At 62.3% G+C, this 114,906-nt stretch carries 103 protein-coding genes and 1 tRNA gene (2 of these 104 only partly in view); 40 read left to right on the top strand and 64 right to left on the bottom strand.

The features are described 5' to 3' along the window. From CHU95_RS14530 to CHU95_RS14470, 13 genes are all read right to left on the bottom strand, one after another. On the bottom strand, positions 1-344 hold the 5' end (the start) of the coding sequence (locus tag CHU95_RS14530; RefSeq protein WP_094457036.1) for a tetratricopeptide repeat protein. It extends 559 nt beyond the left edge of the window; the window shows 344 of its 903 coding nt (coding positions 1-344); it begins with the start codon at positions 342-344; the stop codon falls past the left edge of the window. Positions 345-717: 373 nt separating this feature from the next. Further along, positions 718-1,128: a hypothetical protein gene (locus CHU95_RS14525; protein WP_094457035.1), complete on the bottom strand. Its 411-nt coding sequence runs from the start codon at positions 1,126-1,128 to the stop codon at positions 718-720. Between the two features lie 12 nt (positions 1,129-1,140). Next, positions 1,141-4,269, bottom strand: coding sequence for an efflux RND transporter permease subunit (locus CHU95_RS14520; protein ID WP_094457034.1), 3,129 nt, complete (start codon positions 4,267-4,269; stop codon positions 1,141-1,143). A 9-nt stretch (positions 4,270-4,278) separates the two neighbouring features. After that, positions 4,279-5,919, bottom strand: a complete 1,641-nt coding sequence (locus CHU95_RS14515) for an efflux RND transporter periplasmic adaptor subunit (RefSeq protein WP_094457033.1) — start codon at positions 5,917-5,919, stop codon at positions 4,279-4,281. Between the two features lie 69 nt (positions 5,920-5,988). Next, the gene (locus tag CHU95_RS14510) at positions 5,989-6,420 is read right to left on the bottom strand and encodes a hypothetical protein (protein WP_094457032.1); all 432 of its coding nucleotides are present in this window, start codon (positions 6,418-6,420) and stop codon (positions 5,989-5,991) included. Between the two features lie 189 nt (positions 6,421-6,609). Continuing rightward, complete coding sequence (locus CHU95_RS14505) at positions 6,610-6,837, bottom strand: hypothetical protein (RefSeq protein WP_133065533.1); 228 nt, start codon at positions 6,835-6,837, stop codon at positions 6,610-6,612. 149 nt (positions 6,838-6,986) lie between these two features. Continuing rightward, positions 6,987-7,062: transfer RNA gene (locus CHU95_RS14500), tRNA-Glu, on the bottom strand. Positions 7,063-7,157: 95 nt separating this feature from the next. After that, on the bottom strand, positions 7,158-8,684 hold the full coding sequence (locus CHU95_RS14495) for a hypothetical protein (protein WP_094457030.1): 1,527 nt from the start codon (positions 8,682-8,684) through the stop codon (positions 7,158-7,160). 174 nt (positions 8,685-8,858) lie between these two features. Further along, positions 8,859-10,658: a single-stranded-DNA-specific exonuclease RecJ gene (gene recJ / locus CHU95_RS14490; RefSeq protein WP_094457029.1), complete on the bottom strand. Its 1,800-nt coding sequence runs from the start codon at positions 10,656-10,658 to the stop codon at positions 8,859-8,861. Between the two features lie 126 nt (positions 10,659-10,784). Next, entirely contained in the window at positions 10,785-11,759 is a 975-nt protein-coding gene (gene glpX / locus CHU95_RS14485) for a class II fructose-bisphosphatase (protein ID WP_094457265.1), read from the bottom strand. Positions 11,760-11,867: 108 nt separating this feature from the next. Next, entirely contained in the window at positions 11,868-13,166 is a 1,299-nt protein-coding gene (locus tag CHU95_RS14480) for a homoserine dehydrogenase (RefSeq protein ID WP_094457028.1), read from the bottom strand. A 12-nt stretch (positions 13,167-13,178) separates the two neighbouring features. After that, positions 13,179-14,408: an LL-diaminopimelate aminotransferase gene (locus CHU95_RS14475; RefSeq protein ID WP_094457027.1), complete on the bottom strand. Its 1,230-nt coding sequence runs from the start codon at positions 14,406-14,408 to the stop codon at positions 13,179-13,181. A gap of 279 nt (positions 14,409-14,687) precedes the next feature. Then, positions 14,688-15,083, bottom strand: coding sequence for a hypothetical protein (locus tag CHU95_RS14470; RefSeq protein WP_094457026.1), 396 nt, complete (start codon positions 15,081-15,083; stop codon positions 14,688-14,690). Positions 15,084-15,305: 222 nt separating this feature from the next. Between CHU95_RS14470 and CHU95_RS14465 the strand changes: the two genes are divergently transcribed. Together CHU95_RS14465 and CHU95_RS14460 are read left to right on the top strand one after the other, a co-directional pair. Beyond that, the gene (locus CHU95_RS14465) at positions 15,306-17,105 is read left to right on the top strand and encodes a PHA/PHB synthase family protein (protein ID WP_094457264.1); all 1,800 of its coding nucleotides are present in this window, start codon (positions 15,306-15,308) and stop codon (positions 17,103-17,105) included. An 88-nt stretch (positions 17,106-17,193) separates the two neighbouring features. Continuing rightward, positions 17,194-17,862: a MarR family winged helix-turn-helix transcriptional regulator gene (locus CHU95_RS14460; protein ID WP_094457025.1), complete on the top strand. Its 669-nt coding sequence runs from the start codon at positions 17,194-17,196 to the stop codon at positions 17,860-17,862. A gap of 48 nt (positions 17,863-17,910) precedes the next feature. Here CHU95_RS14460 and CHU95_RS14455 read toward each other — a convergent pair whose 3' ends face one another. Further along, a complete protein-coding gene (locus CHU95_RS14455) occupies positions 17,911-20,109 on the bottom strand; it encodes a xanthine dehydrogenase family protein molybdopterin-binding subunit (protein WP_094457024.1) in 2,199 nt (732 codons plus the stop codon). An 11-nt stretch (positions 20,110-20,120) separates the two neighbouring features. Further along, positions 20,121-20,594 carry a (2Fe-2S)-binding protein gene (locus tag CHU95_RS14450; protein ID WP_425435984.1) on the bottom strand — a complete coding sequence of 158 codons (474 nt, stop codon included), beginning with the start codon at positions 20,592-20,594 and terminating at the stop codon, positions 20,121-20,123. A 244-nt stretch (positions 20,595-20,838) separates the two neighbouring features. Here CHU95_RS14450 and CHU95_RS14445 point away from each other — a divergent pair, with 244 nt between their 5' ends. The 4 genes from CHU95_RS14445 to CHU95_RS14430 all read left to right on the top strand — a co-directional run bounded on the left by CHU95_RS14445 (position 20,839) and on the right by CHU95_RS14430 (position 24,725). Next, positions 20,839-22,251, top strand: a complete 1,413-nt coding sequence (locus tag CHU95_RS14445) for a sigma-54-dependent transcriptional regulator (protein ID WP_094457023.1) — start codon at positions 20,839-20,841, stop codon at positions 22,249-22,251. Next, positions 22,241-23,602 carry a sensor histidine kinase gene (locus CHU95_RS14440; protein WP_094457022.1) on the top strand — a complete coding sequence of 454 codons (1,362 nt, stop codon included), beginning with the start codon at positions 22,241-22,243 and terminating at the stop codon, positions 23,600-23,602. The genes CHU95_RS14445 and CHU95_RS14440 overlap by 11 nt, the downstream gene beginning before the upstream one ends. 98 nt (positions 23,603-23,700) lie before the next feature. Beyond that, positions 23,701-24,312, top strand: a complete 612-nt coding sequence (locus CHU95_RS14435) for a LysE family translocator (RefSeq protein WP_094457021.1) — start codon at positions 23,701-23,703, stop codon at positions 24,310-24,312. 110 nt (positions 24,313-24,422) lie between these two features. Beyond that, entirely contained in the window at positions 24,423-24,725 is a 303-nt protein-coding gene (locus CHU95_RS14430; protein ID WP_094457020.1) for an SCP2 sterol-binding domain-containing protein, read from the top strand. Between the two features lie 57 nt (positions 24,726-24,782). Here the strand turns inward: CHU95_RS14430 and CHU95_RS14425 are convergent, their stop codons facing one another. After that, positions 24,783-27,416: a M10 family metallopeptidase C-terminal domain-containing protein gene (locus tag CHU95_RS14425; protein ID WP_094457019.1), complete on the bottom strand. Its 2,634-nt coding sequence runs from the start codon at positions 27,414-27,416 to the stop codon at positions 24,783-24,785. Between the two features lie 108 nt (positions 27,417-27,524). Between CHU95_RS14425 and pyrC the strand changes: the two genes are divergently transcribed. Continuing rightward, positions 27,525-28,814, top strand: coding sequence for a dihydroorotase (pyrC, locus tag CHU95_RS14420; RefSeq protein ID WP_094457018.1), 1,290 nt, complete (start codon positions 27,525-27,527; stop codon positions 28,812-28,814). Positions 28,815-28,857: 43 nt separating this feature from the next. Then, positions 28,858-29,478: a glycerol-3-phosphate 1-O-acyltransferase PlsY gene (gene plsY, locus CHU95_RS14415; RefSeq protein WP_094457262.1), complete on the top strand. Its 621-nt coding sequence runs from the start codon at positions 28,858-28,860 to the stop codon at positions 29,476-29,478. Here plsY and CHU95_RS14410 read toward each other — a convergent pair. After that, positions 29,475-29,873: an NUDIX domain-containing protein gene (locus CHU95_RS14410; RefSeq protein WP_094457017.1), complete on the bottom strand. Its 399-nt coding sequence runs from the start codon at positions 29,871-29,873 to the stop codon at positions 29,475-29,477. The genes plsY and CHU95_RS14410 overlap by 4 nt on opposite strands. An 11-nt stretch (positions 29,874-29,884) precedes the next feature. Beyond that, positions 29,885-30,355, bottom strand: coding sequence for an Lrp/AsnC family transcriptional regulator (locus tag CHU95_RS14405; RefSeq protein WP_094457016.1), 471 nt, complete (start codon positions 30,353-30,355; stop codon positions 29,885-29,887). Positions 30,356-30,484: 129 nt separating this feature from the next. Here CHU95_RS14405 and ald point away from each other — a divergent pair, with 129 nt between their 5' ends. Further along, entirely contained in the window at positions 30,485-31,594 is a 1,110-nt protein-coding gene (gene ald / locus CHU95_RS14400) for an alanine dehydrogenase (RefSeq protein ID WP_094457015.1), read from the top strand. Positions 31,595-31,726: 132 nt separating this feature from the next. On the opposite strand, the gene CHU95_RS14395 is transcribed toward ald, so the two are convergent. Then, the gene (locus CHU95_RS14395) at positions 31,727-34,228 is read right to left on the bottom strand and encodes a ligase-associated DNA damage response DEXH box helicase (protein ID WP_207762504.1); all 2,502 of its coding nucleotides are present in this window, start codon (positions 34,226-34,228) and stop codon (positions 31,727-31,729) included. A 102-nt stretch (positions 34,229-34,330) separates the two neighbouring features. On the opposite strand from CHU95_RS14395, the gene CHU95_RS14390 reads away from it, so the two are divergent. From CHU95_RS14390 to CHU95_RS14380, 3 genes are all read left to right on the top strand, one after another. Next, entirely contained in the window at positions 34,331-34,744 is a 414-nt protein-coding gene (locus tag CHU95_RS14390; protein ID WP_207762503.1) for a GNAT family N-acetyltransferase, read from the top strand. Positions 34,745-34,852: 108 nt separating this feature from the next. Next, a complete protein-coding gene (mazG, locus tag CHU95_RS14385) occupies positions 34,853-35,659 on the top strand; it encodes a nucleoside triphosphate pyrophosphohydrolase (RefSeq protein WP_094457259.1) in 807 nt (268 codons plus the stop codon). A 27-nt stretch (positions 35,660-35,686) separates the two neighbouring features. Next, on the top strand, positions 35,687-36,463 hold the full coding sequence (locus tag CHU95_RS14380; protein ID WP_094457014.1) for an SDR family NAD(P)-dependent oxidoreductase: 777 nt from the start codon (positions 35,687-35,689) through the stop codon (positions 36,461-36,463). A gap of 31 nt (positions 36,464-36,494) precedes the next feature. On the opposite strand, the gene CHU95_RS14375 is transcribed toward CHU95_RS14380, so the two are convergent. The 3 genes from CHU95_RS14375 to CHU95_RS14365 form a co-directional block, all read right to left on the bottom strand. Next, on the bottom strand, positions 36,495-37,463 hold the full coding sequence (locus CHU95_RS14375) for a LysM peptidoglycan-binding domain-containing protein (RefSeq protein ID WP_094457013.1): 969 nt from the start codon (positions 37,461-37,463) through the stop codon (positions 36,495-36,497). A gap of 61 nt (positions 37,464-37,524) precedes the next feature. Continuing rightward, complete coding sequence (locus CHU95_RS14370; RefSeq protein ID WP_094457012.1) at positions 37,525-38,178, bottom strand: cytochrome b/b6 domain-containing protein; 654 nt, start codon at positions 38,176-38,178, stop codon at positions 37,525-37,527. A 63-nt stretch (positions 38,179-38,241) separates the two neighbouring features. Then, entirely contained in the window at positions 38,242-38,703 is a 462-nt protein-coding gene (locus CHU95_RS14365; protein WP_245838319.1) for a c-type cytochrome, read from the bottom strand. 254 nt (positions 38,704-38,957) lie between these two features. Here CHU95_RS14365 and CHU95_RS14360 point away from each other — a divergent pair, with 254 nt between their 5' ends. Together CHU95_RS14360 and CHU95_RS14355 are read left to right on the top strand one after the other, a co-directional pair. Then, positions 38,958-39,557: an LOG family protein gene (locus CHU95_RS14360; protein WP_094457010.1), complete on the top strand. Its 600-nt coding sequence runs from the start codon at positions 38,958-38,960 to the stop codon at positions 39,555-39,557. Between the two features lie 160 nt (positions 39,558-39,717). Then, positions 39,718-40,935: an NADP-dependent isocitrate dehydrogenase gene (locus CHU95_RS14355; RefSeq protein WP_094457009.1), complete on the top strand. Its 1,218-nt coding sequence runs from the start codon at positions 39,718-39,720 to the stop codon at positions 40,933-40,935. A gap of 61 nt (positions 40,936-40,996) precedes the next feature. On the opposite strand, the gene CHU95_RS14350 is transcribed toward CHU95_RS14355, so the two are convergent. Continuing rightward, positions 40,997-41,452: an RrF2 family transcriptional regulator gene (locus tag CHU95_RS14350; RefSeq protein ID WP_094457008.1), complete on the bottom strand. Its 456-nt coding sequence runs from the start codon at positions 41,450-41,452 to the stop codon at positions 40,997-40,999. 196 nt (positions 41,453-41,648) lie between these two features. On the opposite strand from CHU95_RS14350, the gene hmpA reads away from it, so the two are divergent. Together hmpA and CHU95_RS14340 are read left to right on the top strand one after the other, a co-directional pair. Beyond that, entirely contained in the window at positions 41,649-42,866 is a 1,218-nt protein-coding gene (gene hmpA, locus CHU95_RS14345) for an NO-inducible flavohemoprotein (RefSeq protein WP_094457007.1), read from the top strand. Positions 42,867-43,082: 216 nt separating this feature from the next. Next, on the top strand, positions 43,083-45,512 hold the full coding sequence (locus CHU95_RS14340) for a TonB-dependent receptor (protein WP_094457006.1): 2,430 nt from the start codon (positions 43,083-43,085) through the stop codon (positions 45,510-45,512). A gap of 99 nt (positions 45,513-45,611) precedes the next feature. Here the strand turns inward: CHU95_RS14340 and CHU95_RS14335 are convergent, their stop codons facing one another. The 5 genes from CHU95_RS14335 to CHU95_RS14315 all read right to left on the bottom strand — a co-directional run bounded on the left by CHU95_RS14335 (position 45,612) and on the right by CHU95_RS14315 (position 51,332). Continuing rightward, positions 45,612-46,445, bottom strand: coding sequence for an ABC transporter permease subunit (locus CHU95_RS14335; protein ID WP_094457005.1), 834 nt, complete (start codon positions 46,443-46,445; stop codon positions 45,612-45,614). Next, positions 46,445-47,389 (bottom strand): ABC transporter permease subunit, encoded by a 945-nt coding sequence (locus CHU95_RS14330; protein ID WP_094457004.1) that lies wholly within the window; start codon positions 47,387-47,389, stop codon positions 46,445-46,447. The genes CHU95_RS14335 and CHU95_RS14330 overlap by 1 nt, the downstream gene beginning before the upstream one ends. A 24-nt stretch (positions 47,390-47,413) precedes the next feature. Next, positions 47,414-48,568 (bottom strand): ABC transporter ATP-binding protein, encoded by a 1,155-nt coding sequence (locus tag CHU95_RS14325; RefSeq protein ID WP_094457003.1) that lies wholly within the window; start codon positions 48,566-48,568, stop codon positions 47,414-47,416. Between the two features lie 364 nt (positions 48,569-48,932). After that, positions 48,933-49,787 carry an FkbM family methyltransferase gene (locus tag CHU95_RS14320; RefSeq protein ID WP_245838257.1) on the bottom strand — a complete coding sequence of 285 codons (855 nt, stop codon included), beginning with the start codon at positions 49,785-49,787 and terminating at the stop codon, positions 48,933-48,935. Between the two features lie 450 nt (positions 49,788-50,237). Then, the gene (locus CHU95_RS14315; protein ID WP_094457002.1) at positions 50,238-51,332 is read right to left on the bottom strand and encodes an extracellular solute-binding protein; all 1,095 of its coding nucleotides are present in this window, start codon (positions 51,330-51,332) and stop codon (positions 50,238-50,240) included. Positions 51,333-51,563: 231 nt separating this feature from the next. Here CHU95_RS14315 and CHU95_RS14310 point away from each other — a divergent pair, with 231 nt between their 5' ends. Together CHU95_RS14310 and CHU95_RS14305 are read left to right on the top strand one after the other, a co-directional pair. Then, positions 51,564-52,385 (top strand): FkbM family methyltransferase, encoded by an 822-nt coding sequence (locus CHU95_RS14310; RefSeq protein ID WP_094457001.1) that lies wholly within the window; start codon positions 51,564-51,566, stop codon positions 52,383-52,385. Positions 52,386-52,706: 321 nt separating this feature from the next. After that, on the top strand, positions 52,707-53,567 hold the full coding sequence (locus CHU95_RS14305) for a hypothetical protein (RefSeq protein WP_094457000.1): 861 nt from the start codon (positions 52,707-52,709) through the stop codon (positions 53,565-53,567). Positions 53,568-53,711: 144 nt separating this feature from the next. On the opposite strand, the gene CHU95_RS14300 is transcribed toward CHU95_RS14305, so the two are convergent. The 3 genes from CHU95_RS14300 to dapA all read right to left on the bottom strand — a co-directional run bounded on the left by CHU95_RS14300 (position 53,712) and on the right by dapA (position 57,727). Beyond that, the gene (locus tag CHU95_RS14300) at positions 53,712-56,144 is read right to left on the bottom strand and encodes a TonB-dependent receptor plug domain-containing protein (RefSeq protein ID WP_094456999.1); all 2,433 of its coding nucleotides are present in this window, start codon (positions 56,142-56,144) and stop codon (positions 53,712-53,714) included. A gap of 152 nt (positions 56,145-56,296) precedes the next feature. Further along, positions 56,297-56,770 carry an SsrA-binding protein SmpB gene (smpB, locus tag CHU95_RS14295; protein ID WP_094456998.1) on the bottom strand — a complete coding sequence of 158 codons (474 nt, stop codon included), beginning with the start codon at positions 56,768-56,770 and terminating at the stop codon, positions 56,297-56,299. Positions 56,771-56,854: 84 nt separating this feature from the next. After that, on the bottom strand, positions 56,855-57,727 hold the full coding sequence (gene dapA / locus CHU95_RS14290) for a 4-hydroxy-tetrahydrodipicolinate synthase (protein WP_094456997.1): 873 nt from the start codon (positions 57,725-57,727) through the stop codon (positions 56,855-56,857). Between the two features lie 24 nt (positions 57,728-57,751). Between dapA and CHU95_RS23075 the strand changes: the two genes are divergently transcribed. From CHU95_RS23075 to CHU95_RS14275, 3 genes are all read left to right on the top strand, one after another. Beyond that, positions 57,752-59,851, top strand: a complete 2,100-nt coding sequence (locus CHU95_RS23075) for a lytic transglycosylase domain-containing protein (protein ID WP_094456996.1) — start codon at positions 57,752-57,754, stop codon at positions 59,849-59,851. Between the two features lie 103 nt (positions 59,852-59,954). After that, positions 59,955-60,176 carry a hypothetical protein gene (locus CHU95_RS14280; RefSeq protein ID WP_094456995.1) on the top strand — a complete coding sequence of 74 codons (222 nt, stop codon included), beginning with the start codon at positions 59,955-59,957 and terminating at the stop codon, positions 60,174-60,176. Between the two features lie 558 nt (positions 60,177-60,734). Beyond that, complete coding sequence (locus CHU95_RS14275; RefSeq protein WP_094456994.1) at positions 60,735-61,403, top strand: helix-turn-helix domain-containing protein; 669 nt, start codon at positions 60,735-60,737, stop codon at positions 61,401-61,403. 66 nt (positions 61,404-61,469) lie between these two features. Here the strand turns inward: CHU95_RS14275 and CHU95_RS14270 are convergent, their stop codons facing one another. Continuing rightward, a complete protein-coding gene (locus CHU95_RS14270) occupies positions 61,470-62,792 on the bottom strand; it encodes a tetratricopeptide repeat protein (RefSeq protein ID WP_094456993.1) in 1,323 nt (440 codons plus the stop codon). A gap of 151 nt (positions 62,793-62,943) precedes the next feature. On the opposite strand from CHU95_RS14270, the gene CHU95_RS14265 reads away from it, so the two are divergent. Next, positions 62,944-63,159, top strand: coding sequence for a 2TM domain-containing protein (locus CHU95_RS14265; protein WP_094456992.1), 216 nt, complete (start codon positions 62,944-62,946; stop codon positions 63,157-63,159). Positions 63,160-63,299: 140 nt separating this feature from the next. On the opposite strand, the gene purD is transcribed toward CHU95_RS14265, so the two are convergent. Both purD and CHU95_RS14255 read right to left on the bottom strand, forming a co-directional pair. Next, positions 63,300-64,595, bottom strand: a complete 1,296-nt coding sequence (gene purD, locus CHU95_RS14260; protein WP_094457257.1) for a phosphoribosylamine--glycine ligase — start codon at positions 64,593-64,595, stop codon at positions 63,300-63,302. 93 nt (positions 64,596-64,688) lie between these two features. Beyond that, entirely contained in the window at positions 64,689-65,780 is a 1,092-nt protein-coding gene (locus tag CHU95_RS14255; protein ID WP_094456991.1) for a threonine aldolase family protein, read from the bottom strand. 114 nt (positions 65,781-65,894) lie between these two features. Here CHU95_RS14255 and parS point away from each other — a divergent pair, with 114 nt between their 5' ends. Together parS and CHU95_RS14245 are read left to right on the top strand one after the other, a co-directional pair. Beyond that, the gene (gene parS, locus CHU95_RS14250; protein WP_094456990.1) at positions 65,895-66,308 is read left to right on the top strand and encodes a type II RES/Xre toxin-antitoxin system antitoxin; all 414 of its coding nucleotides are present in this window, start codon (positions 65,895-65,897) and stop codon (positions 66,306-66,308) included. Then, positions 66,305-66,745, top strand: a complete 441-nt coding sequence (locus tag CHU95_RS14245) for an RES family NAD+ phosphorylase (protein ID WP_245838253.1) — start codon at positions 66,305-66,307, stop codon at positions 66,743-66,745. Before parS ends, CHU95_RS14245 begins: the two co-directional genes overlap by 4 nt. Here the strand turns inward: CHU95_RS14245 and cobT are convergent, their stop codons facing one another. Then, positions 66,746-67,825 (bottom strand): nicotinate-nucleotide--dimethylbenzimidazole phosphoribosyltransferase, encoded by a 1,080-nt coding sequence (gene cobT, locus CHU95_RS14240; protein ID WP_094456989.1) that lies wholly within the window; start codon positions 67,823-67,825, stop codon positions 66,746-66,748. Here cobT and cobS point away from each other — a divergent pair. The 3 genes from cobS to CHU95_RS14225 are packed head-to-tail and all read left to right on the top strand — an operon-like array spanning position 67,824 to position 70,091. After that, a complete protein-coding gene (gene cobS, locus CHU95_RS14235; protein ID WP_094456988.1) occupies positions 67,824-68,735 on the top strand; it encodes an adenosylcobinamide-GDP ribazoletransferase in 912 nt (303 codons plus the stop codon). The genes cobT and cobS overlap by 2 nt on opposite strands. Beyond that, positions 68,732-69,364 (top strand): histidine phosphatase family protein, encoded by a 633-nt coding sequence (locus tag CHU95_RS14230; protein WP_094456987.1) that lies wholly within the window; start codon positions 68,732-68,734, stop codon positions 69,362-69,364. Before cobS ends, CHU95_RS14230 begins: the two co-directional genes overlap by 4 nt. Positions 69,365-69,416: 52 nt before the next feature. Further along, positions 69,417-70,091 (top strand): lipid-binding SYLF domain-containing protein, encoded by a 675-nt coding sequence (locus tag CHU95_RS14225; protein ID WP_094456986.1) that lies wholly within the window; start codon positions 69,417-69,419, stop codon positions 70,089-70,091. Positions 70,092-70,127: 36 nt separating this feature from the next. Here the strand turns inward: CHU95_RS14225 and CHU95_RS14220 are convergent, their stop codons facing one another. Then, a complete protein-coding gene (locus tag CHU95_RS14220) occupies positions 70,128-70,862 on the bottom strand; it encodes a hypothetical protein (protein ID WP_094456985.1) in 735 nt (244 codons plus the stop codon). Positions 70,863-70,969: 107 nt separating this feature from the next. Between CHU95_RS14220 and CHU95_RS14215 the strand changes: the two genes are divergently transcribed. After that, positions 70,970-71,653, top strand: coding sequence for a DsbA family oxidoreductase (locus CHU95_RS14215; protein ID WP_245838252.1), 684 nt, complete (start codon positions 70,970-70,972; stop codon positions 71,651-71,653). A 144-nt stretch (positions 71,654-71,797) separates the two neighbouring features. Here the strand turns inward: CHU95_RS14215 and CHU95_RS14210 are convergent, their stop codons facing one another. From CHU95_RS14210 to tyrS, 3 genes are all read right to left on the bottom strand, one after another. Continuing rightward, positions 71,798-74,122: an ATP-dependent helicase gene (locus CHU95_RS14210; protein ID WP_094456984.1), complete on the bottom strand. Its 2,325-nt coding sequence runs from the start codon at positions 74,120-74,122 to the stop codon at positions 71,798-71,800. Between the two features lie 60 nt (positions 74,123-74,182). Then, entirely contained in the window at positions 74,183-74,767 is a 585-nt protein-coding gene (locus tag CHU95_RS14205) for a hypothetical protein (protein ID WP_094456983.1), read from the bottom strand. Between the two features lie 144 nt (positions 74,768-74,911). Beyond that, positions 74,912-76,183 carry a tyrosine--tRNA ligase gene (gene tyrS, locus CHU95_RS14200; RefSeq protein ID WP_094456982.1) on the bottom strand — a complete coding sequence of 424 codons (1,272 nt, stop codon included), beginning with the start codon at positions 76,181-76,183 and terminating at the stop codon, positions 74,912-74,914. Positions 76,184-76,266: 83 nt separating this feature from the next. On the opposite strand from tyrS, the gene CHU95_RS14195 reads away from it, so the two are divergent. Together CHU95_RS14195 and CHU95_RS14190 are read left to right on the top strand one after the other, a co-directional pair. After that, positions 76,267-77,352 carry an anhydro-N-acetylmuramic acid kinase gene (locus tag CHU95_RS14195; protein WP_207762502.1) on the top strand — a complete coding sequence of 362 codons (1,086 nt, stop codon included), beginning with the start codon at positions 76,267-76,269 and terminating at the stop codon, positions 77,350-77,352. A 115-nt stretch (positions 77,353-77,467) separates the two neighbouring features. After that, positions 77,468-79,600, top strand: a complete 2,133-nt coding sequence (locus tag CHU95_RS14190) for a prolyl oligopeptidase family serine peptidase (protein WP_094457253.1) — start codon at positions 77,468-77,470, stop codon at positions 79,598-79,600. Between the two features lie 187 nt (positions 79,601-79,787). On the opposite strand, the gene CHU95_RS14185 is transcribed toward CHU95_RS14190, so the two are convergent. From CHU95_RS14185 to CHU95_RS14140, 10 genes are all read right to left on the bottom strand, one after another. Beyond that, positions 79,788-80,327: a thioesterase family protein gene (locus CHU95_RS14185; RefSeq protein ID WP_094457252.1), complete on the bottom strand. Its 540-nt coding sequence runs from the start codon at positions 80,325-80,327 to the stop codon at positions 79,788-79,790. Positions 80,328-80,585: 258 nt separating this feature from the next. Then, complete coding sequence (locus CHU95_RS14180; protein ID WP_094456981.1) at positions 80,586-82,208, bottom strand: tetratricopeptide repeat protein; 1,623 nt, start codon at positions 82,206-82,208, stop codon at positions 80,586-80,588. Positions 82,209-82,396: 188 nt separating this feature from the next. After that, positions 82,397-83,572, bottom strand: coding sequence for a GNAT family N-acetyltransferase (locus tag CHU95_RS14175; RefSeq protein ID WP_094456980.1), 1,176 nt, complete (start codon positions 83,570-83,572; stop codon positions 82,397-82,399). A gap of 88 nt (positions 83,573-83,660) precedes the next feature. Then, a complete protein-coding gene (locus CHU95_RS14170) occupies positions 83,661-84,128 on the bottom strand; it encodes a RidA family protein (RefSeq protein WP_094457251.1) in 468 nt (155 codons plus the stop codon). Between the two features lie 78 nt (positions 84,129-84,206). Then, the gene (locus CHU95_RS14165) at positions 84,207-85,862 is read right to left on the bottom strand and encodes an ArnT family glycosyltransferase (protein ID WP_094456979.1); all 1,656 of its coding nucleotides are present in this window, start codon (positions 85,860-85,862) and stop codon (positions 84,207-84,209) included. After that, positions 85,859-86,173 carry a lipid-A-disaccharide synthase N-terminal domain-containing protein gene (locus tag CHU95_RS14160; protein WP_094456978.1) on the bottom strand — a complete coding sequence of 105 codons (315 nt, stop codon included), beginning with the start codon at positions 86,171-86,173 and terminating at the stop codon, positions 85,859-85,861. The genes CHU95_RS14165 and CHU95_RS14160 overlap by 4 nt, the downstream gene beginning before the upstream one ends. Further along, positions 86,170-86,892 (bottom strand): glycosyltransferase family 2 protein, encoded by a 723-nt coding sequence (locus CHU95_RS14155; RefSeq protein WP_094456977.1) that lies wholly within the window; start codon positions 86,890-86,892, stop codon positions 86,170-86,172. Before CHU95_RS14155 ends, CHU95_RS14160 begins: the two co-directional genes overlap by 4 nt. 102 nt (positions 86,893-86,994) lie before the next feature. After that, complete coding sequence (gene pncA / locus CHU95_RS14150; protein WP_094456976.1) at positions 86,995-87,627, bottom strand: bifunctional nicotinamidase/pyrazinamidase; 633 nt, start codon at positions 87,625-87,627, stop codon at positions 86,995-86,997. A 26-nt stretch (positions 87,628-87,653) separates the two neighbouring features. Further along, complete coding sequence (locus CHU95_RS14145) at positions 87,654-88,130, bottom strand: nucleoside deaminase (protein WP_094456975.1); 477 nt, start codon at positions 88,128-88,130, stop codon at positions 87,654-87,656. 132 nt (positions 88,131-88,262) lie between these two features. Further along, positions 88,263-88,799: a hypothetical protein gene (locus CHU95_RS14140; protein ID WP_245838251.1), complete on the bottom strand. Its 537-nt coding sequence runs from the start codon at positions 88,797-88,799 to the stop codon at positions 88,263-88,265. Positions 88,800-89,079: 280 nt separating this feature from the next. On the opposite strand from CHU95_RS14140, the gene CHU95_RS14135 reads away from it, so the two are divergent. After that, positions 89,080-89,325, top strand: coding sequence for a toxin-antitoxin system HicB family antitoxin (locus CHU95_RS14135; protein ID WP_094456974.1), 246 nt, complete (start codon positions 89,080-89,082; stop codon positions 89,323-89,325). 80 nt (positions 89,326-89,405) lie between these two features. Here the strand turns inward: CHU95_RS14135 and CHU95_RS14130 are convergent, their stop codons facing one another. Beyond that, a complete protein-coding gene (locus CHU95_RS14130) occupies positions 89,406-92,834 on the bottom strand; it encodes a class I SAM-dependent DNA methyltransferase (protein ID WP_094456973.1) in 3,429 nt (1,142 codons plus the stop codon). Positions 92,835-93,446: 612 nt separating this feature from the next. Between CHU95_RS14130 and CHU95_RS14125 the strand changes: the two genes are divergently transcribed. From CHU95_RS14125 to CHU95_RS14105, 5 genes are all read left to right on the top strand, one after another. Further along, on the top strand, positions 93,447-95,030 hold the full coding sequence (locus CHU95_RS14125) for a circularly permuted type 2 ATP-grasp protein (RefSeq protein ID WP_245838249.1): 1,584 nt from the start codon (positions 93,447-93,449) through the stop codon (positions 95,028-95,030). Positions 95,031-95,044: 14 nt separating this feature from the next. Further along, positions 95,045-96,019 carry an alpha-E domain-containing protein gene (locus CHU95_RS14120; protein ID WP_094456971.1) on the top strand — a complete coding sequence of 325 codons (975 nt, stop codon included), beginning with the start codon at positions 95,045-95,047 and terminating at the stop codon, positions 96,017-96,019. 27 nt (positions 96,020-96,046) lie between these two features. Further along, positions 96,047-96,775 (top strand): arginyltransferase, encoded by a 729-nt coding sequence (locus CHU95_RS14115; RefSeq protein ID WP_094456970.1) that lies wholly within the window; start codon positions 96,047-96,049, stop codon positions 96,773-96,775. 214 nt (positions 96,776-96,989) lie between these two features. Next, positions 96,990-97,793, top strand: a complete 804-nt coding sequence (locus tag CHU95_RS14110; RefSeq protein WP_094457249.1) for a DUF2189 domain-containing protein — start codon at positions 96,990-96,992, stop codon at positions 97,791-97,793. 110 nt (positions 97,794-97,903) lie between these two features. Beyond that, complete coding sequence (locus tag CHU95_RS14105; RefSeq protein ID WP_094457248.1) at positions 97,904-98,239, top strand: argininosuccinate lyase; 336 nt, start codon at positions 97,904-97,906, stop codon at positions 98,237-98,239. A 136-nt stretch (positions 98,240-98,375) separates the two neighbouring features. Here the strand turns inward: CHU95_RS14105 and CHU95_RS14100 are convergent, their stop codons facing one another. From CHU95_RS14100 to CHU95_RS14085, 4 genes are all read right to left on the bottom strand, one after another. Then, positions 98,376-100,169, bottom strand: a complete 1,794-nt coding sequence (locus tag CHU95_RS14100; protein ID WP_094456969.1) for an acyl-CoA dehydrogenase C-terminal domain-containing protein — start codon at positions 100,167-100,169, stop codon at positions 98,376-98,378. Between the two features lie 305 nt (positions 100,170-100,474). Further along, the gene (locus tag CHU95_RS14095; RefSeq protein WP_094456968.1) at positions 100,475-102,817 is read right to left on the bottom strand and encodes a 3-hydroxyacyl-CoA dehydrogenase/enoyl-CoA hydratase family protein; all 2,343 of its coding nucleotides are present in this window, start codon (positions 102,815-102,817) and stop codon (positions 100,475-100,477) included. Between the two features lie 29 nt (positions 102,818-102,846). After that, positions 102,847-103,989 carry a thiolase family protein gene (locus CHU95_RS14090; protein WP_094456967.1) on the bottom strand — a complete coding sequence of 381 codons (1,143 nt, stop codon included), beginning with the start codon at positions 103,987-103,989 and terminating at the stop codon, positions 102,847-102,849. 126 nt (positions 103,990-104,115) lie between these two features. After that, entirely contained in the window at positions 104,116-104,550 is a 435-nt protein-coding gene (locus CHU95_RS14085) for a MerR family transcriptional regulator (protein WP_094456966.1), read from the bottom strand. A gap of 194 nt (positions 104,551-104,744) precedes the next feature. Between CHU95_RS14085 and purU the strand changes: the two genes are divergently transcribed. Beyond that, a complete protein-coding gene (purU, locus tag CHU95_RS14080; protein WP_094456965.1) occupies positions 104,745-105,617 on the top strand; it encodes a formyltetrahydrofolate deformylase in 873 nt (290 codons plus the stop codon). Between the two features lie 37 nt (positions 105,618-105,654). On the opposite strand, the gene CHU95_RS14075 is transcribed toward purU, so the two are convergent. The 4 genes from CHU95_RS14075 to lipA all read right to left on the bottom strand — a co-directional run bounded on the left by CHU95_RS14075 (position 105,655) and on the right by lipA (position 108,297). Continuing rightward, a complete protein-coding gene (locus CHU95_RS14075; RefSeq protein WP_094456964.1) occupies positions 105,655-105,903 on the bottom strand; it encodes a helix-turn-helix domain-containing protein in 249 nt (82 codons plus the stop codon). Beyond that, positions 105,903-106,544: a DUF2975 domain-containing protein gene (locus tag CHU95_RS14070; RefSeq protein ID WP_094456963.1), complete on the bottom strand. Its 642-nt coding sequence runs from the start codon at positions 106,542-106,544 to the stop codon at positions 105,903-105,905. Before CHU95_RS14070 ends, CHU95_RS14075 begins: the two co-directional genes overlap by 1 nt. Positions 106,545-106,879: 335 nt before the next feature. After that, positions 106,880-107,311 carry a type II toxin-antitoxin system RatA family toxin gene (locus CHU95_RS14065; protein ID WP_094456962.1) on the bottom strand — a complete coding sequence of 144 codons (432 nt, stop codon included), beginning with the start codon at positions 107,309-107,311 and terminating at the stop codon, positions 106,880-106,882. Between the two features lie 26 nt (positions 107,312-107,337). Beyond that, positions 107,338-108,297 carry a lipoyl synthase gene (lipA, locus tag CHU95_RS14060; RefSeq protein ID WP_094457247.1) on the bottom strand — a complete coding sequence of 320 codons (960 nt, stop codon included), beginning with the start codon at positions 108,295-108,297 and terminating at the stop codon, positions 107,338-107,340. 212 nt (positions 108,298-108,509) lie between these two features. Between lipA and CHU95_RS22495 the strand changes: the two genes are divergently transcribed. Then, entirely contained in the window at positions 108,510-108,677 is a 168-nt protein-coding gene (locus CHU95_RS22495) for a hypothetical protein (RefSeq protein WP_165772177.1), read from the top strand. Positions 108,678-108,684: 7 nt separating this feature from the next. On the opposite strand, the gene CHU95_RS14055 is transcribed toward CHU95_RS22495, so the two are convergent. Further along, positions 108,685-109,614 (bottom strand): endonuclease/exonuclease/phosphatase family protein, encoded by a 930-nt coding sequence (locus tag CHU95_RS14055; RefSeq protein ID WP_133065532.1) that lies wholly within the window; start codon positions 109,612-109,614, stop codon positions 108,685-108,687. Positions 109,615-109,919: 305 nt separating this feature from the next. Here CHU95_RS14055 and CHU95_RS14050 point away from each other — a divergent pair, with 305 nt between their 5' ends. Then, on the top strand, positions 109,920-110,501 hold the full coding sequence (locus tag CHU95_RS14050) for a 50S ribosomal protein L25/general stress protein Ctc (protein WP_094456960.1): 582 nt from the start codon (positions 109,920-109,922) through the stop codon (positions 110,499-110,501). A gap of 30 nt (positions 110,502-110,531) precedes the next feature. Continuing rightward, a complete protein-coding gene (gene pth, locus CHU95_RS14045) occupies positions 110,532-111,143 on the top strand; it encodes an aminoacyl-tRNA hydrolase (RefSeq protein WP_094456959.1) in 612 nt (203 codons plus the stop codon). Between the two features lie 391 nt (positions 111,144-111,534). Here the strand turns inward: pth and CHU95_RS14040 are convergent, their stop codons facing one another. The 5 genes from CHU95_RS14040 to trpC form a co-directional block, all read right to left on the bottom strand. After that, positions 111,535-111,759: a hypothetical protein gene (locus CHU95_RS14040; protein ID WP_094456958.1), complete on the bottom strand. Its 225-nt coding sequence runs from the start codon at positions 111,757-111,759 to the stop codon at positions 111,535-111,537. 125 nt (positions 111,760-111,884) lie between these two features. Beyond that, complete coding sequence (lexA, locus tag CHU95_RS14035) at positions 111,885-112,619, bottom strand: transcriptional repressor LexA (RefSeq protein WP_094456957.1); 735 nt, start codon at positions 112,617-112,619, stop codon at positions 111,885-111,887. A 165-nt stretch (positions 112,620-112,784) separates the two neighbouring features. Continuing rightward, entirely contained in the window at positions 112,785-113,984 is a 1,200-nt protein-coding gene (locus tag CHU95_RS14030) for a molybdopterin molybdotransferase MoeA (RefSeq protein WP_094456956.1), read from the bottom strand. Positions 113,985-114,090: 106 nt separating this feature from the next. Beyond that, entirely contained in the window at positions 114,091-114,576 is a 486-nt protein-coding gene (moaC, locus tag CHU95_RS14025; protein ID WP_094456955.1) for a cyclic pyranopterin monophosphate synthase MoaC, read from the bottom strand. Next, positions 114,573-114,906 carry the final stretch of an indole-3-glycerol phosphate synthase TrpC gene (trpC, locus tag CHU95_RS14020; protein WP_094456954.1) on the bottom strand. 485 nt of this gene lie beyond the right edge of the window, so 334 of the gene's 819 nt are visible here — the last part of the coding sequence; its start codon lies off the right edge, out of view; it ends in the stop codon at positions 114,573-114,575. The genes moaC and trpC overlap by 4 nt, the downstream gene beginning before the upstream one ends.

Below are 114,906 nucleotides of genomic sequence, written 5' to 3'. Positions count from 1 at the left end.
TCAATCGCCTCGTCCAGCTTGCCCTGCTGGGCCAGCGCCATGCCCAGATTATGGTGCGGCGGCGGATGGTCCGGCTTCAGCGCGCGCGCCTTCTTCAGGGCCGCAACAGCATCGTCAAGCTTGCCCAGCCCCTGCAAGGTGGCGCCCAGGTTGGACCAGGCGACACGGACATCCGGGTGGTCGGCATAGACCTTGGTGATCTTGCGCAGCGTATCCGCCGCTTCCTTCATGCGGCCCTGACGATGCAGTTCCGTGGCCGCCCGCATATCGGACGGAAAGCTGGAATACATCGCATCCGACTTGGCCAAATCGGAAAGCTGACGGCGGCGATCTTGGCGATTCATCAAAAGGACCCGGATTTTTGGTGGAACTCTTCTGCTTGGGTCTTGATAGCAAGCCCTTCGGCAAAACGGAACCAAGGAACGGGCCGCCCAACACGCTTTTCCACATAAAACAGGGCCGGTTCCCCGGGGAACCGGCCCTGCCTTCCATGATGACGCATGGACGATCCGCTTTGGCGGTGGACCCCGCCAGCGGACATCTTCCGATCAACCGGCGAAAGACCGGATGCCGGAGAGATCCGCGCGGGTCCGCAAAGTGGAACGAGACATCGGATCACCTCCTTTCTGTACGTTGACACAACAAGGTGAAGATGGGTCAGGCTGGAGCTGCCGTCAAGGGATATCATCCGATATCGGAAGTGTTTTTAGAGCCCCCTCAATGCCCGGCATGCTCCCCACCAGCCGCTGCCGGCTTCCACTCATACCGCGCCTGCACCGGGCCCTTGCCGGCCAGCGTCACGACCGTGGCGATGCGCGTACCCACCGGCACGTCGCGGTCGATCTTGCCAGACAGGCTGTTGGAACCGGCGGGGGTCAGGATGACCTGCACCGGGGCGCCGTCAATCAGCAGGGTGACGCTGCCCGTGGCGCCGGCAGTGTCGATGGGCTTGTCTTCCATTGTGTTCATATAAACGGTCAGGACCTTGTCCTTGATCACCAGTTCCTGGTGCAGGGGCCCCGCATGTACCTGCATCCCACCATGGGCACCCACAGGCGGAGCATGGCCGAAGGCGGCAACGGGGGACAGGGTCAGCAGGGTGGCCAGGGCGACAGCGGCAAACTTCATGATGGTCTCTCCTTAAAATGTTTCGGCCACCTGGCCGGGTATGGTGGGAGCGGTGGTCAAGAGCCGGTCAACGGCCGGACCGCCATAGCGGGCGAACAAAAGCGGGGTGACGACCGTGTCCAGCAGGGTGGCGCTGATCAATCCGCCGAAGATGGTGACGGCAACCGGGTGCAGGATCTCCTTACCCGGCGCGTCGGCGCCGACCAGCAGCGGGATCAGGGCCAGACCCGCCGACAAGGCGGTCATCAGCACGGGCACCAACCGTTCCCGACTGCCACGCCGGATCATGGCAGGGCCGAAGACCTCGCCCTCGATCCGGCAGAGATTGATGTAATGGCTGATTTTCAGGATACCGTTGCGCGTGGAAATGCCAGCCAGGGTGATAAACCCAACCATACTGGCCACCGACAGCGGCAACCCCGCCAACCACAACGCCACGACCGAGCCAACCAGGGCCATCGGCACCGTGCCCATGATGATCAGCACCGGCACGGCGGCGCGGTAGCGGCTGTACAGCACCAGGAAAATCAGGGTGAAGGACACGGCCGACAGGGCGGCAATGGTGCGGGCCGCCTGTTCTTGTGCCTGGAAGGTGCCTTCCAGGCTGGCATGGGTGCCGGCAGGCATCGGCGTCGCATCCAGCACCGCGCGAATATCGGCCACGATGGCCGCCATGTCGCGCTTGCCATCGCCATTGGCCAGAAGGGCCAGACGCCGCTGTCCATTCTCGCGCATCACTTCGTTGGGGCCGTCGCCTTCACTGACATTGGCCAGGTGTGACAGGGGCACCGGTCCGACTGGCGTATCAATCAGCACGCGGCCCAGTGTCGCCGTATCCCGCGCCTCATCCTTCAGACGCAGGACAAGATCGTGCCGACGATCGCCCTCGATGATCTCCGTCACCACCTCCCCGTTGGACAGGCTCTGCACAGCCGCCAGAACGGCGTACGGGGTGATACCATGGGCCCGCGCCCGGTCGGGATCGACATCGACGCGCAGTTGCGGAATCAACACCTGCTTTTCGATCTGCAAATCGACCAGACCGGGAATGCTGGACAGTTTTTGCTGCAACCCGCCGGCCAGGGCGCGCAGCGCGACCATGTCATCGCCATAGAGCTTCACGGCCAACTGGGCGCGCACGCCGGATAGCATGTGATCCAGGCGGTGGGATATGGGCTGGCCCAGATTGACACTGGCTGGCAGGGCCGAAAGCCGGGCCCGGATATCCGTCAGGATCTCGGCCTTGGACCGATCGGAGGGCTTCAGATGGGCCTCCATCTCCGACATATGGACGCCCATCGCATGCTCGTCCAGTTCAGCACGGCCCGTGCGGCGGGCAATGCTGGTCACTTCGGGAACCTGAAGGATCAAGGTCTCCGCCATGCGACCGACCGTGGCGGACTGGTCCAGCGAGATGCCGGGATTGAGGGCCAGGGTGATGGTCACCGTGCCTTCATTAAAGTCAGGCAAAAATGCGCGCGGCAGGAACGGAACGGCGGCCGCAGAGGCCAGCACCGCTGCCACGACCGAGGCGAACACCAATGGCCGGTGGGCAAAGGCCCAGTCCAGCAGCCTGTCATTGACGGCCTTCAGCCTGGCGACCAGCCACCCATCATGATGGGTGGTGTTCGCCAGTTTGGGCAGCAGGAAATAGCAGAGCACCGGGGTGACGGTGATGGCCGTGATCAGGCTGGCCAGGATCGAGACGATATAGGCGATGCCCAGTGGCGCGAACAACCGCCCCTCAATGCCTGACAGCGCGAACAGCGGCACAAAGACCAACACAATGATGGCCGTGGCATAGACAATACCCGACCGTACCTCCGTACTGGCCGACAGCACGATGGACAGCACGGGCAGCGGTTGCGGGCGCCGGGCGTTTTCGCGCAGGCGTCGGAAGATGTTCTCCACATCCACCACGGCATCATCAACCAGTTCACCGATGGCGATGGCAAGCCCGCCCATGGTCATGGTGTTGATGGTCAGGCCCATCGCCTTGAACACCAGAACCGCCACCAGGATAGAGATGGGAATGGCCGTCAGGCTGATGATGGTGGTGCGGACATTGCCAAGGAACAGGAACAGGATAACAGCCACGACGATGCCAGCTTCCACCAGCACACGTTCAACATTCTTGACGCTGTTCTTGATGAAATCCGCCTGACGGAAGACCACAACGGGTGCGGCCACGCCCTGGGGCAAGCCGCCTGTCAGTTCGATCAGGGCCTGTTCCACGGCACGGGTAACGGTCAGCGTATCCGCATCCGGCTGTTTTTGGACCGAGACCAGAACCGCCGTGGCGGCATTCAGACCGGCATCACCCCGGCGCGGACGGGCGGCATGATCGACAGCAGCCACATCACCCAGCGTGATGACCCCGCCATCCAGGGTGGCAACGGGCAGCTTACGCAGATCGTCCAGGCGACTGGTGCGGCCAATGCCGCGCACCAGCAGTTCCTCCCCTTGCCGTTCCACGATGCCGCCGCCGACATTGGCGCCGTAATCCGTCAACGCGGCGCGCACCTGCTCCAGGGTTACGCCCAGCAGGGCCATACGGCCCGTGTCGGGCGCCACCCGGAACTGCCGCACCTCCCCCCCAATGGGGATGACCTGCGATACACCGGGAATAGACAGGATGCGAGGCCGCAGGGTCCAGTCGCCGACATCGCGCAGGCGCATCGGGTCGATGGTGGCCCCATCCGCCGGGGTCAAAGCCACCAGCATGATCTCGCCCATGATGGAGGAGATGGGGCCCATCTGCGGTACGACCCCCGGCGGCAACTGCCCCGTCAGCAGCGAAAGACGTTCGGTAACCTGCTGCCGGTTACGATAAATCTCGGTGCCCCAACCGAATTCCACCGTTACCACCGACAGGCCGGCAGAGGAGGTGGAACGGACACGTTCCACCCCCGGCATGCCGTTCATGGTGGTTTCGATGGGAAAGCTGACCAGCCTTTCCACCTCTTCGGGGGCCATGCCGGGGCTTTCGGTCATCAAGGTGATGGTGGGCCGGTTCAGGTCAGGGAACACATCCACCGACAGATGGCCCAGGGTGAAGGCGCCATACAGTGTCAGCAGCAGGGATGCCACCAGCACCATCAGGCGATTGTGCAGAGAACTGGAGACGATTGCCGTAAACATGGCCGCCCCCTATCGGATCTGGTTAAGAAGATTGGCACTGCGCACCACCACACGAACACCGGCATCAACACCCGCCAGTACACGGACGGCATCGGCTCCCGCCGGTTCCACCCGCACCGTGCGCGGGACAAAGCGCTGGGCTGTCTCATGCACCAGCAGAGCAGGCAGCCCGTCCGAGCCCCGGATGAGCGCATCGCGCGGGACCAGCAGGCCCACCACCGCCGGCCCCGCAGGGCGCGACAGGGTCAGCAGGGTGCCCACTGTCGGGACCGTGCCTCCCCAACCGGCAGGGCCGGCCCGCAGCAGCAGACGGGTCGCCCCCGGTACCGGGGCAACCCCCTGTCCCGCCATGACGAGGGTTACCGCCTTATCCCCAACCCTTGCCGTTACGGCTGCCCCTTCCGGCAGCGGCCCGTCAAAGGACAGTGCCTCCACCATCACCGCCCCCGGCTCCGCCACCTCGAAGACGAGGGTGATATCGCGATCCTCGATCATCAGGCCGGGAACGGCATTGCTGCTGCTGATCACCCCGTCGATGGGCGATGTCAGGGGCACGCGCTTGGCCACCGCACGGGCCATCGCCTCCCGCTCGCGCAGCAACCCATCCAGGGTGGCACGGGCATCGTCAATCTCCGCCTGGGCCACGGCCCCTTTCAGGCTTGACAGCCGGTTCCACTGTTGTTGGGCCAGCCGGATATCTTTATCCAGCGCGGCCAGTTGCTGGGAGATGCCGCTGCCATCCTCGGCACGCAGTACCAGTTCAACATAGCCCAGCACCTGCCCCGCTTTTACAGGTGTGCCCGGTAGGGGAAAGCCGCCATCGGGCGGCATCAGGCGACCAGACTGTGGTGCCTGCACCCGGCCGGACCGGTTGGGATCATGGATCACCCGGCCTGTCAGCGTGGTCGTGGGTGACAGTTCAGCGCTGACCAGCTCCTGGGTCCGGATGGACAGCAGGCGCTGCGTGGCCTTGGGTACAAAAAGGGCGCCATCGGGCAGGCGTCGGGGGGTATTGCCTGCCACCGGCTCTGGTGCCGGTGCGCCATGATCATGGCCTTCATGCGCCCGCACAGGATCGGCAGGAAGGGTCAGCGCCGCCATCAGCAGCAAGACCGGGAGCGCCCGACGCATGCGCAGCGACAGCAAGGCCGCCCCCAGTCCCATGCCCACCAGCAGCGCACCGACGGTCCACAACACCGGACCCCATCCTGTCGCCGCGCCCCCCATGGCATTGGCCGCCGGCACCGTCAGGGTTCCGACCAGCAGGTCAGCCACCCCGTCGCCGGACACGGTGAAATTGAGGGCATGGTCGCCCGGTACCGCCCAGGGCGCTGACAGTCGGTAGGTGCCGTCCGATGCCGCCGGCACCGGCACCGGCTTGCCACCATTGACCGAGAGCGTCACGGCAGCCCCAGTCACCGGACTGTTGTCGGTAAGCCGGTCGATGAACAGGGTGATGGTCCCGCCCTGGGTCAGGGCGACAAGCTGCACTTCCCCGCCATCTGCCTCCAAGGTTGGTATCGCAGCGGGCGATGGGGTGGAAACAACCGGATCGGCGGCGCCATGATCATGCCCTTCATGGGCAAGTGTGGGCAGGACCGGGACGAGAAACAAAGCCACCGCCAGCAAATGGCGCGACAGTCTTTTCATGGGGGGATTCCATCTGACAACGCAAAACGGGCATCAGCGGCGGCAAGGCGCGCCGATGCTGTGGGCGTTTCAGATGGACAGTGGTGGACGTGGTTCGGGCGGTGTCGCCCAGCCCGCCGGGTCAAGGGCCCGACCCGGCAGCAGCAGGCCCGCCGGCACCGGATGCATCAGGGTCGTCACCACCGGCAAACCCGCGGTGATGTGGGCGGCACAGGTGGCCGCACAGCCACAGGTACAGGCATCCTTGCAGCAATCATCACCCATGCCCTGGCCATGTTTGTGCGCATGGTCATGGGATGCAGACACGGGCTGCGCGCCCCCTTGCTCATGACAGTCGCCCGACACGGCCAGAACCTGATGCGCAGCCGCAGGGACCGTCGACGCATGATGATCGTGATGACCCTCATGCGCCGATGCCGTCGCAAAGCCGAACAGAGTCAGAACCAGCGCAACCGCGCCGGCCTTCAGCAACCCCGTCCAGAATGATGCGATATGGCACATGGCCCGGCCTTTGATGACAGACTGTGGAGAATGGGACCTGATCGCGGCATGCGCAAGACCCTTACCGTTGTGATGGCGGTGTTTTATGCCGTGATACGAAAAAGGCGGGAGCCGCATCGCACGGCACCCGCCTTTTTTGATTTTCTTCAACCGCCGACGCCACCGGGGCGGCTTGACGGCAATGGTTGTTCAACCCCGGTCACGATCCCGCTCGCGGCGTGGCGGCTTGCTCGCACCCTCGGCGATTTCAGCCTTCAGCGCCCGGATACGCTCTGCCATGGTTTCCTTGAGGCCCGGCGTCGGCTTCGGACCGAGCGCGGCATAGGCCGCTTCCAGCTGCAACAGGGCCCGGCGCTTTTCGTCATCACTGCGCTTCAGAGGCCGGTTGTCGCTGCGCTGTCCTTCCATCGAACGCATGATCAATCCCTTGTTGAGAATGCTAATGCAGGTCTAGCAACGAAAAAGCCCCGGCCTTATGGCACGGGGCTTTTTCCGTTTCCGCCAAATGGTTTTCAAGTCTCCATCCGGCACCGCCACCGGCACCCAAGAATTCGTTTCTTGGAAGGTGGCGTCCCCAACGGGATTCGAACCCGTGTTACCAACGTGAAAGGCTGGTGTCCTAGGCCTCTAGACGATGGGGACGTCGTCGGTGGGCGGTTAATTAGCCGGACCAGCCGGGCTGTTCAAGCACTTTTTTTCAGTTTCGTGCATATCGCCCATGCCAGAGCCAACTTCGATCAATTCTTATACCGGTCAAGGGTGCGTTCGACACGATATTCCAAATCGCGGATGATGTTCAGCGACGGCAGGCCCTTCAGCACCTTCTGGACCCCCCGCAGATGGGCAATGGCCACGGCATGCTTGGGTCGGGCGCGCAGATATTCGACCCGGAAATTGATACCAATTTCCAGCCGTTGCTCCAGATCACCCTCCTTCGACCGCATCAACCGGTCCTGACCTTCCTGTTCCATCAGCTTTTTCACTGCCGTGAACAGCACGGTGGCGGCCTGCGCAATGCCCACCTCCTCCTCCGTCGGGATATGGGCCATGTCGGGTTCCAAACGCACTTCGGAGCCCTTCTTTTCCTGCAACTGCTTCACCGGCAGCACCACAACACAATCTTGCAGTGCCGCCAGAATGAAGGTGTCGACCGCCTGCATCACCCGTCCGCGTGCTTCGGCCAACAGCTTCTGCCACTCGGGATTCGGTTCCACCTGAACCTCGTCTGCCAGCCCCTTGATCATGAGCTGTGCGTCCGACACAAGCCGGGCACAGGTCAGCAGCCAGACACGCCGCGCCATCACCGGCCCGCCAGAAGCGCGCCCGATCTCCGACAAAGTCCGCGTCAGGTCAGAAAACAACCGGGCCGGGATCAGCCGGGCTGGATGGTTGCCGGAAACATGGCTCATGTCCTGCGACAGCATACGAACCAGTCGCAGCGCCTGGAAGGGCTGGACCAGCATCGTCATCAGGCCGAAAAAGAAATACTCGACCAGGTCGGCGCCCCGGTCATGGACATTCATGTAGGCGGTGCGCGCCGCCACAACGGCATTGGGGGTGAAATCAAAAATACGACCCGATCCCTCCACCCCGGCCATCCGGCGCACCCGGTCCAGGGCAGGTGTCAACTGGGCATGCAGCCCCAGCAGCACCCCGATTTCCTTCATATCTTCCAGCGCCCGGTCGCCCCCCAGCATGGCGGATAACTCACCGCGCCGGCCGTAGGATTTAAGCGCCTCTGCCAGCAGCGACTCCGTCGCGGAGGCCGCAGCCTGGATACCGCGTTCGGCAATGGCGGGAAGATCGGTCCAACGCTGTTCACGCACAGCCTTGCCATATTCCCCCTCCAGCCCGGCCAGCGTGGCACGGTAGGGCGAGGCCATCAGCACCCGCCACCACGGGTTCAGGACCTGGCGCGCCAGGGCTCCCTTGCGCTTTTCTTCATGCAGGTCGCCTTCATAAAGGAAAATCTCCAACGCCGTGCAGATCGACCGCTGAAAGGTGGGAACACGATGGGGGCGCAATGCACGCAGGCGGGGGCGCAAGGTTTCCAGAATCTGTTCATCAGTCGGATCGCGTCGTTCCGCAGCACGGGCCAATTCGACCGCCCGCGCCACCCGCAGCAACGAACTTTCGTCCAACTGCTCAAAATGGGCCTGCAGCTTGGAAATAGTGGTAGCGGGTTCAGGCGGTGAGACCGTGTTTTCCTTCACCTTGCCTGTATCCGACCGATCGGCCGGCATGCCCGCCGCGCGTACATTCATGACACCAACGCCCCGCACAAAATCAACGCAACCGCCCTGCCCCGGCAGTGATAATGCAAGCGGCAACTGGGCGATGGGTGACTATATGCCATGCCGCGATTGCTGTCTTTAACGATTTGGCAATAGTTTGTTAAAGGCGCACGGCGAATTAATGAATAAAGACTCAGGTTTCCTTTATCCAGCGTTGCCGGAAATAGCGCCATCGTCAATTAACAACTGTACGCCGTCATTTCCATTCCAGCGGTCAGGCCGCAAGGTCCCTGCCAGATGCATCGGCCGTCCGCCGCTTTGCAGCAAGGCCGGGCCCAGATCACTGTCCATGGCGCGGAAGGCGATTGATTTCAAACGACTGCCGTCGCTGCCGGTCAGGATGCAGCGCACATGCTTACCTTCAGCCCCAACCAGATCAGCCTTGACAATGCGGGCATCAGCCACGGCGAAGCGGGGTTCGGAGTTACCCGTACCATAGGGAGCAAGCCTTTCCAGATGCCGCAGCAGATCGGTGCTGGCAGCCCGAACCGACAAGGCCCCGTCCAAGGAAAGGGAGGGGACTAGCGGGCCGGCATCTTCCAACTGCCGGGCGATGCGATCCCGCAGGAAAGTGCGCAGATCGTCGATCTTTTCCCGCGCCACGGTGAAGCCGGCCGCCATAGCATGGCCGCCGCCCGCCACCAGCAATCCAGCCTGCCGCGCCGCGATGATGGCGGAGCCCAGGTCGACGCCACGCACGGAACGGCCCGATGCTTTGCCCAACAGGCCGTCCAGGGCCACCACGCAAGCCGGGCGGTTATACCGGTCCTTCAGCCGTGAGGCGACAATGCCGATGACGCCGGGATGCCAGCCTTCCCCCACAGCCAAGACAAGTTCAGGGCTCTCGTCCACGCTGGCTTCGGTGCTGGCGATGGCCTCTTCCAGCACGGCTGCCTCGATCGCACGGCGTGCGGCATTGAAGGCGTGCAGCTCCTTGGCCAGGTCGGCTGCTTCTGCCGTCGACTCCGTCGACAAAAGCCGCGTGCCCAGATCGGCCCGGCCCACCCGCCCGCCGGCATTTACGCGGGGTCCAATAATGTATCCGGCATGGTAGGCGTCCATCACCTCGTTCACACCGGCGACATCGGCCAGAGCCGCAATGCCGATATTGGCCCGTTTACCCATGACACGCAGACCCTGTGCCACAAATGCCCGGTTCAGCCCGACCAGCGGCACCACGTCACACACTGTACCCAGGGCCACAATATCCAGCCACGACATCAGGTCCGGTTCCGTTCTGCCAGCGCTGTAATAGCCGCTGCCGCGCAGCACCCGGTTGACCGCCACGATCAGCAGAAAACTGACGCCCACAGCCGCCAGAGTCGAAAGCGGCCCGCCGGCCGGTTCATCAAGACGGTTGGGATTGACAACAGCGGTCACGGCCGGCAGACGCGGTTCGGCCTTGTGATGGTCCACCACCACCACCTCCAACCCGGCGGCCACCGCCCCCTGCAGCGGGTCGAAACTGGTCACGCCGCAATCGACGGTAATAACCAGATCGATGCCTTCCTGCTTCAGTTTCAACAAAGCTGGCAGGTTTGGGCCATACCCTTCTTCAATGCGGTCGGGGATATAGACCCGCAGTTCCCGGCCCACGGCCCGGAAGAACCGGTTCAGCAGGGCCGTGGAGGTGGCGCCATCCACGTCATAATCACCGAAAACGGCCACCTTCTCCCCGTCGCGGATGGCGCGGGCCACCCGGTCGGCGGCAATGTCCATATCGCGCAGGACCGACGGGTCGGGCATAAAGGCGCGCAAGGTGGGCGAAAGGTACCGCTCCACCTCCTCCACCCCCACCCCACGCCCGGCCAGCAGGCGACCCACCAGTTCCGGCAACCCATGCGCCTGCGCCAGCGTCAGGGCCAGCCGGTCATCGCTATTGCGCGCCTTCCAGCGACGGCCGGTGAGCGAACTTTCAACGCCAAGAAAGGCGGGGATGGTCATGGGGGAGTGCCAGATCCAGGGAGGGGAGATACCGGATGAGCATAGAGCACTGCGCGCGAATGCCCAAAACAGTCATCCCCGCAAAAGCGGGGATGACAATCACGGTACACCGATAAGCGAAGCCGCTTACCGCTTGGCTTCCGGAATGAAGCTGGTCTTGGTGCGCAGATTGTGGTGTGCCTCGACATAGCGCACCGTCCCCGACTTGGACCGCATCACCACCGAATGAGTGATGGCGCCGCCGGGGAAGCGGCGCACACCGCCCAGCATGGGGCCGGTGGTCACGCCGGTGGCGCAGAACATCACATCGCCACGGGCCAGATCGTACAGGCTGTACTTCTTGTCCAGGTCGGTGACGCCCCAGCGCTTGGCGCGCTCCCGCTCGGCATCGTTGCGGAAAATCAGACGGCCCTGGAACTGCCCACCGATGCAGCGCAGGGCGGCAGCGGCCAAAACCCCCTCCGGCGCACCACCCGACCCCATATACAGGTCGATGCCGGCATTGGGCTGGGCCGTGGCGATGACGCCTGACACGTCGCCGTCACCAATCAGCATGATGCGCGCACCGGCCTCCCGCACGCGGGCGATCAGTTCGGCATGGCGCGGACGGTCCAGAATACAGACCACCAGTTCCGAGACGTCCGCCCCCTTGGCCAGCGCCAGATTGCGCAGATTGGTCTCGACCTTTTCGTCCAGGTCGACAACACCGCCCGGCAGGCCACCGCCCACCGCGATCTTTTCCATGTACACGTCAGGCGCGTTCAGGAAGCCACCGGCCTCCGCCATGGCGATAACGGCCAGAGCGTTCGGGCCGCCCTTGGCGCAGATCGTCGTGCCTTCCAACGGGTCCAGCGCGATGTCGATCTTAGGCCCGTTGCCGGTGCCGACCTTTTCCCCGATATACAGCATCGGGGCTTCGTCACGCTCGCCCTCGCCAATAACCACCGTACCGTCGATGGAAAGGCTGTTCAGCGCCTTGCGCATCGCGTCCACAGCGGCCTGATCGGCGGCTTTCTCATCGCCGCGGCCCATCAGCAGCGATGCGGACAAGGCCGCCGCTTCGGTGACGCGGACCACTTCCAGCGCCAGGTTGCGATCCATCACCAGGGAAAAATCGCCCTTCGGATTGCTCTTCTCACTCATATCTCGTTCCCCTATGGCTGAGACCGGCGTCTTGTCGATTGCGCCGTTCCTTGGTTTGAGTGTGTATCAGAAATCCTCGATGCGGATCATGCGCGGCGGTTCCAGAACACTGTCCAACGACGCGATGGTGGCGAGCGCCTGCTGCATGGCGGCCTCATCCGTGTCGTGCGTGGTCCAGACCACCGGCACCGCCTCACCCGGCGCGCGGCCACGCTGCAAGAACGCCTCCATCGAGACATTCTGGTCGCGCAGGGTGGCCGCGATTTCCGCGATCACGCCCGGACGGTCGACCACCATCAGGCGGACATAATAGCGGCCGCGGCGGCGGCTGAGCGGAGCTGCCTTGGCCAGCAGCAGATCCGCCGCCGGCACGCCAAAGGTCGGCGTCGACCGGCCGCGCGCAATATCCACCAGATCGGCGACGACCGCAGACGCGGTCGGGCCGGCACCGGCCCCCCGGCCGACCAGCACAACCTTGTCCACGAAGTCGCCGTCAGCAACCACGGCGTTGAACACACCATCCGTGGCACCGCAGGGGCTGGTGATCGGCACCATGCAGGGATGCACCCGCTGTTCGATCCCCTCCTCCGTCCGCCGCGCAATGCCCAGCAGACGAATGCGGTAGCCCAGTTCCTGGGCATAGTTGATGTCCAGCGCTGAGACGTGGCGGATGCCCTCGATATGCACCGACTTGAAATCGACATGCGCCCCAAAGGCCACGGCCGTGAGGACCGCCAGCTTGTGCGCAGCATCCACGCCATCCACGTCGAAGGACGGGTCGGCCTCGGCATAGCCCAGGCGCTGGGCATCGGCCAGAACATCGGCGAAATCGCGGCCTGTGGTCCGCATTTCGGTCAGGATGTAATTGCAGGTGCCGTTCAGGATGCCGTGAACTTCCCGGATATTGTTGGCGGCCAAACCTTCGCGCAGACCCTTGATGGCCGGGATGCCACCGGCCACCGCCGCCTCGAACGCCAGGGTCAGGCCGGCGGACTCGGCCTTGGCGGCCAGGGCCGCACCATGATGGGCCAACAGCGCCTTGTTGGCGGTGACCACATGCTTGCCAGCCGCCAATGCCGCCTCGACAGCTTGGCGGGCGATGCCGTCGGACCCGCCGATCAGTTCGACAAAGACATCGACATCGGGATCAACGGCCAGATCGGCCGCATTCTCGTACCAGCGCAGGCCTGACAGATCGACACCACGGTCGCGGTGGCGGTCGCGGGCGGAAACGGCCACCACCTGGATGGGGCGGCCCGTTCGCTTGGCGAGAAGATCGGCATTGGCCGAGACCAGCTTCAGAACCCCGCCGCCGACCGTACCCAGACCGGCGACACCGATGCGCAAAGGTTTGCCATCAACCATAAGATCTGATCCTCACTCGACAGCGGCGGGTTCGGACGTGATGGGCGCGTTGACCTTACGCGCCTTGTCCAGGAAAATCTTGATATTGCGGGTGGCCTGCCGGATACGCTGGTTGTTCTCGACCAGACCGAAACGCACATGCGTGTCTCCATATTCGCCAAAACCAATGCCGGGGCTGACGGCCACCTTGGCCTCCTGCATCAGCAGCTTGGCGAATTCGAGACTGCTCAGATGTTTGAACGGTTCCGGAATTTCGGCCCAGACAAACATCGAGGCATTAGGGCTTGGCACCATCCAGCCAGCCTGATGCAAGCCTTCAATCAGCACGTCGCGGCGCTGCTTGTACATCTCGCGGATTTCCAGCACACAATCCTGCGGCCCGTTCAAGGCGGCGGTGGCCGCCACCTGGATGGGCGTGAAGGCGCCGTAATCCACATAGGATTTGAACTTGGCCAGGGCGCCCACCAGCTTCTTGGAACCCACGCCAAACCCGACACGCCAGCCCGGCATGTTGTAGGTTTTGGACAGGCTGTTGAATTCGACCGTGATGTCGCGCGCTTCCGGGATCTGCAACACCGAAGGCGGCGGATTGCCATCGAAATAGATCTCGGCATAGGCAATGTCGGAGAGGATATAGATGCCGTGCTTCAGGCACAGATCCACGATGGGCCGGTACCAGTCCAGCGTTACCGTCTGACCCGTCGGGTTGGCCGGAAAGCTGACGATCAGGGCCGTAGGCTTGGGCACCGAATGTTTGATGGCGCGTTCCAGCGCCGGCACAAAATCATCCAGGCCGTTATTCACCGGGATATGGCGCAGGGCGGCACCGGCCAGCATGAAGCCGAACGGATGGATCGGGTAGGACGGGTTCGGCACCAGGATGACATCACCGGGACCGGTAATCGCCTGGGCCAGGTTGGCCAGACCTTCCTTGGACCCGATGGTCACAATGGCTTCGGTCTCGGGGTCGATATCGACATCGAAGCGGCGCTTGTAATAGGCACTGATGGCCTTGCGCAGGCCGGGAATGCCGCGGCTCTGGCTGTAGCGATGGGTCTTGGGGTTCTGGACCGCCTCGATCATCTTCGCCACGATATGCGGTGGGGTCGGCTGGTCCGGGTTACCCATGCCGAGATCGATAATGTCCTCCGCCGCGGCCCTAGCTCGCGCCTTCATCGCATTCACTTCAGCGAAGACATAGGGCGGAAGCCGCTTGATGCGGTGGAATTCAGTGTCGCTCATGGACCTGGGCACCGGGTTGACAATGAAAGGGGCGAAATATGTAGCGCACCGCAACAGCCCCAAGCGACATGATTTTGCGCAGGGCATGCGCCAATCTGCCATGAGCGGGCGGGATGGCGGGGGATAATGAAGTTCACCATCACACCTCGCCTTCCCGGCGAAGGCCGGGACCCAGGGGCCAAGCGCACGACCCCTCGGCAAATTTCATCATCGCGGCGGCAACGGCAGAGCCTTTGGCCCCTGGGCCCCGGCCTTCGCCGGGGAGGCAGTTGGTTCCTGCTAACTCCCCTCCGGCGGCCTCGGCAGTGCCTGCGGCACCGGCGGTGGGGCGTCCGGTACGTCGGGCACGTCCTCCGCCCGGCCACGCGGATCGGTCGACCGGGCGCGCAACGCGTCCCCCGCCGCCTCCCCTTCCGCCTGATCGGCCTGCAACCGGTCGATCATCGCCTGCCGCTCGATAGGGCTGGAAAATGCCTCTGGTCGCGGCGGAACAGAACCGAGATTGGCCTCTCCCTGCAAGGTGGGATCGGCGCGGCGGATGGGCCGCACACCAGTCAGCGCCTTGATGGGGTCGGCATCGGTGATTTCCGTGGCCAGCGCCGGAGCCGGCCCATCATCGAAGACGATGTCGGGCACAGGCAATTGCGCACAACCCGCCAAGGCCAGCATGGTCATGACAGCCATCAGGCGGAGATGTCGGGGCGATACGTATGCGTCGGTGAAAATCATGATGGGATCGTGTATGAAAAAAAGCGGGACGGCAACCCGCCCGCCATACCGCCATCGGACAGGCTGGCATGCGGGACTGATCCTGGACAGAGCCGACGGCCCCACCCCGGGGTAATGGAGAATCGGCATGTCCCCAAACCTGGGAAACGTGACGTCAAGGAAGTCAGCATGGCCGAGCCGCAAAGCCCCGAGATCAAGATCCCCGATCCGGTTGAAATGTCGCGCAACGTGGCGCGTATCGCCGAACAGAGCCAGCGGCTGGTGGCAGATTTCCTGCAACGGCAGAGCGGCGGCGATGCGTCCGCCTCGCAGAGCATGATGCATATCGGCGCCGCCTTCATGGAAATGACGGCCCGGATGATGGCCGATCCAGCCAAGCTGATGCAGGCGCAAATGTCGCTGTGGCAGGATTACCTGTCGCTGTGGCAGCGGACCACCCAGCGCCTGTTAGGCCAGGAAGCCGCTCCCGTGGTGGCGCCGGCCAAGGAGGATAAGCGCTTCAAGGACAGCGCCTGGGACGAGAACGCCCTGTTCGACTATATCAAGCAATCCTACCTGCTGACGGCGCGCTGGCTGCAATCCACCGTGCAGGAAGTGGAGGGCATGGACGACAAGACCGCCAAGAAGGTGGATTTCTATACGCGCCAGTTCGTGGACGCGATGGCCCCCAGCAACTTTGTCCTGACCAACCCGGAGGTCTTGCGCGCCACCATCGAATCCGGCGGTGAAAATCTGGTCAAGGGACTGGAAAACCTGCTGGGCGATCTGGAGCGCGGCAAAGGCCAGCTCGCCATCTCCATGACCGACTATAAGAAATTCGAGGTGGGCAAGAATATTGCCGCCACGCCCGGTCAGGTCGTCTATCAGAACGAGCTGATGCAGTTGATCCAGTACAACCCGACGACGGAGCAGCAGCATAAGCGGCCGCTGCTGATCGTGCCGCCCTGGATTAACAAGTTCTATATCCTGGACCTGCGCCCGGCCAATTCGCTGGTGAAATGGCTGTGTGATCAGGGGCATACGGTATTTATCGTGTCCTGGGTCAATCCGGATGAGGCGCTGGCCGCCAAGACCTGGGAAGATTACATGACTTTGGGCCCGCTGGCCGCCATCGACGCCATCGAACAGGCGACGGGGGAGAGCGAAATCAACATGGTCGGCTATTGCATCGGTGGAACGCTGACCGCCTCGACGCTCGCCTATATGGCGGAAAAGGGGGACGACCGGGTGAAGAGCGTGCTTTACCTCGTCACCCTGACCGACTTCACCGAACCGGGCGAACTGTCCGTCTTCATCGACGAGGAACAGTTGGCGGCGCTGGAAGAAAAGATGAACAGCCAGGGCTACCTGAATGGGCAGTCCATGGCGACCACCTTTAACATGCTGCGCGCCAACGACCTGATCTGGTCATTCGTGGTGAATAACTACCTGCTGGGCAAGGACCCGTTCCCGTTCGACCTGCTCTACTGGAACTCCGATGCCACCCGCATGCCCGCTGCCATGCACAGTTTCTATTTGCGCAACATGTATCAGCGTAACCTGCTGGTGAAACCGTGCGGCCTGACCCTGAAAGGCGTGGAGATTGATCTGAGCCGGATCAAAACCCCGACCTTCATGCTGTCCACGCGGGAGGACCACATCACACCCTGGAAGTCGACCTATGCCGCGACCCAGCTTTATGGCGGACCGGTGAAATTCGTGCTGGCGGCATCCGGCCATATCGCCGGCGTCGTCAATCCGCCATCAGCCAATAAATACAGCCACTTCCTGAATACCAAACTGCCCAAGGACCCCGAACAGTGGCTGGCCGGCGCCCGCCAAGTGGAGGGAAGCTGGTGGCCAGAATATGCCAAATGGGTGCAGAAATATGCCGGGCCCAAGGTTCCGGCCCGCCAGCCTGGCGACGGCAAGCTGACGCCTATTGAACCGGCACCGGGTTCCTATGTGAAGGTCCGGGTGGTGGAATAGACGAGAGCCGGAGACACCATATCCGCAATTCCTTGTAAAAATTTCGGAGTCCGAATATAAACACCCTGCAACCAAAGGCTGGGGTGTCATGATCGAAGACATGTTCGACCGGTTGAGCGAACCGGCGGCCAATCGGCTGGCGGACGGGTTTGTGCGGGTGGCAGCAGCGTTGAAGGCCAATGACTGGCGCGATGCCACCCCGCATGGATTGACCGCGACCCAGGCCCGCATCCTCTCCTTGCTGCGTGACAATCCCGAAGGGTTGCGGCCTGTGACCATCGCGGCGCGCATCGGGGTGAAGGCGCCCACCGCCAGCGAGGCCACCACCACCTTGATCCAGAAGGGTCTGGCCCTGCGTGTGGCGGCCCCAGATGACGGGCGCGGCAATCTGGTGCTGGCTACCCGCGACGGGCTGAAGCTGGCCGACCGGTTTGGTGGCGGGCCACTGTTCCTGATTGATGCTTTGGGCGATATGCCGGCATCGGACCAATTGTCCCTGTTGCGGCTGATGTTGCGCCTGATCCGCAGCTTGCAGCGTGCCGGGCATGTCCCCAACAGCCGCATGTGTCTGGACTGCAAGTTTTTCCAGCCCAAAGTGGCACCAGGAACCGATCTTCCGCACCATTGCCATTTCGTCGGCGCCCCGCTGGGCGATCGGCACCTGCGGCTGGATTGCCCGGAACAGTCTCCGGCCCCCCTGCCCGTCGCGGACGAAGTCTGGGCCGGGTTTCTGAATGACCGGGGAGAGGTGCGATAATCGCACCTCTCCTGCCGGCCCCGCCGCGGCGGGGCCGAAGGGGCCGGATCAGACCGACAGTGCCTCTACCAGGGGCAGACTGCGCAGGCGCTTGCCGCTTGCCGCCGACAAAGCATTGGCCACGGCCGGGAATGTCGGCGGCACGCCGGGTTCGCCAACGCCGCCCAGCGTTTCACCGGACTTGATGAAATGGACGTCAATCACAGGCGGCGTTTCTGAATGGCGCATCAGGCGGTAGGTGTCGAAGTTACGCTGCTCGGCCCGGCCATCCTTGACCGTCACCGCTTCATACAGGCCCGCCGATAGGGCCATGACCACCCCACCCTCCATCTGGCTGCGTGCGCCATCGGGCAGCACGACATCGCCGCAATCCAGCACCGTGGTTACCCGGTGGACACGCGGCTGCCCGTCGACCACCGACGCCTCCACCACATGAGCGGAGAGGGACCCGTAGCTGACAAAAAAACCAATGCCCTGGCCATGGCCCTTCGGCAAGGTCCTGCCCCATTGCGCCTTTTCCGCCACCAGATCAATCACGGCCAGCGCCCGCTTGTTCCCGGCCAGCAATTCGCGGCGGAAGGCGAGCGGGTCCTTGCCGGCCGCGGCGGCCAGTTCGTCAATAAAACATTCCAGGAAAAAAGCATTATGGGTGGCGCCCACCGCGCGCCAGGGCGAGGCCGTGACCCGGACATGCCGGCGGGCCCAATCCAACTTGAAGTTGGGCAGGTTGTAAGGAAGGTTGCCAAGATCCTGCACCGAGGAACCGTCCAGTTCCCCTTCCTTCAGCCCGCCCGGCGCAAACTCGGCACGCATGGAGGGACCGGAAATGCGGATGGCCATGCCGGTCACCGTCCCTTTGGCGTCCAGCGATGCGGTCAGGCGCGCCATCTGGGCCGGGCGGAAATAGCCACGGTCAAACTCGTCCTCCCGCCGCCAGAAAAATTTCACCGGGGTGCCTGCCATGTCCTTGGCGACCTGTGCGGCACCCGGAATGCCATCATCCATCAGACGCCGGCCGAAACCGCCACCCAGCATCAGCGTGTGGAGGGTCACGGCCTCGGCATCGATGCCGAGGGTCGCCGCTGCCGTGCGCCGCGACCGGTCTTGCACCTGGGTCGGCGCCCACAGCTCCAGCTTGCCATCCTTGAACAGACCGGTGCAGCTCCACGCTTCCATCGGCGCGTGGCAAATATACGGCACGCTGTAATCGGCGGTTACCGTCTTAGCGGCCGATTTGAAGGCAGCATCGACATCACCGCGTGACGTGGCCGGGATGGCCTGGGCCGCGCCCAGCCCTTCCACCATCGCCTCAGCCAGGGCGGCGCTATTGATGCCGTCCTGGGGCGAAGGGGCCATACTGACCGTCACAGCATCCGCCCCCTTGATCGCCGCCCAGGCCGTGTCAGCGATGACGGCAACGCCGCCCTGGATCTTCACCACCTTCCGGACACCCTTGACCTTAAGCGCGGGCGCCGCATCAAAGCTGGCAATATCGCCATGGAACACCGGATTGAGGCGGGCGCAGGCGTAGAGCATGCCCGGCAGGCGGAAATCCATGCTGTAAATGGTTTCGCCCCGCACCTTGGCTGGAATATCAAGACGCGGGATATTCTGGCCAACATACCGGCGGGTCGACGGATCGCGCAGCGGTGGATTGTCGGGCGGCGTGAATGTTGCCGCATCCGCTGCCACATCCCCGATACGCATGCGGCGCTGGGTTTGAGTGTGAACCAGATAGCCGCGTTCGATGGTGATGCCGGCCGGATCAACATTCCAGCGGCTGGCGCCAGCCTGGATCAGCATGACACGCGCCTGCGCCGCACCCTTGCGCAGATGGTCGTTCCAGCGGCGGACACCCTGACTGCCCCCCGACCCCATGGCACCGCCCCAGCGATAGGCATCGGCAGGAATGGCGGTTTCCACCGACACGTCGGCAAAATCCACGCCCACTTCATCGGCGATGATGGCAGCATGGGCGGTGTGGGTACCCTGCCCCATCTCTGTGGTGGGGGAAATGATCACCAGCTTACCGTCGGGCTTCACCACCAAATAGGCGGTGACCATGCCAGTCTGGGCATTGGCGCCGGCAGCGGCAGCACCCAGCGGCGGCGGGCCCGGCGGTGCGGTTTGCGCCCGCGTGGGCAGCGGCAGGGCGATGGCGACCGCAAGGCCGCCCAGGCCAGCCAGAAGCGCGCGGCGCGACAGGTCGGTGTCGTGGATCAGGTGGCTATCCATGGCGTCAATCATCCCTTCCTGCGTCACGAGGCGATGCCGGCAGCGCGCTTGATCGCGGCCTTGATGCGCGGATAGGTGCCACAACGGCACAGATTGCCATCCATGGCGGCATCAATTTCTGCATCCGTGGGTTTGGGCGTTTCCTTCAAAAGGGCAGCGGCCGACATGATCTGTCCGGACTGGCAATAGCCGCATTGCGGCACCTGCAGGGCTTCCCACGCTTTCTGCAGCGCATGTGTGCCGCCCAGGGCCTCAATCGTGGTGACGGTCGAGCCGGCCGCCGATTGTAGCGGGATGACGCAGGACCGGGTGGCGACACCGTCGACATGTACCGTGCAGGCGCCACACTGGGCGACACCACAGCCATATTTGGTACCGGTCAGGCCCAGAATGTCACGGATGGCCCACAGCAAGGGCATATCCGGATCGGCATCCAGCCGGTGAACCTTGCCATTGATGGTCAGTTCGATCATCGCCTTCACCTTCTGCCAGGACATTTATTTTGGAAGCAGAATAAAGATAACACCGGTGTCATGGGGCCGGCATTTTGTTTCAGGACGGTAAATGGCGTCTCAAACCATGCCTGCAAGTCCCAACGGCGGCCATTTTGTGACATGGTTTCACATTCTCCACCGAGATATTCGGGCGAATATTTCGGTGGCGCCCGCCACCCCTATTCCGCTCGCCTTGACCAGGCAAAGACTGTACGTTTCCGGACAGTTTTCCTTGTCCTGGTGGATCATGGCTGAACAGTCGCGTGTCCTGATCGTCGATGATGACGAAGATATCCTGGTGGCTGCCCGCTTGATGCTGAAACGCGAGGGCATTCTTTGCCACACGGAACCCAGGCCGGACCGGATTCCGCATCTGCTGAAGGAAGGAAGCTTCGACGCTGTCCTGCTGGACATGAATTTCGCCATCGGCGCCAATACCGGGCGCGAGGGATTTCAATGGCTGAAACGGATCGTCGAAATCGACCCAACGCTGTCGGTTGTGCTGATCACCGCCTATGGCGATGTCGGGACGGCGGTCGAGGCGATGAAGCAAGGGGCCGCCGATTTTGTGCTGAAGCCTTGGCAGAATGAACGGTTGCTGGCCACCCTGTCTTCTGCGCTGAAACTGACCGCCTCAAAACGCGAAGCCCGGCAATCCGCCGCCACCACCAAAGAGCTGGCCGGCGTCAATGTGGATGGTGCATCCAGCACGATCATCGGGTCATCACCCGCCATGGCCCGAATCTTTGCCCTGCTGGACCGCGCCGCACCGACCGAAGCCAATGTCCTGATCCTGGGCGAAAACGGCACCGGCAAGGAGGTGATTGCGCGTGAAATCCACCGCCGGTCGAAACGCCGGGACCAGGTTTTTGTCTCGGTCGATCTGGGTTCGGTGTCGGAAAGCCTGTTTGAAAGTGAACTGTTCGGTCACAAGAAAGGTGCCTTCACCGACGCGAAAGAGGACCGTGTGGGCCGTCTGGTGGCAGCCAATGGCGGCACGCTGTTCTTGGATGAAATCGGCAATCTGCCACTGTATTTGCAATCCAAGCTGCTGTCGGTGCTGGAACAACGGGTGGTGATCCCCGTGGGCGGAACCAAGCCTATCTCCATTGATGTAAGACTGGTCAGCGCCACCAACATGCCGCTGGACCAGTTGGGCCGGGAAGATGTGTTCCGCCAGGACTTGCTATACCGCATCAACACGGTGGAACTGCACCTGCCGCCGCTGCGCGACCGGGCCGATGATATCCCCGTCCTGATTGACCATTTCGTCGCGATCTATGCCCGCAAATACAATATGCCGGCGAAGAAAGTGTCGCCCGGCGCCCTGCCCCGGCTGATGGCCTGGCGCTGGCCCGGCAATGTGCGGGCCCTTCGTCATGCTGTGGAACGGGCCATGATCCTGTCAGCCGGTCCGATGCTGGAAGCCGAAGATTTTTCTCTGCCATCGACGGCTGGTCAGGCCGCGCCGACACCGGCCCCACCCGTCGCCACCAGCGGCAATGCCCTGATCCTGGATACGCTGGACCTGGAGGCGGTGGAGCGCGAGGCCATCCGCAAAGCACTCTCCAAACATCAGGGCAATATCAGCCACGCGGCCCAGGACCTGGGCATCACGCGCGCCTCCCTCTATCGCCGGATGGAAAAGCATGGGCTCTAGGCGGTTTGAGCTGAATGTCACGATCCGGGTGGCACTGCTGGCCCTGTCCTCCATGCTGCTGGGCATCATGCTGGTGGAGACGTCGCTGCGTGCCACCAGCCTGCTGGTAGCCCTGGCGATCCTGGCACAGGTCGGAGGACTGTTGCGGACGGTCACCAAGACCAACCGCGAAGTGGCACGGTTCCTGGGCGCCATCGCCCATTCCGATTTCAGCCAGACCTTCCGCCAGTCTGACCAAGGGTCGGCCTTTGATGAACTGGGCACCGCCATCACCCAAGTGATGGACAAGTTCCGCGCCAGCCGCGCCAGTTCAGAGAAGCAGGCTGATTATCTGAACGCCATGCTGAACCATGCGCCGGTGGCCCTGGCCGCGATGTTTGAGGATGGGCGCGTTGAGCTGCTGAACAATTTTGCCCATCGGCTGCTGGGGCCGGAGGAGCTGAGCCGGCGGACCACGGACGGACAGTTTCTGGCCGACGCGCTGCGCGGGTTGGCACCCGGCACCCGAACCCTGATCCGGGTCGCGGCGGGCAGTTCGGTGGGACCGCAGCAACTGACCGTGACGGCGACACGCCTGATCCTGGGCGGGGAAAGCCGGCTGCTCTTGTCCTTGCAGAATATCGCCGGCGATCTGGAAGCCACGGAAGTGCGGGCCTGGCAGGACCTGGTGCGGGTGCTGACACACGAAATGATGAATTCCCTAACCCCCATCGCGTCGCTGACCCGCACCGCACAGGGGGTACTATCTGATTTGAAGGAAAAGGTCGCGGGTCAGGCCGATCTGGTGGATGAGATGCAGGATGCGGAAATGGCCATTGATACCGTGGCCCGCCGCTCCAACAGCCTGCTGCGTTTTGTCGAACGCTATCGCCAGTTCACCTCAGTCCCCAAACCGCAACTGGCGCGTATCAAGGTGAAAGAGATCACCGAACGTCTGCAGCGCCTGATGGCGCCTGCCGCCGACAGCCACGGCGTGTCCATGGAAGTGCTGGTGCTGCCGCCGCAGTTGGAACTGCTGGCCGATGCCGACATGGTCGAACAGGTGCTGATCAACCTGCTGAAAAACGCGGTGGAGGCCATGCGCGACGTGCAACCCCGCACGGGCGGCCACCTGATCCGCCTGACCGCCCATCTGGACGAGGGCGGGCATGTGGTGATCAATGTCGGCGACAATGGGCCGGGTATTCCGTCTGATGTCGCCGAAAAGATCTTCATCCCCTTCTATACTACCAAGCGTGACGGGTCGGGCGTGGGCCTGTCCTTGGCGCGGCAAGTCATGCTGGCCCATGGCGGCAGCATCAACCTGACCCCGGACCCTGATGGCGGATCGGTGTTCACGTTGCGCTTCTGAGGGGGAAGGTGGGCGCCGGGCATCGGCCTCACGTTTCCCCTGCCGCGCATCCTGTTCCGTGCTACGCTATCGCGACGACTTTCAGACAGGCCTGCGCCATGGAACTCACCGCCCTTTTGATCTTCGCCGGTATCTACGCCGTCGCCGTGGCCTCGCCTGGTCCCGGTGTGGCCGCCGTGGTGGCCCGCGCTCTGGGGACAGGCACGCGGCGGACCCTGCCCTTTATCGCCGGCATCGTCTTGGGTGACCTGACCTGGTTTGCGCTGGTGATGGGTGGGCTGGCCGTTCTGGCGCAAAGTTTTCAGATCGTTTTCACCGTGATCAAATATGCTGGCGCCGCCTATCTTCTTTATATGGCCTGGAAACTCTGGCGGGCACCGGCGCAAGGGATTGCCGAACAGCCGCAGATCAAAGGTGAAGGGTTCAAACTGGTGCTGGGCGGGCTGGGGCTGACCCTGGGCAACCCGAAGACCATGGTGTTTTTCCTGGCCATCCTGCCGCAGATCATCGCACTGCGGACCATGACGCCGCTGGCCATTGCCGAACTGTGTCTGGTGATGGTTGTGGTGTTGGGCGGTATCATGACCGGCTATGCGCTGCTGGCTGCGGGGGCGCGGCGCTTTATTGCGACACCGGACCGGATGCGCGCGGTCAACCGCGCCACCGGCGGCGTGATGGCAGGCGTCGCGGTCGCCGTGGCCGCACGATAAACCGACCGCAGACGGCAGGGGAGCAGGCGTTCTTCTTGCTCAGATCGCCTGCCTGCGCTATAAGTTCCGATTACGTAAACGTTACTTAAAAAATGGCGTGAGGAAGCGTGATGACCATCGATCAGATCGAAGCCCAGATGAAAGCCCGTGCGCTGAACTTTGTCGGGCTGGGGGCCTTGGTGAAGTTTGACCTGGGCGGCGGCGATGTCCTGTTTATTGATGGTCGTGCCACCCCGCCGACGGTGGGCCGCCAGGGGGCTGCCCCTGACACGACCCTGACCATTTCCGGTGATAACCTGATGAAACTGGCGGATGGCAAGCTGGCCCCGACCCTGGCCTTCATGACCGGCAAACTGAAGGTCAGCGGCAATATGGGTATCGCCCTGAAACTGGCCAACATGCTGGAAGATTAAGGGACGGGTCTGCGCCTGGTTCCCGCTTCTGCCGCTGGCCATCCCAGTCAGCAAGGCTCACAGCAGCCAATAATCGGCGGGACGGGGTTCGGTTGCGGGGATATCCAGCTCAAAGGGGGCCGCTTCGACCGGGGCACCGGCCGGAGCGCCCCCGCTCCCATTGGTGATATTGGTGGTGACCACGGATACAGTGAGGCGATAGTCGCCGGCGGTGGCGCTGAAAGGCGTCAGTTCGATAATCGCATCCTCCGCCTCCTGGGTGAAGATCTCCATGGTCACCGACGGGTAGCGGCCATATTTGTAAGTGACCAGTACATTGTCCTGCCCGCGCAATCCCAGTTCGGCCAGGGTGGTCGCGGATGACAGGGTCAGGAATTCCAGGGTTACCTTGTAGTTTGTGTAGGCATCGCCCCGAAACGTGAACCAGTCATTGTCATTGATGCTGCTGAAGGTGCCTGTCGCGGGGGTGCCGACAGTCAGCCAATGGTTGGTCTGATCAGTGCCAAACGGGGTGCCGTTCGCCCGCGTCCCGGCCAGGAAAGCCTTGGTAGCAGCCACCTGCCAGTCATCACCGGTGATATTGTTCGCCATGGCATAGGCGGTGACGTCGAACGCATCGGTTGGCCGCCCTTCGGCAAAACCATTGGTCAGGTAATGGCGGGTCAGAGCCGCCGTATCATAGCCCAGCGCCCTGGCCAGATCCGGGTTGGACCCAGCATAATCAAAGGCATTGAAGCTTTTCCAGCCCCGCCCCTCCGCAGCGCCGAAACTGAAATAATGGCTGTAGGCGGCCTTGAGATCGGCCCCGAAAGCGCGGATCAAATCGGGATTGGACGCCAGATAGGCGGCGGCATCGAACCGAACCTCCCGATATTCCTTGACCCCGTAATTCAGATAATGGTTGAGGCCGGCCGTAGCATCCAGGCCGAAAGCGGCCCGCAGATCAGCATAGGAGGCAAGATAGGCCAGACCATCAAAGGTGATGGTCGCCCCCTTGGCCGCCCCATTCTGGATATAGTCCAGCAGCCCCCCCACCGCTGAGACCCCAATCGTGTCGATGCGACTGGTGTCGCTGGCAATATAGGCCAGCCCGTCAAACCCGGCCAGCAGCCGCCCTTCCTTATGGCCATACGAAATGTAGTGGCGGGTGGCCGCCCCCAGATCCAGGCCAAAGGCCGCAATCAGGTCCTTGTTCGTGGCCAGATAGGTGAGCGGGTTAAAACTGTCCTGGCTGCGCCCTTCCCTCTGTCCGAAACCCAGCCAATGGGCGCGCGCCGCCACCGTATCCGCGCCAAAGGCGGTAATCAGATCGGGGTTGGAAGCAATGTAAAGCAGGCCGTTGAAATCAAGGGCAGCCACCTGTTCGCGGGTCAGTGTCTGCCCGGCCCCACCGGTAAAGACAAAATTTTCAACATTGCTGACCAGAAGGCTGCCTGTGGGGCCCTTCAGGGTCAGGCTGCCATCACTGTTGGTGATGGCGCGGTAGACATCGCTGCCGCCCAACAGGCGCAGACTGTCGGTGCCGTCGCCACCGTCCACCGTGTCATCACCGCCCCCGGCCAGGGTTACGAGATCATCACCAGCACCAGTGAGGATGCGGTTGGACAGGCCATTGTCCCGCACCGTGTCGATGCCCGCCCCCGTGGTCACAGCGGCGATATAGGTGGCAAAGGCAACGGAAAGGTTACGGGAAAGGCCCGAGACGTCGGAAAAGGAACCAGGTCGCAGGTCGACATTGGAATTGCTGGAAAAGCCGGACAGATCCAAACTGTTGCGCCCGCCGCCATCCCAAATGGTGACCACAGGCTGGGTATTCTGGGTAAAGTCAAAGACACTGCGTCCGGCGGTGCTGTTGAAGCCATAAACCGTATCGCCGGCGCGGGTGGCATAGTTGCGGCCATACCAGTCCTGAACCGCCAGCACATCATACAACAGGGGTGTCGCCGCATATTTGCGGGCATGGTTGGCGCCGGTCTCCGTGGCCGAGAAATAGGACATCAGCGTGTATTGCCGGCTGTCCTGCATGAAGTCGGCTTTGTTGGCATAGGTGACCTCAGCCCCGCTATTATCGGACGCATTGTAGTCCCCCGGATGGACCAGACCCAGGGCATGCCCGATCTCATGCAAGGTGGCAGACAAGTCGTAACTGCCCGGCGTGCGACCGCCCCAGCTATCCTTGGTACTGTCGAAATTGACCCAGACCGGGCGCGTTATTCCCGTGGTGAAGGCAAAACCCCAGACACCGTCGGCAATGGAACTGGAATTGGCAAAGGTGATCTGCCCCTGGCGGGCCGATGCGGGAGCGTTTTCGGTAAACCGCAGACCGGCCACATCGGACCAGAGCTGCAAGGCCAACCGCGCCGTTTCCTTCTGTGCGTCGATAAAGCTGTTGAAGCCAGTATAGTCGGAGCCCGTGCTGCTGGCCGGGCGGCTGGTCAGAAAGCTGAAACCGATGGTCTGTAACGGTGCCCAGGCACCGCCATCATCCTCTTGCAAGCGCTCGATGAAATCGGCATCCGACAGGATCGGCTTGCCCCCAGCCACGCCAGCGGCATTCGCGGCCAGTTCCGCCGTGGTGATGGCATGGGTTTCTTCAATTCGGCCGCAGAGAATGCACATGGCGCCCACATCAAAATGAACGATGTTCTCCCTATGGTACCAGAAGCCGGGGCGAACGGAACAGCGGCGCATTCGGGTGGTCCACACCGTTTTTCAACCAACGTCCGCGAAATCAGCAAGCCGCCGGGCCGTTGCCTCTGGTAAACAGCCTGCCAATGCCGCCAGGGAGATGATCGCGCCATGACCCGCCCCGTGCTTTACCGCAACGCCCGTCTGATCGACCCGGCCAGCGGGCTGGATCAGGTCGGTGACCTTCTGACGGTGGGCGAGGCGATCGCCGCCATGGGGCAGGGCATCGCGGCCCAGGGCGTACCCGACGGCGCAGAGATTGTTGACGCCGCCGATCTGGTCCTGGCCCCCGGTCTGGTCGATCTGCGCGCCCAGGTTGGCGAGCCTGGGATGGAGCATAATGAAACGCTGATGACCGCCAGCCGCAGCGCCGCCGCTGGCGGTATCACGGCCCTGGCAGCTTTGCCCAATACCGACCCGGTGATTGATGACGAGGCGGGGTTGGAATTCATCGCCCGGCGCGCGCGCGAGGTGAAGCTGGTCAAGATCTTCGCCTATGGCACGGTCACGCGGGAAACGGCCGGCAAGGAAATCAGCGAGATCGGTTTGCTGGCGGAAGCCGGCGCCGTGGGTTTCACCGATGGCGGGCCCATCGCCGACCCGGCCCTGCTGCGCCGCGCCCTGGCCTATGCTGGTGGGTTCGGGCAGACGATTTTCCAGCATCCCAGCGAGCCGCGTCTGGCTGGCGGGGTGATGAATGCCGGCGATTTGGCCACCCGTCTGGGGCTGGCCGGTATTCCCGGCATGGCGGAAGTCATCATGCTGGAACGCGACCTGCGGCTGGTGGAAATGACCGGCGGGCGCTATCACGCAGCCAATATCTCCACCGCCGAATCCGTCGCCGTCATCCGCCGGGCCAAGGCACGTGGCCTGAAAATCACCTGCGATACCGCCCCACCCTATTTCGCACTGACCGAAACCGATGTCGGCGATTACCGCACCTTCTTCAAACTGTCACCGCCGCTGCGGGGCGAGATGGACCGCCGTGCCATCATTGACGGGCTGGCGGACGGGACCATTGATGCCATCGCGTCCGACCACCAGCCGCACGACCAGGACAGCAAGCGCGTGCCCTTTGCCCAGGCGGCCTTCGGCGCGGTGGGGCTGGAAACGCTGCTGCCCCTGACCCTGGAACTGGTGCATAAGGGGGCATTGCCCCTGGCACGGGCACTGGCGGCGCTGACCTCCATCCCCGCCGACATCCTGGGCCTGAAGGGTCTGGGCCGCATGGCCGTGGGGGGCAAGGCGGATCTGGTGCTGTTCGATGCCGACCGGCCGTGGCAGGTGGAGGCCGAGAAGCTGGCCTCCAAGTCCAAAAACACCTGCTTTGACCGCCGCCCGGTGCAGGGCATGGTCTTGCGTACCATCGTGGATGGGCGCACGGTGTTCAGCCGCACCTGAGGCCCGAGACCAACCAACACCGCCCAAACAAGAAGAAATGACCATGGCCGATCTTTCCCCCCTGCTGTTGATCCTGTCGCTGGTTGGCGGCTATCTGTTGGGCTCCATCCCCTTCGGCCTCGTGCTGACCCGGCTGGGTGGCTATGGCGATATCCGCAAGATCGGCAGCGGTAATATCGGCGCCACCAATGTGCTGCGTACCGGCAACAAGCCCCTGGCGCTGGCCACCCTGCTGCTGGATAGCGGCAAGGGTGCCATCGCCACCCTGATCGCGCTGTATCTGGCGGGCACAGAGGCCGGGATCGCGGCGGCGGCGGGGTCGATGCTGGGCCACAGTTTCCCGGTCTGGCTGGGATTCAAGGGCGGCAAGGGGGTGGCCACCTCGCTGGGTGTGCTGCTGGCCATTTCCTGGCCGGTGGGACTGGCAGCCTGCGGGACCTGGCTGCTGGCGGCGGCCCTGTTCCGTATCTCGTCCCTGTCGGCCCTGATCGCCGTGGGCGCCAGCCCGGTTGTGGCCTGGTTCCTGGCCGGTCCCGCCGTGGCGGGCCTGTGCCTGTTCATCGCCGCCCTGGTCTATATCCGCCACAAGGACAATATCGCCCGGCTGCTGAACGGCACCGAACCGAAGATCGGGGCGAAGAAGAAGGATGCGGCGGCGGGTTAAGCCAGCGCCGCCGCCACCGCCACCTGTGTGGACACCGTCAGCGGTTCCGGCAACGCATCCAGGCTGAACCAGCCCCAATCCGCCATCGCGTCGGGTTCCATCACATGCGGTTCGCCAGCGATGATGCGGGCGCGGTGGACGGGGTTGACCCAGTGGCTGGGGCCGGTCGGGTCGATCTGATCGACCACACAGAGCAGGCCTTTCAGGTCGATGACCACGCCCAGTTCCTCCGCGATTTCCCGGCGGATCGTGTCGGGTACCTTTTCCAGAAAATCCACCTTGCCACCGGGCAGGCCCCAATGGTCCGCCTCCGGATTGCGGCGGCGCTTGACCAGCAGCAGGCGGTCTTGATCGTCGGTAATAAAGGCGCCGCAGCCGACACGAATGATGCTCATGGCCCGTCCCCTCAGCGCATCGGCACGGTGGTGCGTTTGGCTACCGTGCGCAGGGTGAAGCTGGACCGCACCCGCGCCACACCGGGCAGGCGGGTGAGGGTTTGGGTATGCAGGCGCTCATAGTCGCTGCCATCGGCAACAACCACGCGCAGCATAAAATCGGCATCACCGGCCATCAGATAACATTCCATCACCTCCGGGCATTCCATCACCTTGGCCTCAAACGCCCGCAAATCCTGATCCTGCTGCCGGTCCAGCGTGATCTGCACAAACACGGACGTGCCACGGCCGAGTGCTGCCGGGCTGACCAGCGCCACATAGCCCTCGATCACACCCTCATCCTCCAGCCTTTTCAGGCGGCGATGACAGGCGGATGGCGACAGGCCGACATGGTCGGCGAGATCGGCGACAGAAATGCGGCCATCGGCCTGCACCTGTATCAGAATCTTACGATCAATGGCATCCAGGTCGGCTGGTCGCATTATCCACCGCGTATACCGAGTTTCATGCACGAAACGTCGAAATAGGGCCATGCCGGACCCGGTCTTTGCAAGGACATTCACCTGGGTTCGGGCGTATTCTCTCCCCACATCCGAACAGGGAGAGAAATCATGCTCATCGGCGTTCCGAAAGAGATCAAGAATCACGAATATCGCGTTGGCCTGATCCCCGGCAATGTGCGCCAACTGGTGGTCCATGGCCATCAGGTGATCGTTCAGAAGGACGCCGGCACCGCCATCGGGTTAAGCGACGATCTCTATATCGCTGCCGGTGCCAGCATCGTGGACACGGCCGAAGAGATTTTCGCCCGCGCCGACATGATCGTGAAGGTGAAGGAGCCGCAGCCGAACGAATGCAAGATGCTGCGCCCTGGCCAGGTCCTGTTCACCTATCTGCATCTGGCGCCCGATCCGGAGCAGACCAAGCTGCTTCAGGAAAGCGGCGCCATCTGCATCGCCTACGAGACCGTGACCGACCGCAATGGCGGCCTGCCGCTGCTGGCGCCGATGTCGGAAGTGGCCGGGCGTATGTCCATTCAGGCCGGCGCGCACTGCCTGGAGAAATCCTATGGCGGTATCGGTATCCTGCTGGGCGGCGTGCCCGGCACGCCCCCGGCCAAGGTCGCCATCATTGGCGGCGGTGTGGTCGGCACCAATGCCGCTCGCATGGCCATGGGCCTGGAAGCCCATGTCACGGTTCTGGACAAGTCGCTGGACCGGCTGCGTCAGTTGGACCAGCAGTTCGGCCGCCGTCTGAACACGGTCTATGCCAATGTCGAAACCATCGAACAGGCTGTTCTGGAAGCCGATCTGGTCATCGGCGCCGTGCTGGTACCCGGCGCGGAAGCGCCCAAGGTGGTCAGCCGTGAACTGGTCGGCCGCATGAAGAAGGGTGCGGTTCTGGTCGATGTCGCCATTGATCAGGGCGGCTGCTTTGAGACCAGCCACGCCACGACGCATGCCGACCCGACCTATGTGGTGGATGGCGTCATCCATTACTGCGTGGCCAACATGCCGGGGGCGGTTGCCCGCACCTCCACCTTTGCGCTGAACAATGCCACGGCGCCGTTCGTGCTGGCCCTGGCCGACAAGGGCTGGGTGCAGGCGCTGAAGGATGATGTGCATCTGCGCAACGGTCTGAATGTCGCCAAGGGGCAATTGACCTATCCCGGCATCGCCCATCTGGGTCCTGTGGTCAGCGCCGACAGCCTCCTGGGCTGAGGGAAGACCGGTTCGCCGGAGAGATACAAGGCCGGGTCCTGCGTTGGGACCCGGCCTTTTTCATGACTGCTGACGGCAAGGCGGATCAAAGGATACCAAGTCACCATCCGGTGCAGCGGGCAAACCATCCCCTCACAGCAACCGGCCCTGCATCGGTTGTGGACCATACAGCAATTCCGGAACCGCTTCTTCCAGCAGTTCGTTCACGGCCTCGTCCAGCAAGGCGTCAATGGCGCTGCCCTGGATATGCTCACGCCCGATTTCCAGAATGACCGGTACGGCCAGGGGCGAGATGCGGTCCAGACGGCGGTGGCGGATACGGCCCCGCACACGGCTCAGCATATCGGATACACGGCGTACATCGGTGAGGCCGGCGGCCGCATCGGCACGTGTTGCGCGCAGCAACACATGGCCCGGTTCATGTTTGCGCAACACATCATAGATCAGATCGGCGCTGAACATCACCTGCCGCCCCGTCTTTTCCAGCCCCGGATGGCGGCGTTCGATCAGGCCGGATATGACGGCAACAGAACGAAACAGGCGCTTCAACATGGAGCTTTCCTCCATCCACGCTTCCAGATCATCGCCCAGCATATCCTGATCGAACAGGGCATCCAGGTTGCTGGCGGGCTTCAACGACCAGATGGCCAGTACATAATCAGTAGCGACAAAGCCCAGCGGGTGCAGGCCGGCCCGTTCCATGCGGCGGGTCAGCAGCATGCCCAGGGTTTGATGCGCGTTGCGTCCTTCAAAGCAGTAGGCGACCAGATATTCCTTTCCGTTGCGGGGAAAGGTTTCGATCAGCAGTCCCGATGCATCCGGCATCACCGATCTGTACTGCTGTAACTGCAGCCATTCCTGCACCGCGTCCGGAAACGTTGCCCACTGGCGCGGATCGGACAGCAAGGCCCGCACCCGGTCGGCCAAATGGGTGGAGAGCGGCAGACGACCGCCGGCATAGGCGGGGACTTTGGGTGTGCCCTGCCCGCCCTTGGCAGCGATCACATCATTGTCGCGCAGGCCCACAAATTTCAGCAACTGTCCGGCAAAGATGAAAGTGTCGCCCGGCACCAGACCATTGACGAAATACTCCTCCACCCGGCCTAAAACCTGACCCCGGTTCAGCCTGACATTCAGCATGACCTCTTCGACAATCGTGCCGATATTCATACGATACTGACGGGCCACCATGCCGCTGCCCACTTGCCACAATCCGCTCTCCGGGTCCTGGGTCAGCCGCTTGAACTTGTCATAGGCGCCCAGCGCATACCCGCCCGTGGCGACAAAATCAAAGACATCATCAAATTCATCGCGCGAGAGGTTCGCGTAAGGCGACGCCCGCACCACCTCAGCATAAAGCGCATCGGCGCTGAACGGTCCGGAACAGGCGACACCGGTAATATGTTGGGCCAGCACATCCAAGGCACCGGGACGCAGCCGGTCCCCATCCAGGGTGCCGGCCTTGATGGCTGCGACCGCCGCTTCACATTCCAGCACCTCAAACCGGTTGCCAGGGACCAGCAGGGCCGTCGATGCCTCATCCAGGCGATGGTTGGCGCGGCCGATGCGCTGCAACAGGCGGGACACGCCCTTGGGTGCCCCCACCTGCACCACCAGATCAATGTCAGCCCAGTCGATACCAAGGTCGAGCGAGGAGGTCGCGACCACGGCGCGCAACTTGCCTGCTGCCATCGCCGCTTCCACCTTGCGCCGCTGCTCTACAGCCAGGCTGCCATGATGCAGGGCGATGGGCAGATTGTCCGTGTTCAGCCGCCACAATTCCTGAAAGGCCAGTTCCGCCTGGGCACGCGTGTTGACAAAGACCAGGGTCACGCCATGGTCACGGATACGCTGATACACCTCTCCCATCGCATGCAGAGCCATATGGCCGGCCCACGGCAGATGTTCCTTTGTGGCCAGAATTTCCACCTTCGGCGGGGCACCCGGCCGACCACGCACGACCCGCACAGGCGCCACTTCACCATCATCATCATGCAGGCGGCCCGTGGGCGACAGAAAGGCGGTCAGGGCGTCCGGATCGGCAACTGTGGCCGACAGGCCGGCACGCAGGGCATAGGGGGCCAGGCTGGACAGGCGCGCCAGACACAGAGCCAGTTGATCCCCGCGCTTGGTGCCGGCAAGCGCATGCAGCTCATCAATGACGATGCGGCGCAGGGGGCGGAAAATCTCGGCCGCGTCAGGGTAAGACACCATCAGTGCCAGACTTTCGACGGTCGTCATTAGAATATGCGGTGGTTTGGACCGCTGCCGCGCCCGCTTGGCCTCCGGCGTGTCGCCGGTGCGGGTTTCGGCCCGGATGGGCAGGCGCAGAGAGGCGATGGGCGCCTCCAGGTTACGCTGGATATCGACGGCCAGCGCCTTCAAGGGTGAGATATAGAGCGTGTGCAGACCTTCGCGCGGCCGCTGCGACAGGTCGATCAGGCTGGGCAGAAAACCGGCCAGCGTCTTGCCCGCCCCCGTCGGTGCAATCAGTAACGCATGCATCCCGTCGCGCGCAGCGGCCACCATGCCCACCTGATGCGGCCGCGCAGTCCAACCCTGAGAGCGGAACCAACCGGCAATGGCAGGCGGGAGCAGGTCGTCATCGGTGGACAGGGCGGGCACGGGCTGCATGGACGCATCATGACGGAACGGAGCGCGAACGGAAAGGGCCGTTGCGACGGGACCCGCAGCGACCTATACCGAGACCACACTCCTTCAACCGTATGAACCATAATGATCCGCACCGCGACCAATGCCGACATCCCTGAACTGATGCGCATCCGGGCCGCCGTGCAGGAGAACCGGTTGCGCGATCCGTCGCGGGTGCCGGCGTCGGCCTATCAGGCGTTTCTGGCGGTCAGCCCTATCTGGCTGTTTGAGGATGAAGGCGGCATCCGGGGCTTTGCGGCGGCTGATCCGCGTGATGGCAGCATCTGGGCACTGTTCACCGATCCCGCCGCCGAAGGCAGGGGTGTGGGCAAGGCACTGCTGTCTTATGCGCTGAACGACCTGAAGCAGGCGGGGTGGGAACAGGCGCACTTGTCCACGGACTGCGGCACGCGCGCCGATCGCTTCTATCGCGCCCAGGGATGGGCGCCGACCGGCCTGACGGAGGGCGGGGAACAGGGGTTTGTCCGCGCGCTTTGATCGCGGCCTGTGCATGGGGCCAATACCCATTGCGGGCATGCCGCCCCCTGGTATCGGCCGATGCTGTCCGATAAGGTCGCACACCAACCCGATCATGGAAGCGGTGCGATGACCGACAATATCACCCGCCTGCTGGACATCATGGCCAAGCTGCGCGACCCGGAGGGCGGCTGTCCGTGGGATCTGGAGCAGGATTTCGCCACCATCGCGCCGCATACCATTGAGGAAGCCTATGAGGTGGCGGATGCCATCCTGTCGGGTGACATGATGGCCGTGAAGGACGAGCTGGGCGACCTGCTGTTCCAGACGGTGTTTTATGCCCAGATGGGCAAGGAACGCGGCCTGTTCGATTTCGATGCCATCGCGGGCCACATTGCCGACAAAATGATCCGCCGCCATCCCCATGTGTTCGGCGAAGTGTCGGTTCATACGGCCGATGACCAGGTCAAGCACTGGGAAGAACTCAAGGCAAAAGAACGGGCGGAGAAAGCGGCAGCCAGCGGCGTGCCCCCATCCGCCCTGGATGGGATCACGCCCGGCCTGCCGGCCCTGACCCGTGCCGTGAAACTGCAAAAGCGGGCCGCGCGCGTCGGCTTTGACTGGACCCGCGCCGATGAGATCCTGGACAAGATCGAGGAGGAGATCGGCGAACTGCGGGCCGAGATCAAGGCCGCCACAGTGGAAAAGACCCGCGTGCAGGATGAGTTGGGCGACCTGTTGTTTGCGCTGGTCAATCTGGCGCGGCGCATGGATATCGACCCGGAAACGGCCTTGCGCGGCACCAACCACAAATTCGACCGGCGTTTCCGCCATGTCGAACAGGCGCTGCATGCCCAGCGCAAGAAGCCTGAGACATCCACCCTGGATGAGATGGAAGCCCTGTGGGTTGAGGCCAAGCGCGGCGAACGCGCGTAAGTGTTCAGTGACGGGAGAGATTGAGCGATGACCACTGTTCCCTACACCCCCAAGGTCGTGATGATCACCGGTGCCACGGGCGCCTTCGGGGCGGCGTTTGCCCGCCGCTTTGCCGCGCTGGGATCAAGACTGATCCTGACGGGCCGCGACCTGGGCAAGTTTGAGCCGCTGCTGGCCGAGATCAAAACGCCCGTGCATCTGATGAAATTTGATGTCCGCGACCGCAAGGCGGTGGAGGCGGAACTGTCCGCCCTGCCGTCCGAGTTCGCTGAGATCGACCTTCTGGTTAATAATGCCGGGCTGGCATTGGGTGCCGATCCCGCCCACAAATCCAATCTGGATGATTGGGAGGTGATGATCGACACCAATGACAAGGCGCTGGCCATCATCACCGGCCTTATCCTGCCGGGCATGGTGGAACGCGGACGCGGCCATATCATCAATATCAGCTCTACGGCTGGGTCCTACCCCTATCCGGGCGGGCATGTCTATTGCGCGTCCAAGGCCTTTGTGACGCAGTTCAGCCTGTCTTTGCGCGCTGACCTGATCGGTACCGGCGTGCGCGTCACCTGTGTGGAGCCGGGCATGGTACAGACCGATTTCAGCCTGGTGCGTTTCAAGGGCGATGCCGAGAAGGCCGCCAAGGTTTATGCTGACACGGTTCCCCTTACCGCCGAGGATGTCGCGGAGACGGTCACCTGGGCTGCGACTGTGCCGCCGCATTTTAATGTGAACCGGGTGGAGATCATGCCGACCACCCAGGGGCCGGGAGCCCTGGGTGTCTATCGCACCCCAAAGGGGTGACGCGGAATGGGGGGCCACCTGCCCCCCCTGTTTACTGCTCGTCCGGCACCAGGAAAATCTGGCCCGGATAGATCAGGTCCGGATCGCGGATCTGGGCCTGATTGGCCTCAAAAATCACGGTGTAGCGAATGCCCTCGCCATAGGAACGGCGGGCAATGGCCCACAGATTGTTGCCCGGCACCACCACCACCGCGCGGCCAGCCAGCGCCTGATCGGGGATCGGCACTTTGCTGAAATTGACCTCGGCCCGGCTGGCCACCTTACTGTCGGGGCCAACCTGATCCACGCGCAGGCTGTACTGTCCATCGTCAAAGATGCGATCCGGCGTTATGGACCAGCGGCCATCGTCACCCACCTTGGTGCGGCCGGTCAGATTATTCTGGAGGTACAACATCACCTCTGTGCCGGGCTTTGCCTGGCCGCCGACACTGACCTTGCCGCCGCGATCATAGTCCACGGTGTCGATAGTGATTTCCCCGGCTGGCCGTGGCGCCCCGCCCTGCGACAGAGAACGCGGGGCTTGCAGCACCCGGCTGCCATCCCGGCCCGTCAGCACAGCCAGGGAATCCCCCTCTCCGCGGCGGCCGGCCAGATCGCGGTCAGGTTCCGGCACCGCCAGCACGACCGTGGAGTCGCCCTTGGTCACGGTGCCGTCGCTGGCCACCTGTTCCAGCCGCAATTCACGGGCGCCGGGCGCCAGGGGGTCAGACGGGAGGAAGGTCCAGTCACCGCGCGCATCGGCCGACGTGGTGCCCAGCAGCTTGTCCCCATCCAGGATATTCACCGTGGTTCCCGGCACTGCACGACCGGCAATCACCGCTGTGCCCGACGGCTCCACCCGCACCACATCGAAGGCCGGGAGGCTGGTCTTTTTCGCGGCGGGGGCCTGCAATGATGAACGTGCGCCCCCCCCGCTGCCAGGGCCCTGCAACTGCCAGGCGACCACACCAACGGCAGCAACGGCCAGAACGGCAATGGGGATCAGGATTTTGCGGTTCACGGAAACAATAACCTTTCTCGCCCTCAACGGAACGGGACAGGACAGGATGGGCCAACAAGGTTCAGCCGTAGCTGACCAGCGCCCAGATAGCGGCACCCGATAGTGCCGTGACAAGCAGGGCACGGACAAGGGAAACGATCCGAGGGGCCGGAATGTTCCCCGGCAGGGGCGCCCGCCCTGTCACCATTGGCCGCACCAGATCCAGACGTTTGAACAGGGCATAGGCCAGAATGGCTGCGATATGCAGACCGGCCAGCGCCAACAGAATATCAAAATTGTTCATGTGAATGGTGCGCATCAGGGACGCCGTCGCGCCGCTGACCCGGTCCACCAGCGGCCCATCGGTCAGGATACCGTCACTGGTGAACAAGCCGCTGACAGCCTGGACACCAACCACGCTCAACAGTCCCAGCACCGCCAGCGCCCCCAGCGCATTATGGCCGACATGGGGCGAGAGGCGGCCAGGTTGGCGCAGCTCTGCAATATGGTGCCAGATGGCCTTGGGTCCACGCACAAAACTGGTGAAGCGGGCTGTCTCACTGCCCACCAGCCCCCAGAGGATGCGGAACAAGACCAGCCCCAGCGTGGCGTATCCAAAACGCAGATGCCAATCAAACGCGTTGAACTCCGCGGAAATCCAGGAACCGCCAATGCATATCACCAGCAGCCAGTGGAACAGGCGCGTCGGCAGGTCCCAGACCAGAATCTTGCGCATGGATGTTTCCCACGCCGGAATGAACCAACGCCCCCCAACAAACCATTGGGGGGCGCCCGTCAATTAGGACTTATAGGCGTCGTGGCAGGCCTTGCAGGTACCGCCGACCTTGCCCAACTGGGCACCGATCGCGGCCTTATCGCCGCCGGCCGCCACCGTTACAAGGGCCGCTGCTTCCGTCTGGAAGGCAGTGGTCTTCGCCTTGAAATCGGCCATGTTGGTCCAGATTTCCGGCTTTGCCTCACTTTTGCCCACCCCAATGGCAGTACCGGCCGGCCACCAATCGGGGAAGGCCTTGGACACAGCCTCAATGGTGGCGGCGGCGGCCTGCACATCGGCAACCGTGCCATTGCCATCCTTCACGAAACCGGAGATGGCTTTCATGCCGCCGCCAGCCTTCTTCAACTCGGCCTTGCGGGCCTCAATCACGGCCGTGGGGTCCTGGGCCTGGGCGCTGACAATAAAGCCGGTCAGGCTGGTCGCGGCGATGATACCGGCGGCAATCGCGCCGAAACGATGCTTCATCACTCGTAATCCTCCATCAGATCGCCGGGGGCGCCAGTGACGGCCCGGGCCGGGGGTGACACATGGACGCCGTCCCATTGAAGACGCCATCACTGGGAGATGGGGTGCGCTTGTGTCCGGTCAACAGATGGTGTAGGGCCGAAGGGATCAACAGCGCACCCTTTCGCACAGGGCGAAGAGTGCCCGTTGTTGAGGTCGGTTTGCAAGCAGCACCAAAGGGGTGCCGCCCGGTCAGTTCAGGAAAGTGTCCACTCATGTCGTCGATTCAATCGGTCTGTGTTTATTGCGGTTCTTCCGACTTCGTTGCCGACAGCTTCAAAGAGGCGGCGCGGCGTACCGGTGAACTGTTGGCGGCTAACGGCTATGGCATCGTCTATGGCGGTGGCCGCGTTGGCCTGATGGGCCTCGTGGCCGATGCTGGCCTGCAAGGCGGGACCAGTGTTGTTGGCATCATTCCCGACCACATCAAGCGGTATGAGGTGGACCACACCGGGCTGACCGAGCTGATCGTTGTCGAGAGCATGCATATCCGCAAGCAGATGATGGTGGAACGGTCGGATGCCTTCTTCATTCTGCCCGGCGGCATCGGCACCCTGGATGAAATGTTCGAGATCATTACCTGGCGGCAACTGCGCCTGCACGGCAAGCCGGTGATCATTGTCAATGTTGACGGGTTCTGGAACCCGCTGGTGGCCCTGATGGAGCACATGACCGAGACCGGGTTCATGCGCAAGCCCAACCTGCCCGGTGCAGAAGACCGGCTGTACCACGTGGTGGACAGTGTGGAAGAAGGCGTCGATCTGCTTGCCCGCCTGGAGCAGGCGGCGCATAAGGTTCAAACTGATCGGATGTAAGGGTACGGGCTTTGCCTTTGTCGCAGGCCAGCCCCGCATTCGGAACGAAAATTACCCGAGCAGGCCCGGTTGCGACCCTGTCGCGAATGGGCTTTATTGACACCGCCGGGCCGGACGCTGGATCGCCGCCGGTACCTTTCACCCCTGGGAGAGCGCCCCCATGTCGAAGATCAAAGTCGTCAATCCGATCGTGGAACTCGACGGCGACGAAATGACCCGCGTGATCTGGCAGTTCATCAAGGACCGCCTGATCCTTCCGTATCTGGACGTGGACCTGAAATACTATGACCTGGGTGTCGAACACCGCGACGCCACGGATGACAAGGTCACGATCGAAAGCGCCGAGGCCATCAAGCATTATGGCGTGGGCGTGAAGTGCGCCACCATCACCCCCGACGAAGCCCGGGTGAAGGAATTCAACCTGAAGCAGATGTGGAAGTCGCCCAACGGCACGATCCGCAACATCCTGGGCGGCACCGTGTTCCGTGAGCCGATCATCTGCAAGAACGTGCCGCGCCTGGTGCCGGGCTGGACCCAGCCCATCGTGATCGGCCGTCATGCCTTCGGTGACCAGTACAAGGCCACGGACTTCATCATCCCCGGTGCAGGCCGCCTGTCCATCACCTTCACCAGCGCCGACGGTACCAGCAACATCCGCCACACCGTGTTCGATTTCGACGGGCCGGGCGTTGCCATGGGCATGTACAACGTGGACGAATCGATCCGCGGCTTTGCGCGCGCCTGCATGAATTATGGCCTGCTGCGCGGTTACCCCGTGTATCTGTCCACCAAGAACACGATCCTGAAGGCCTATGATGGCCGCTTCAAGGACCTGTTCCAGGAAGTGTTCGAGGCCGAATTTGCCGACAAGTTCAAGGAAGCTGGCATCACCTACGAACATCGCCTGATCGACGATATGGTGGCCTCCGCCCTGAAATGGTCGGGCAACTTCCTGTGGGCCGCCAAGAACTATGACGGCGACGTGCAGTCGGATCTGGTGGCACAGGGCTTCGGCTCGCTGGGCCTGATGACCTCCGTTCTGATGACCCCCGATGGCAAGACGGTGGAAGCGGAAGCCGCCCACGGCACCGTGACCCGTCACTATCGTGACCACCAGAAGGGCAAGCCCACCTCCACCAACCCGATCGCCAGCATCTTCGCCTGGACCCAGGGCCTGACCTATCGCGGCAAGTTCGACAACACCCCGGACGTTGTCGACTTCGCAAAGACCCTGGAACGCGTCTGCGTGGAGACCGTTGAAGACGGCTACATGACCAAGGATCTGGCCACCCTGATCGGCCCGGACCAGAAGTGGCTGACCACCCAGGACTTCCTGGCCAAGCTGGACGAGAACCTGCAGGCCGCCCGCGCGAAGTAAGCGCTGGCGAATACAGGTTAGCGTGATGAAGCCCCGGCCGTGGCAACGCGGCCGGGGTTTTTTATGCGACGGGTGTCGTGGGAGCTTCCCCCAATCCCAGCATCCGCATCATGCCTGCCGGTTGCGCCAGCAGATCGGCCAGGGTCACCTCGTCCAGGACCCCCAGAAAGGCGGCCAGCGCCTTGCCCAGCACCTTTTGCAGTCGGCAGTCGCCGGTGATGGGGCAATTGTTCCCTACTTCGAAACATTCCACCAGCGACAGATCATTTTCCAATTGCCGCACCAGAGCGCCGAGATTGATCTCCGCAGCCGGACGGCCCAAAGCCAGACCACCATTGCGGCCGCGTACGGTGCGTACATGGCCCAACTGCCCCAGTTCATGGACAATCTTGGTCAGATGGTTTTCTGAGATCCCATAGCGGGCGGCAATCTCCGGGATTGTGGATAGGCCTTCGCGCTTCATCCCCAGATAAAGCAGCACACGCAATCCGTAATCGGTGTAGCGGGTCAGCCGCATCGTTTCTTTCCCATTGCCCCTGATCCCTGCATGCCATCCCCGAAGGAACAGGACAAGCCCGGACAGGCCCAGGGCTGGCACAGCCTTCCCTGAAACAAAAGATACATTTAATATGTTGCTTTTAAGGCGCGCGCTTCATAAGGTTCGTGAGAAATGCATCTTTTGATGCCCAATCACCAGACACTAGAGACCCCGCATGTTGTCCCCCGAGACCATCGCCATTGTGAAATCCACCGCCCCGGTCATGCATCAGCATGGAGAGACGATCACCCGGCACATGTATGAGAACCTGCTGCGTGATCCGGCCATCCGGGCCATTTTCGACCCCACGCATCAGCGTAACGGCACCCAGGCCAAGGCGCTCGCCAGTGCCGTCGCGGCCTATGCCGATCACATCGACAATCTGGCGGCCTTGGGCCCGGCAGTTGAGCGTATTGCGGAACGGCATGTCAGCCTGCATGTGCAGCCCTACCATTATGATATCGTCGGCGCCAATCTGCTGGGTTCTGTCGCCGAGGTGCTGGGCAATGCCGCGACACCGGTCATTCTGCAGGCCTGGACGGAAGCCTGGACGCTGCTGCGCGACATTTTTATCGGCGTGGAACAGGCCAAGTATAAAAACAACGCCACAGCACCCGGTGGCTGGTATGGCTGGCGCCCGTTCAAGGTGGTGAATGCGGTGGCGGAAAGCAGCGTCATCCGCAGCCTGTACCTGGAACCAGCCGATGGTGGCACCATCCTGTCCTTCCGGCCCGGCCAGTATCTGACGCTGAACCTGACGATACCGGGCTATGGACCGCTGCGGCGCCATTACAGCCTGTCCAACGCGCCCAATGGCCGTTCCTACCGGATTTCTGTCAAGCATGAGGGGCCGCCGGAGAGCGGCTTGCCTGAAGGGCTGGCGTCCAGTTTCCTGCACCGCCACCTGTCCGTGGGCGACGTTGTTGATGTTGCCCCACCCGCAGGCAGTTTCACGGCGCCAGACGGCGATAGCCCGTTGTTCCTTCTGGCCGCCGGGGTCGGTATCACGCCGCTGCTGTCGATGGCCGAAACTGCCCTGGCCGAAGGAACCACGCGACCGCTGCATTTGTTCCATGCGGTCCGCAACCGGGCCCACCATGCCTTTGGCCCGCGACTGCGCGCCCTGGCCGCCGACCATGATAATCTGTCGGTCAGCATCCTTTATGAGCAGGTGGGGCGGGACGACCAACGCGGCCAGCATCATGACGCAGAGGGCCGCATCGACCCGGCCGCCATCGCCGCCCTTCCCCATTCTGTCGGTGCCCATTTCATGGTCTGTGGCCCAAAAGGCTTCATGAGCAGCAGCATCAAGGGCTTACGGGAAGCAGGTGTGGGTGCCGATCGGATTCGATATGAGTTCTTCGGGTCCCATGAAGAAGAATTGCTTGACTGAGGTGATTCCGTCGCAGAGTCGCACGCGCGGAAAACACCAACACCGCAGTTTTCCTTCGCCCACGGCGTCAGCAGGCGCTGTGGGCGTTTTTTATTCACTTGTCTGCATTTGCAGCATATTGCCGATGTTAACGGGTTATGACAGCGTCATAATACACAGAGTGTGCACCGCCAAAGGTGCACCCCGACAAGAAGAACGCGTGGGAGGAGTTACAGCATGTTCAGCCATACCAGCGGGCGCATTCGGCCTGGTCGTCACCCGCTTGCCCTGTCCATTCTGCTTTGCAGCGCCGCCGCCATTGCCATGCCCGCCCAGGGCCAGCAGGCCCCGGCTCCGTCGTCGGGCGCAATGCTGGAAGAGATCATCGTCTCTGCCCGTAAGCGCGACGAAACCCTCAAGGATGTTCCCTTCTCCATCAACGCGATGAGCGCGGATTCGATGAAGGATGCCGGTGCAACCAATATCGAGGATGTGTCACGCAACATTGTCGGTCTGTCGATCCAGAATCTGGGTCCGGGACAGAGCCAAGTGGCCATCCGTGGCATTTCCGCGGGCCAGATTGTGCGTGACCAGCCAGGGGTGAAGGAACAGGTCGGTGTCTATCTGGACGAATCAGTGATCTCGCTGTCGCTGTTCACGCCCGATCTGGATCTGTATGACCTGAGCCGGGTCGAGGTGCTGCGCGGGCCGCAGGGCACCCTCTATGGCTCCGGCTCGCTGTCCGGCACCATCCGCTACATCACCAACAAGCCGGCCCAGGGCACCCAGGAAGGCACCACCGAGTTGTCGGTCGAACAGATTGATGGCGGTGGCACCGGGTACAGCGCCAAGGCCATGATCAATGTGCCGGTCAGCGATACCCTGACCCTGCGCGCCGTCGGCTATGGGACCCGCTATGCCGGCTTCATTGATGCGGTCCAGCCCAATGGCAGCATCAAGAAGGACGTAAATGACGGGTTCCGTACGGGCTTCCGCATGGCGCTGGGCTGGCAACCGACGGAGAATGTCACTGTCACGCCGCGTGTCGTTTATCAGGAGATCGAGGCGGACGGGTTCAACCGTGAGGACCAGTTCAATATCCTGGCCAATGAGCTGGTGACGACGGGCAGCCGCCTGTTCCAGTTCAAGGAACGCCAGCAGTTCACGCAACTGGAAGAGCAGTTCAAAGACCAGTTCATGCTGGCCGACCTGACCATCGAGGCGGACCTGGGTGCGGTGACGGCCACGTCGGTCACGTCGATCACCGACCGTGATCTGCTGGTCTACCGCGATGCCTCGCAACTGACGGGTTCCATCACGGGCCAGCCGGGTGTGCTCTCGCCCACCGGCCTTTCCCGGCAGGTCTACACGCTGGACTCGCCGCTGTCCGATGCGACGGATGTGAAGGTCTTCACCCAAGAGGGTCGTCTGGCCTCCAACGGTGATGGCCCGTTCCAGTGGGTGGCCGGGGCGTTCTATTCCAAGATCGAGCGCAAATATGGCCAGACCCTCAATGTTGACGGGTTTGAGGCGATCACCGGCATCGACACCAATGGCGCGCGGGCGCAGAACGGGCTGGACGAACTGTACTGGTCGCGCATCCCGTATGATTTCAAGCAGGTGGCCCTGTTCGGTGAAGGGTCCTATGACCTGACAGAGCAGCTATCCGCCACGCTGGGCCTGCGCTATTTCGACTTCAAGGAAAACCGGACCCTGAACTTCGATGGCATCTTTGCCGACCGTGCCCAGGGCGTGGAAGGCAAGACCAGCAGCGACGGCTTCTCCCCCCGCGCCATTCTCTCTTATGACGCCACTGAGGATGTGACCATCAATGCACAGGTATCGAAGGGTTTCCGCCTGGGCGGCATCAACGACCCGCTGAACCTGCCGCTTTGCTCCGCCACCGACCGTACCACCTTTGGCGGACGTGACAGTTTCGGCAATGAAAGTGTGTGGAACTATGAAATGGGGGCGAAGGTCAGCTTTGCTGGCGGCCGCGGTGCGCTGAACATCGCCGGCTACTACACCGACATTTCCAACCTTCAGGTTACGCTGGATGCCGGTACCTGTTCCTCACGCATCATCTTTAACGCCGATGCCCGCACGCGCGGGACGGAAGCGGAGTTCAGCTATCAGCTCACCGATGCCTTGAACCTGTCCCTGTCCGGGTCATTCAATGACAGCGAATTTACCGAAACCGTGACCTCACGCGGGGCCACGGGTGCCGCTACCGTGGTGGGGGGCATCAAGAAGGGCAACCGCCTGCCCACCGTCCCGCGCTATCAGTTCAGCGCGCAGACCAAGTGGGAAGACGAGATTGGTGCCGACCTGCTGGGCTTTGCCACGGCAACGTTCCAGCATATCGGGTCGCGCTTTACCCAGGCGGTGGATCAGGACCCGTCCGCCGTGGGTACCGTCACCCGCATTCCCATTGGCGGCCAGCCGTCCACCACCTTCACCTTCAACCCCAAGCTGCCCTCCTATAGCAGCGTCAATCTGCGCATGGGCGTGAAGAAGGATGAGTGGGAAATTGCTGGCTATGTGAACAACCTGTTCGACGAAAATGCCAAGCTGTCGCTGGACCGCGAACGCGGCTTCCGCGCCCGCGTGGCCTATCAGGTTGCCAAGCCGCGTACCTTTGGTGCCCAGGTCAGCACGACGTTCTGACCCGGTTGCCGCAGGACAAGCAAAACCCCGGCGGAAGCAGTTCCGCCGGGGTTGTTTTTTGCCTGGTCTTCCAAACAAAGCCCAATCAGGACCAGTGCATTACCCGCCCTGCTGCGCCATCTGTTCGTCGCGCTGCCGGGCCTTTTCCTGCCGCGCATTATAGATGCCGGCGCAGATAATGCCGATGGCCACGATAGCGACCACAATGGTAGCCAGCGCGTTGATCTTGGGCGACAGGCCAAGGCGGACAGAAGAGAACACGATCTGCGGCAGCGTGGTTGAGCCGGGCCCCGAGACGAAGCTGGTGATCACCAGATCATCCAGCGAAAGCGTGAAGGCCAACAGCCAGCCTGAGACAATGGCAGGGGCAATCAGCGGCAAGGTGATGACAAAAAACACCTTGGCCGGCCGTGCGCCCAGATCCATCGCCGCCTCTTCCAGGCTGGCATCCATGGAGACCAGCCGCGATTGCACCACCACGGTCACAAACGACATGGTGAAGGTGATATGGGCCAGGATAATGGTCAGCATGCCGCGCCCTTCGGGCCAGCCCAGCATTTGTTCCATGCTGACAAACAGCAGCAGCAGCGACAGGCCCATGATCACTTCCGGCATCACCAACGGCGCCGACACCATGCCGGAAAACAGGGCCCGACCTTTGAACGCCCCGAAGCGCGCCAGCATCATGCCGGCCAGCGTGCCCAGAACGACGGCAAAGCTGGCGGAAATGAACGCCACACGCACTGACAGCCAAGCCGCCGACAGAAGCTGTTCATCACGCATCAGTTCGCCATACCAGCGGAAGGAGAACTCCGACCAGACAGAGACCGAGCGGTTGTCGTTGAAGGACAGCACGATCAGCAGGATGATCGGGATGTACAAGAACAGCAGGCCGATCATCAGGCCAAAACGCAGGAACCAGGATTTCGGCATTACGGGTGCCCTCCCTGCTTACCCTGCACGTTCTGGAAGATCATGATCGGCACGACCAGGAACAACAGCAAGGCAACGGCCACGGCGGATGCCAACGGCCAATCACGGTTATTGAAGAATTCTGTCCACAAGGTACGCCCGATCATCAACGTATCCGGCCCCCCAAGCAGTTCGGGGATGACGAACTCACCAGTGGCCGGGATAAAGACCAGCAGTGAGCCGGCGATCATGCCCGGCACGGACAGGGGCAGCGTGATCTTCAAGAACGCCTTCCAGGGTGGGCAGCCCAAATCCGCGGCTGCTTCCAGCAGGGTATTGTCCAGCTTCTCCAGCGTCGAATAGAGCGGCAGGATCATGAAGGGCAGATAGGAATAGGTGATGCCGATATAGGTCGCCACCGGCGTGTACAGTATCTGTAAAGGCTGATCAATAATCCCCAGCCATAACAACACGTTATTGAGCACGCCATTATTGGACAGGATGCCGATCCAGGCATAGACGCGGATCAGGAAACTGGTCCAGAACGGCAGGATGATCAGCATCAGCAAAGGGGCCCGCCATTTCGGGTCCGCCTTAGCAATGGCGTAGGCAACCGGATAGCCCAGCAGCAGGCAGCAGATGGTGGAGATGAAGGCGATCTTCAGGCTGTTCAGATAGGCAACGATATAGAGATCGTCGGTCACCATGTAATGGAAGTTATAGAAGGTGACCGTGATCTGGTATTTCAGCTCCTCCACATTCTCAATCAGTGACGTGAAGGGCGGGATCGCCATCTGGCTTTCGGCCAGCGCGATCTTCAGGACGATCAGGAACGGGATCAGAAAGAACAGCAGCAGCCAGGCGTAGGGCACGGCCATGACCAGCGCCCGGCCCGACAGTCCGACCCGCTGCAACAGGCCCAGAAACCCTGTATGGCGCATTTCGCTTTGAATTGTTTCGGCCATGTCTCAGCCCCCCTTCCCGCCCGGTCAGTTGGTCAGGACGCTGCCGGCGAACGGCCGCCAGGTCAGATAGACCCGGTCTTCCCAGGTAATGGGCATTTCGGTGCGGCGGGTCACCATAGGGGCGGTCACCCGCACCCGCTTGCCCGTGTCGAGCAGGATTTCGTAAATGGACACGTCACCCAGATAGGCAATTTCCTTCACCACGCCGTTGGCCTGGTTGCGACCATCGCCCGTGGGTGGTGGCTCCTTGCTGATGGTGACCTTTTCCGGGCGTACCGCCACCCAGCATTCCGTTCCGGGGGCCAGATGCCCGGGGTGGGAGACATAAAGATCGCAGTTCGCCTCATCCGACCGGATCAGGGAATGGTCGGGCTCACTTTCCAGGATACGGCCATGGAACATGTTGACCGACCCGATGAATTCCGCCGTCATCCGGCTATTGGGATATTCATAGATCTCGGTCGGGGTACCGATCTGGGCGATGTAGCCGCGGTTCATCACGGCGATGCGCGACGACATGGTCATCGCCTCCTCCTGGTCATGGGTGACGACCACAAAGGTAATGCCGACCTTTTCCTGGATATTGACCAGTTCAAACTGGGTTTGCTCGCGCAGCTTCTTGTCCAAGGCCCCCAGCGGTTCGTCCAGCAACAGCAGCTTCGGCCGTTTGACCAGGGCGCGCGCGAGCGCCACACGCTGCCGCTGTCCGCCCGAAAGCTGATGCGGCTTGCGTTTGCCGAACTGACCCAACTGCACAAGGTTGAGGGCGTCAGCCACCCGTTCCTTGATCTCTGCCGCCGGCACCTTGTCCTGATGCAGGCCAAAGGCGATGTTGGCCTCCACCGTCATATGCGGGAACAGGGCGTAGGACTGGAACATCATGTTCACCGGCCGCTCATAAGGCGGCACGTTGGACATATCGACACCGTCGATGAAAATCTTGCCCTCGGTCGGGCGTTCAAACCCCGCCAGCATACGCAACAGCGTGGTCTTGCCGGACCCGGAACCACCCAGCAGGGAAAAGAATTCGCCGCGATAGATCGACAAGGAAACATCGTCAACGGCGGTGAAATCGCCGAACTTCTTCGTCACCTTTTCGATACGGACATAGGGCTTCTCATTCGGGTCCCGCCAAGGTTCCAACTTGGTCTGGGTCCGCGAGGGCTGCGCATTGGCCATGTCCGTGTCTGTCCCTGTCCGGTTGGCGATATCGGTAGGCGGCGTGCTGTTTCACGCACCGCACAATTCTACACGCGACCATAGCCGGACGGATAGGGGGAGCGTGCGGCCAGCGGCACTTTTCATGAAAGTTCGTTACAGGGATACCACCCACATGGGAACCAGGATGACTGCCTGTCACCCGACATAGGGTTACTGCGGGAACGGATGGCGCGTGCCGGGCAATAGCTGCATGAAACGGCGGCCCGGGCGGCGGCTGTGGCGATGGCCAGTATCTTTGCCATCGCCACCCATCCTTATGCTGTCGGCAACTGGATCAAGGTGGTGCGGGTGCGGTGCCGCTGGGATCAGACGGGAAAGACCGTCACGCCCCGCCGCTGAACGCATCAAAGTAAGTAGAGCCGAGATTGGTGCCGCGTCGCCGGTCATACTCCTTCAGGAGCCGCAGGCTGAGATCGACCGAATCGTAGCAGTTATGGACAATGGCGGCCGCGGCGAGCAGCTTGTCGTCCGAATAACCGTCGAACGTGATGAAATCGCGCACAAAAATGCCATCGCCCCAGACCTGCTGGCTATGTCCGCCATAGATATTGCCCCCCACCATCACGGGCTTGAACACCCGGCTGATCAGCGGGAAAAACCGGTGAAAAACAAAACCCTGCCCGCGCAGGAACTGTTCCACATCGCTGAATAGCGGCTGGTTCTTGTACATGGGCAGGAATTCGATCTCCGTCTGGATGACCACGGCGTCACGCAAACGCTCGACCGCATTGCGCAGCACCAGCAATTCACCCCCTTGGATATCGATCTTCACCATGTCGATACCGGCCGTTTCCGGCAGATCGTCCAGGCGGACCGTATCAACCTCCACCCGCTCCAGCACACGCCCCCAGTCAGGGAAGCCATGGAACATGTCCAGGACCTCCGGGTTGGGTTCCAGAAGAGAGGTCATGCCAGGGGCCTGGCAGACATGCAGCGTGTGGCGCCGACCATCACCGACGGCGTTGGGCAGATAAGTCTCGTCCGGACCCTTGCGTTCATTGAGAAGCGCAAGGGCCGACGGATTGGGTTCAAATCCGACAACACTCGCTTCACCGCGCCGCAGCATGGCGCCATAAGGCGGATCACCATCGATCGGGTTGGCCCCGATATCGACAACCTTGATCTTGACCTGGGTCCCCGCCAGATCGTTGAACATCCGCCGTGCCTGTTGTTCCATCACCGCTCTCCGTCCGCCCCCCGACACGCCCTGCTACTGGCGTGCCAGAGGGCCACGGACAAATCAAGCGGATAGCAGGCGCGCACCGGCCGCGATGACGGGGCCAACCGCCGGAACCGCAACAGGATACGGGCCTTGCGGCCTGGCAAACGGATCGTTCAGCAGAGCACCGGGGCACCGCAGGGCCGCCCGTCCGGTGGGCAGGGCGAACGCCGCACCGTCTATAACTCTGGCCATGGCGCCAGGCTGAAATGACCAGAGATGCAATTATCGGCGATCAGAAGCTGCGGGTCCTGGGGCTTGTCGGGAACCTTCTGTTCTTCCCGGTGAGAGTGAGCTGATTTCCACCGCCCATAAAGAAAAGGCCGGGGACAGCTCCCCGGCCTTTTCCACAGACTTAAATGGACACCCCGCTCCGGATTGGTGGAGCCTGGTGTTACAGCAGCTCCATCAGCGGCCGGTCTTGATCCGGGTCCAGGTGCGGGTCCGTTCGCGTTCCGCCTTCTGGCTGATCTGCTTGACGGTGAACATCTTGGCCATCACGTCCTTGGGCGGGAAGATGGCCGGATTGTTGGCGACATCCGGGCTCATCAGCTTCCAGGAGGCGGGAACGGCATTGGCATAGGCGACAAAGTCGCTGATGCCGGCCATCACCTTGGGCTCCAGAACATAGTTGATAAAGGCCGAGGCCGTGGCGACATTGGCGCCCGCCGGGATGGTGGCCATGTCGAACCAGACCTGGGCGCCTTCCTTGGGGATGGAATAGGCGATGGAGAATTTGGCCTTGGCCTCTTCGGCGCGCGCCGCGGCCTGGAACACGTCGCCCGAATACCCAACGGCGACGCAGGCATCGCCGGTGGCCAGCGGGTCAATGACCGAGGGCACAAACGTCTTGATATGCGGGCGGATGGCCAGCATGGCCGCTTCGGCCTTCTTGGTGTCTTCGGAATTTTCCGAATTCGGGTCCAGACCCTGCGACTTGAACACCGACGGCAGGATGTCCGTCTGGCTGTCCAGGAAGACAATGCCGCACGCCGCCAGCTTTTTGGCGTTTTCGGGGTTCATGACCAACTGCCAGCTATCGGTCGGGGCGTTGGGCAGCAGTTCTTTCACCTTCTCGACATTATAGCCGATGCCGATGGTGCCCCATTGGTAGATGACACCATATTCATTGCCGGGGTCGGTCGATTCGACCAGCTTCATCAGCTCCGGATCGAGATTCTTCAGGTTGGGGATCTTGGACTTGTCCAGCTTCTGGATGGCCTTGGCCTGGATCAGCTTGCGCATGGTCGGTTCGGCCGATGGCATCGCCACGTCATAGCCGGAATTACCCACCAGCAGCTTCGATTCCAGGGTTTCGAGATCAGTGAAGACGTCATACTGCGTCTTGATGCCGGTGGCCTTGGTGAAGTCATCCAGCGTCGTTTCGCCGATATAGTCAGCCCAGTTATAGATGTTGACCTTCTTTTCCTGGGCCATGGCCGTCTGGCCGATGGCGACGGCCGCGACCATGCCGACGGCGCCGATCACATGCTTCAGCTTCATCAAGGACCCCCAATCAGATCGGACGCCCGCTTGGCACGGGATCGCCCCGGTAGGTGAGCGCCACTGCCGCAGCGCCCTGGACAGCGGGCATTGCACATAGGCGCCGGGTGCTTGTCAATCACGATGGATTTGCCTTGTGGCATAAGGAGATGCGACACCCTATGTCCTATGGCATAAGCGCGGCGCAGATGCCCGTTTCAGAGGCAGTTTCCACCATCGGGAGAACATGTTTTGAGCAAGGTTCAGGAGCCGCCTTTTGGTACTTATGCCCCCGGCACCCTGCCCCGGCTGCTCACCGACGTCTGCCAGGGATTGCCGGCGACACCGGTGGGGCGGCGGCTCGCCCTGTTGCTGCGTAAGATCGCCGTGCTGATCCAGGGGCCGGTCTTCGATGTGGCGGTGCATGGCCTTCATCTGCGTCTGCATCCCGGCGACAATGTCGGGGAACGCAAATTCCTGTTCATGCCGCAATTCTTCGATCCCGAGGAAATGGCGCTGCTGGCCACACGGCTGCCGCGCGGCGGCACCTTTGTCGATATCGGGGCCAATGTGGGGCTCTATACCTTGAACGCCGCTCGTCTACTGGGGCCCGCCGGGCGTATCCTGGCGGTGGAACCGGGGCCGGAGGCGATACGGCGCCTGCGGTTCAATCTGTCGCTGAACCGCACGGACGCCATCATCACCCATGCCGATTGCGCCATTGGCGCCGAAGAAGGGGTGATGGGGCTTTATCTGGACACCAGCAATCTGGGCGGATCGTCCCTGGTGCGTGACCATGGTGGCGCCAGCACACCGGTGCGGGTCCGCCCCCTGGTCGATGTATTGACGGAGATTGGGATCACCCAGATTGATGTACTGAAAATCGATATTGAAGGGTCAGAAGACAAGGCCCTGCTGCCCTTCTTCGATCAGGCGCCGGAAAGCCTGTGGCCGCGTGTGATTATCATCGAACGGTCGGAAGAGAGCTGGACCGGTGACCTGCTGGGCCGATTGAAGCAGGCGGGTTATCGGGCCTTTGGCAACAGCAAGATGAACTGGCTGTTTGAGCGTTGAGGCCCTGGACACTGCCAACGACGCATTACCACCCTAAGCGATACACTTCTCCATTGAACCTATCTCAAGCCTGGGTCATGTTTTCGTTCAGGAGAGAAAGTAATGCGACCCTCTCGTATCTTAGCCCTGTTATGGCTTATCGCCGCGGCCACCTGCGCCAGCCAAGCGCAGGCTCTGCCTTGGTTGGCCAGCGCATCCTGCCCAGAGGATCCAACGCGCTACGACGACATCAACAGCGCGGCTTCATTAGGGCAAATTATATCAGTAAAGACACCTTCGATCGACAATTAGCGTGAAAACAACGTCGACCAACTTGGTGGCATGGAAAGTTTTTCTAGGATTTCTGCAAGCATTTCAGCATATCTGATTTACCTTCGCGCCCGACTTGTCGATATCAATGGAAGTCAGAACATCGATGACTGGCCATCCCTTCGGCAATCCCTAGAGGACTTCATACAACTTGTTAAATATGATAAATCTGCATTGGCAGATGTGGAGTTGCTCACTGGCCGGACTGCTGTTCTGGTAGGCACCTGGCAGCGTGACCCCGACATCGTGAAAGTTGGAATCAAACATATCGAGCGCGCCCGGAGAATATTTGATCAACTGCCGGTCACTATGCTGGCGCACGAAACTAGATTGCTATTCCGTGTCGTGACAAGGTTGGAACTCGCCAACGCTGTTAACACGCTGGGTGATCTCTCGCAATCTCCGGTTCAGGACCGTATAGCGTCAATCTTACGAGACGCATCGAGAGCTATCCATCGCTATCAGAAACATCATTTTGGCAATGATCACATGCCTTCCTTACTGAGGCCTAGCTATGATATTGCGAAAACAGCAAAAATTACACAATTACGATTTCAGTTCGCTCTGATTAGTTTAAACAGTAGCTCAGAATCAGATAGCATTCGTTGGCAGAATGAAATTATGAATATAATGAGTACTAGTTCAATTAAATGCAGTTGGGAGTTCAGTTATTTCGGTAGCTTGGCGTTGGCGATGGACGCGGCGCGTCACATTGACGAAAATCCCAACGATCCAACTGCGTTGGAAAAGTTCAGGCATTTCGTTCAATCCGCGCAAACACAACTCAACGGACAGGATGTGCCAGGAACCCGCAACAGGCTGCTGCTGGCGGACGACCAATTGGTCGATGCCCTGGCACGAAGGCATTTTTGATGCCCGCCTGCCTGTAAAAAGCAACGTGAGGAGAAAGCGGAGATCGTTGTTCGGGCACTCCGAAACCATTCGTTTCAACGCCCGAGATGAACCTGCCCCATCAGGCTTGCGGGCTAAACCCACAGCCTGATGGGACTGTCACGATTACCAGGTCATCTTGACCTTGGCATAGTAGAAGCCACCGTTGAAACCGAACGGCGAGAAGTTGGAATACTGGGCAAAGCCGTTCGGGTTGGCGCCCGGAATGACCAGATCGGTGTAATTGTCGAACAGGTTGTTCACACCGGCGGAGACCGACAGGTTCTCGGTCAGGTCATACCCGACATCGATATCGGCCACCCATTCAGCCCCGAAGGTCTGATCCAGCGCGGCATTGGCATTGCGGGAGGTGAACTTGCCATAGCGCGTGCCCCGGACCGTCAGATTAAAGTCTTCATACTGCCAGGTGGCAGACAGGTTGATCTTGTTCTCCGGCTGGGCTTCCTCAAACCGGCCCTCCTCCACACGGGAGAATCGGGTCAGTTGCAGACCAACCGTGGCCAGCGTGGAGGGGTTGGGCTTCACATTCAACGTCTTGGTATCGTTGAAATTGATGCCGGCCGTCAGGTTCAGCGTGCCGGCCGCATCCAGATCGGCGCGATAGGTGCCGACAATATCGACGCCGCGCGTGCGGGTATCGATGGCGTTGGTGAAGAAGCGCCCACCGGTCACGCCGGCAAAGCCACGCGCCGTCAGGAAATTCTGTACCGCCGTGCCCGTCAGATTCTCCGACAGGACAATACGGTCATCAATCCGGATCTGATAGGCATCGACCGTCAGGCTGGCGTTCGGGAACGGGTTGGAGGTAAAGCCCAGGCTGTAATTGATCGACTTTTCCGGCTTCAGATCTTCAGCACCCAGGGCCTGGGCGGCCGGGTCATTGACGCGGAAGGTGCGGATTTCGAACGGTACGCCGCCGATGAAGTTGGTGGCGGTGGAGGAGAAATAGCTCTGCTGCAGCGACGGCGCACGGAAGCCGTTGGACACGGCGCCACGCAGACCAAACGCATCCGTCACATCATACTTGAAGGCAAACTTACCCGACCCGGTCCAGCCAAAGTCGGAATAACGTTCAACACGACCGGCCACACTGACCAGAAGTGCTTCGGACAGCTTGGTTTCCAGGTCCAGATAGGCGGCATAGCTATGGCGGTCAACATCGACCTCGTCGCTGGGCCGGAAGCCGGGGAAGCCCTGGGCACCGGGGGCCGGCTGGGCACCGATGGCGCTTGTCGACCCGCTATCCAGTACCTTCACGCCACCATCGCGCCAGCTATCCTCATCGCCCGCCCCCAACTCATAGGCTTCGGTGCGGTATTCCAGACCGGCAGAGACGCTGAGGGCCGATGGCAGGCCGATATCAACATCGCGCGAAGCGTCGGCATTGATCACGCCCTGGGTGTAGAGCAGGTCACCGGAGAAGAAGCTGCGGCGGCTGTTGGTGCCGTAGGTGGCGTTCAGGGTGTTTTCCACACTGAACGGGAAATCATTGCGGCCATAGGTGCCGGAAATGTCATAGCGGGTTTCGCCGGCATCCCCCTTCACGCCCACCGCCACAGACATATCGTCGATATCCGACGTGATGAAAGGCAGGAAGCCGTTGGGATAGATGGCGCGGACATTGTTGGGGTCACGCGGACGACGCCAGGTGGCCCCGGCCTTGCCCTCGCGCTTGTTGTAATTGCCGAAGGAATAAAGTTCCGCACCACCCAGCGGCAGGCCAAGATTGTAGACGACGTTGTAATCCGTCACCGCACTGTCGCCGTACCAGAAATTGTCGGTACGGTTGATCGTCGCCTCGCGTGGGTCGGGGACACCGCCGGCCAGATTGTTATATTGCTGGCGGGTATCCGCCGCCTGACGGTTGGTATGCCCACGGTCGCGATATTCAGCGGTCAGGTTCAGATAGCCGCCATTGCCGAGGGTCGCCCCGGCATTGGAGGCGAAGTGATAGACATCGCCATCGCCCTCATAGGTCTGCCCGTAGGACGCGAAGGCCGACCCACCCTCGTTATTATCGCGCAGGATGATGTTGATCACGCCGGCAATAGCATCGGAACCATACTGTGCCGCGGCACCATCACGCAGAACCTCGACCCGACGGATGGCAGAGGCGGGGATGGAATTCAGGTCGGCACCGGTGGACCCACGCCCCACAGAACCGTTCAGGTTCAGCAACGCCGTATTGTGACGCCGCTTGCCATTAATCAGGACCAGCGTGTGGTCGGGCGACAGGCCGCGCAGGGTGGCCGGGCGGATATGGTCGGTGCCGTCGGTGATGGTCGGTTGCGGGAAGTTGAAGGAGGGCACAAGGGCGTTCAGCACCTTGTTGACCTCACCCAGCCCCGACCGTTCCAGTTCCCCTGCCGAAATCACATCCACCGGCACCGGCGATTCCGCCAGGGTCCGGTCGGCCCGGCGCGTACCCGTCACAATGATTTCTTCAACATCGCTCGGCGGCTGCTGCGCCTGGACCCCACCCGTCACCGTCAGAAATCCGGCCAATGCTGTACCAACCTTAAGCCACTGCTTCCCCATAATTTCTTCTCCCCACCTTCTTTCCGTCGCCGCCCCATATGGAATGGCTGAGCACCCAGGAACGATATCGTATCCTGGTCGCTTGGGAAGGTGAGGACACCTGATTGGTGGTTAATATTGCACTGGTGTGACGCAATAGGCGCAGAAACGCCCTAGCCGCGCGCCCGCATCAATCGGGCCTTGTCGCGCTGCCAGTCGCGTTCCTTCTCCGTCTCCCGTTTGTCGCCCTTATTCTTACCCTTGGCGACACCGATCTCGACCTTGGCCTTACCCCGGTCGTTGAAATAGATCGACATGGGCACCAGGGTCATGCCCTGGCGCGCGATGGCCGTCAGCATCTTGACCAGTTCGCGCTTGCGAACCAGCAGCTTACGCGGACGTTTGGGATCATGCTGCAACCAGGCGCCGGCCTGGCCATATTCGGGGATGTAGGAGTTCACTAAGAACAGCTCGCCCCCGATCTCACCGGCATAGGCTTCCAGAATAGACGCCTTGCCGCCACGCAGCGACTTCACCTCGGTGCCGGTCAGCATGATGCCGGCCTCTACCGTATCCTCGATAAAGTAATCGAAGCGGGCCCGGCGGTTCTGTGCCGCCAATTTGCGCTCGGGCGCGTTGTTAGCCATCGCTGGAAAAATCCGATCCGTAAAAACAAAACGTGCCCCCTGTTATGGGGGCACGCCTGGACAGTTTCAATGAAAAGCAGGGTTTCAGATCAGCCCGACCTTGCGCATCGCCGCCTCGACAACCGCCCGTCCTTCCGTGCTGCAGGGCACCAGCGGCAGACGGACATCCGGGGTGGACTTGCCCAACAGACTGGCTGCGTACTTCACCGGTGCTGGGCTGGTCTCCACGAACATGGCCTGATGCAGCGGCAGCAGGATGTCCCGGATCCGGGCCATTTCGACCAGATCGCCACGCTGCCACGCTTCATGCAGTTGCGCGCACAGGGCCGGGGCGATGTTGGCCGTCACGGAAATGCAGCCCACACCACCCTGGGCCAGGAAACCGGTAACGGTGGCATCCTCTCCGGAAAGCTGGCAGAAGTCAGGCCCGATCTCGACACGGGTGCGCAGCGGGCGGGCCAGATCGGCCGTCGCGTCCTTGACGCCCACGATGTTGGGGAGCTTTGCAAGCCGCGCCATGGTTGCGACAGACATGTCGATGACGCTGCGGCCGGGGATGTTGTAGATGATGATGGGCAGATCGACGGCGTCATGGATGGCCTTGTAATGCTGATAAAGACCTTCCTGCGACGGCTTGTTGTAATAAGGTGTGACGATCAGGGCAGCGTCGGCGCCAGCTTCCTTGGCGTGGCGGGTCAGCGCGATCGCCTCTTCGGTGGAATTGGAACCGGTGCCGGCGATCACGGGCACCCGACCCTTCGCCACCTCAACGGTCAGGGAGACGACCAGACGATGTTCCTCATGGCTCAGCGTCGGCGATTCGCCGGTCGTGCCCACGGGAACCACGCCGTGGGTCCCCTGTTTAATCTGCCAGTCAACGAAGTCCTTGAACGCGACCGCATCCACCTTCCCCTCACGGAACGGCGTGATCAGTGCGACGATGGAACCCTTGAACATGGCAAGACACTCCGGTCAGAACGAATGAAGGCGCGAACCTTAAACAGCCGCAATCCCCGAAACAAGGCGGCAGGCCGTGCCCTGGCGGCGATGCTGCTCTGCCTGGGTATCGGGCTTGGCGGCATCGGATTGGCACAGGCGGCCGGTACTACCAGCGAAGTCGGCATCTATAAACAGGCCCTGCGGGCTGCCGATCAGGGCAAGATGGACGAGGCGCAGCGCATCGCCCGCCGCGCGCCAAACGACCTTGCCAACCAATTGCTGCTCTGGATGCAACTGACCCAGCCGGGCAGCGATGCAAGCTGGGAGGCCATCACCGGTTTTATGCAGCGCCATCCTGATTGGCCCAATCAGGCGGCCCTGCGCCGTAACGCCGAAGCCCGGATGCCAGCCGATATGTCCTATGGTGCGGTAAGGGACTGGTTCGACAAAAATCCGCCCCTGACCTGGGTCGGGGTGGGGCGTTACGCCGATGCGCTGATGGAGACCGGGGCGTCGGATAAAGCCATCGCCTTGATCCGGGAGCGCTATGTCAATGGCAGCTTCGGGGCGCAGGAAGAACGGGATTTCCGTCAGCGCTATGCCGGGCTGCTGGGCCCTGCCGACCATGCTGACCGTCTGGATCAGTTGTTATGGGCAGAAAAGGTTGACGAGGCGCGGCGGGTGATGCCGCTTGTCGATCCAGGGCGCCAGGCCGTGGCCGAAGCCCGCATCGCGCTGGCTGCCATGTCGCCAGGCGTGGATGGCGCGCTGCGCCGGGTGCCCGCCAGCCTGCAGAATGATCCTGGCCTACTCTATGACCGCACCCGCTGGCGTCGGCGCAAGGAGATGAATGACAGCGCCCTGGACGTGCTGGCACGGCCGCAACCGGAGGAACAGGCGCAGGCCGCCGACTGGTGGACGGAACGGCACATCCTGGCCCGTCGTCTGATGGAACAGGAACAGTTCGCCCGGGCCTATGACATTGTTGCCGCCCACGCCGCCAAGGATGGACTGGCTTTTGCCCAAGCGGAATTCCTGGCCGGATGGCTGGCGCTGCGCAAACTGGACCGGCCCGATCAGGCTTTGCGGCATTTCGAGACGCTGTTCCGCGGGACAGCGTCCCCGGTCAGCCGGTCACGCGGTGCCTACTGGGCTGGCCGCGCCCTGGAAGCGTTGGGCGACCGGGAACGGGCCGCGACCTGGTTCGACACGGCCACCACCTATGGCGGCACCTTTTACGGACTGCTGGCTGCCGACCATCTGGATCGTCCGCCGGGCAGCGCCATGCCTGTGGAACCGACACCCAGCGAAGAACAGCGCCGCGCCTTCAACAAACGCGACATGGTGCGTGTCATCCATCTGTTGAGCCGGGTTGAAGGATCCGATAGTGACCGGACCACCCTGTTCATGCGCAAGCTGGCCACCGATGCCAAGACCGGCGAAGAATACCAGTTGGTCGGCGAGCTGGCCCTGTCGCTGAAACGCAAGGATCTGGCCGTGACCACCTCCCGCGCCGCCTGGCAAGACGGTTTTGTTCTGCGGCATGCGGGTTTTCCCTTGCTGGATATGAAAGCCCCGAGCCGGCCGGAGGCGGCCCTGATCCATGGCATCATCCGGCAGGAAAGTAACTTTGTGACGACAGCGGTCAGTTCCGCTGGTGCCCGCGGCCTGATGCAGGTGATGCCGGCAACTGCTGTCGGGGTAAACAAACAAGCCGCAAAACCGGCCGCCAAAAACGAAAAAGCCAAGAAGCAGGACACCAAGCAGAACAAGCCACCGGCCAAACAACCTTCTAAAATCACAGCAACAGCCAATCGGCTGACGGCTGATCCACGTTATAATGTCGAGACAGGGTCAACCTACCTCGCTGATCTGGTGGACCGTTTTGGTGGCTCTTACGTGCTGGCCATCGCCGCCTACAATGCCGGACCAGGCCGCGTTTCTGGTTGGGTCCGGGACTATGGCGATCCACGTGTCCCAGAGGTCGATGTCATCGACTGGATCGAAACCATGCCAATCTATGAGACCCGAAACTATGTTCAGCGGGTCCTGGAGAATGTGCATCTCTACCGGGCCCGTCTGGGGCAGCCATCCTTGCGGATGACGCTGGACCTGGGCCGGGGTGCCGCGACCAACGGCTGAATACGAAGGGACTAATCCCTATTTTCGCGCGCCAAAAGGGCGGCGGCAGGCGATGATGGTCACAAGCACCGCCACATCACCCGCCGCCCGGAGCGCCCAGAAAATGCCGGCCCAGCCCATTGCACCGCATATCCGCGAGGCTGCGATCATCCATGCCCGCCTGCTAGACCGGCTGATCGCCGAGACGGAGGTCGAAGCCGAGCGTGCCGATTGCCGTTTTGTCCAGGAAAGCCTGCGCGAGTGGCTGGCCGTTCTTCGCGCAGAAAGACGGGTCTATGGCCTGGCCGCAACGTTGCTGGTGGCGAATATTGAAAATGCCGCCTGACAACGGACCGATATTCCTTCAATTCATCATATAATTTAAGAATTTGATGAGGGCTGCGGTAAATGAGTGCGCGTCCGGATTCGGGTTGGTGATTTGTCGACAGACACCCAGAATGTGGTAGTATGATCGAATGAGAGTACCCGCAAGGGCCGTACAACCGGTTAAGAGACACGGAACAGGCCAGCAATCAGCACTTTTAGGTTGTCCGCATCCCGGGAAAAAACTACTCGAGATGTTTGATATCGGCAGCGTTATCCTTGTCCCACCGATATCATGGTATGGAGCACCTATCACCCCCGGTTAATCCGATCCAAACACACACAAGTTATGGACAGTCGGGTGGAAATCGCAGATATTACCATACCATAGCATGACAGCGCGTTGAGTCGCTTACTTGCCAGGAGCAACTCTGTGGTTAAAAGGTTGGCGGAAGTCCAGTGACGTCGCCGGCGCAGCACCACGCAGGGATCATGAGAACATCGGCTGATCCGGGGCACGGAACCATACGTGCAGCCCGGTGTTGCCATAGGAACGCGGAATAGGGGGCAATAGAGTTCGATGCCGAGACGGAGCAAAAATGCAGCGGTCGCTGCCCTTGAGACCGTAATCGAGAACCATGTAGCCGGCCGCATAAGACTTCGTCGTGGTCTTCTGGGCATGAGCCAGTCTGACTTGGCCAAGGCCTTGGGCATTACGTTCCAGCAGGTCCAGAAATATGAACGCGGCTCCAATCGGGTTTCCGTGGGGAAACTCTATCGGCTTGCCGATATTCTGGACGTTCCGCTGACTTTCTTCTTTGATGGGCTTGACGTTCCCGACATGCGCCGGCCGCCGGAAAGCTTCGCAGCCACCGCCGAGGGCTCGTCTCCGATTCTGTCCCGCCGCGAACTGGATCTGCTGCGGGCCTGGAAGTCGGCCCCGGATGAAATCGCCGATGCCGTTGGTTCCCTGCTGCGCGCCATTTCCCCCAATGCCGGTTATGATGGGGAGGCCGCCGCTGCTGCCGCCGCCAACCGGCAATACAGCGCACCGGTGAGCGCTGAACCGGTCGCGCCCGTGGAACCACCACGCCGCCGGGGTCCGGTACCGGGCAGCAAGCGCCAGCCCAAGGCGGCGACGGCAGCACCGGCCAGCAGTGCTACGGCCAGCCCTGTCAGCCGCCGCCGGCGCGGCGCAGTATGGGACCCGGCGGATATTAAGGACTACACCGAAGGCGAGAACGACTAAGCCTTGGTGCCTCAAAAAGCCCCGGCGGGATCATCCCGCCGGGGCTTTTTCATGTGCCCCATCTGCTCACGACCGGAAACTGAGCCAGACATTGAACCCGTCATGTAGTGCATCGAAAGCCAGGCTCTGGCCCCGGGCAACCGGGATCGGGCGGTCGGGGAGATAAAAACCGGGCTGCCAACCGCTGGCCGGGCTGTCGACGAAGGGGCTGTTTTCAAAACTGACCCCACCGCCGAAATCCAACCACACCCATTGAGCCAGGGCGACGCAGCGCCCATCAACCGCAGCCGGCAGGGTAAAGCGCACATGTTCGCTGCTGGGGATCGGCGGGCCGGTGAAATCAAAGCTGAACGGATCGACAGGCGCTGACAGGGAAACGGGCTGCACCAAGCGGGCATCGTAGCGCACGCCGCGGGGATAAAGCCGGTTGAAGGCTGACAGATCAAAACCGTTGGTCGGCCCCGTGAATACATGTCTTTCCAGTATCTCCCCGCCGGCCAGCGCACAGCGGACACCGCCCCGTGCGGGCAGGATACGCGCCTCCGGCACCAGCAGGCGGGCGCGTGCGTCGGCGACTGCCGGGATGATCCGTTCCGACAGAAAGTCGCTGGCGACAATTTCCGACAACAGCACATCGGCGCGGCGCGGCAACACATCGCCGACCTGCAACGCTGTTGACAGCGTATTGACCACCGTGATGCGGTCGGCCAAGCCATTGGCTGCAATTACGGCCCGGGCCGTTTCTGCGATCCAGGGCACCGCCTCGCAGGTTACCACTTGGGCCCCGGCACGGGCCGCCATCATGGCCAGAAGGCCGGAACCGGTGCCGATCTCCAGCACCAGATCACCAGGCTGCACCTGTGCCTTGATTGCGGCTTCATAAGCATCGTTACGCGGCGCGTCATTCACCATGGGGATATGCCACAATGGCAGCATCCGGGTCCGCAGCTTGGACTCCAGGAGTTGCGCCTCCACAAAGTCCGGTTTCAGGATCAGGGCAGCGGTGACCTGCTCCAGCGCGGCTTCCAATTTGTCCTGGTCGCGATAGGCTGCCGCAAGGTTGAAGCGACCGACGGGATCGTCAGGTTCCATGGCCACCGAGGCTTCAAAGGCCAGCGTCGCGTCGGCCATGCGCCCCAGTTTCTGCAGGCACAGGCCGATATTGAAGTTCACCCCGCGAAAGGCTGGATCGGCCTTGGCTGTCCGTTCAAAACTGGCCAGCGCCTGTCCCCATTTCTCCTGCGCCTTCAGCACGACGCCGAGATTCCAGGTCACGGCGGCCATGCCGGGCCGGGCCTTGTCAATCCGTCGATAAAGCGCCTCCGCTTCAGTCCAGTTCCCCTGATTCTGGTGGGAGACGGCCTGGGCGAAAGTACGGTTGATATCCATGGTGGTGGCTTCGATGGTGGACAGAAAGCAAGAGTGTGACCGGCAGGCATCAGCCGATCAATAGGTTACCCATGCAAACCATCTGGTATCCGCCGGGGCGTGCGCTATCTTGCGCGCCGTTCGCCGTTACCCGAAAGAAGACCCCTGCCCCATGCCCCTGTCCGATAAACACCCAACTGTCAAACGCCGCCGCAGCCAGTTGCTGAACCATTTTCTGGCATTTTTCGTCTTTGCCGTGATTGTCGTGCCGGTGAATTTTTTCACCACGCCCGACCATGTCTGGTTCTTCTGGCCCCTGGTCGGCTGGATGGGGCCGCTGGCTCTGCACACGGCCTATGCCATGGGTCTGTTCGATCGCAGAGATTAACAGCCCATCCTTGGACGGGAACCCCGCCGGCTGGGAGAAGCTGTCGACAAGCGTCGTTGGGGGCCCTGTCTTTCTGCCGCGCCGCAGGATGGCGGCACTGGCGATGGAAGCCTGTGCCGGCCCGCCCCCAGGGGCGTGGTTTATAATCCCCGCGCCATGGCGCGCCAGGCGATGTCGCGGCGGCAAAAGCCTTCCTTCCAGTCGATGCGGTCCACTGCCTCATAGGCCTTGGCACGGGCATCGGCCACGCGCGGGGCGATGGCTGTGACGCCCAGAACGCGGCCGCCATTGGCGAGGATGGCACCATCGGACCCTTCCTTGGTGCCGGCATGGAAAATCTCCACGCCCGCCACCTGCCCGGCCTGCGCCAGGTTGCCAATACGCGTGCCCTTCAGATAATCGCCGGGATAGCCCTCGGCGGCCATAACGACGCACAGCGCAGCCTCGTGATGCCATTCGGGGTTCTGCCCCGACACATCACCCTGGGCCGCCGCCAGCAGCAGCGGCACCAGATCGGATTTCAGGCGGCGCATCAGCACCTGACATTCCGGGTCGCCAAAGCGGACATTATACTCCAGCAGCTTCGGGATCGGCTGCCCATCCGGTCCCTTCACCACCATGATGCCCGCGAACAGCACGCCGATGAAGGGCTTGCCCTCTGCCGCCATGCCGCGCACGGTGGGCAGGATCATTTCTTCCATGATCTGTGCCTCGATGGCGGGCGTCAGGACGGGGGCCGGGCTGTAGGTGCCCATACCGCCGGTATTGGGGCCCTGGTCACCGTCATAAGCGCGCTTATGGTCCTGGGCGCCGGCCAGAGCCACGGCATTGGTGCCGTCGCAGATGGCGAAGAAGCTGGCCTCCTCCCCGTCCAGGAATTCCTCGATCACCAGTTCGGCCCCGGCATCGCCGAAACGGCGACCGACCATGGCCTCCTCGATGGCCGCATAGGCCTCGTCCACGCTCTGGCAGATGGTCACACCCTTGCCGGCAGCAAGACCATCGGTCTTCACCACGATGGGCGCCCCGTGACGGGCGACAAATTCCTTGGCGGCGCCGATATCGGTAAACCGGCCATAGGCGGCGGTGGGCACGCCGAACCGGGCCACGGCATCCTTCATGAAGCCCTTGGACCCCTCCAACGCCGCCGCCGCCTGCGACGGGCCGAAAGTGGGGATGCCGGCGGCGCGCAGCGCATCGGCCAGACCCAGGACCAAGGGTTCCTCCGGCCCGACCACAACAAAGTCGATACCCTCGGCGGTGGCAAAGGCGGTGATGCCGGCGACATCATTGGCCGACAGCGGCACCAATATGGCCACATCCTTGATCCCGGCATTGCCAGGGGCACAGTAAAGCGCGGCGCACAGGGGGGAACGCTTGATGGCCCAGCACAGCGCATGTTCACGACCACCGGAACCCACGACCAGAATCTTCATGGCTTTATCCCCCTGCTGCTGCCCCATGGCGGCGGTTGCTTAGCATGGGTTGGGGGATGGGTCATCCGGCGGTGTGGGATGGCGCCAATGCGTTCAGCCGCGTGCGGCGGCCAGCAGGCGCGCGAACCTGTTGGCGATGGTGCCCGGTTCATGCGCCAGGGTCGCCTCACCGACCACCATCTCCGTGAAGCAATGGTCGCGCACCGGCAGGGGAATAACGCGACCAAAGCACCATACCCCTTGCTCCCGCGCCATACGCGCCAGCGCCGCCGCCAGGGCCGGTGCCGCCACCGGCCAGACCAGCCGGAAGGAATTACACATCACCCGGTCGGCGGCCCACGGGGCATCGCGCGTTGCCAGCGCCTCGGCCAGGGCCACGGCATGGGCGTGGTAATCGGCCATATGCGGCAGGAAATGGCGCAACCCGTAAAGCCCGCCCAGCACAAAGGGAAAGGCCGTATAAAGATTGCCGCCCATGCGCGACCGCCAGGGCTGCAGGGTCTCCAGAAACGCCGCCTCGCCTGCGATCAACGCCCCGCCCGGCGCGCCCAACCCCTTGTACAGGCTGACATAGAGACTGTCGGCCAGGGCCGCAATCTCCGCCAGCGACCGCCCGTAAAAGGGCTGCGTCTCCCATAGCCGCGCCCCATCGAGATGAAAGGCGATCCCTTGCCCCCGACACCAGGTCGCGATGGCGACAAGTTCCTCCCAGGATGGCGTCCGGAAGCCGGCATTGCGCAGCGGCAGTTCCACCACGACCGCGGCCAGCGGTTCCTTCACCCCCTGAAGATCGGCCAGGGTAAAGGGTGCATCATCCGGCCCGATCCGGACCAGCCGAATGTCCGACAGCCGCTCCACTGCATCCGACTCGTCCGCCGCAATATGGCTTTTCGGATGCACCGCCACCAGCCGCCGGCCCGTGCGTTCCCGATGCGCGAACAGAACCGCCTGCTGCCCCACCACCGCCTTGTGGAAAAACAGGGTGGACGGTTTGCCGAGCAGTTCGGCCACCTGCCCTTGCAACAGATCGATGCCGGGACCGGCATTATACTCATCACCCGCCAGATCAATCTCCGGCATCGCCAGCATCCGCTCCATCCACAGACGCGGCGTAATCGGCCCATGCCCGTGCAGGAACGTGTCACAACGGGCGCGCAGCGCGCGGTCGAGGATGATCGAGGTCATGGTCTGTTATCCTGTGGGTCGATCCGGCGGCAGGATGCGCGGTCGACCCCGCGGTTTCAACGTTGCCGTCTGCGGCCAAACGCCCATATAGTATTGGCAAATGGCCAGGAGCGGATGATGCAGCCAGCAGCTCTGAAAGATATCATGGGCGATCGGGTTCCAGGCGGGCTTGATCTTGTCCGCCTGATCCGCGATGGGCTGCCCATTGACGCCATCGATCATGTCATGGATGGCGGTTGGTTGAGCGCGGTGGAACTGGATCGCATCGTCCTGCCCCGCCGCACCCTGTCAAACCGCCGCAAGACAGGCCGGTTGACGGCGGAACAGTCGGACAGGCTGGTGCGCGTGGTCCGGCTGCTGGCCCTGACGGCAGAGACATTTGGGGATCGGGAAAAGGCGGCACGCTGGCTGCGCCGTCCGACATCGGCCCTGGGCGGGGAGCCACCCTTGCACCTGCTGGACACAGATGAAGGAGCGCGGGCGGTGGAAAACCTGCTGGGCCGTATCGCCCACGGGATCGCGGCGTGACGCTGGGCTGGCGCATCTGCCGGGCACCCTTTGCCGATCTGTCGGGTGAAGGGGCACGGCTTCATGGCGGGCGTTGGAACCAGCCGGGCTTGCCCGTCGCCTATCTGGCAGAGACGGCAGCCTTGGCCGTGCTGGAGGTCCGGGTGCATCTGGACCTGTCGCCCGATCTACTGCCCGATGATTATGTGTTGAGCCGCGTGGCGCTGGACGGACTGGCCGTGGAGCGGGTCGATGACCTTCCGCCAGACACCGCCGCTTACGGCACCGACTGGCTGCGGTCGGTGCGCACGCCGGTGCTGTCGGTGCCGTCGCTGATCGTGCCGGAAAGCCGCAATCTGCTGCTGAACCCGGCCCATCCCGAAGCAAACGGCGCCCGCATCACCGGCAGCCGTGCGTTCAGCTTCGACCGTCGGCTATGGGCACCGTTCACGCCGTGATCAATGCACCGACCCCGCCGGCTTCTCGCCCTTACCGCTGACCCCGGCCTCGGCAAAGGTCGCCATGTTCAGGTGGCAGGCGAGCGCGGAGCGCAGGACCGGAATGGTGAGCGCCGCCCCCGATGCCTCGCCCAAGCGCATGTCGAATTCGAACAGCGGACGCTTGTTGATCGCGGTCAGCAGGCGGGTATGGCCCGGCTCGGCGCTGCGATGGGCGACAATGCAATGGTCCAGCGCCTTGGGATCGGCCTTGTACAGGACGGCGGCAGCGGCGGTGCAGGCAAACCCGTCCAGGACGACCGGCACGCGGGCCAGACGGCAGGCGATGATCGCCCCCATGATGGCCGACAATTCCTGCCCACCCAGGCAGCGCAGCGCCTCAAACGGATCGGTCAGGGCCGTGGGGTTGGCGGCCAGCCCAGCCTCGACCACCGCGATCTTGCGTTTGATGCCTTCGCTGTCCACGCCCGTACCGGGGCCAACCCAATCGGACGCCGGCCCCCCGAACAGGGCGGCACACAGGGCGGCGGCCGAGGTGGTGTTGCCGATGCCCATTTCGCCCAGGCACAGCAGGTGCAAGCCGGGTTCGATGGCCATCATGCCATAGGCGGCGGCGCGGGCGCAGACCTCCTCGCTCATCGCCGGACCTTGGGTGAAGTCGGATGTGGGGTGGTCCAGGTCCATCTCATGCACGCGCAGGTCAGCGTCATGCAGTTCGGCCAACTGGTTGATGGCGGCATGGCCATTGATAAAGGCCTGCACCATCTGCCCCGTCACAGCGGGCGGATAGGCGGACACGCCACGCTGCGCCACGCCATGGGCACCCGCGAAGATCACGATGCGCGGATGGGTCAGTTCCGGTGGGGCCTTGCCCTGCCAGGTGGCCAGCCATTGCACCAGTTCCTCCAAACGGCCCAGCGCTCCGGGCGGCTTCAGCAGGGTCTGCTCACGCTGCAAGGCTGCCGTACCCGCCTCCAGATCCGGTCCCGGCAGATCCGCCAACACACGGCGGATTTCCTCCAGGCTGGGCAAGCCGTCGTCATCGTGGGCGTGATGGGAATGGTCGTGATGGCCGGACATGACTTTTCCTAAAAAGGCACGGGGTTATGGTTACCGTCTGGCTCCGTTGACACAAGCCGGAACGGTGCTGGCGGTCGAGGCCACACTGGCCTATACCGATGTCATGAGCGATGCAACAAAGCAGCACAGGCCCCAACCGCTCGCGGAATTCATGGCGGCCACCATCTTCCTGACCCGCCTGCCCATCCCATGGAAAGGCGACTGGCCGGATGATCTGAACCGTCGTGCCCTCTCCTGGTTTCCCATCGTGGGCTGCTTGATCGGGGCGGCGGGGGGTCTGCTGTATGGGGCCCTGCATGCGGTTGGTCTGGCACCATTGCTGGCCGCCATTGTCACCGTGGCCGCCCTGACCTGGCTGACCGGCGCCCTGCATGAGGATGGGTTGGCTGATGTCGCCGATGGGTTCGGCGGCGGACGGGACAAGGACGCAAAACTGTCCATCATGAAGGACAGTCGTGTCGGCACCTATGGTTCCATGGCCCTGATCCTGGCCGTGCTGGCCCGTGTGGGCGTGCTGGCAACCCTGGCTGATCCGCGCACTGTTGCCCTGGCCCTGATTGGCGCGCATGCTTTCTCAAGGGGGCTGCTGCCGCTGGTGAAGCTGGCCCTGCCCGATGCGCGGCTGAAAGGTGTATCAGCGGACCAGGGACGGCCCGACAGTGCCCGCGCCCTGGTCGCCCTGCTGATCGGCTTCACCCTGGCTGCCACGGCCCTGAACAAGCTGCATCTGGCGTCCGGCATGATCAGCCTGTTGGTGATGGTCGTATCGGCTGCGGCTGTCTGGGGTGTTGCACGGCTGTCAAAAAAGCAGATCGGCGGCGTCACAGGAGATGTGCTGGGCGCTGGACAGCAGATGGCCGAAATCGGGTTCCTGCTGACCCTGGCTGCTGTTATTCCGGCTTCGATATGAGTGTCGGTTACGCTGTAACACGCTGGTGGTGGGTGCGGCATGCCCCCCTGTCCCTGCCAGCCGGAACCATTGCCGGGCGCCTGGATGCGGATGTCGATCTTTCCGATACTGGAATGATTGAGGGTGCCCGGTCCTGGCTGCCCGACAACGCGGTGTGGCTGACCACCCCGCTGGGGCGCAGTATCCGATCGGCGGCGGCCCTGCGGCCCGGACAGCCCACCGTCAGCGTGGCTGATCTGACCGAACAGGATTTTGGCGCCTGGCAGGGACGTACCCATGCGGAGATCTGGGACAGCGAACGCGAGGTTGCCGAGCGTTTCTGGCAGGACCCGGCCGGCAATGCCCCGCCGGGGGGCGAAAGTTTCGCCACCCTGTCGGACCGCGTGGGGATGGCAGTCAGGCGTGAAACCGCCACGTATCAGGGGCGGGACATCGTCATGGTCGGGCATGCCGGCCCCATCCGTGCGGCCCTGGCCCTGTGCCTGGGCCTGCCACCCGCCGGTGTGCTGTCAGTGGCGGTTGATCATTGGCATCTGTTCCGGATGGACCATCTGGCCCTGGGTGATGGCGATGGGCAATGGCGCCTTATCGGTGCCAATATTCCGCCATGTCGGGGCCGCTTGCGTTGAGTAAGCATTGCGGGCATTCAGAATGCTGTTCGCGAAATAAGGGAGCGAAGAAATGAAGCGTTTCGTGATGGCCCTGTTCGGCCTGACCCTGGCGGTGTCCGCCCTGGTGCGTCCGGCCCAGGCCCTGACGGAACCCGAATTGATGGTGGAACGGGCGCGGGTCACGGCGCTGACCCTGCTGACCGATCCGCAATATAAGGATCTCAAGACCCTGGTCGGCCGCGCCCGCGCCGTCCTGATTCTGCCCAATGTCATCCAGGCCGGGTTTTTTGTCGGCGGCGGCGGCGGCACCGGCGTGATGGTGGCGCGGGGCGATGATGGGGCGTGGAGCGGTCCTGCCTTCTACACTCTGGCCGAGGCCAGCTTTGGCCTGCAATTCGGCGGCCAGGCGTCGGAAATGATGATGGTGATCATGACCCAGAAGGGTCTGGATGCCGTCATTGACCGCAAGGTCAAGCTGGGGGCCGACGCCAATGTCGCCATCGGCGAATTGGGCACCGGCGTCGGCGCCTCCTATGGTGTGGGCCTGTCGGCGGACATTTATGTCTATGCCAAGACCAGCGGCCTGTTCGGCGGCATGGCGGTCGAAGGCTCGGTGATTGCCCCGCGCTCCGAGTTCAACGACAAATTCTATGGTCAGAAGACCGAGCCGCGCGCCATCCTGGTGGATCGGCATTTCTATCGGCCGGAAGCGCAGGCCCTGGCCAGCGCGCTGAGCGCGCCGTAAGCGCGGCGGGTCAGGGCGTGACGACCGCTGCGGTCATCACGCCACCGCCGCCCGCACCGGGGATGACCGGGCAGCAACCATGGCTTCGACATCATCGCGCCGCAGGAGCGGGTAACGGGTACGGATCAGGCGGGTCAATTCGGCCATGTCCCAGTCAGGCAACGCCTGCGGGTCAAAATGCAGGCTCAGGTACTCATCCGCTGGCAGAGCCCCTTCCACGGCCAGAAAGCGGATGCGGCGCACCTGTTCGGCGGCCGGCGTGGCATCGTCGTTCCTCAGCAGCGGCAGGCAGTGGCGCTCCAGGTCCAGCAGGGTTTCCCGCCGCCGATCAACCTGCCACTGACGCAGCAGGGACAGAATGGCGGCCAGCGGTGCCGTATCCATCAGACCCGCACATTGCCGGACCAGCAGGTCCAGCAGGTTGGCGGCCCGGATCAACCCGTCATCCAGGTCAAAAATCACCGGCACATGCCGTCGTGCCTCCAACTCCTGCCGCACCAGCGCGGCGATGGACGCACGGTCACCCAGGTTAAACCAAACCTGTTCCAGCCACGCCAATGTCCGTTCCAGCCGCACATCGCCACGCGGGGCACGGATCACCTGGCCGATCAGCACCTGATCATCCAGCAATTCATCCGCCGTCGGCACCTCATCCGGCAGGAAGCCAGCCAACACCGGGTCCAGATCATGGGTGAGATTGACCGCCAGCAGCAGCGTGGTGTGGCTGACAAAGGCCGAGGCCAGTTGCGACGCCGTCAGGATCGTGGTCATTGTGCATTCCCCAACCGCCCGACCTTCATATATTTTTAACATCATGGCGCTCTGCCGCCGTTGGCGCAACGGCTCATTGGTGCGGCCACCCTCGCCGGGCGGGGTAAATGGCGATATTGTGGTCAGCGAATGATGCAGAATTTCTGGGGGCGGGTATGCTGATCGAAATCTACTCGGACCTGATTTGTCCCTGGTGTTTCCTGGGCAAGGTCCGGCTGGATCGGGCGCTGGCTGAACGGCCGGGCGTTCGGGTCGATATCCGCTGGATGCCATTTCAACTGAACCCCGACCTGCCCGCCGACGGCATGGATCGTGACCTTTATTTCACAGCCAAGTTTGGCGGACCGGAGCGGGTGCGGCAGATGCATGCCGTGGTCGAACAGGCTGCCGCGCGGGAAGGTCTATTGCTGCGTCTGGACCTGATCCGCCGTATTCCCAGCACCCTGCAGGCCCATCGCATGATCCGCTTCGCCGAACGGTTCGGCAAGGCGACCGACATGGCCATGGCCCTGTTTGTCGCCTATTTCCAGCAGGGGAATGATATCGGCAATCTGACCACGCTGGTCACCATTGCCGCCGAACAGGGGTTGGACGCTGCGGAAGCGACCGATTACCTGAATGGGGAAGCCGATCGGGCGTCGATCCGGGGCAGTGATACACAGGCCCGGCAATTGGGCGTGCAGGCCGTCCCCTGCTATATCTTCGACCGACGTTATGCCCTGGCCGGCGCCCAGGAACATACGGCCTTTCTGCCCATGCTGGACCTGGCACGCGATGAACTGGTGGGCTGAGTGCGAGCGGCACGGCCTCGCAGCGCTGATGCATGCTGCCGCTGGCCGTTGCCGCCCGGTCTGGCATGGACCGGCCCCTAAAACGGCCGCGCAGGTGATGAAAGCGCAGCAAGCGGTACCGATCACGGGGATGTGATTTCGCGCTCACCCCGCCTTGTCTGCCGGCACCACAAAACTGTCCATCACCTTCTTGGTTCCGGCGACATCGAAGTTGATTTCCAACTTGTCATTCTCCACCGCCTTGACCACGCCATAACCGAATTTGGTGTGGAACACCCGGTCACCAGGATTAAAGGCACGGTCGGGGCGTTTGCGCGGCGTCACATCCACGGCCGTGCCTTCGATCAGCCGTCCGCCACTGCGCGCCGGGGCCTGCGCTGCCTTCTGGCTCATGCGGTTGAAGCGGTCGCCAAAACCGCCCCCACCCCAGCCACCACCGAACCCGCCGCCATAGGCACTGTCGCGCATGCTGCCGCCAAAGCCGGCCCCACCGATGCCAGGATTATTCTCGGTTTCGATATGGTCGGGCGGCAATTCCTCAACAAAGCGGGATGGAATGGCTGTCGCCCAGGTGCCATGGATACGGCGGTTGGCGGCGTGGCTGATATAAACACGCTTGCGCCCCCGCGTGATGCCGACATAGGCCAGCCGCCGCTCCTCCTCCAAGCCGGCAATGCCGTTTTCGTCCAGCGTACGCTGGCTGGGGAACACACCCTCCTCCCATCCCGGCAGGAAGACGACGTCAAATTCAAGACCCTTGGCACCATGCAGGGTCATCAGCGAGACCTGCTCCTCCCCAGCCCCTTGCGCATTCTCCATAACCAGCGAGACATGTTCGAGGAACCCGGTCAGGTTCTCAAACTCGCCCATGGCGTTGATCAGTTCCTTCAGATTATCCAGCCGGCCGGGCGCTTCGGGGCTCTTATCCTCCTGCCACATGCGGGTATAGCCGCTTTCATCCAGGATGGTCTGGGCCAGTTCCGTGTGCGGCACCCGGTCGATCAGGGCGCGCCAGCGGAAAAAATCCTGCGAGAGGCTGGAAATGGCGCTGCGCATCTTGGGCTTCAGCTCATCGGTCTGCGACAGCTTCCAGGCCGCCTCCGTCAACGGCACGCCCAGCGTGCGCGCGGCCACGTAGAGCTGCTGAATGGTCGTCGCGCCAATGCCGCGCTTGGGTGTGTTGATGATACGCTCAAACGCCAGATCATCCTCCGGGCTGACCAACACACGCAGATAGGCCAGCGCATCGCGGATTTCCTGGCGTTCATAGAAACGCGGGCCACCGATCACCCGGTAGGGCAGGCCCAGCGTGATGAACCGTTCCTCGAACTCGCGTGTCTGAAAGCCGGCACGGACCAGCACCGCCATCTGGCCCAGGCTGACGCGTTGGCGCTGCAACGCCTCCACCTCCTCCCCGACCCAGCGGGCCTCTTCTTCTGCATCCCACAGGCCGCGGACGCGGACCTTCTCCCCGCCCTCTGTCTCGGTCCAGAGCTGCTTGCCCAGGCGTCCTTGATTATGGGCAATAATGCCATGGGCCGCCCCCAGGATATGGGCGGTGGAGCGGTAATTCTGTTCCAGCCGGATGACCTGGGCGCCAGGAAAATCATGCTCAAACCGCAGGATGTTTCCCACCTCCGCCCCGCGCCAGCCATAGATCGACTGGTCATCATCGCCCACGCAGCAGATATTCTTGTGCGATTGGGCCAGCAGCCGCAGCCAGAGATACTGGGCCACGTTGGTGTCCTGATACTCGTCCACCAGAATATATTTGAACCGCCGCTGATACTCGATCAGCACATCATGATGCTGCTGGAACAGCGTGATATTGTGCAGCAGCAGATCGCCGAAATCGCAACAGTTCAAGGACAGCAACCGGTCCTGATACTGTCTATAGATCGACAGGATGCGGCCATTGGCGGCGTCGCCGGCATCTTCGGGCTTCAGCTTGTCCGGGGTCAGCGCCCGGTCCTTCCAGCGTTCGATAATGGACAGCAGCATGCGGGCGGGCCACTTCTTGCTGTCAATATTCTCAGCCTCCATCAACTGTTTCACCAGACGGATCTGGTCGTCGGTGTCCAGGATGGTGAAGCTGGGCTTCAACCCGATCAGTTCGGCATGGCGGCGCAGGATGCGCGCGGCCAGCGAATGGAACGTGCCCATCCACCAGCCTTCCGACTGGCTGCCCAGCAGATTATCGACGCGGTCGCGCATTTCCCGCGCCGCCTTGTTGGTGAAGGTCACCGTCAGCACGTTCCACGGGCTGATCCGCCGTGACAGCAACAGATGCGCCAGCCGCGTGGTCAGCACCCGCGTCTTGCCGGTGCCTGCACCCGCCAGAACAAGGACGGGCCCGTCCAGCGCTTCCACCGCCTGCCGCTGGACCGGGTTCAACCCGTCCAGATAGGGGCGGTGCGCGGGGGCGGGCGGGTATGCCGGGAACGGCTCGTCAATCAGATCGTCAATCATGGTGGGGAGAACATATACAGAATTCTCCGCCCTGACAAAGGGCGCGACCGCCCCTGTCGATCAATCCTGTACCCAACGCGACATGACTGGAAAGGGGGGCAGAGTGTTGTCGGCCCCCATCAGCGCGAACAGCCCGGCATATCCCGTCATACCGACCGTTGCGAGTGCCCGTAGCCCAAAATGGGAACCGCTTTCGATCCAGCGCTCCATTGGGTGCTGGCCCTCATACTCATGGTGCTTATAGGAACCGGGAAAGAACACACAGGCGGGCGGAACACCGATATGCAGCGCCGCCGCATAGGACCAGGCCTGAGCCATCAGTTCCCCTTGTTGAAGCGGGGCGGCCAGAATCGGATCGCTGGGAATACCCTCGCCCACTTCCTGGGCAATGACGCGGTGCGTATCGGCCTCCAAATCGCTGCCCAACTGCGCATGGAAACGACGCGGCATGATGGCGATATGCCCCGCCTCATGCAGAAGATCGCCGGACCCGACCAGCGTTTCCGGATCCACATGGATCACCCCGGCATGGATATTCACCCCCGGCAGAAAGCCGTTCTGCGCTCCGGGACCAAACTCGACCCCGATCCCAATATCACGCAGGAAGGTGACAATCGGCTCCAATGCTTCCGGGTGATACTTCAACTTCCCCTCCTGGTTTTACCGATGGGGGTGATGATCGCGCAAAACGCGCCAAAAAGGCAAGCGGCCCGGAACGCGCCGGGCCGCCGTCACAGGATTGCCGTCTCCTTCGTAAGCGCTTGGCAATGCCGCGATCTGACCTGCCGATCAGACCGGTTTCACCAGGGCATGACGCTTCTTGCCGGCCGACAGTTTGATGACGCCATCCTCGCCGACATGCGACGCGAACAGCTTGTAGGCCTCGTCCGACACGGCGCCGTCATTGACCTTCACGCCATTGCCCTTGATCAGGCGGCGCGCCTCGCCCTTGCTGGCCGACAACCCGGTCTGGACTAGCAGGTCGGCCAGATAGGCACCATCGGCCAGGGCACCCGCCGCCACCTCGATGGTCGGCAGACCTTCGGCCGCCGCCCCTTCTTCGAACGTGCGCCGCGCGGTTTCGGCGGCGGCATCCGCCGCCTCGCGTCCGCGCACCAGGGCGGTGACTTCGGTGGCCAGGATCTTCTTGGCCTCGTTGATCTCCGCGCCCTGCAACGCCTCCAGCCGCGCGATCTCCGCCAAAGGCAGGTCGGTGAACAGCTTCAGGAAGCGGCCGACATCGGCATCCTCCGTATTACGCCAGAACTGCCAGAAATCCAGATGCGACAGCCGGTCTTCATTCAACCACACCGCACCCGCCGCCGTCTTGCCCATCTTGGCGCCCGACGCGGTGGTCAGCAGGGGCGAGGTCAGCCCGAAAAGCTGCGTATTGGCGATACGGCGGCCCAGTTCCACGCCATTGACGATGTTGCCCCACTGATCCGAACCGCCGCATTGCAGCGTGCAGCCGAAACGGCGTTGCAGCTCCACGAAATCGTAGGCCTGCAGGATCATGTAGTTGAATTCCAGGAAGGTCAGCGGCTGTTCACGGTCCAGGCGCAGCTTGACACTGTCAAAGGTCAGCATGCGGTTGATGGTGAAATGCCGGCCGACATCGCGCAGGAACGGGATGTAGCGCAGTTCATCCAGCCAATCAGCATTATTGGCCAGCAGGGCATCGGTCGGCCCATCGCCAAACTGGATCAGCCGGTTAAACGGCTTCAGGATGCCCTGGATATTCTGGTCGATGACCTCATTGGTCAGCAGCGGGCGTGCTTCATCCTTGAAGGTCGGGTCACCGATCTTGGTAGTACCGCCCCCCATCAGGGCGATGGGGCGATGGCCCGCCTGCTGCAACCGCCGCAGGATCATGATCTGGATCAGCGAGCCGACATGCAGGCTGGTCGCGGTGGCGTCAAACCCGATATAACCGGTGACGATCCCGTCAGTCAGTTGCTTGTCCAGCGCCTCAAGGTCGGTGGCCTGATGATAATAGCCACGCTCCACCATCACGCGCAGGAATTCGGACTTGATGTTCGCGGGAACGGTGGTGGTGCTCATCTTCCATAGACCTTGATGTTCGAGAATGGCCCCAATGGCCATGGGCGTGGTAGCACATCTGCAAATCTAGAGCATGGTGCGTGATGGCATTGCAGCGTTTCCTGACGGTCGGTTTGATGAGCGGCACCTCCATGGACGGCATTGACGCCGCCCTGGTTCGCACCGATGGCCATGGCTTCGTAGAACCGCTGGGCTTTATCTTCACCCCCTACCGTCGCGCCTTTCGCGACCGGCTGCGCGCCATTCTGGGCGGGGTTGGCGATGTCGCGGGGGTGGAGGCGGAACTGACCGACCTGCATGCCGAAGCCGTGGAAAGCCTGCTGCGGGTGCAGGAGATCGAAGCATCGAGCGTGGACCTGATCGGCTTTCACGGCCACACTATCCTGCACGCCCCCGACCGCCGCCATACCTGGCAGATTGGCGACGGGGTAAGGCTGGCGGCCGCCACAGGCATCGATGTCGTGCATGATTTCCGAACGGCGGACGTCCAGGCCGGCGGTCAGGGCGCACCCCTGGTGCCGCTCTATCATCAGGCGCTGGCCAGTGACATGGACCGCCCCCTGGCCATCCTGAACATTGGTGGCGTCGCCAACATCACCTGGCTGGGCGAAGGTCCGCTGGATGTGGTGGCCTTTGATACCGGCCCCGGCAATGCCCTGATCGACGATCTGGTTCTGTCCCGCACGGGTGAGCCCTATGATGATGGCGGGCGCATCGCCGGCGCTGGCCATGTCGATGGTGACATGCTGGCCCGCCTGCTGGACCATCCCTATTTCACGGCCCCACCCCCCAAATCGCTGGACCGCGATGCCTGGGCGCAGGCGGCGATGACCAACCTGTCGACGGAAGATGCCGCCGCCACCCTGACGGCCTTTACGGCGGAGACGATCATCCGCGCCCTGGACCATGTTCCAGCAAAGCCCAAACGCTGGCTGATCTGCGGCGGCGGGCGGCGCAACGAGACCTTGATGTGGATGCTGGCCGATCGGTTGGACGGGGTTCCCGTGGCTCCCGTGGACGGCCAGGGCTGGAACGGCGATGCGTTGGAGGCCGAAGCCTTTGCCTATCTGGCGGTCCGTTCCCGGCTCGGTCTGGCTTTGTCGTTGCCCGGCACGACGGGCGTGCCGGCACCGCTGACGGGTGGGCGGTTCCACGCCCACCCACGGTAATTGTTTCCGCTCTGTTTCAACCGCTACCCCTTGACTGCCCCCGATGATACCCAAGATGCCACAGAGCCGGTGGCTTCGGACGGTCATCGGAAGCAAAGACAAGGACAAGGCGACAATGTCAGTACGGAGCGCGTTGATGACAGCGGCGGCCCTTATCGCCCTTTCGGCGACACCCACCTTGGCGGCGGATGCGCCGGCGGGCCATCCCTTCGCCGAGGCACAGGCCAAGCAGGACCCGTTCTTCTGGCTGGAAGAGGTGGAGGGGCAGAAAGCGCTGGAGTGGGGCAAGGCCCATAATGACAAGACCTTCACCCGCCTGAAAAACGATCCGCGTTTCGAGACCATCCGGGCCGAGGCCGAAAGGGTGCTGACCGCCCGGGACCGCATTGCCTATGGCAATCTGGAGGGCGGCAAGGTCGATAATTTCTGGCAGGACCAGACGCATGTGCGCGGCATCTGGCGCCGTGCGACGCTGGACAGCTACAAGGCTGCCGACACCGAATGGGATACGATCCTGGACATCGACAAGCTGTCGGCGGATGAAGGCAAGAACTGGGTCTATAAGGGCCATAATTGCTTCGGCACCGATGCCAATCGCTGCCTGGTCTATCTGTCCGACGGTGGCAAGGACGCCGTCGTCGTCCGCGAATTTGATGTGGCGACAAAATCCTTTGTGAAGGATGGGTTCCAGACCGTTGAATCCAAGCAGACCCTTGATTGGATGGACAAGGATACGCTGCTGGTTGCCACCGATTTCGGTCCCGGCACCATGACCGACAGCGGCTATGCCCGTCAGGTGCGTCTGTGGAAGCGCGGCACCGATCTGGCCGCTGCCCCATTGGTTCTGGAAGTCGGCGTCAAGGATGTGTGGGCGCGCCCCTGGGGCATCCATCGGCCTGAGGGCAGCACCATCCTGCTGCAGCGCGGGCCGACCTTCTTTACCGAGGAATGGCACCAGTTGACGCCCGACGGCAAGGTCGTGAAGCTGGCCCTGCCGCTGGGTGTGGACATGAAGGGCGTCATGAATGGCGACCTGATCGTGGCCATGCGCGACGACTGGCAAGTGGCGGGCAAGACCCTGAAGAAGGGCGACCTGGTCGCTGTGCCGCTGGCCCAGGCGGCAGCAGGCAAGGTGGAAACGGTCGATGTGATCTATTCGCCGGGCGAAACCGCCGCCATCCAGGGCGTAGGCATTGCCAAGGATGCCATCTATCTGGACCTGCTGGATAATGTCGTGGGTCGTCTGGTGTCGGTGCGCAAGGGCGCCTCCGGGTGGACCCAGGCCGAGATCACCCTGCCGGCCAATGGCAGCCTGAACATTGTGTCGACCGACGCCAACAGCACCGATGTGCTGGTCAATTACACCAATTTCCTGCAGCCCGACACGCTGTACATCATGGAAAATGGCGGCACGCCGCAAGCCATCAAGTCCCTGCCCGCCCGATTTGATGCCGCCAACCTGACGGCCGAACAGCGCTTCGCCGTCTCCAAGGATGGCACGCGTGTGCCCTATTTCATTGTCCATAAGAAGGACATGAAGCTAGATGGCAACAATCCGACCCTGCTCTACGGCTATGGCGGGTTCGAGATTGCATTGACCCCGGCTTATATGTCGGTGTTCGGCAAGGCCTGGCTGGAACAGGGTGGCGCCTATGTCGTTGCCAATATCCGGGGCGGCGGCGAATTCGGTCCCCGCTGGCATCAGGCGGCGCTGAAGGCAAACCGTCAGCGCGCCTTTGATGATTTCCAGGCCGTGGCCGAAGACCTGATCAAGAGCAAGGTGACCAAGCCCGCCCGCCTGGGCATCCAGGGCGGGTCGAATGGCGGGTTGCTGACCGGTGTCACCATGACCCAGCGTCCGGACCTGTTCGGCGCCGTGATCGTGGCCGTGCCGCTTTTGGACATGATGCGCTACCACACTATGCTGGCCGGGGCCTCCTGGATGGATGAATATGGCGATCCGGAAAAGGCCGATGAACGCGCCTGGATATCCCGATACAGCCCCTATCAGAACATCCGCAAGGATGTGAAATATCCGGAGGCCTTCGTCTATACCTCCACCAAGGATGACCGCGTCCATCCCGGCCACGCCCGCAAGTTTGTGGCCAAGCTGGAAAGCCAGGGCCACAAGGTCATGTATTACGAGAACATGGAAGGCGGCCATTCAGCAGCCGCCAACCTGAAACAGCGGGCCGAGGTGACCGCGCTGCAGGTCGTGTACCTGACGCAGAAGCTGATCGACCGGTAAGGTCGGACGGCGGAAAAAGGGGGGCTTCGGCTCCCCTTTTTGTTTTGGGCGGGCGTGAGAACGACGTTTCTTCCGTCATCCTGGCGCAAGTCGGGATGAAGAAGGAAGTGCGACGGAATGCCCCCTACGTTTCTTCCGTCATCCTGGCGCAAGTCGGGATGAAGAAGGAAGTGCGACGGAATGCCCCCTACCCTTCCTTCGCCCGGTCGCTGGCGGCCTGCTGTGCTTCCTGCCAGGCGCGGATATCGGCGGGCATGGGCGGGCTTTCCAGGTCGATGCCCATATGGTGCATCAACACCGCAGTGTCGATTGACCGGCCTCTTTCCAGGAACACGCCCTTCACGACAATGACAGCGGCCAGATGGCCGTCCATCGCCTCGAACACATGTTCCAGGTAAATCCACTTGCCTTCCCAGCACAGGACGCGGGTTTTCAGGCGATAGGGCTGAAACGGCTTCAACTCCCGCCGGAACCGGATCATGGCCCCACCCAGCACCGGCGCCCATTTGCGGGCCATCAGCATCTTCAACATGCCCGTGCGGATCATCAGATCGACGCGGCCCAGATCGGCGATGGTAAAGTACCGGCCATTATTCATGTGCAGGTTCGTGTCGATATCATTCAACCAGACACGGAACCCCAGCAGCGACGTGCCCAGCGGGTCCACCCGCCGCCGCGACAGCAGGGCGGCCAGCACGACGCGCAGCAGGCGGAGGATCAAATTCATCGACAGCACCGGAACAGCGGAAAAGACAAAGGGCGGCGCCCTTTTGGCACCGCCCCTTGTTTTGGGCAAGGATGATAGGGGTTGAGGTCCGGCAAGAAATCAAGCCCCAACCATCCTTGCTTTCACCTGACGCGGACGCCCTCAAACGCCGGGCGGGCGCGTCCGCGCCCTTGGCTTGCGGCGCATGGGCGCCGGGCCGCCGGTCGGCGGCCTCCAACGGTCATGGAGAATGACCGTTGGCACGTCCGCATCAGAAGTTCAGATATAGAAGTGGATCTGCGTCCGGTCATAACCCGTGCCAATCATCACCGGCTGGCCCTTCACGACCGGCAGGTCGTGATTGAAGAAATACACGGCCTGCTTCCAGTGGTTGGTGCGGGTCGGCGACTTGGACTGGTAGTCGACCTTCTCATCCATGTGCAGGTCGAACCAGAAGGCCACACCATGGGCGACACCCGTTTCAGACGCCTTGACCGTAAGGACTTTGGCATCGCTGTCGGGCATGTTCTTGTAAAAATCGAAGTACCAGGCTTTCTCGGGCTCTGACAGCATACGATGCGCGTCGGCGGCCAGATCGATGGTGCAGTAGCCCGGCGTGCGGAACTGGTCGAACCGGGACATATCAAAGCCGGAAATGGTGCGCACCGGGCTGATGCGGCGCATATCGTCGGCCTGGATCAGCGAGGCATAGACGGTGGCCGCCGCCGGAATGATCTTGGCATCGGGCTTCAGCAGGTTCTGGCGGGCATGCTGGAGAATGGTCAGCATATCAGGCGCCAGCATGCCGACATTGATCAGTTCGGACACAAAGACATCGGCCTTTTCCGGCATATCCTGCCCCACCACCAGATCGGTGGATTTCTTGCCGATGACGGTGATGTGCTTACCATAGCCATTCAGCGCCACCGTCTCCCGCGCCACATCGACCAGCGGCTTGTGCATCTCACAGGTATAGACATGGCCGGCACCAGCGCGCGCCGCCATCATGGCAACCAGGGCGGAACCCGTGCCGATCTCCAGCACTGTATCCCCCGGCCTCACATTGTTCAGCAGGGCCGCCTCATAGGCGTCGTTGCGCTCATGATCGTTGATCATCGGAATATGCCACGCAGGGATCTGGGTGGAGCGCAGCAATTGCAGGGCGAACAGCACGGCGGCATTGTCCGGCATCCGGTTATGGGCACCGGTCAAGAGCGCGATGGCATCGTCAATGCGGCCCTGGCCCTGGAACACCTGGGCCAGACCGATGGCAGCCTCTGCCCGGCTGGGATCGCCCGCCAGAACATTGGCAAACAGGCGGCCGGCCTCATCCAGGCGATCCGTATAGAGCAGCAGGGCCGCAAGATTGTAGGCCGCGTCCAGGTTCTTGGGACGCAGGGCCAGGGAGTGGCGGAAACAGAATTCCGCCTCGGCCAGGCTGCCCATCTCCCGCAGCGTGTTGCCCAGGTTATTGTGCGCCTCGGCATAGGCGGGGCGGAGTTCCACGGCCTTACGGAAGCAGGGCTCGGCCTCGGCCAGCTTGCCCTGGGCGCGCAGTGCATTACCCAGATTGTTATGGGACAGCGGGTCGCCGTCATCCAGGGCCACAGCCTGGGCGAATTCGACCTCCGCTTCCTCGAACCGGCGGCAGCCATACATCAGGACGCCGCGGCTGTTATGAAATTCGGCCTTGGCGCCATCCAGCGCGATGGCCTTGGAGAACAGCTCGTTCGCCTCTGCCGCGCGGTTGGAACGCAGCGCGATGATGCCCAGCAGGTGGGTGGCTTCCGAATGGGCCGGTTCGGCCTGCAGCGCCGTGCGGCAGCTCATTTCGGCTTCGGCCAGGTAACCGGCCATCAGGTGCTGACGGGAGATGCTGACGCAATCCTGGACGAAGGACATGGGGGTGCTCCTTGGCTTGGCGCTTTACGGCCCCTCCGGGCCAAATCGGTTCGTGGCCTAAACAGCAAGGGACGTGCCAACAGCGGAAATTCCCGTAAATCCAATGTTTTCGGGCGGTCAGGCAAAAGATGCCGGGTCGGCCGTGCGCAGGGCGGGCGGATTTTTCCGCTCCCATCCCGGCAAATCTGTCACGCCTGACGATAGGGGCTTTCCGCCATCAGGTCAGCAATATGGGCTTCCATCGCGGCCCGTTCCTTCAACAGGAAATCGGTAACGGCATAACGCAGGCCACGATGAGCAAGGTAGTGGGCGGAAAAGGTCTTTACGGGCAGATAGCCGCGCTGGATTTTGTGTTCCCCCTGGGCGCCCGCTTCCACCCGGTTCAGGCCCCGTTCAATGGCAAAATCAATGGCACGGTAATAACAGGCCTCGAAATGCAGGAACGGATAGGTCTCCGACCCGCCCCAGTTCCGGCCATAGAGGGTGGTTTCGCCCAGCATGTTCAGCGCCCCACCAACCCAACGCCCACCATCACGCGCCATGACCAGCACCACCCGGTCTGCCATGCCCTGGCCCAACTGGAAAAAGAAGTCACGGGTCAGGTAGGGCGAGCCCCATTTACGGTCGGACGTGGACCGATAGAGCCGGTCAAACGCATCCCAATGTTCTTCCCGGATATCCGTACCGGTCAGGGTCAGCAGTTCCAGACCGCTGTCGGTGACCGACTGGCGTTCCTTGCGCACCATCTTGCGCTTGCGACTGCTGAAGGCGCCCAAGAAATCCTCAAAGCTGCGGTAACCGCGATTGTCCCAATGATATTGCGTGCCAATGCGCGACAGCCAGCCGGCCTCGACCAGACGGTCATGGTCCGCCTGATTGGGGAACGTGACATGGGCGCCGGACAGATCATTACGGCGCGTCAGGCCGGCCAGCGTGGCAATGATGGCCGCAGGGATGCCCGGCGGTGCATCGGCACGGACCAGCAGGCGCGGACCAGTCACAGGGGTGAATGGCACCGCCGATAGCAGCTTGGGGTAATAGCGGCCGCCCGCCTGGTCCAGGGCATTGGCCCAGCCATGGTCGAAGACATATTCGCCATAGGAGTGATACTTGACATAAAGCGGGGCGACACCGACAAGGCGCCCCCCCTCATCGCGCACGGCCACATGGCGGGGGTCCCATCCCGTATTGCCACCCACCGATCCGCTACTTTCCAGCGCAGCTAGAAAAGTATGACGCAGAAACGGATTATCGGCACCGCCGGGCGTGTCCAGCAGACAGGCATCCCAGTCGGATGCCGGAAGTCGGCGGATGTCTTCAACCAGATCAATACTGATATTGTCCAGGTCCTGACCGTCGGGCATGGGTGTCGCCGTCCTGTTGCAGGATCAGGATATAGAACGGGCGGGGCCAAGGCCAAGCGCCACGACACCGCCCGTTTGGGATAAGGCCTTACGCCACTTCCAGAATGGCCTCGATCTCCACCGCGACACCAAAGGGCAGCGACGCCGCCGAGACGGCAGAGCGGGCATGTTTGCCGGCATCGCCAAAAATCTCACCGAACAGTTCCGAGGCGCCGTTGATCACCTTGGGTTGGTCGTTGAAGTCGCCCGTGGAATTCACAAAACCCACCAGCTTCACCACCCGAACGATCCGGTCCAGATCGCCGTCCAGCGCCAACTTGGCCTGGGCAATAATGTTGAGCGCACAGACGCGGGCCGCCTCGCGCCCGTCCTCGATGCTGTAACCCGCGCCCAGCTTACCAACATGGCGCAACTCGCCGTTCCACATCGGCACCTGACCGGAGATGAAAAGCTGGTTGCCGGTACGCACAGCGGGCACATAGGCGGCCAGCGGTACGGCAGCCTTCGGCAACTCGATCGTCAGTTCAGCCAGACGCGCATCAATACGCCCCGCCATGGTGTCCTCCATTCCCAGAATGATGTGGCCGCCTTGATAGCAGCAGGCACCCCCGTCAGGAAAGGGTTTGGTCCGGGATCAGGGCGCTACGGTCGGCGGCGTCAGGATGTAGAAATGCAAGGTCGCCGGCTTGCCCCGTGAATAGTTGAAGCCGGAGAGGGCGGCGACCATCCGGGGTTCGCGGCCGGCAGCACGCAAAGTGGCGGTGAACGCCGCCTCTTCCCGCCCTGTGGTCACCATGCCAATGGCGCAGGCAGGATCGGAGAGAAGATGGGCGGCCACCATTTCGCCGCCGCCCAGCCGGGTCTGCGTGCCGACCAGGAAGACCATCGACGGCTCATTATAACCACCGGCCGCCAGGATGCTGCCGGAACAGGGCTTATGTTGATCCACAACCTGCTTTACCTGCGGGCTGAGCCACATGGGCGCCAGGTTTGGCAAAGCCATGGCGAAGATGCCGACATAGGCCATGAGGGTGGCCACGACCATGGCAAGGCTGGCATTGCCAGCCCCTGAGCGGATCAGCCAGAGGGTCAGGCCACCGACGGTCAGGATAGCCACGGCACCGACGACAGACCCTGCTTGTACCTGCCCCATCAACTGCACCGGGAACCCGACGATGGCCGCGGCAAAGGCCAGCGACACGGCCCCGCTCAGGCCCGTTGCGGCCCAGACCCAGCCGCGCGGCAGGGCGGGCCGGCGGCTGCCAATGACCATCGCCGCCGCCAGCAGGGCCAGGGCCGGCAGGACGGGCAAGGTGTAATGCGGCAGTTTGGTCGCCACCATCTCATGGATCGCCCAGGTCGGAATGATCCAGGCGAGGCAGAACCGCACCGCCACCTCATGCCGGCGCGCCCAGATCAGCGGCAGCGACAGGAAGACCAAGGGCGCCCAGGGCCAGAAGCTGAGCCAGACTGTCGCCAGGAAATATCCGGGCGGCGCCCCATGGCTTTCCTGTCCTGTCCCCGCCTTGCCCAGAAATTCTTGCCCAACCGCCGTGCCAAAAAACGCCCCTTGTGTGGCAATGGTGATGGCGATCAGCCAGGGAAGAATGACGGCCAGGAACAGCGGCAGACCCAGGGCCGGGCGCAGACGGCGCACCCACCAGACTTCCCGGTCGATCAACCACAGAGCCAGGATGGCGGTGCCGACCACCATCAAGATCACGCCCTTGACCAGCACCCCGACGCCCAGCGCGACCCAGAACAGCAGCGCCGTTGGCAAGGGCAGCGCCCGGTCAGGCCGCAGATAAGCCCGCGCCAGCACACCAAAGCAGCCCAGCACACAGGCCAACTGTACCGCGTCCGTCTTGGCCATACGGGCTTCCACGCCCAGGATGACGCAGGTCGCCATCATCATGGCGGCGATGGCGCCCGCCCCCGGCCCGAACAGCGCCAGTCCCACCCAAGCGGTCAGCAGCACGGCGGCGATGGCGCCGATCAGCGACGGCAGCCTGTACATCCAGACCGGTCCCGTATCCTCTCCCCCTGTCAGCAGATGCACCGTCGCCGCCTGCATCCAGTAGATGCCCACGGGTTTCTTGTGCCGCGCTTCGTCCTGGAACCGGATATCGACAAAGTCGCCGGTTTCCAGCATCTGATGGCTGGCCTGGATATAGCGGCTTTCATCCCGATCGAAGGGCGGGATGGTGAAAAAACCTGGCATGAACGCCGCAACCGCCAGCAGGGCCAGCAGCAGCCAGTGCGGGCGGCCTATTGCGCGATAGGCGCTCATGCCCCCACCCCCCGCCGTTCGCGGTGGATCAGATGCAGGTTGCGGGAATAGATGATCAGGGCCGGCAACTGCCCGGCAATGATCACCAACTCATGTTTGAGAAAACCATAGATGGTCAGCAGCAGTCCGCCGCCCAGGCTGAACCACCAGAAGGCGACCGGCATCATGCTGCGGCCCGCACGTTCCGAACTGATCCATTGCACAACAAACCGCATCATGAACATGGCCTGCGCCGACAGGCCGAACAGGACCAGCCATTCCTGACCATCGACGGCGGCGTGCCACCATTGGTTCAATTGGGTCCAGATCATGGTGCCAAGACCTCGGTTGCGGCACCCGGCCGCTTCTGACGACGCAACAGCCACATGACCCCAAACAGATCCCAGACACCCACCGCCGCGCGATGCAGGTTGGTGTATTTGGACAGGCCGGAAATGCGCGGCCGGTCCGTTACGGGCAGATTGGCATAGGCCCGCCCCCGTCCCTTCACAAAGGCCGGGATAAACCGGTGCAGGCAATCGATGGCGGGCAGGTCCAAGAACAGGTCACGGCGGATCAGCTTCAGACCCGACCCGGTATCGGGGCAGTCATCGCGCAGGAGGGTGCGGCGAATGGCATTGGCAGCGCGGGAGGCCAAACGCTTGGACAATGTGTCCTGTCGCTGATGCCGCACCCCATTGACCAGGGCCAGATCATCATCCCCCTGCACAAGGTCGATCAGGGCGGGGATGTCGGCGGGATCATTCTGTCGGTCGCCATCCATGAACACCAGCCACGCGCCCTGGGCCGCATGCGCCCCGGTGACCAGGGCCGCACTTTTCCCGGCGCGGCGGGCATGGCGGATCAGGCGCAGCGTAGGATAGGCTGGCAGGACCTGCTGCACCCGGACGGGGGTGGCGTCGGTGGAGCCGTCGTCAATGACCAGCACTTCAAAGGCCGGGCCCGCCGCCAAGGCGGCATAAAGCTCCTCCAGCAGCGGCAGGATATTGTCCTGTTCATCCAGGACCGGGATCAGAACAGAAAGCTGCACGCAACCTCCAGCCGGTGCGAAACCATTACCCAGGCGACATAATCGGTTCAGGACCGGAAGAAAAGTGACGCTTTCATGCCTCTGCCTCCCGCCCTGTTTCTGTCAGATCCTCTCCATCACCGTCACCCCGGCCAGCGCCAGCCGCGCCAGCGCCGCATCCAGCGACCCGTTCAGGTCGATGGCCCGGCTGGCCCCCGTCAACAGGACCGACGTGAAACCCGCCCGCGCCGCATCCTCGGCGGAGAAGGCGACACAGAAATCAGTGGCCAGACCGGCAAAGAACAGGCGCGTGAAGCCCCGTTCCCGGCAATAACCGGCCAGGCCCGTGGGGGTGTGCCGGTCATTCTCGAAAAAGGCGGAATAGCTGTCGATTGCGGGGCGGAACCCCTTGCGCATCACCAGCGATGCCATGGGAACATCCAGCCCGGCATGAAATTCGGCCCCCGCCGTGCCCTGCACACAATGGGCGGGCCACAGGGTCTGCTCACCATAAGGCAGGCGGATGGTCTGGAAGGGCTGGGCGCCCGGATGATTGTCGGCAAAGCTGGCATGGCCGGGCGGGTGCCAATCCTGGGTCAGGACGACACCGGCGCCCGCTGCCTGGAACCGCCGGGCCAGATCATTGGCCAGCGGCACCACCGCATCGCCATCGGCCACGGCCAGGGCACCGCCGGGGCAGAAATCATTCTGGATATCGACCAGGACCAGCAGATCGGTCGCACACAGCGTCACCATCACCCTTCCCCCGCTTGCGGCTGATATCAATAGGGTACGCGGTCAGCCTTGGCCGTCCAGTCCGTGAACACGGACAGGGCATCATCATTGGGCCGGTGGTCACAGGGAATGATCCGCCGGTCCGGGGCGGCTGCCACCTGTTCATAGATCAGGGCGTCATCAAAACCGATGGCGGCCGCCTGGAACCGGTCATTGGCATAGACGATACGATCCACCCGCGCCCACAGGGCCGACGCCAGACACATCGGGCAGGGTTCGCAACTGGCATAAAGCACCGCCCCGCGCAGATCGAACCGGCCCAGATTGCGGCAGGCGTCGCGGATGGCCACCACTTCGGCATGGGCGGTGGGATCATTGCTGGAGGTGACCTGGTTGCAGCCACGCCCGACCACGTGCCCCGCCATCACCACCACCGAGCCGAACGGCCCGCCCTGCCCGCCTTCCATGCCCTGACGGGACAGGTCGGCGGCGAGCGACAGGAAATACTGGTCTTGTTCGGACATGCAGACGCCATATTCTGAAAATGGAACGCTGCTGCAAGGGATAGCGTCCGGGCACCGGACCTGTCACGGGGTTAATGACAATCTGCGGTGCGTAAACCCTGGTACGGGTCGCGATGGCGGCGGCGAGTGCGGTTAACTGAAATTCAGCAGGCCCGGCGCCTTGTCGATGATCTCTTCCAAGATCAGTTCGGCCGTTTCCAGATCGCCCTTCAGCTTGTCCCCCATGACCGCCGCATATTCGGGGCGGCGCAGCTTTTCTGCCGCATCATGCAGACTGCGCAGTTCGGCGATAAAAATGTCACGGGCCCCCATGGGCAGCATGGTCTTGGCCGACAGCACAAAGAAGAACCGCATTGATGCCCGGACCAGCAGGCCCAGCATCAGCGTGTCCAGCCGGGCATATTCTTCTTTCAGGTCATCGACCCGCGCCGTATCCACCGCGCGCAGGCGCCCCTCGATCAGGATACACAGCGCCCTGAACTCCCCCACCTTATTGCGGAAGTCGTTATAGGCGAGGAAACTGTCCTTTGCCGCCTCTTCCTCCGCCTGTTTGGCCAGTCGGATCGCATCGCGTGCCTGGCGCTCCAGGGCGCCCAGCAGGTCCTGCACTTCCTTGCGGGTATAGGTGCGTTTCATGATCAAGGCCATTGCCACCAGACGGAGCATCATTGCGGCCCCTATATAGGCGGTTGTTCTGCCAACCGAAAGGGTTCCCGTAGGGATGGTAGCCAGGGGGATAAAAAGCGGGGGTGTGCCCTATCTTGCGTTTGATTGCCGCACCTCTTCACGTCTTCCCCGCGAAAGCGGGGACCCAGCCGAAGGCGCGGTCAGCGCCGACATGACTCGGCACCGCCAGCGACAGCAAAAACTTCCCGAACGACACATAACCGGGTTACCTTACCTACGGTATCAGTGTGCAGCGGCCCGTCGATGTTTTGCGGAGTTTAAAATGAGCAGTTTCCCTCTGCGCATCCCAGACGACCTGAAGGCCGAAGCCACCCGTCTGGCGGAGATGACAGGCGTCAGCCTGAACCAGTATGTGGCAACCGCGTTGGCCTCCCGTGTCGGTGCCCAGGTGGAGGCCGAACGCTATTTCGCCGCCCGTGGTGCCCGCGCTGTGCCTGGCCGCGCCAAGGAAATCCTGGCGCGCTCCGGCGTCGGCAATCAACCACGCGACGATGATCGGGTGGCGTGAGGGCGCCTACGTCCCGGTCACGATGTTGCATGGACGAGCCAAGAAGGCAGGTTGGTCAGCGCCGAAAGTGTCAAACCCCTTCACGCGGCATAGCGGCCATCGCCGATGCGCCGTGCCTGACCCAGGGCGACCAGAAGGTCCAGCATGTCCTTGACCTGCTTGCCGCGCGCGCCCTTGAAGGCGCGGGCCACCGCGTCGGCGGGCAGCGCGCTGTTGGCGGCGGACAGGGTCTGGCGCAGGGCCTGCACCTGTTCGGCGGGCAGTTTGGGCCAGGCGGGCCTTGTGGCGGCCACCGTCGCCTCCCCCAGGTCGGCGGACAATTGTTCGCCCGCCTGCACCCCGCCGGGATTCTGAAATTCCGGGCGCAGCCAGCGGACAAGGCCCCGTGCCTCCTCCGCCGCCCGTTCCTTGTTCAAGGCCACCAGCCGGAAAAGAATGTCACGGTCGGACAGGTCGGCAGGCCAGCCATAGGCATCGGCCACCGCCGCGTCGATGGCGCGGTGCAGGTCCAGCAGGACGCCGACATGCCCTGCCTCATAGATATCGCGCTCCGCCGGCTCTAACGCCGCCCCCGCCTTGCGCTTTTCCAGCACATTATAAAGCTCGGTCAGCGTGAAATGCCCCGCCGCCAGCACCTTCTTGCGCAGCCCGTCCAACTCCTCGGCCAGAGAGCCGATGCGGGCTTCCTGGGCAGGCGTAAGGATGGGGAAGGGAAAGGCATCGAAGCAGCGTGTTTTCACATAGACGGGATCATTGCCATACCCAAGCCAACCACCCGCCGCCAGCGCCCATGTCGTGTGGATGCGGGAACTGAGGACGCTAAGATGAACGGCTTGATGCAGACCGATGCCAATCAGCTTGTTGTCGGGAAGAATATCAATGTCCAGAAACTGGAATATTCGATGCTTCGCGGTTTCGACCGTTGCGATGTAGCGGGGCAAACCAGCAAGCGCCTTTCGCAATTCTCCGCGTGTTTTCCCAAAGAGCCACCATTGCGCCGCATATTGGCGTCCATCCGGCGTATCGGCCTTTGCTTGGCGTTCATCATGAACACGATCCATCAGCCACTGATACACACCCGGAAACCGCTGCCGCACCTGTTCCGCTGTCAGGCCAAACAGGTCGATGACCATCACGCCCCGGCTTTTCCCGGTCAGGTCACGTCCGTTGCGATAATGCCGGATATGCTGTTCCAGACCGGGAACCTTGCCAAGCCCCAGGGCCGCTGCCTCCGCCGGGGTGACAATAAAGCCGGAACCGTGGAGCGACACACCACGCGATGAAAGTCCTGCGTTGGCCTTCAACGGCAGAACGCCCGCGATGTCGGCCCCAATGGTCAAATCCGGCAGGATAACGCCCTGCTCAATGGCGAAGGTCACGGCGATGGCCCCATCATTGGGGTTCGCGTCGCCTTCCGCCACCACCTGCTTCAACAACCCCTCACCGGCACCCGCCATGCCCACCGTCATGGCCACGCGCACGGCGGCGGCCCCTTGGGCATCGGCCCAGGGATGGTCGGGGATGGCAAAAGACAGGTGTAGCGGCTTCTTGGCGTCCAGATGGCGTTTGATCACCCGGCGGCTGAAGGTCTGGGTGATGGAATTGGTGGTGATGAAACCGAACCGCCGCGCCTTGCCCTCGCGCACCAGATCGGCGGCACGGTCCCACCAATACATCACAAAATCAGCCCCGCCCGGCATATGCGGATAGGCCGCCCACAATGCCTCTGCATAGCCATCGCCCAATTCCTGGCGCAGATCCTTGCCACCGATAAAGGGCGGGTTGCCGACAATGTAATCCGCCTTGGGCCAGGGGGCGGGCTTCGGGTCGGTGTATCGCTTCAGCGGCACCACCTGCGTTTCATCCGGCACCTGTCGGCCTGTGTGCGGATCGGTGCGCAGGGAAACGCCATCCCAGCGGGCGACGGGTTTGCCCGCCGCATCCAGGACCAGTTCCTCTTTTTTCCAGGCCAGAACGGCATCGGCATGCCGCACTGTTTCCACCGGCTTCAGGATGGGATCGGACAGGCTTTCCGGCCCGCGCAGGCGCAGATGCCCCTGCAAATGGCCCAGCCACAGCACCAGTTCGGCAATGGGCACGGCGCGGGCATTCTTTTCCAGGCCGACAAATTGCTGTGGCCCCACCGTCGTGCCCTGCAAATCCAGCAACGCCTGCGCCGCAGCGCCCAGTTCCTCCAGCGCCAGCAGCACCTCCCCTTCCAGTTCCTTCATCAGTTCCAGGCTGACATACAGGAAGTTGCCGGTACCGCAGGCAGGGTCCAGCACCCGTACCTGACACAGGTCGCGGTGGAAGGCGCGGATCAGCTCCACCGCGCCCTTGACATCGCCCGCCGCGCGCCGCCCCTCGGCCAGCGCCAGGGTGGCGCGCCACTGGTCCTGCAACGGCTCAATCACCGTCGGGATGACCAGCCGTTCGACATAGGCGCGCGGCGTAAAATGCGCGCCCAACTGCCCACGCTCCCGCACCGACAGGGCGTTTTCCAGCAAGGTGCCAAAGATGGCGGGTTCGACATTGCGCCAATCCCGCTGACACGCGGTGATCAGTTCCGACAATTCATCGCCGGTCAGGGCCAAAGCCTGGGCATTCTTGAACAGGCCGCCGTTAAAATGGCGTACCGGCGCGCCGATCATCGGGTCAAAGTCGCTGCCCTTGTCCATCGACTTCCAGAACGGCGTCAGATAGCGGGGAAGGAATTGCGGATTGCCCTCCGCCTTGCGCAGCAGGGTCAGGAACGCATCGGCGGGCAACAGCCCCACATCCTCCGCAAAGGCCGTGAACAGGCAGCGCATCAGGAACAGCGCCACTTCCTTCGGGTCATGCCGCTTTTCCAGGGTACGCGCCATGCGCGCCAGCCGATAGGCGATGTCCTTCGTCACCTCCGCACGCTTGGCAGCGGGGTCCAGCGACAAGGGATCGGTCCAGATCGCCCGCAACCGGTCCCGCACCGCCGCATCGGCAAGGTCGGGGATGGCGATCCGGTGCGACCGGCTGTCCGGAAACGGCTTGTAGCGTTTGCCCAGGCCCGTGAAATCGGCATAGACCTCGATGACATGCCCGACATCGACGATCAGAAGGAAGGGCGGCCATTCGGGCAGGTACTTGGCATAGTTTTCCGCCTGTTGCCGCGCCTGCTTCATCATCCGATCCCACGCCGCCTTCGGCGCGGCGGCAGGCGCCGCCACCTCCCCGAACAGATCCGGCCCCGAGGCGCCAACGCCACGCATACGCTTGTCCGATTGCTTGGCCTCTAAAACAAAATGCTTACGCTTGTAGCAGTCGATGAAATTATACCGCCCGTCCTCGCCATCCACATCCATGGCCCGGACGCGCTTTTCAAAGACATACTCGTTACGATGATCCTCGGCATGGCTGGCTTCTGGCTTGTCTACGCCGATCAATTCACAAAGTTCATTGATAAATTTCTGATAATTTGCCCGCTCTGAACCACCACGGCCAGACCAATATTCAATGAATTTATCGGCATTCATGACAAAACCATTCCCACTGAATCTATCTTCAATTTAGGTCTGGTTGGCATTCCGCACAAGTCAACACTGACTGATCATCAAACGGGAAGCGCTGGATACAGCGTGCTCGCCATCTCTCCGCACCCCAACCGCTGACTTCCCCCCGCCGCCGTGCTATACTGTGTGCCGCAGCACCCTATCCATGTCCGTGTCCCGGCCACCGCCGTCGCTACGCAACAGAACCTGTTTTCGTGTTTCACATGGTTGCGTGGACAGCCACTCTGTCAGCCTGCGGCACCCGCGCCCTGTGCAACATCCGGACATGCGATGTTGCGCAGCGTTGCACAGTCCGCCCCGCATTCGAAGCCGGCGCCATTCGGAGCGGTGATCCCGCTATCGCCGGAACATGACACCCGATCATGTTCCACAATGTTGCGTAGGCGCACTGGCCCCACCCTGCCCCTCCCGCAGGGCAAAAACAGCACACCCTGCAAAACCGTAGCGAGCGCTCACACGGGCTCTGGTCAAACCTTACTGATCTGTTAATCTCAATCTCGCGGATGCGAAACGAAGCCGATGTCGGCATCGCCCTCGACAGCGGATCGCATGGCACGAAGGGCGCAGGGGGCTCTGTTGAGCGGGTCTGGAAAAGGTGTTGACGACCTGTTGTCGTCCTATGATGCCAACGGCTTTTATGATGAGCTGTTTGGATCGGCCAGCAAACCGGCATCGCATACCGAGGCCGTGAAGGATCGGCTTCGACAGCTTGATTATGACGATCTTCGACGACGCGCATCGGACGCGGAGCGGGAGCTGTATAATCTGGGCATCACCTTTCTGGTCTATAGCGATGCCAAGGCCGTCGACCGTATCCTGCCCTTCGATGTGATCCCCCGCATCATCGCGGCCAAGGAATGGGCGCATCTGGAAAAGGGCGTGCAGCAGCGCATCGCGGCGCTGAACATGTTCCTGCATGACATTTATCATGATCAGCATGTGCTGAAAGACGGGATCATCCCGGCCGAACTGGTGCTGGGCAATGCCAATTACCGGCCGCAGATGCAGGGCATCACCCTGCCCTTCAAGACCTATATCCATATTGCCGGCGTCGATCTGGTGCGTGACCATGAGGGCACGTTCCGGGTGCTGGAGGATAATGGCCGCGTGCCGTCGGGCGTATCCTATGTTGTGGAAAACCGCCATATGATGCTGCGCGCCTTCCCCGATCTGATGGGGGATATCGGCCTGCGCAATGTGGAAAATTATGGCGCCAAACTGCTGGACGCCATGTGCGAGATCGCGCCGCCGCGCGCCGATGTCGACAGCTATGACCCACAGGTGGTGCTGCTGTCGCCCGGTGCCTATAATTCCGCTTATTTTGAGCATATTTTTCTGGCGCGCGAGATGGGCGTGCCGCTGGTCGAAGGCCGCGATCTGGCCGTCATTGACGATAAAGTCTATATGAAGACCACGGGCGGTCTGCGCCGGGTGGACTCGATATATCGCCGTATCGGCGATGATTTCCTGGACCCGCTGGCTTTTAACCCGGACAGCATGTTGGGCGTGCCGGGGATTTTTGAGGCTTATCGCAAGGGTAATGTGGCGCTGGCCAATGCCATTGGGACCGGTGTTGCCGATGACAAGGCCGTCTATGCCTATGTCCCGCGCATGATCAAATATTACCTGGGCGAAGACGCCCTGATCCCCAATGTCGACACCCATATCTGCCGCGAACCGGACGCGCTGCAATATACGCTCGATAATCTCGACAAGCTGGTGGTGAAGCCGGTGGGCGAGGCCGGGGGCTATGGCATCACCATCGGCCCGCGCGCCAGCAAGGCCGAGCTGGAGGAATGCCGGGCCAAGCTGCTGGAAGACCCGGCCAATTATATCAGCCAGCCCATGGTACCGCTGTCGGTCTGCCCGACCTTGACGGAGGAAGGCATCGAACCGCGCCATGTGGACCTGCGTCCCTTCGCCATCACCGCCAAAAGCACCTGGGTGCTGCCGGGCGGGTTGACGCGCGTGGCGCTGAAGAAAGGGACCTTGATCGTGAATTCCAGCCAGGGCGGCGGGTCCAAGGATACCTGGGTCCTGACCGAAGGGGGGCAGGCGGAGCCGGAGCCGGTGGCCGATGACAGCACCGATCCGTTCCACACCCAGTCCCAGTCACACGCCGCCTTATCGTCATCCCAGTCCCAGTCGCAAAGCCAGTAAGGGGAGAATCGGACATGGCAGCCCTTCTCGCCCGTTACGCCGAATGCATCTTCTGGATGGCCCGCTATATGGAACGGGCCGAAAATCTGGCCTGCATCCTGGACGTGCATGAAACCTTTGCCCGTGACAGTTTCGGGTCCACCAACTGGTTGCCGATCCTGCGCCTGAACGCCGATGAAAAGCGCTTTTTTGAGCTGTACCCCACGGCCAGCGTCAAGAATGTGCTGAATTTTTATGTACTGGACCAGAAAAACCCCACCTCGATCATCGCAGCAATTGCTGCGGCGCGGGAGAATGCGCGGCAGTTACGGCCCCTGATCTCGACCGAGATGTGGGCACATTTGAATATGTTCTATAACCGTCTGCTGGCGCTGGAACCGGCCACGGATCTGGCCCAGCACAATATCCAACGGCTATGTGCCTCGATCAAGGAAGCCTGCCAGACCCATACGGGCATTACAGAGGGCACCTTCTTTCGTGACCAGGGCTGGTACTTCTACCAGTTGGGCCGCAATCTGGAGCGGGCGGACCAGGCCACCCGCGTCCTGGACATCAAGTACCATACGCTGCTGCCCAGCCCGCGCGATGTCGGCACCCCCATTGATATCAGCCAATGGAACAGCCTGCTGCGCTCGGCCGCCGGATACCACGCCTTCCGGCGGGTCTATCCGAGGGGCATGACGCCGGCGGCGGTGGCCGGCTTCCTGCTGTTCAACGATAATTTCCCTCGTTCCGTGCTGGTCTGCATGCGCGAGGTGGACAGTCTTCTCAACCGGCTGAACAGCAAATACCGCCTGCGCCGCGGCACCCTGCCGCTGGAACGGTCGGACGAATTGCTGGGCAATCTGTCCAACCAGACCATCGAGTCCGTTATTTCCGTGGGCCTGCATGAATATCTGGACGGGTTGCAGATCAATTTTGCCAAATTGTCCAACGACATCGCACAGGCCTTTTTCCTGATCGACCAACCGGGTACGCTGTCCGCCTGATCCAGCCCCCCACGCCCAGGGCCACGAATGAGTGTCATCCCGCCCCTGCACCGGCCCTTGCAGCAGTTCTTCCGCTCCGGCCCCATGCCTTGCCCCTATCTGGTCGGGCGGGTGGAGCGGAAGCTGTTTACGCGGTTGGTGGGCCCGCAGGCGGGGGAGGTAAATTCGGCCCTGTCGCGGGCCGGGTTCCGGCGCAGCCATGACATTGTCTACCGCCCTGTCTGTCCGGGATGCAGTGCCTGTGTACCGGTAAGGGTGCCGGTGGCCAGCTTTGTGGCAGGCCGGACCAACCGTCGGATCCTGCGTGCCAATGCCGACCTGACCCTGGAGGTGATACCCGCCGCTGCCAATCCGGAGCAGTTCGAATTGTTCGCGCTGTATCAGGAGGCCCGCCACAATGACAGCGACATGAACCGGATGACGCCCGGCGACTTCGCCTCCATGGTCGATGAGGGGCGCGTTCACACCTTTATGGCCGAAACCCGCGACCCGATGGGGCGCCTGCGCGGGGCCATGCTGGTCGACCGGCTGGAAGATGGCTATTCCGCCGTCTACAGCTTTTATGATCCTGAAGAACCCAAGCGCAGCCTGGGCACACATCTGATCCTGGCCATGATCGAACGCTGTCGCCAGGAAGGGTTGCCATATCTGTATCTGGGCTACTGGATCAAAGGCAGCCCAAAAATGGAATACAAGGCGAATTTCCAGCCCCTGGAAGCACTTGGCCGTGACGGCTGGGCGCCGCTGACCATTTAGCGCCACCCTCTGGCAGCCCCGCGCCGGGTTCGGTTTGCCAGGTGCAATTTGGCGCGAACCTGCTATGATTTGTCGCAGTGGGTTCGACCGATCGCCCCTTGCGGCTCCGGATGTCCGGAATGCCGATTTGATTCGCCGGGTCCGCCGGCCGAACCATGACCCGCCGGCCATCCGACCGGATGGCGGACCGCTGGCATTTGGGGAGGTTGAGGATATGGCTTATCGTGTGGCCGCCAATCAGGCGGCGATGAAGCATGATCGTTCCATCGCCATGCCGGAGGTCCGGCGGATCAGCGTGCATGATCTGATGGAAGCATTATCCATGGGCGTTCGCGATTTCATGGCGGCCCCTACACAGCTTCTGTTCCTGGGACTGATCTATCCGGTTGTCGGGGCGCTGGCCGCCGCTGCGGCCGCACAGAATGATCTGGTCCCCCTGCTCTATCCGGCACTGGCCGGTATCTCCATCATGGGGCCAATCGCCGCCCTGGGCATGTATGAGTTGTCGCGACAGCGGGAGATGGGGGTCGAGATCACTTGGCGCAATGCTCTGGATGTACGCAACTCGGGGCAGATCATGCCCATCGCCTGGCTGGGCGCCATGCTGCTGGCTGTTTTCCTGGTCTGGCTGGGGGTGGCGGAGCGGATCTACATGGCAACGCTGGCCAGCCAGCCGCATGAAGGGATTGCCAGCTTCATCAATGCCCTGATCAGCACGCGTGAAGGCATGATGATGTTCGTGATCGGCAATGGTGTCGGGTTTCTGTTTGCCATGCTGGTCCTCACCATGACCGTTGTGTCTTTCCCCATGCTGCTGGACCGGCGCGTCGGGCTGTTGGATGCCATGGTCACCTCAGCCCGCGCCGTCTGGCGCAACCCGGTCATCATGGCTATCTGGGGCCTGATGGTTGCCGGATTGCTGCTGCTGGGCAGTCTGCCGTTATTTGTGGGGCTGGCGGTAGTGATGCCGATCCTGGGGCATGCCACTTGGCATCTGTACCGCAAGCTGGTTGTATAGCGACAGTGAAAACATTGAAACCTCAATGAAAGCATGCAAGTATCCGCCCGTTCTACTAGCATTGGGGCTTGATGATGCATGTTTTCGTGAGGGCTCTGCTGGGCCTGTCGATGATGACGCTGTTGGCCGTTCCTTCCGCATGGGCGGAGGGAAAGCAAAACTTCACTTTGAAGAACCGGACCGGCTACACGATTTCTGAGGTCTATGTTTCCCCCAGCAAAGCGTCGAGCTGGGAAGAGGACATCCTGGGCCGGGACCAGATGTCCGATGGCGAGTCCTATGAAATCCAGTTTAGCCGCAAGGAAAAGCCCTGCATGTGGGATTTGAAGGTGGTCTACGACGACGGCACCCCGGCCGAGTGGGAAGGCTTCAACCTCTGCGACGTGTCGACCATCAAAATCTTTTATGATCGCAAGAAGGACACGACCTGGGCCGAGTATGAGTGAGCCTGAGGCCTGACGTTCAGGATCGGGCTGCCGGTGCGACCCGGCGGCCCTTTTCTTTTCGGGCAGCCTGTAAAGAAAATGGCTGCCGGGTCGCACCGGCAGCCATTAAGTTGCAGAGCAGTCCAAACAAGCGAAATCAGAACTGTTCGGCGTCCAGTTCCATCATGGACTTGGCGCCGGACATCAGGCTCTTGAAGCGGAAATCCACCTCCGGTAGCATTTTTTCGACAAAGAAGCGGGCCGTCTTGATCTTGGCGTCGTAGAAGCTGTCCTTGCCATCGGCACCATTGGCCAGCTTCTCCTGGGCCACCTTCACCATCTTCAGCCACATCCAGCCCACGGCCACCAGACCGAAGATGCGCAGATAGTCGGTGGAAGCGGCACCGGCCTCATCCGGGCGGGCCATGCCCTTCTGGGCGACAACGGCGGTTGCCTGCTGCAACTTGCCGAAAGCCTTGGCGACCGGAATGACGAATTCCAGCAGTGCCGGGTTCTCCTGGCTCTGCTCCAATTCCGCCTGCATCGGGTGGAAGAAACGACGCAGCAGGCGGCCCAGATTCTGGGGCAGCTTGCGGCCAACCAGATCCAACGCCTGGATACCGTTGGCCCCTTCATAGATCATGGCGATACGGGCATCGCGCACGAACTGTTCCATGCCCCATTCACGGATATAGCCGTGACCACCATACATCTGCTGGCTGTTGGTGGCGACCTCATAGCCCATGTCGGTGAAGTAAGCCTTCACAACGGGGGTCAGCAGGGCCACGAAATCGTCAGCCTCCTGACGGACCACCGGGTCCGGGTGCTTTTCCACCAGGTCGATCATCATGCCGACCCAATAGCCCAGCGCGCGGGCGCCCTCCGTGAAGGCCTTGGCCTGCATCAGGTTCTTACGTACATCGGGATGCACGATGATGGGATCGGCGGCCTTGTCCGGGGCCTTGGCGCCTGACAGGGAGCGACCCTGGATACGGTCCTTGGCATAGGCAACGGCGTTCTGGTAGGCGACGGACGCCACGCCCAGACCCTGCATGCCCACGCCCAGACGGGCGGCATTCATCATGGTGAACATGGCGCGCATGCCCTTGTGCGGCTCGCCCACCAGCCAACCCTTGGCATCGTCAAAATTCATGACGCAGGTGGCGTTGGCCATGATGCCCATCTTATGTTCGATGGAACCGCACATCACGCCGTTGCGCACGCCGGGTTCATTATTCTCGTTGGGCAGGAACTTCGGCACCAGGAACAGGGAGATGCCCTTGATGCCCGGCGGGGCATCGGGCAGCTTGGCCAGCACCAGATGGATGATATTGCTGGTCAGGTCATGTTCACCGGCGGAGATGAAAATCTTCGTGCCGGTGATGCGGTAGCTGCCATCATCGCTGGGCACGGCCTTGGTCTTCATCAAGCCCAGGTCGGTGCCGCAATGCGGCTCCGTCAGGCACATGGTGCCGGACCATTCGCTTGAGACCATCTTGGGCAGGTACTGGGCCTTCAGCTCGTCGCTGGCATGCGCGCGGATAGCGTTCATGGCGCCATGGGTCAGGCCCGGATACATGGCAAACGCCATGTTCGACGAACACATCAGTTCTTCCAGCACGAACCCGATCGTGTGCGGCAGACCCTGCCCGCCATAATCGGGATCAAAGGCCAGACCCTGCCAGCCGCCTTCCTTATAGGTGTTATAGGCTTCCTTAAAGCCCTTGGGCGTGCGCACCACACCGTTTTCGTAGTGGCAGCCTTCCTCGTGGCCGGAACGGTTGAGGGGTTGCAGCACGTTCTCGCAGAGCTTGGCGGCCTCTTCCAGAACGGACTGGATCAGGTCGGGGGTCGCATCCTCGAAGCCGGGAAGCTGGGTCAGCGACTGCGCATTCAGGACATCGTTCAGCACGAAGTTGATATCTTCGAGCGGGGCCTTGTACATGGGCATGGAAACTCTCCGTGTGGACCGCTACCGCGGCAGACCGTCATCCCCCGAAAAATCCGGCGCCGAACTGGCTTCAGACCTAACGGCAGATGGGGCACCTCGGGGCGTCGATAGGGTGGACGGGGGAGATGTGGAACAAGGTGCAACACAGTTCTAGCAGCTCCAAGATGCCTCCCCCGCGAAAGCGGAGGTCCAGGGGTGGCCGGAACTAACGGTCGGGCTTGTGGACCCTGGGTCCCCGCTTTCGCGGGGAAGGCAGGAAGGAGCGAATGGAAGCGGAGAGCGTGAGCTCCCCGCCCCCTTTAACCTCAATTCCGCAATGGCTTGCCGGTTTCCAGCATATGTTCGATGCGGTTGATGGTGCCGTTGGTCTTGGTCAGGGCCAGGAACCCTTCCCGCTCCAACGTCAGCAGGTCGTCTTCGGTCAGCACCTGCGTGATGTCGGTGTTGCCACCCGACAGCACGAAGCCAATGGCCTTGGACACCACCACATCATGCGGCGTGGCCTTGCCCTGCTGGGCGAAGCCGTCGACCGCCATGCTGAAAGCCGCGGCAGCCGTCGGGCCCGGCAGGCGGATTTCCGGTTCCTGCGGCGGGGTGTAGTTCGCCGCCAGTTCCAGAGCCTTGGCCTTGGCATCGGCCAGCAGACGGTCCTTGTTGAAGGTGATGCCGTCGGTCGGACGCAGGATCAGCATGTCGCGCGCCTCGAACGCCGACTTGGCGACCTTGGCGGTGCTGATGGCCTCAAACGCGGCGGACAGGGCCGGCATGGGGCCGCCCGGACGCCGCTTGTTGGCCAGATGGCGGATGACCATCTCCTTACAGCCACCCCAACCCGGCAGCACACCGACGCCGACCTCCACCAGACCCGAATAGGTCTCGGCATGGGCCTGCACGGCGGAGCTGTGCAGCAGGATTTCGCAGCCGCCCCCCAGCGCCATGCCCGACGGGGCGGCGACGGTGGGGAACGGGGCGTATTTCAGGGCCTTATAGGTGTTCTGACCCTCGGCAATTGTCGCCTCAATCTGCGGCCACAGGCCGATATTGATGGCGAACAGGGCCAGGCCCAGATTGGCACCGACGGAGAAGTTCTGCGCCTCATTATGGATGACCAGGGCCTTGTAGGCACCGGACTTGCCATCGCCGATGATGCCCATGGCCTTGCGGATCATGCCCATGATGTCCTGATCCAGGGCATTCATCTTGGACGTGAATTCCAGGCACAGGACGCCGTCGCCGATATCCCACAGGCTGGCGGAACCGTTCTTGGCGACCGGCTTCGACCCGCGCTTGATATCGGTCAGCAGCAGCACACCGTCCGGACGCTTTACCTCGGCATACTCGCCATCGGTGCCCAGGAACAGCAGCTTGGCGCCTTCCACCTTATAGAAGGGACGGCCAGCGGCCACCTTCACCATGTGGGGGACTTCCTTGCCCTCGGCGACCAGCTTTTCGGCGAACCAGCCGGTGCCCAACTGGTCAATCAGCTCAAACGGGCCGGACTTCCAGTTGTAACCCAGGCGCATCGCCTCATCGACCGCCGTAATCTGTTCGGCAATCTGCGGCACCAGATCGGCAGCGTAGCTCAGCGCCTGCGACAACACGCGCCAAGCATAGGCACCGCCGGCATCGGCGGTTTCCACCAACGCCTTCAGGTTCTTGGCCGACGCCGAGGCCAGCGTGGCCTTTTCGGACTTGCGATAGGCGCCGGTCTTCAGGTCGATGGCTTCCTTGACGCGGCGGCCATCGGCCAGCTTGGTCTGACGATAGAAGCCGCCCTTGCCCTTACGGCCCGTATAGCCTTCGGCGATCATCTTGTTGGCCAGCGCGTTGTCGCGATGGATACGGCGGTAATCATCGTCGGCCGGCAAGGTGGACAGCAGCGACTTGGAAATCAGCGGCATCAGGTCCAGACCGACCAGATCGATCAGCCCGAAAGTGCCCGTCTTGGGGATGCCCATGGGGCGGCCGGTGATGGCGTCCGCCTCTTCCACCGTCAGACCGCCATCAATGGCCTCGTTCACGGCGACGGCCATGAAATAAGTGCCGATCCGGTTGGCGATGAAGCCAGGCGTGTCCTTGCATTCTACCACGCCCTTGCCCAGGACGCGGTCGCAGAAGGCGCTGACGGTATCAAACGCATCCTGGCGGGTCTTGGGACCCTTCACCACTTCCAGCAGACGCATATAGCGCGGCGGATTAAAGAAGTGGGTGATGCAGAAATCGGCCGCGAAGCGTTCCGTCTGACCTTCCAGCAGGATGGACAGCGGAATGGTGGAGGTGTTGGACGAGACGATGGAGCCGTCCTTACGAACCGCTTCCAACTTCTGATACAGGTCGTGCTTGACCTTCGGGTTCTCCAGCACGGCCTCGACGATCCAGTCGACATCGGCCAGCTTTTCCAGGTCATCCTCGATATTACCGGGGGTGACGAGGCTGGCTGCCTTCTTGTGCATGAAGGGGGCCGGATCGGTCTTCAGCATCTTGTCGATGGCGGTCTTGGCAACGACCGACCGGTCGCCGCCATTGTCCTTCACCGCCTGCGGAACGATGTCCAGCAGATAGACGGGGATGCCCGCATTGGCGATGTGGGCAGCGATACCGCTGCCCATCACGCCGGAGCCGATGACGGCGGCTTTCTTAATGGTCATGGGTGTTTCCTCCCGCTTGCAGCCGTTGATCAGACCGCTTCCAGGATGGTGGCGATGCCCTGACCGCCGCCAATGCACTGGGTGGCCAGCGCCAGGGCCTTACCCTCACGCTGCAACAGGCTGGCGGCCTTGCCGGTGATGCGGGCACCCGTGGCGCCCAGCGGGTGGCCGAGCGCCAGTGCGCCGCCATCCAGGTTCACCTTGGCCGCATCCAGACCCAGTTCCTTGGCAACCGTCATGGACTGCACCGCGAAGGCCTCGTTGCTCTCGACGATGTCGATATCGGCAATGGTCAGGCCAGCGCGGGCCAGCGCCTTCTTGGACGCCGGGACCGGGCCATAACCCATGATGGTGGGGTCGCAGCCGGACACGGCGATGGAGCGGATCTTGGCCAGGATCTTCAGGCCGTGCGCCTTCGCGAAATCTTCCGAGCAGACCAACGTGGCCGAGGCGCCATCGGTCAACGGCGACGACGTGCCAGCGGTGACGGTGCCGTTCTCGGCGTCAAAGGCCAGCTTCAGGGTCGCCAGACCCTCCGCCGTGGTGCCGGCGCGAATACCGCCATCCTGGCTCACAACTTTACCGCCCGGTACGGTGATAGGGACAATCTCAGCCTCAAACCGGCCTTCGGCCTGAGCCTTGGCGGCCTTAGCGTGGGACTCGACCGCATAGGCTTCCTGCTGGGCGCGGGTGAAGCCAAATTTCTTGGCCAGGTTTTCCGCCGTGATGCCCATGGCCATATAGGCGCCGGGATTGGCAGCATGCAGAACGGCGTTGGGCATCGGGTTATAACCGCCCATCGGCACGCGGGACATGCTTTCCACACCGGCGGCGATGAAGCAGTCGCCGGCGCCCAATGCAATAGCGCCAGCCGCCTGATGGATCGACTGCATCGATGAACCACAGAAACGGTTGACCGTGGCGCCGGCTACCGACTGCGGCAGGCCCGCAATCATGGCCACCAGTTTGGCGACGTTGAAACCCTGTTCGCCTTCCGGGAAGGCGCAGCCCATGATCAGGTCTTCCACGGCTGCACCGTCGACACCGGTGCGGGCCAACAGTTCCTTCACAACAGCGGCGGCCAGATCATCCGGACGCACCTTGGTCAGTTCGCCCTTGTTGGCAATGTGGAAGGGGGACCGGGCGTAACCGGCAATCACGACGTTCTTCATCTCTGGAGCACTCCTCGCCTGGGGTTGGCTGCGGCCCGCCTCTCGCGGGCGGTACCATTTGATTTAGGGGGACGGCTGGAAAAATTCAAACGAGCGTATGAAAAATCAACGCGCACGGCATGAAGGTTACTCGCTTGGAACCTGCACACCCTTGGAATGAAGGTGAGACACGATCAGACCGTCAATTTCATGCAGCTCCTTCAGGGTCTGCTGCACATCTCGCAACTGCTGTTCCAGATGGCGGATACGGTTGCGGGCGCCGCGCAGCAGATAGGTCATCTGCTCCACCTGCGCCTCGTCCGTGTCGTAGAGATCCAGGAAATCCTTGATCTCCCCGATAGAGAAACCCAGCCGCTTGCCCCGGCAGATCAGCTTCAGCCGCGCGCGGTCACGATGGGTATAGATTCGCGTCTGGCCCATGCGGGCCGGCGAGATCAAACCTTCATCCTCGTAAAACCGCAGCGACCGCAGGGTCAGGCCGAATTCGTCGGCCAACTGACCGATGGTGAAGGTCTGTGCCGGATTATAGGCGGGTTTGGCCTGATCGATGGTGTTCAGCATGAGAGCTGCCCTTGTCGCTGACAGGTTGCTTACGTTTACGTAATAGGTAAGTGAAGCTTCCGCAAACGTCAAGCGGTTTTTGCATGGCGGCCATCCTTTTCCTGCCTTTCCCTAATCTGGGGGTGGACAAGCCTGCGCGCCAGTCGCAACTCTCCAGCCCTCACGAATTTTTGATGATGTAGCGGGTGCGTGACATGTCGGTGATCGGGGAACAGGGCCATTATGTGCTGATCGTGCGATGCCCGGATCGCAAGGGGATCGTGGCGGCGGTATCCACCTATCTGGCCAAGCATGACGCCTCGATCACAGAATCGAACCATTTCAATGACGCCCTGAACAACCTGTTCTTTATGCGCACGGTCTTCCGCGCCGACGGGGCCGATTTCCCCGATCTGGACGCCTTGAAGGAAGGGTTCACGCCCATCGCCCGCCAATATGACATGCATTGGGAACTGCATGATTTGTCGGTGCGGCCCAAGGTGGTGATCGCCGTATCGAAGTTCGGCCATTGCCTTTACGACCTGCTGCACCGGCAGCGTTCGGGCAGCCTGCGCATGGATATCCCGGCAGTGGTATCGAACCATGATGATATGCGCAGCTTCGTGGAATGGTCAGGCATCCCCTATCACCATCTGCCCGTGACCAAGGGCAACAAGGAAGCGCAAGAGGCGCAGTTCACCAAGATCATTCAAGATAGCGGCGCCAATCTGGTGGTGCTAGCCCGCTACATGCAAATCCTGTCGCCGTCGTTCTGCGAGGTCTTGGCGGGCCGCTGTATCAACATCCATCACAGCTTCCTGCCCAGCTTCAAGGGGGCCAAGCCCTATCATCAGGCGCATGAGCGTGGGGTGAAGATCATCGGCGCGACCGCCCATTTCGTGACCACCGACCTGGATGAAGGCCCCATCATCGAACAGGACATCCAGCGCGTGGACCATAGCCACACGCCCGAAGACCTGGTCGATATGGGCAGCGACGTGGAATGCGCCGTGCTGGCAAGGGCCGTACGGTGGCAGTTGGAACGTCGCATCATCATGGATGGGTCACGGACGGTGATTTTTAAGTGATGCAGCAAAGGGGACCTGGACGGCCCCCTTTTTGTCTTCAAAAACCGTCATCGCCTCCCGTCCGCGGTTCCGGGGGATGCTCATCCGGTCGATATTCCAGGATATCGCCGGGCTGACAGTTCAGAACGGTGCAGATCTGGTTCAGGGTGGCAAAGCGGATACCTTTCACCTTGCCAGTTTTCAGCAAAGACAGGTTGGTCAGGGATATTCCCACCTCCTCTGCCAGCTTGGTCACCGACATTTTGCGTCGGGCCAGCATCACGTCGACATTGATGATGATGGCCATCAGATGATCCCCTCCCCTTCAACCTTCAGATCGCGGCCGATGCGGAAAGCTTCTGCCAGTGCCAGCAGAACCAAACCGCACAGTGCCAGCCAGCCATTGATATCGGGTGCAACCTTGGCATAGGGCGCATCGGGCAAAGAGGACCAGAAAGGGTTAACCACCAGTTCGCGGCCATCGGCAATGCTGGCGCCAGACAGCAACAATGGCAACAGGCAGCCGAAGGCCACGGTGACGGCATTGGCACCAATCAGCAGCCAGCCGATCCGCCGCAGACGTGTCACGGCGGTCGCAGCAAAGGGATCACCACCCGCGATATCTCCGACCAGCCGCCGCAGGGTGAAGGCCGCATAAAGACACAGACCAACAGCCGCCGCCATGGACACGCCCGACAGCAATTTCGTCGACATCTGGTCAATGTTGATGTTCAGGGTTCCGCGGTCGGCCAGCAAATGGCCGACCACCGCCTGCCCTTCACGCAACAGGTCGGTGGACACAGCAGGGCTCAGGATGACCGGAACCATCATGAACCAGGGCTTTCCGGTCAGACCGGCATAAAAAGTGACACCCAGGATCAGCAGGATACCGAAAGCGAGCAGCCAGATGGCCGTCGTCAAAATCCAGTTCAGAACACGCAGTGACATGCTCTCCAACTCCTTGTTTAGCAGGTATGGATTTTCTATATATCATTTATCATTTTACGCAAAACATAAAATCTCGTATGTTTCTTGAAGATCGCAACCTTCATTGGCATAGGCATGGTCAGGGGTGGTGGCGTGCCGGATTCTGCTGCTGGCCGACGCGGGTTGTTTCTGCGGTCGCTGAGGTCCGACAGAACCCCACCGGGCAATGCTCGTCGCCCGCACACCCGAATTGGGCGGTATTTGGCACAGCGGATTGTATGAAAGGGGCGTCGGCCTATCGACGGCGCGACGTCAGTCGCAATGGCTTCTGCGAGTGTTCAGCATAAAGCAATGGCTTAGCCATAGAGCTGCTTAGCCCTGTTCTCAAACGCCGCCACCATGCGCTTCACCGCTTCGTTGAACAGCGCGCCGATAATGGTCTGCAGGACCTTGTTCTTGAACTCAAAATCCACGAAGAAATCGACGGCGCAGCCATCGGCGTGTGCCTCGAAAACCCAGTGGTTGTTCAGGTAATGGAATGGGCCATCGACATATTCCACATCCACCCGCAGAGCATCGGGATTGAGGGTCACCTTGGAGGTGAAGCGCTCGCGGATCATCTTGAAGCCGATCACCAGATCGGCCCAGATCACGGGTTCCTGCCGCTTGCGGATGCGGCAGGCCACAGCCCAGGGCAGGAATTCCGGGTAGCGCTCCACATCGGCAACCAGGGCATAAAGCTGCTCCGGTGTGTGCGGCAGGATGCGCCGTTCGGCATGCGTTGGCATTGAATTTCAGAACCCTGGCAAGCGCTTCACTCGGCGGCGGGGCGGGTGCCCGCCAGCTTGGCCTCACGGGCGGCACGCAGCTTCCGGAAGTCATCCCCAGCATGATAGGAGCTGCGGGTCAGCGGGCTGCTGGACACCATCAGGAAGCCCTTGCCGCGCGCCAGTGTGGCGTAGCTTTCGAACTCATCCGGCGTCACGAACCGGTCGACGGGTGCATGTTTGGGCGTGGGCGCCAGATACTGACCGATGGTCAGGAAATCCACGTCGGCGGCACGTAGATCGTCCATCACCTGCCCCACCTCCTCCTTCGTCTCGCCCAGACCGACCATGATGCCGGACTTGGTGAAGATGGTCGGGTCCACTTCCTTCACCCGCTGCAACAAAGCCAGCGAGGTGAAATAGCGCGCACCCGGACGGATGGAGGGGTAAAGGCGCGGCACGGTTTCCAGATTGTGATTGAACACATCGGGCCGGGCCTTGGCCACATGCTCCACGGCACCGGGCTTGCGCATAAAATCGGGGGTCAGGATTTCGATGGTGGTGGCGGGTGCCGTCTTGCGGATGTTCAGAATGGTGCGGGCGAAATGGTCGGCCCCGCCATCGGGCAGATCGTCACGATCCACCGAAGTAATGACCACGTGTTCCAGGTTCAGGTTGCCGACGGCTTCGGCCACCTTTTCCGGCTCATGCGGGTCCAGGTTCAGCGGCTTGCCGGTCGCGACATTGCAGAAGGCGCAGGCGCGCGTGCAGATGGCACCCAGAATCATGAAGGTGGCGTGCTTCTTCTTCCAGCACTCACCAATGTTCGGGCAGGCCGCTTCCTCGCACACCGTATGCAGCTTCAAACCGCGCATCAGGTCGCGCGTTTCCGCATATTCCCGGCTGGTCGGCGCCTTCACGCGCAGCCAATCGGGCTTGCGCTGGATCGGGTTGTCCGGGCGGTTGACCTTTTCCGGGTGGCGGACGCGGGGTTCTTCGATCGTCATGGCCCTGACCTTGGGAATTGCCTTGGCCCAGAACATAAGCCGCCCCGGCCCCTGAACCAAGCGCGGCGTTCCGCCACCCTCCCCCGCAATGGCTGCAAGGCGGACGAAAGGCCGCGCTGCCGACCGGGTGGCGCACTGTCTTAGAACCTTTGCCCTGGCCTGCGCCGCCAGTTTGTATTACCCAGGAATATCAGCGACAGGATGGGCGGATCATGCACCTGAAACAGCGGGTCGGCTTTTTGCTTCTGGTGGCGGGCCTGTCGGCGTTGCCGGGCTGCGCTGTGGTCGGGGCGGCCACAACCGTGGTGGGAACTGCGGCCGATGTCGCAACGACAGCCGTCAGCACCACGGTTGATGTGGTGACGGCCCCCCTGCCCTGATCCTCCCCTAATCCGTCAGGGTGAATGTCACCAAGAGTGGCCGGTGGTCAGAACCGATATCGGCCAGCACCCGCGCATCCCCCGGCCCGGCATCGCCGAATACATGGTCGATGGGGATGCCGATGAACAGGGCCGATGACGGCCAGGTTGGGCCGGTTGTCGACAGCCGTACCAGACCGCCGCCATCCTTAATCCGCTGGACCAGCGGTGACCAGGGTGCGGCATTGAAGTCACCGGACAGAATCACCGGTCCCGGCAACTCCTGCAACCGAGCCACCAGCCACTCGGCCTGTGCATCTTGGATCGACTGATCGAACGGTTGGCTAAGATGGGCCGTGACAAGGGTAAATGCCCCCGATGGTCGATGAACACGGGCCGCGAGATAACTCGGCTTGTCCGGTTGATCATGCCATGGGCTGGTGACAACACCCAGCCGTTCCAGCGGCCAACGCGACAGAATGTTGTTTCCGCAATCCGCCTCTTCACAGGTCAGGCGATGGGGAAACCGGTCGACCAGTGCATCGGCCCAGGCGTAGCCCTGGAAATGGTGGCGCTCCAGTACCACCAACAGGTCCGCATGCTGCGCGCGTGCCTGGGCCACGAACCCATCCATTGACGGGTTGTGGTGCCAGACATTGGCATGAAGCAACGTCACGCTCTGCCCCGGTGGCGAGGAGCGTGGCATCAGAGTGGGAACGACCAGCGCGCCATTGATCAGACAAGCCAAGGTCACGGGTAAAAGGACCAGCCACCGTCGCCCGACAAGGGCCATCATAGCAAGGGGCACCGCTCCCCATAACAGAGCGATGCGCAGATGATCGGCGACCGACCACCCGCCCGGAACCCAGCGCAATATAGTGAACAACAACATGGCCAAGGCCCCCGCCCAGAGCAGGATTGCCACAGCATCGACCATACGGGCAGCACGGATTGACAAAGATACTGGTCCTTCAGCAAAGAGCCGTGGCAATCGACCATTGCCGTTGAACAGACGCAAGCCGGAACCGCAGGGGCCCGGTGGCGCCCACTCCGCCTTCCAAGCCGCAATGACAGGCGCCAACAAGAGGAGGGTCTGCGGATCTGCACGCGTTGAGTGCCGGCCTGCACCTTGACTCCGGGCCGGTTTGCGCCTACAAGGCCGGACCTTTTTCAACGGCGTACAGCACCCCTGGAGGCTGGCGCCACTATCGGGCCCGACGCGGGAAGCCGCGCACGGGTCTTTTTTCGTACTAGGAGAGTACCATGACCCAGATTATCTCGCTCGCCGCCACGGCTCGCGACCGGGCCGGAAAGGGGACCGCCCGTGCTGCTCGCCGTGAGGGCTTGGTTCCGGCCGTGATCTACGGCAACAAGGAAAAGCCGGTGATGATTTCGCTGGACTACGCCAAGTTCAATCGTGAACTGCACCGTCCGGGTTTCTTCACCCACCTGTTTGAGATCACGCTGGACGGCACGACCCATCGTGTCCTGCCCCGCGATGTCCAGTTGGACCCGGTCTATGACCGTCCGCTGCATGTTGACTTCCTGCGCGTCGGCGAGACCACCGAAATCACCCTGAAGGTGCCGGTGGAGTTCGTGAATGTGGAAACCTGCCCGGGTCTGAAGAAGGGCGGCGTTCTGAACATTGTGCGTCACGACATCGAAGTCTTCGCCAAGGCCTCCAACCTGCCGGAGAAGATCGTCGTCGATCTGGCCGGCTTTGAGGTCGGTTCCTCCATTCACATCTCCTCGGTCAAGCTGCCGGAAGGCGTGCGTCCGACCATCACGGATCGTGACTTCACCGTCGCCACGATCGCTGCTCCGACCGTTAAGGGCGAAGCCTGATCTTTGCATCGGTAACGCTGGAACCCGACGATGCGTCTGCTGGTCGGACTGGGCAATCCCGGCCCGGAATATGAACGGCACCGGCATAATGTCGGGTTCATGGCCGTGGATGAGATCCACGGCCGCTACGGCTTCGGCCCCTGGAAGCGTCGCTTCCAGGGGTTGGTCGCCGAAGGCATGACAGGGGGCGAAAAATGCTTCCTGCTGAAACCCCAGACCTTCATGAACCTGTCTGGTCAATCGGTCGGAGAGGCCATCCGCTTTTATAAGCTGACCCCCGCTGACACCATTGTGCTGCATGATGAGTTGGATGTCGCCCCAGCCAGGATCCGGGTAAAACAGGGTGGCGGGCATGGCGGGCATAATGGCCTTCGTTCCATCGACGATCATATCGGCAAAGATTACTGGCGCGTGCGGATCGGTATCGGCCATCCCGGCGATAAGGATCGGGTGCATGGCTGGGTGCTGGGCAACTTTGCCAAAGCCGATGAGGTCTGGCTGCCCAAACTGCTGAACGTAATGGCAGCCGAACTGCCCCTGCTGGTCAAGGGCGAGCCAGAAAAATACGCCTCCCGCATTGCCTCACTGACAGCACCGCCGAAATCTCCCAAGGTGGAGAACCCAGTAAAACCGGTACCGTAAGCAGCAGCCATTCTTGCCACCAAGCGGCCGTGGAGATATCGGGCCTGAATCAAGGTGGTGAAACAACCCCAGAACATACGCTTAACGTCAAATGGCATGGCTGCCGGGTCGCACTGCTGACGCGGATTTTTCATCACCTTGGCGTTACAGGCATCGCGCAATTCGCTGGATGGCTAGGTAATCCAGGCCAGAATCAAGAGCTCATCCGCGATCGCTTTAACTGAATGGGGACAGGAGGTCAGGTCCCCATCGCTGGCGTCATCGGCAACAGATTCGACGTCGGATGCCCCCCATCCGTTTTGTCATTCACGACCCCAGAACGTGACAGCCGCGTCCTGGCCAAGAGCGTGACGAAAGCGAAAGCAGCCTTGCGCTGAGCGATTACAGGGTTTCAGTGCCTGTGATCCACGAGGCAGTTCCTTTCCACCGATTGCGCTGCCAATTCCTGAAAGCGGGCGATATAACGACCGTCCCCCACCATAGCCGGCTCCCGGATTGCATCGGCATTCAATTGGCGCAGTTCCGCACCGATCCGCTGACAGGGGCTGGCACAGCCAGCCAGCAGCAGCAAAAACAGCAACGGGACCGCACGGGCAAGAAACGGGGGTGACGGCATCGCGCAGTTTCCAGAAGGGGAGAACAGCCCTACCTTGCCCAGCGCGATCGACAAAAAACGGGACGAAAAGATGACCGGATTGGGGCACCGGCCGATGTAACCTGACTATAGTCACATCACCGCAATCAATAACGCCGGATCAGACCCACCAATCGCCCCTGTACACTGACCCGATCAGAGCCGAACACCCGGGTTTCATAGTTGGGGTTGGCCGGTTCCAGGGCAATTGAATTGCCCTTCCGACGCAGCCGCTTCAGCGTCACTTCCTGCTGATCGACCAGAGCAACAACGATGGTGCCATTCTCCGCCGTGTCACAGCGTTGGATAATCACAGTATCCCCGTCCAAGATACCCGCCTCCACCATACTGTCGCCCGCCACCTCCAGAGCGTAATGATCGCCGGCGGCCAGCATGGAGGCAGGGATATCGATCGTGACGGAGTTGTCGCGCATTGCCTCAATCGGCAGGCCTGCGGCGATGCGACCATAAAGCGGCAAAGCGACCGCTTCGGCATCATTGCTGGCTGGGCGGCCGGGCAGGCTGTTGCGGAAATCGCCGCGGATCACGTTCGGCTTGAATCGGGGCGACACTTCCGCCGGCGCAGAGGCCGGTGAAGCAACAGCAGGCTTGGTCCTGGGCATCGGCTTCTCCGGCAAACGCAGCACTTCCAGCGCCCGCGCCCGGTGAGGCAGACGGCGGATGAAACCCCGCTCCTCCAGACCTGTGATCAGGCGGTGGATGCCGGATTTGGATTTCAAGCTCAGCGCGTCCTTCATCTCGTCAAAAGAGGGAGAAACCCCACCCTCATTCAGGCGTTCATTGATGAAGAACAAGAGTTCCTGTTGCTTGCGCGTCAGCATGGCATTCCCTCACCCGCGACGGCGGCCGCCCATCCGGCGCCGTCTTTGTGACCGCCATCACTATAGAACAATAACGGAACACCAAGCAATGTTCCTTTTTGGTTCGCATTGATCGCTGCGTCGCAAAGACTGAACGCCTACGTGCATCTGCACGCCGAACAGGCATCAGAGGCCGTCCAATGGCATCACCTGCACCCGATCCCCTGCCTTGGCCGGCGGGGCGTGGGGTGCGCGCAGGATCAGGCAATCGGCCCAGGCCAGACGGCTCAACATGCCGCTGTCCTGTTTGGGGAAGGGTTCGGCCACCAACCGCCCTTCCCCGTCACGGGACAGTCTGGCGCGGATGAAATCGGCGCGGCTGTCATTGGCGCCCATGTCGCGGGCCAGGATGGCATCGCGCAGGTCATCGTCGGTCGGCAGCCCCTGCATGGCCAGCAGCAGCGGGCGCAGGAACAGCCAGGCACAGACCAGGGCCGAGACCGGATTGCCCGGCAGGCCGACCATGGGCACGCCATGCATCTGCCCGAACATCAGCGGCTTGCCCGGCCGCATGGCGATTTTCCAGAAATCCAGCTCCAACCCCGCCGCACCCAGAACAGCGCGAACAAGGTCATGTTCCCCCACTGATGCCCCGCCGATGGTCACCAGCAGGTCGGTCCCCGATGCGGCAGCGACGAGGGTGGACAGGCTGTCGGCGCTGTCACCGGCAATCCCCAGATCGACCGGTGCCCCACCGAGTTGCCGCACCAAGGCGCAGAGTGCCAGGGAATTGGAACTGACGATCTGACCCGGCGCCAGCGTGTCGCCGGGCATCACCACCTCGTCGCCTGTGGCCAGGATCGACACACGCGGACGCCGCCGTACCCGCAGCCAGGGCACATTCATGGAGGCGGCGAGCGCCAGATCACGCACAGTCAGGCGGCGACCGGCGGCGACGCCGACATCGCCGGTTGCAAAATCCTGTCCCGCCGGGCGGACCCAGCGGCCGGGACCACTGCCATCGCGAAGGGTGACCATGGCGCCGTGATCATCGGCATCCTCCTGCACCACCACCGTATCAGCCCCATCGGGCAAGGCCCCACCGGTAAAGATGCGGACCGCCTGACCTGGCCCCACATGGCCCGTAAAGGGGCGGCCCGCCGGTGCTTCACCAATGCGGGTCAGGGTGACGGGAAAGGCGGATATATCGGTGGTGCGGACGGCCCAGCCATCCATGGCGCTGACCGCCGTTGGCGGATGCGTGACGCGCGCGACCACATCAGCGGCCAGCACACGGCCCAGACCCTGGGTGATGGGCACCTGTTCAGCGGGCAGCAGCTTCGCCGCCGCCAGGATGCGGGCGCGGGCCTCGGAAAGCGGGATCAATCACATGCTCCGTCTGTCAAGTGCGTTCGACATATTGGCGCATATATCACGCCCCGCAACGGGGCAGGTGCGATGGAGAGCCGATAATTCGCCGATGGAGGGCGGCTTAAGCCGCCGGCCCGAGATAGGTCCCGCTTTTCCCGCCTTCCTTATAGGCAAGATGAACCCCGCCGATGACCATGCCCTTATCAACGGCCTTGCACATGTCATAGATGGTGAGGGCAGCCACCGACACGGCGGTCAGGGCCTCCATCTCCACCCCCGTACGGCCCTTCAGCTTCACCGTCGCCTCGATCTCCACCCTGGACCCGGCCTCGTCGATGGTGAAATCGACAGCCACCTTGGACAGCATCAGGGGGTGGCAGAGCGGGATCAGGTCGGGTGTCTTCTTGGCCGCCATGATCCCGGCCAGCCGCGCCACGCCCAGCACATCGCCCTTTTCCATGCCGCCATCGCGGATCAGGGCCAGGGTCTCCGGCTTCATGGCGATATAGCCGCGCGCCGTGGCGATCCGTACCGTCTCATCCTTGGCCGAGACATCGACCATGGCGGCGTTGCCCGCCTCATCAAAATGGGTGAGCGGGCTGTTCATGCCGCCTCGATCATCGGGGTGGAGAGCAGGGCCTTGGTGGCCGCCGTCACATCGGGCTTGGCCATCAGGCTTTCACCGATCAGGAAGCGGCGGGCCCCGGCCTGGGCCAGACGGGTCAGGTCGGCGGGGCTGTGGATACCGCTTTCCGCCACCAGATGCCGACCCGCCGGCACCATGGCGGAGAGCCGCTCGGTGGTGGCCAGATCAATGGCCAGGGTCTTCAGATTGCGGTTATTCACGCCCAGCAAACCACCCGGCAGCTTTAGCGCTCGCTCCATCTCCGCCTCATCATGGACCTCCACCAGGACATCCATGCCCAGTTCGACGGTC

The organism is Niveispirillum lacus (assembly GCF_002251795.1).
GTDB lineage: Bacteria > Pseudomonadota > Alphaproteobacteria > Azospirillales > Azospirillaceae > Niveispirillum > Niveispirillum lacus.
The sequence above is the reverse complement of the archived record's forward strand: the minus strand, read 5'-3'. Positions and strand labels throughout refer to the sequence as shown.

What these genes read in the sequence shown, in the direction of transcription:
- cobS (WP_094456988.1), top strand. Translation starts at nt 67,824, where the DNA reads ATGACTTTTCCTAAAAAGGCACGGGGTTATGGTTACCGTCTGGCTCCG.
- CHU95_RS14435 (WP_094457021.1), top strand. Translation starts at nt 23,701, where the DNA reads ATGGAACTCACCGCCCTTTTGATCTTCGCCGGTATCTACGCCGTCGCC.
- CHU95_RS14210 (WP_094456984.1), bottom strand. Translation starts at nt 74,122, where the DNA reads ATGATTGACGATCTGATTGACGAGCCGTTCCCGGCATACCCGCCCGCC.
- CHU95_RS14325 (WP_094457003.1), bottom strand. Translation starts at nt 48,568, where the DNA reads ATGGCCAATGCGCAGCCCTCGCGGACCCAGACCAAGTTGGAACCTTGG.
- CHU95_RS14175 (WP_094456980.1), bottom strand. Translation starts at nt 83,572, where the DNA reads ATGCCCGACGGTCAGGACCTGGACAATATCAGTATTGATCTGGTTGAA.
- CHU95_RS14090 (WP_094456967.1), bottom strand. Translation starts at nt 103,989, where the DNA reads ATGAAGAACGTCGTGATTGCCGGTTACGCCCGGTCCCCCTTCCACATT.
- CHU95_RS14230 (WP_094456987.1), top strand. Translation starts at nt 68,732, where the DNA reads ATGAGTGTCGGTTACGCTGTAACACGCTGGTGGTGGGTGCGGCATGCC.
- CHU95_RS14480 (WP_094457028.1), bottom strand. Translation starts at nt 13,166, where the DNA reads ATGGTTGATGGCAAACCTTTGCGCATCGGTGTCGCCGGTCTGGGTACG.
- CHU95_RS14195 (WP_207762502.1), top strand. Translation starts at nt 76,267, where the DNA reads ATGGCATTGCAGCGTTTCCTGACGGTCGGTTTGATGAGCGGCACCTCC.
- tyrS (WP_094456982.1), bottom strand. Translation starts at nt 76,183, where the DNA reads ATGAGCACCACCACCGTTCCCGCGAACATCAAGTCCGAATTCCTGCGC.
- CHU95_RS14050 (WP_094456960.1), top strand. Translation starts at nt 109,920, where the DNA reads ATGACCCAGATTATCTCGCTCGCCGCCACGGCTCGCGACCGGGCCGGA.
- CHU95_RS14360 (WP_094457010.1), top strand. Translation starts at nt 38,958, where the DNA reads ATGTCGTCGATTCAATCGGTCTGTGTTTATTGCGGTTCTTCCGACTTC.
- CHU95_RS14505 (WP_133065533.1), bottom strand. Translation starts at nt 6,837, where the DNA reads ATGCGTTCGATGGAAGGACAGCGCAGCGACAACCGGCCTCTGAAGCGC.
- CHU95_RS14160 (WP_094456978.1), bottom strand. Translation starts at nt 86,173, where the DNA reads ATGATCTGGACCCAATTGAACCAATGGTGGCACGCCGCCGTCGATGGT.
- CHU95_RS14270 (WP_094456993.1), bottom strand. Translation starts at nt 62,792, where the DNA reads ATGGATATCAACCGTACTTTCGCCCAGGCCGTCTCCCACCAGAATCAG.
- CHU95_RS14525 (WP_094457035.1), bottom strand. Translation starts at nt 1,128, where the DNA reads ATGAAGTTTGCCGCTGTCGCCCTGGCCACCCTGCTGACCCTGTCCCCC.
- CHU95_RS14110 (WP_094457249.1), top strand. Translation starts at nt 96,990, where the DNA reads ATGGCTTATCGTGTGGCCGCCAATCAGGCGGCGATGAAGCATGATCGT.
- CHU95_RS14380 (WP_094457014.1), top strand. Translation starts at nt 35,687, where the DNA reads ATGACCACTGTTCCCTACACCCCCAAGGTCGTGATGATCACCGGTGCC.
- mazG (WP_094457259.1), top strand. Translation starts at nt 34,853, where the DNA reads ATGACCGACAATATCACCCGCCTGCTGGACATCATGGCCAAGCTGCGC.
- cobT (WP_094456989.1), bottom strand. Translation starts at nt 67,825, where the DNA reads ATGTCCGGCCATCACGACCATTCCCATCACGCCCACGATGACGACGGC.
- CHU95_RS14040 (WP_094456958.1), bottom strand. Translation starts at nt 111,759, where the DNA reads ATGCCGTCACCCCCGTTTCTTGCCCGTGCGGTCCCGTTGCTGTTTTTG.
- CHU95_RS14335 (WP_094457005.1), bottom strand. Translation starts at nt 46,445, where the DNA reads ATGCCGAAATCCTGGTTCCTGCGTTTTGGCCTGATGATCGGCCTGCTG.
- CHU95_RS14075 (WP_094456964.1), bottom strand. Translation starts at nt 105,903, where the DNA reads ATGGCCATCATCATCAATGTCGACGTGATGCTGGCCCGACGCAAAATG.
- glpX (WP_094457265.1), bottom strand. Translation starts at nt 11,759, where the DNA reads ATGGATCGCAACCTGGCGCTGGAAGTGGTCCGCGTCACCGAAGCGGCG.
- hmpA (WP_094457007.1), top strand. Translation starts at nt 41,649, where the DNA reads ATGTTGTCCCCCGAGACCATCGCCATTGTGAAATCCACCGCCCCGGTC.
- CHU95_RS14140 (WP_245838251.1), bottom strand. Translation starts at nt 88,799, where the DNA reads ATGATGCTCCGTCTGGTGGCAATGGCCTTGATCATGAAACGCACCTAT.
- CHU95_RS14320 (WP_245838257.1), bottom strand. Translation starts at nt 49,787, where the DNA reads ATGGAACAACAGGCACGGCGGATGTTCAACGATCTGGCGGGGACCCAG.
- CHU95_RS14425 (WP_094457019.1), bottom strand. Translation starts at nt 27,416, where the DNA reads ATGCGCCGCTGTTCCGTTCGCCCCGGCTTCTGGTACCATAGGGAGAAC.
- parS (WP_094456990.1), top strand. Translation starts at nt 65,895, where the DNA reads ATGATGCAGCCAGCAGCTCTGAAAGATATCATGGGCGATCGGGTTCCA.
- CHU95_RS14395 (WP_207762504.1), bottom strand. Translation starts at nt 34,228, where the DNA reads ATGCAGCCCGTGCCCGCCCTGTCCACCGATGACGACCTGCTCCCGCCT.
- CHU95_RS14145 (WP_094456975.1), bottom strand. Translation starts at nt 88,130, where the DNA reads ATGTCCGAACAAGACCAGTATTTCCTGTCGCTCGCCGCCGACCTGTCC.
- CHU95_RS14280 (WP_094456995.1), top strand. Translation starts at nt 59,955, where the DNA reads ATGCCGGCCCAGCCCATTGCACCGCATATCCGCGAGGCTGCGATCATC.
- CHU95_RS14115 (WP_094456970.1), top strand. Translation starts at nt 96,047, where the DNA reads ATGAGTGTCATCCCGCCCCTGCACCGGCCCTTGCAGCAGTTCTTCCGC.
- CHU95_RS14390 (WP_207762503.1), top strand. Translation starts at nt 34,331, where the DNA reads ATGATCCGCACCGCGACCAATGCCGACATCCCTGAACTGATGCGCATC.
- CHU95_RS14225 (WP_094456986.1), top strand. Translation starts at nt 69,417, where the DNA reads ATGAAGCGTTTCGTGATGGCCCTGTTCGGCCTGACCCTGGCGGTGTCC.
- purD (WP_094457257.1), bottom strand. Translation starts at nt 64,595, where the DNA reads ATGAAGATTCTGGTCGTGGGTTCCGGTGGTCGTGAACATGCGCTGTGC.
- CHU95_RS14405 (WP_094457016.1), bottom strand. Translation starts at nt 30,355, where the DNA reads ATGCGACCAGCCGACCTGGATGCCATTGATCGTAAGATTCTGATACAG.
- CHU95_RS14455 (WP_094457024.1), bottom strand. Translation starts at nt 20,109, where the DNA reads ATGATTGACGCCATGGATAGCCACCTGATCCACGACACCGACCTGTCG.
- plsY (WP_094457262.1), top strand. Translation starts at nt 28,858, where the DNA reads ATGGCCGATCTTTCCCCCCTGCTGTTGATCCTGTCGCTGGTTGGCGGC.
- CHU95_RS14180 (WP_094456981.1), bottom strand. Translation starts at nt 82,208, where the DNA reads ATGTCCTTCGTCCAGGATTGCGTCAGCATCTCCCGTCAGCACCTGATG.
- CHU95_RS14495 (WP_094457030.1), bottom strand. Translation starts at nt 8,684, where the DNA reads ATGAATGTACGCGCGGCGGGCATGCCGGCCGATCGGTCGGATACAGGC.
- CHU95_RS14510 (WP_094457032.1), bottom strand. Translation starts at nt 6,420, where the DNA reads ATGTGCCATATCGCATCATTCTGGACGGGGTTGCTGAAGGCCGGCGCG.
- CHU95_RS14275 (WP_094456994.1), top strand. Translation starts at nt 60,735, where the DNA reads ATGCCGAGACGGAGCAAAAATGCAGCGGTCGCTGCCCTTGAGACCGTA.
- CHU95_RS14340 (WP_094457006.1), top strand. Translation starts at nt 43,083, where the DNA reads ATGTTCAGCCATACCAGCGGGCGCATTCGGCCTGGTCGTCACCCGCTT.
- CHU95_RS14120 (WP_094456971.1), top strand. Translation starts at nt 95,045, where the DNA reads ATGGCAGCCCTTCTCGCCCGTTACGCCGAATGCATCTTCTGGATGGCC.
- moaC (WP_094456955.1), bottom strand. Translation starts at nt 114,576, where the DNA reads ATGAACAGCCCGCTCACCCATTTTGATGAGGCGGGCAACGCCGCCATG.
- CHU95_RS14370 (WP_094457012.1), bottom strand. Translation starts at nt 38,178, where the DNA reads ATGCGCAAGATTCTGGTCTGGGACCTGCCGACGCGCCTGTTCCACTGG.
- CHU95_RS14460 (WP_094457025.1), top strand. Translation starts at nt 17,194, where the DNA reads ATGATCGAAGACATGTTCGACCGGTTGAGCGAACCGGCGGCCAATCGG.
- CHU95_RS14315 (WP_094457002.1), bottom strand. Translation starts at nt 51,332, where the DNA reads ATGAAGCTGAAGCATGTGATCGGCGCCGTCGGCATGGTCGCGGCCGTC.
- CHU95_RS22495 (WP_165772177.1), top strand. Translation starts at nt 108,510, where the DNA reads ATGCACCTGAAACAGCGGGTCGGCTTTTTGCTTCTGGTGGCGGGCCTG.
- smpB (WP_094456998.1), bottom strand. Translation starts at nt 56,770, where the DNA reads ATGGCTAACAACGCGCCCGAGCGCAAATTGGCGGCACAGAACCGCCGG.
- CHU95_RS14085 (WP_094456966.1), bottom strand. Translation starts at nt 104,550, where the DNA reads ATGCTGAACACCATCGATCAGGCCAAACCCGCCTATAATCCGGCACAG.
- lexA (WP_094456957.1), bottom strand. Translation starts at nt 112,619, where the DNA reads ATGCTGACGCGCAAGCAACAGGAACTCTTGTTCTTCATCAATGAACGC.
- CHU95_RS14475 (WP_094457027.1), bottom strand. Translation starts at nt 14,408, where the DNA reads ATGAGCGACACTGAATTCCACCGCATCAAGCGGCTTCCGCCCTATGTC.
- CHU95_RS14440 (WP_094457022.1), top strand. Translation starts at nt 22,241, where the DNA reads ATGGGCTCTAGGCGGTTTGAGCTGAATGTCACGATCCGGGTGGCACTG.
- dapA (WP_094456997.1), bottom strand. Translation starts at nt 57,727, where the DNA reads ATGTTCAAGGGTTCCATCGTCGCACTGATCACGCCGTTCCGTGAGGGG.
- CHU95_RS14170 (WP_094457251.1), bottom strand. Translation starts at nt 84,128, where the DNA reads ATGGCGGGGCGTATTGATGCGCGTCTGGCTGAACTGACGATCGAGTTG.
- pyrC (WP_094457018.1), top strand. Translation starts at nt 27,525, where the DNA reads ATGACCCGCCCCGTGCTTTACCGCAACGCCCGTCTGATCGACCCGGCC.
- CHU95_RS14105 (WP_094457248.1), top strand. Translation starts at nt 97,904, where the DNA reads ATGATGACGCTGTTGGCCGTTCCTTCCGCATGGGCGGAGGGAAAGCAA.
- recJ (WP_094457029.1), bottom strand. Translation starts at nt 10,658, where the DNA reads ATGACCATCCCCGCCTTTCTTGGCGTTGAAAGTTCGCTCACCGGCCGT.
- CHU95_RS14255 (WP_094456991.1), bottom strand. Translation starts at nt 65,780, where the DNA reads ATGACCTCGATCATCCTCGACCGCGCGCTGCGCGCCCGTTGTGACACG.
- CHU95_RS14465 (WP_094457264.1), top strand. Translation starts at nt 15,306, where the DNA reads ATGGCCGAGCCGCAAAGCCCCGAGATCAAGATCCCCGATCCGGTTGAA.
- CHU95_RS14265 (WP_094456992.1), top strand. Translation starts at nt 62,944, where the DNA reads ATGCCCCTGTCCGATAAACACCCAACTGTCAAACGCCGCCGCAGCCAG.
- CHU95_RS14515 (WP_094457033.1), bottom strand. Translation starts at nt 5,919, where the DNA reads ATGAAAAGACTGTCGCGCCATTTGCTGGCGGTGGCTTTGTTTCTCGTC.
- CHU95_RS14095 (WP_094456968.1), bottom strand. Translation starts at nt 102,817, where the DNA reads ATGACCATTAAGAAAGCCGCCGTCATCGGCTCCGGCGTGATGGGCAGC.
- pncA (WP_094456976.1), bottom strand. Translation starts at nt 87,627, where the DNA reads ATGGTGACGCTGTGTGCGACCGATCTGCTGGTCCTGGTCGATATCCAG.
- CHU95_RS14070 (WP_094456963.1), bottom strand. Translation starts at nt 106,544, where the DNA reads ATGTCACTGCGTGTTCTGAACTGGATTTTGACGACGGCCATCTGGCTG.
- CHU95_RS14445 (WP_094457023.1), top strand. Translation starts at nt 20,839, where the DNA reads ATGGCTGAACAGTCGCGTGTCCTGATCGTCGATGATGACGAAGATATC.
- pth (WP_094456959.1), top strand. Translation starts at nt 110,532, where the DNA reads ATGCGTCTGCTGGTCGGACTGGGCAATCCCGGCCCGGAATATGAACGG.
- CHU95_RS14520 (WP_094457034.1), bottom strand. Translation starts at nt 4,269, where the DNA reads ATGTTTACGGCAATCGTCTCCAGTTCTCTGCACAATCGCCTGATGGTG.
- CHU95_RS14190 (WP_094457253.1), top strand. Translation starts at nt 77,468, where the DNA reads ATGTCAGTACGGAGCGCGTTGATGACAGCGGCGGCCCTTATCGCCCTT.
- CHU95_RS14215 (WP_245838252.1), top strand. Translation starts at nt 70,970, where the DNA reads ATGGCGATATTGTGGTCAGCGAATGATGCAGAATTTCTGGGGGCGGGT.
- CHU95_RS14450 (WP_425435984.1), bottom strand. Translation starts at nt 20,594, where the DNA reads ATGTCCTGGCAGAAGGTGAAGGCGATGATCGAACTGACCATCAATGGC.
- CHU95_RS14470 (WP_094457026.1), bottom strand. Translation starts at nt 15,083, where the DNA reads ATGACCATGCTGGCCTTGGCGGGTTGTGCGCAATTGCCTGTGCCCGAC.
- CHU95_RS14365 (WP_245838319.1), bottom strand. Translation starts at nt 38,703, where the DNA reads ATGAAGCATCGTTTCGGCGCGATTGCCGCCGGTATCATCGCCGCGACC.
- CHU95_RS14185 (WP_094457252.1), bottom strand. Translation starts at nt 80,327, where the DNA reads ATGAATTTGATCCTCCGCCTGCTGCGCGTCGTGCTGGCCGCCCTGCTG.
- CHU95_RS14220 (WP_094456985.1), bottom strand. Translation starts at nt 70,862, where the DNA reads ATGACCACGATCCTGACGGCGTCGCAACTGGCCTCGGCCTTTGTCAGC.
- CHU95_RS14350 (WP_094457008.1), bottom strand. Translation starts at nt 41,452, where the DNA reads ATGCGGCTGACCCGCTACACCGATTACGGATTGCGTGTGCTGCTTTAT.
- CHU95_RS14305 (WP_094457000.1), top strand. Translation starts at nt 52,707, where the DNA reads ATGGAAAGTTTTTCTAGGATTTCTGCAAGCATTTCAGCATATCTGATT.
- CHU95_RS14300 (WP_094456999.1), bottom strand. Translation starts at nt 56,144, where the DNA reads ATGGGGAAGCAGTGGCTTAAGGTTGGTACAGCATTGGCCGGATTTCTG.
- CHU95_RS14130 (WP_094456973.1), bottom strand. Translation starts at nt 92,834, where the DNA reads ATGAATGCCGATAAATTCATTGAATATTGGTCTGGCCGTGGTGGTTCA.
- purU (WP_094456965.1), top strand. Translation starts at nt 104,745, where the DNA reads ATGTCGGTGATCGGGGAACAGGGCCATTATGTGCTGATCGTGCGATGC.
- CHU95_RS14430 (WP_094457020.1), top strand. Translation starts at nt 24,423, where the DNA reads ATGACCATCGATCAGATCGAAGCCCAGATGAAAGCCCGTGCGCTGAAC.
- CHU95_RS14100 (WP_094456969.1), bottom strand. Translation starts at nt 100,169, where the DNA reads ATGCCCATGTACAAGGCCCCGCTCGAAGATATCAACTTCGTGCTGAAC.
- CHU95_RS23075 (WP_094456996.1), top strand. Translation starts at nt 57,752, where the DNA reads ATGAAGGCGCGAACCTTAAACAGCCGCAATCCCCGAAACAAGGCGGCA.
- CHU95_RS14355 (WP_094457009.1), top strand. Translation starts at nt 39,718, where the DNA reads ATGTCGAAGATCAAAGTCGTCAATCCGATCGTGGAACTCGACGGCGAC.
- ald (WP_094457015.1), top strand. Translation starts at nt 30,485, where the DNA reads ATGCTCATCGGCGTTCCGAAAGAGATCAAGAATCACGAATATCGCGTT.
- CHU95_RS14135 (WP_094456974.1), top strand. Translation starts at nt 89,080, where the DNA reads ATGAGCAGTTTCCCTCTGCGCATCCCAGACGACCTGAAGGCCGAAGCC.
- CHU95_RS14330 (WP_094457004.1), bottom strand. Translation starts at nt 47,389, where the DNA reads ATGGCCGAAACAATTCAAAGCGAAATGCGCCATACAGGGTTTCTGGGC.
- CHU95_RS14410 (WP_094457017.1), bottom strand. Translation starts at nt 29,873, where the DNA reads ATGAGCATCATTCGTGTCGGCTGCGGCGCCTTTATTACCGACGATCAA.
- CHU95_RS14065 (WP_094456962.1), bottom strand. Translation starts at nt 107,311, where the DNA reads ATGCCAACGCATGCCGAACGGCGCATCCTGCCGCACACACCGGAGCAG.
- CHU95_RS14165 (WP_094456979.1), bottom strand. Translation starts at nt 85,862, where the DNA reads ATGAGCGCCTATCGCGCAATAGGCCGCCCGCACTGGCTGCTGCTGGCC.
- lipA (WP_094457247.1), bottom strand. Translation starts at nt 108,297, where the DNA reads ATGACGATCGAAGAACCCCGCGTCCGCCACCCGGAAAAGGTCAACCGC.